Annotated in this window: 102 protein-coding genes and 3 tRNA genes (1 of these 105 cut by a window edge); 61 read left to right on the forward strand and 44 right to left on the reverse strand. The window is 74.2% G+C overall.

Annotated features, from left to right (window positions below):
* The first annotated feature begins 335 nt into the window (after positions 1-335).
* The 4 genes from lplAB to murQ all read left to right on the forward strand — a co-directional run bounded on the left by lplAB (position 336) and on the right by murQ (position 5397).
* Complete coding sequence (gene lplAB / locus LGQ04_RS15150; protein ID WP_229244792.1) at positions 336-1385, forward strand: lipoate-protein ligase LplAB; 1050 nt, start codon at positions 336-338, stop codon at positions 1383-1385.
* Between the two features lie 84 nt (positions 1386-1469).
* A complete protein-coding gene (locus LGQ04_RS15155) occupies positions 1470-3179 on the forward strand; it encodes a glycoside hydrolase family 3 N-terminal domain-containing protein (RefSeq protein WP_229244793.1) in 1710 nt (569 codons plus the stop codon).
* Entirely contained in the window at positions 3176-4459 is a 1284-nt protein-coding gene (locus LGQ04_RS15160) for an anhydro-N-acetylmuramic acid kinase (RefSeq protein ID WP_229244794.1), read from the forward strand. Before LGQ04_RS15155 ends, LGQ04_RS15160 begins: the two co-directional genes overlap by 4 nt.
* Positions 4456-5397, forward strand: a complete 942-nt coding sequence (gene murQ, locus LGQ04_RS15165) for an N-acetylmuramic acid 6-phosphate etherase (RefSeq protein ID WP_229244795.1) — start codon at positions 4456-4458, stop codon at positions 5395-5397. The genes LGQ04_RS15160 and murQ overlap by 4 nt, the downstream gene beginning before the upstream one ends.
* A gap of 9 nt (positions 5398-5406) precedes the next feature.
* Here murQ and LGQ04_RS15170 read toward each other — a convergent pair whose 3' ends face one another.
* The 3 genes from LGQ04_RS15170 to LGQ04_RS15180 all read right to left on the reverse strand — a co-directional run bounded on the left by LGQ04_RS15170 (position 5407) and on the right by LGQ04_RS15180 (position 9186).
* Entirely contained in the window at positions 5407-6468 is a 1062-nt protein-coding gene (locus LGQ04_RS15170; RefSeq protein WP_229244796.1) for a glucose 1-dehydrogenase, read from the reverse strand.
* A gap of 44 nt (positions 6469-6512) precedes the next feature.
* Positions 6513-8342 (reverse strand): glycoside hydrolase family 15 protein, encoded by a 1830-nt coding sequence (locus tag LGQ04_RS15175; RefSeq protein ID WP_229244797.1) that lies wholly within the window; start codon positions 8340-8342, stop codon positions 6513-6515.
* Positions 8343-8448: 106 nt separating this feature from the next.
* Complete coding sequence (locus LGQ04_RS15180) at positions 8449-9186, reverse strand: YggS family pyridoxal phosphate-dependent enzyme (RefSeq protein WP_229244798.1); 738 nt, start codon at positions 9184-9186, stop codon at positions 8449-8451.
* 95 nt (positions 9187-9281) lie between these two features.
* On the opposite strand from LGQ04_RS15180, the gene LGQ04_RS15185 reads away from it, so the two are divergent.
* On the forward strand, positions 9282-9680 hold the full coding sequence (locus LGQ04_RS15185; RefSeq protein ID WP_229244799.1) for a YccF domain-containing protein: 399 nt from the start codon (positions 9282-9284) through the stop codon (positions 9678-9680).
* 27 nt (positions 9681-9707) lie between these two features.
* Here the strand turns inward: LGQ04_RS15185 and ybaK are convergent, their stop codons facing one another.
* Positions 9708-10223 carry a Cys-tRNA(Pro) deacylase gene (gene ybaK, locus LGQ04_RS15190; RefSeq protein ID WP_229244800.1) on the reverse strand — a complete coding sequence of 172 codons (516 nt, stop codon included), beginning with the start codon at positions 10221-10223 and terminating at the stop codon, positions 9708-9710.
* Between the two features lie 61 nt (positions 10224-10284).
* On the opposite strand from ybaK, the gene LGQ04_RS15195 reads away from it, so the two are divergent.
* Positions 10285-10926 (forward strand): GNAT family N-acetyltransferase, encoded by a 642-nt coding sequence (locus LGQ04_RS15195; RefSeq protein WP_229244801.1) that lies wholly within the window; start codon positions 10285-10287, stop codon positions 10924-10926.
* Positions 10927-10977: 51 nt separating this feature from the next.
* On the opposite strand, the gene LGQ04_RS15200 is transcribed toward LGQ04_RS15195, so the two are convergent.
* On the reverse strand, positions 10978-13686 hold the full coding sequence (locus LGQ04_RS15200) for a DEAD/DEAH box helicase (protein WP_229244803.1): 2709 nt from the start codon (positions 13684-13686) through the stop codon (positions 10978-10980).
* Positions 13687-13929: 243 nt separating this feature from the next.
* Here LGQ04_RS15200 and LGQ04_RS15205 point away from each other — a divergent pair, with 243 nt between their 5' ends.
* Both LGQ04_RS15205 and LGQ04_RS15210 read left to right on the forward strand, forming a co-directional pair.
* Positions 13930-18792, forward strand: coding sequence for a glycoside hydrolase domain-containing protein (locus LGQ04_RS15205; RefSeq protein ID WP_229244804.1), 4863 nt, complete (start codon positions 13930-13932; stop codon positions 18790-18792).
* 160 nt (positions 18793-18952) lie between these two features.
* On the forward strand, positions 18953-19561 hold the full coding sequence (locus tag LGQ04_RS15210) for a YdeI/OmpD-associated family protein (RefSeq protein WP_229244806.1): 609 nt from the start codon (positions 18953-18955) through the stop codon (positions 19559-19561).
* A 27-nt stretch (positions 19562-19588) separates the two neighbouring features.
* Here LGQ04_RS15210 and LGQ04_RS15215 read toward each other — a convergent pair whose 3' ends face one another.
* Positions 19589-19864, reverse strand: coding sequence for a hypothetical protein (locus tag LGQ04_RS15215; RefSeq protein ID WP_229244807.1), 276 nt, complete (start codon positions 19862-19864; stop codon positions 19589-19591).
* Between the two features lie 9 nt (positions 19865-19873).
* Positions 19874-20881, reverse strand: coding sequence for a 3-methyladenine DNA glycosylase (locus LGQ04_RS15220; protein ID WP_229244809.1), 1008 nt, complete (start codon positions 20879-20881; stop codon positions 19874-19876).
* Positions 20882-21048: 167 nt separating this feature from the next.
* Here LGQ04_RS15220 and LGQ04_RS15225 point away from each other — a divergent pair, with 167 nt between their 5' ends.
* Complete coding sequence (locus LGQ04_RS15225; protein WP_229244810.1) at positions 21049-21963, forward strand: hypothetical protein; 915 nt, start codon at positions 21049-21051, stop codon at positions 21961-21963.
* A 16-nt stretch (positions 21964-21979) separates the two neighbouring features.
* Here the strand turns inward: LGQ04_RS15225 and LGQ04_RS15230 are convergent, their stop codons facing one another.
* Both LGQ04_RS15230 and LGQ04_RS15235 read right to left on the reverse strand, forming a co-directional pair.
* A complete protein-coding gene (locus LGQ04_RS15230) occupies positions 21980-22360 on the reverse strand; it encodes an MmcQ/YjbR family DNA-binding protein (RefSeq protein ID WP_229244812.1) in 381 nt (126 codons plus the stop codon).
* Between the two features lie 9 nt (positions 22361-22369).
* Complete coding sequence (locus LGQ04_RS15235; protein WP_229244813.1) at positions 22370-23602, reverse strand: heparan-alpha-glucosaminide N-acetyltransferase domain-containing protein; 1233 nt, start codon at positions 23600-23602, stop codon at positions 22370-22372.
* A gap of 161 nt (positions 23603-23763) precedes the next feature.
* Between LGQ04_RS15235 and LGQ04_RS15240 the strand changes: the two genes are divergently transcribed.
* From LGQ04_RS15240 to LGQ04_RS15255, 4 genes are read left to right on the forward strand one after another with little or no spacing between them, the layout of a single operon-like run.
* On the forward strand, positions 23764-24654 hold the full coding sequence (locus tag LGQ04_RS15240) for a methyltransferase domain-containing protein (protein ID WP_229244815.1): 891 nt from the start codon (positions 23764-23766) through the stop codon (positions 24652-24654).
* A 43-nt stretch (positions 24655-24697) separates the two neighbouring features.
* Complete coding sequence (locus tag LGQ04_RS15245; protein WP_229244816.1) at positions 24698-25480, forward strand: fumarylacetoacetate hydrolase family protein; 783 nt, start codon at positions 24698-24700, stop codon at positions 25478-25480.
* A gap of 26 nt (positions 25481-25506) precedes the next feature.
* The gene (gene gltX, locus LGQ04_RS15250) at positions 25507-27009 is read left to right on the forward strand and encodes a glutamate--tRNA ligase (RefSeq protein ID WP_229244818.1); all 1503 of its coding nucleotides are present in this window, start codon (positions 25507-25509) and stop codon (positions 27007-27009) included.
* The gene (locus tag LGQ04_RS15255; protein ID WP_229244821.1) at positions 27006-27782 is read left to right on the forward strand and encodes an HAD family hydrolase; all 777 of its coding nucleotides are present in this window, start codon (positions 27006-27008) and stop codon (positions 27780-27782) included. Before gltX ends, LGQ04_RS15255 begins: the two co-directional genes overlap by 4 nt.
* Before the next feature lie 62 nt (positions 27783-27844).
* On the opposite strand, the gene LGQ04_RS15260 is transcribed toward LGQ04_RS15255, so the two are convergent.
* Positions 27845-28960, reverse strand: a complete 1116-nt coding sequence (locus LGQ04_RS15260) for a YeiH family protein (protein ID WP_229244822.1) — start codon at positions 28958-28960, stop codon at positions 27845-27847.
* A 69-nt stretch (positions 28961-29029) separates the two neighbouring features.
* Between LGQ04_RS15260 and LGQ04_RS15265 the strand changes: the two genes are divergently transcribed.
* Positions 29030-29986, forward strand: a complete 957-nt coding sequence (locus LGQ04_RS15265) for a LysR family transcriptional regulator (protein ID WP_229244823.1) — start codon at positions 29030-29032, stop codon at positions 29984-29986.
* A gap of 8 nt (positions 29987-29994) precedes the next feature.
* Here LGQ04_RS15265 and LGQ04_RS15270 read toward each other — a convergent pair whose 3' ends face one another.
* Together LGQ04_RS15270 and LGQ04_RS15275 are read right to left on the reverse strand one after the other, a co-directional pair.
* Positions 29995-30618 (reverse strand): hypothetical protein, encoded by a 624-nt coding sequence (locus LGQ04_RS15270; RefSeq protein WP_229244824.1) that lies wholly within the window; start codon positions 30616-30618, stop codon positions 29995-29997.
* Positions 30615-31391: a class I SAM-dependent methyltransferase gene (locus LGQ04_RS15275; RefSeq protein ID WP_229244825.1), complete on the reverse strand. Its 777-nt coding sequence runs from the start codon at positions 31389-31391 to the stop codon at positions 30615-30617. Before LGQ04_RS15275 ends, LGQ04_RS15270 begins: the two co-directional genes overlap by 4 nt.
* A gap of 181 nt (positions 31392-31572) precedes the next feature.
* On the opposite strand from LGQ04_RS15275, the gene LGQ04_RS15280 reads away from it, so the two are divergent.
* The 3 genes from LGQ04_RS15280 to LGQ04_RS15290 all read left to right on the forward strand — a co-directional run bounded on the left by LGQ04_RS15280 (position 31573) and on the right by LGQ04_RS15290 (position 32376).
* A tRNA-Gln gene (locus LGQ04_RS15280) sits at positions 31573-31644 on the forward strand.
* Between the two features lie 100 nt (positions 31645-31744).
* A tRNA-Glu gene (locus LGQ04_RS15285) sits at positions 31745-31817 on the forward strand.
* 145 nt (positions 31818-31962) lie between these two features.
* Positions 31963-32376 carry a phage holin family protein gene (locus LGQ04_RS15290; RefSeq protein WP_229244826.1) on the forward strand — a complete coding sequence of 138 codons (414 nt, stop codon included), beginning with the start codon at positions 31963-31965 and terminating at the stop codon, positions 32374-32376.
* A 34-nt stretch (positions 32377-32410) separates the two neighbouring features.
* On the opposite strand, the gene LGQ04_RS15295 is transcribed toward LGQ04_RS15290, so the two are convergent.
* The 3 genes from LGQ04_RS15295 to LGQ04_RS15305 all read right to left on the reverse strand — a co-directional run bounded on the left by LGQ04_RS15295 (position 32411) and on the right by LGQ04_RS15305 (position 34512).
* Positions 32411-33427 (reverse strand): PH domain-containing protein, encoded by a 1017-nt coding sequence (locus tag LGQ04_RS15295; protein WP_229244827.1) that lies wholly within the window; start codon positions 33425-33427, stop codon positions 32411-32413.
* A gap of 2 nt (positions 33428-33429) precedes the next feature.
* Complete coding sequence (locus LGQ04_RS15300) at positions 33430-33597, reverse strand: hypothetical protein (RefSeq protein WP_229244828.1); 168 nt, start codon at positions 33595-33597, stop codon at positions 33430-33432.
* Positions 33598-33792: 195 nt separating this feature from the next.
* Positions 33793-34512, reverse strand: coding sequence for an IclR family transcriptional regulator (locus LGQ04_RS15305; protein WP_229244829.1), 720 nt, complete (start codon positions 34510-34512; stop codon positions 33793-33795).
* Positions 34513-34674: 162 nt separating this feature from the next.
* Between LGQ04_RS15305 and leuC the strand changes: the two genes are divergently transcribed.
* Together leuC and leuD are read left to right on the forward strand one after the other, a co-directional pair.
* Positions 34675-36156 carry a 3-isopropylmalate dehydratase large subunit gene (gene leuC, locus LGQ04_RS15310; RefSeq protein ID WP_229244899.1) on the forward strand — a complete coding sequence of 494 codons (1482 nt, stop codon included), beginning with the start codon at positions 34675-34677 and terminating at the stop codon, positions 36154-36156.
* 62 nt (positions 36157-36218) lie between these two features.
* Positions 36219-36854, forward strand: a complete 636-nt coding sequence (gene leuD / locus LGQ04_RS15315; protein ID WP_229244830.1) for a 3-isopropylmalate dehydratase small subunit — start codon at positions 36219-36221, stop codon at positions 36852-36854.
* A 280-nt stretch (positions 36855-37134) separates the two neighbouring features.
* Here the strand turns inward: leuD and LGQ04_RS15320 are convergent, their stop codons facing one another.
* The 4 genes from LGQ04_RS15320 to LGQ04_RS15335 form a co-directional block, all read right to left on the reverse strand.
* Positions 37135-38028: an LLM class flavin-dependent oxidoreductase gene (locus LGQ04_RS15320; RefSeq protein ID WP_229244831.1), complete on the reverse strand. Its 894-nt coding sequence runs from the start codon at positions 38026-38028 to the stop codon at positions 37135-37137.
* A 100-nt stretch (positions 38029-38128) separates the two neighbouring features.
* Positions 38129-39439: a hemolysin family protein gene (locus LGQ04_RS15325; protein ID WP_229244832.1), complete on the reverse strand. Its 1311-nt coding sequence runs from the start codon at positions 39437-39439 to the stop codon at positions 38129-38131.
* Between the two features lie 127 nt (positions 39440-39566).
* A complete protein-coding gene (locus tag LGQ04_RS15330) occupies positions 39567-40559 on the reverse strand; it encodes a DUF808 domain-containing protein (RefSeq protein ID WP_229244833.1) in 993 nt (330 codons plus the stop codon).
* Positions 40560-40671: 112 nt separating this feature from the next.
* A complete protein-coding gene (locus LGQ04_RS15335; protein ID WP_229244834.1) occupies positions 40672-43197 on the reverse strand; it encodes a leucine--tRNA ligase in 2526 nt (841 codons plus the stop codon).
* Between the two features lie 278 nt (positions 43198-43475).
* Here LGQ04_RS15335 and lpdA point away from each other — a divergent pair, with 278 nt between their 5' ends.
* Together lpdA and LGQ04_RS17845 are read left to right on the forward strand one after the other, a co-directional pair.
* The gene (gene lpdA, locus LGQ04_RS15340; protein WP_229244835.1) at positions 43476-44882 is read left to right on the forward strand and encodes a dihydrolipoyl dehydrogenase; all 1407 of its coding nucleotides are present in this window, start codon (positions 43476-43478) and stop codon (positions 44880-44882) included.
* A 200-nt stretch (positions 44883-45082) separates the two neighbouring features.
* Positions 45083-45913 carry a protein NO VEIN domain-containing protein gene (locus tag LGQ04_RS17845; protein WP_229244836.1) on the forward strand — a complete coding sequence of 277 codons (831 nt, stop codon included), beginning with the start codon at positions 45083-45085 and terminating at the stop codon, positions 45911-45913.
* A 395-nt stretch (positions 45914-46308) separates the two neighbouring features.
* Here LGQ04_RS17845 and LGQ04_RS15350 read toward each other — a convergent pair whose 3' ends face one another.
* Positions 46309-48099 (reverse strand): GmrSD restriction endonuclease domain-containing protein, encoded by a 1791-nt coding sequence (locus LGQ04_RS15350; protein WP_229244837.1) that lies wholly within the window; start codon positions 48097-48099, stop codon positions 46309-46311.
* A 740-nt stretch (positions 48100-48839) separates the two neighbouring features.
* On the opposite strand from LGQ04_RS15350, the gene LGQ04_RS15355 reads away from it, so the two are divergent.
* From LGQ04_RS15355 to LGQ04_RS15380, 6 genes are all read left to right on the forward strand, one after another.
* Entirely contained in the window at positions 48840-49880 is a 1041-nt protein-coding gene (locus tag LGQ04_RS15355) for an adenosine deaminase (protein ID WP_229244838.1), read from the forward strand.
* 286 nt (positions 49881-50166) lie between these two features.
* Positions 50167-51483, forward strand: coding sequence for a UDP-N-acetylglucosamine 1-carboxyvinyltransferase (gene murA / locus LGQ04_RS15360; protein WP_229244839.1), 1317 nt, complete (start codon positions 50167-50169; stop codon positions 51481-51483).
* A gap of 60 nt (positions 51484-51543) precedes the next feature.
* A complete protein-coding gene (locus LGQ04_RS17850) occupies positions 51544-52830 on the forward strand; it encodes a sensor histidine kinase (protein ID WP_229244840.1) in 1287 nt (428 codons plus the stop codon).
* The gene (locus tag LGQ04_RS15370; protein WP_229244841.1) at positions 52827-53432 is read left to right on the forward strand and encodes a response regulator transcription factor; all 606 of its coding nucleotides are present in this window, start codon (positions 52827-52829) and stop codon (positions 53430-53432) included. The genes LGQ04_RS17850 and LGQ04_RS15370 overlap by 4 nt, the downstream gene beginning before the upstream one ends.
* A 61-nt stretch (positions 53433-53493) precedes the next feature.
* Positions 53494-54219: a lysophospholipid acyltransferase family protein gene (locus tag LGQ04_RS15375; RefSeq protein ID WP_229244842.1), complete on the forward strand. Its 726-nt coding sequence runs from the start codon at positions 53494-53496 to the stop codon at positions 54217-54219.
* Complete coding sequence (locus LGQ04_RS15380) at positions 54216-55265, forward strand: NAD(P)H-dependent glycerol-3-phosphate dehydrogenase (RefSeq protein WP_229244844.1); 1050 nt, start codon at positions 54216-54218, stop codon at positions 55263-55265. The genes LGQ04_RS15375 and LGQ04_RS15380 overlap by 4 nt, the downstream gene beginning before the upstream one ends.
* A 13-nt stretch (positions 55266-55278) precedes the next feature.
* Here LGQ04_RS15380 and LGQ04_RS15385 read toward each other — a convergent pair whose 3' ends face one another.
* A complete protein-coding gene (locus LGQ04_RS15385) occupies positions 55279-55992 on the reverse strand; it encodes an AMIN-like domain-containing (lipo)protein (protein ID WP_229244846.1) in 714 nt (237 codons plus the stop codon).
* A gap of 75 nt (positions 55993-56067) precedes the next feature.
* Between LGQ04_RS15385 and LGQ04_RS15390 the strand changes: the two genes are divergently transcribed.
* Entirely contained in the window at positions 56068-56397 is a 330-nt protein-coding gene (locus LGQ04_RS15390) for a DUF6191 domain-containing protein (protein WP_229244847.1), read from the forward strand.
* Here the strand turns inward: LGQ04_RS15390 and LGQ04_RS15395 are convergent.
* From LGQ04_RS15395 to LGQ04_RS15425, 7 genes are all read right to left on the reverse strand, one after another.
* Complete coding sequence (locus LGQ04_RS15395) at positions 56386-57555, reverse strand: trans-sulfuration enzyme family protein (RefSeq protein ID WP_229244849.1); 1170 nt, start codon at positions 57553-57555, stop codon at positions 56386-56388. The two genes, LGQ04_RS15390 and LGQ04_RS15395, sit on opposite strands and share 12 nt — an antisense overlap.
* Positions 57556-57629: 74 nt before the next feature.
* Complete coding sequence (locus LGQ04_RS15400) at positions 57630-58817, reverse strand: acyl-CoA dehydrogenase family protein (RefSeq protein ID WP_229244850.1); 1188 nt, start codon at positions 58815-58817, stop codon at positions 57630-57632.
* Positions 58818-58918: 101 nt separating this feature from the next.
* Positions 58919-59701 (reverse strand): ABC transporter ATP-binding protein, encoded by a 783-nt coding sequence (locus tag LGQ04_RS15405; RefSeq protein ID WP_229244851.1) that lies wholly within the window; start codon positions 59699-59701, stop codon positions 58919-58921.
* Positions 59694-60452, reverse strand: a complete 759-nt coding sequence (locus LGQ04_RS15410; RefSeq protein ID WP_229244852.1) for an ABC transporter ATP-binding protein — start codon at positions 60450-60452, stop codon at positions 59694-59696. Before LGQ04_RS15410 ends, LGQ04_RS15405 begins: the two co-directional genes overlap by 8 nt.
* Positions 60449-61651 (reverse strand): branched-chain amino acid ABC transporter permease, encoded by a 1203-nt coding sequence (locus tag LGQ04_RS15415; protein WP_229244853.1) that lies wholly within the window; start codon positions 61649-61651, stop codon positions 60449-60451. Before LGQ04_RS15415 ends, LGQ04_RS15410 begins: the two co-directional genes overlap by 4 nt.
* 118 nt (positions 61652-61769) lie before the next feature.
* A complete protein-coding gene (locus LGQ04_RS15420) occupies positions 61770-62654 on the reverse strand; it encodes a branched-chain amino acid ABC transporter permease (protein WP_229244854.1) in 885 nt (294 codons plus the stop codon).
* 7 nt (positions 62655-62661) lie between these two features.
* On the reverse strand, positions 62662-63915 hold the full coding sequence (locus LGQ04_RS15425) for an amino acid ABC transporter substrate-binding protein (RefSeq protein WP_229244855.1): 1254 nt from the start codon (positions 63913-63915) through the stop codon (positions 62662-62664).
* A gap of 187 nt (positions 63916-64102) precedes the next feature.
* Between LGQ04_RS15425 and LGQ04_RS15430 the strand changes: the two genes are divergently transcribed.
* Positions 64103-65137: a LacI family DNA-binding transcriptional regulator gene (locus tag LGQ04_RS15430; protein ID WP_229244856.1), complete on the forward strand. Its 1035-nt coding sequence runs from the start codon at positions 64103-64105 to the stop codon at positions 65135-65137.
* 123 nt (positions 65138-65260) lie between these two features.
* Here LGQ04_RS15430 and LGQ04_RS15435 read toward each other — a convergent pair whose 3' ends face one another.
* The 3 genes from LGQ04_RS15435 to LGQ04_RS15445 all read right to left on the reverse strand — a co-directional run bounded on the left by LGQ04_RS15435 (position 65261) and on the right by LGQ04_RS15445 (position 71822).
* Positions 65261-69163 (reverse strand): PQQ-dependent sugar dehydrogenase, encoded by a 3903-nt coding sequence (locus LGQ04_RS15435; protein ID WP_229244857.1) that lies wholly within the window; start codon positions 69161-69163, stop codon positions 65261-65263.
* Positions 69164-69390: 227 nt separating this feature from the next.
* Positions 69391-70422 (reverse strand): CNNM domain-containing protein, encoded by a 1032-nt coding sequence (locus tag LGQ04_RS15440; RefSeq protein WP_229244858.1) that lies wholly within the window; start codon positions 70420-70422, stop codon positions 69391-69393.
* Positions 70419-71822: a hemolysin family protein gene (locus LGQ04_RS15445; RefSeq protein ID WP_229244859.1), complete on the reverse strand. Its 1404-nt coding sequence runs from the start codon at positions 71820-71822 to the stop codon at positions 70419-70421. The genes LGQ04_RS15440 and LGQ04_RS15445 overlap by 4 nt, the downstream gene beginning before the upstream one ends.
* A 211-nt stretch (positions 71823-72033) precedes the next feature.
* Here LGQ04_RS15445 and LGQ04_RS15450 point away from each other — a divergent pair, with 211 nt between their 5' ends.
* A complete protein-coding gene (locus LGQ04_RS15450) occupies positions 72034-73212 on the forward strand; it encodes a D-alanine--D-alanine ligase family protein (protein ID WP_229244860.1) in 1179 nt (392 codons plus the stop codon).
* Positions 73213-73438: 226 nt separating this feature from the next.
* Here LGQ04_RS15450 and LGQ04_RS15455 read toward each other — a convergent pair whose 3' ends face one another.
* Positions 73439-73987: a DUF3515 family protein gene (locus LGQ04_RS15455; RefSeq protein WP_229244861.1), complete on the reverse strand. Its 549-nt coding sequence runs from the start codon at positions 73985-73987 to the stop codon at positions 73439-73441.
* 54 nt (positions 73988-74041) lie between these two features.
* Between LGQ04_RS15455 and LGQ04_RS15460 the strand changes: the two genes are divergently transcribed.
* Positions 74042-75061 carry a thiamine-phosphate kinase gene (locus LGQ04_RS15460; protein ID WP_229244862.1) on the forward strand — a complete coding sequence of 340 codons (1020 nt, stop codon included), beginning with the start codon at positions 74042-74044 and terminating at the stop codon, positions 75059-75061.
* Positions 75062-75076: 15 nt separating this feature from the next.
* On the opposite strand, the gene LGQ04_RS15465 is transcribed toward LGQ04_RS15460, so the two are convergent.
* The gene (locus tag LGQ04_RS15465; protein ID WP_229244863.1) at positions 75077-75592 is read right to left on the reverse strand and encodes a GNAT family N-acetyltransferase; all 516 of its coding nucleotides are present in this window, start codon (positions 75590-75592) and stop codon (positions 75077-75079) included.
* 148 nt (positions 75593-75740) lie between these two features.
* Positions 75741-75932 carry a 50S ribosomal protein L28 gene (gene rpmB / locus LGQ04_RS15470; protein WP_069385235.1) on the reverse strand — a complete coding sequence of 64 codons (192 nt, stop codon included), beginning with the start codon at positions 75930-75932 and terminating at the stop codon, positions 75741-75743.
* Positions 75933-76198: 266 nt separating this feature from the next.
* Between rpmB and LGQ04_RS15475 the strand changes: the two genes are divergently transcribed.
* From LGQ04_RS15475 to mutM, 9 genes are all read left to right on the forward strand, one after another.
* The gene (locus LGQ04_RS15475) at positions 76199-77989 is read left to right on the forward strand and encodes a DAK2 domain-containing protein (RefSeq protein WP_229244864.1); all 1791 of its coding nucleotides are present in this window, start codon (positions 76199-76201) and stop codon (positions 77987-77989) included.
* On the forward strand, positions 77986-80232 hold the full coding sequence (locus LGQ04_RS15480) for an ATP-dependent DNA helicase RecG (protein ID WP_229244865.1): 2247 nt from the start codon (positions 77986-77988) through the stop codon (positions 80230-80232). Before LGQ04_RS15475 ends, LGQ04_RS15480 begins: the two co-directional genes overlap by 4 nt.
* A gap of 29 nt (positions 80233-80261) precedes the next feature.
* Positions 80262-80840 (forward strand): 16S rRNA (guanine(966)-N(2))-methyltransferase RsmD, encoded by a 579-nt coding sequence (rsmD, locus tag LGQ04_RS15485; protein WP_229244866.1) that lies wholly within the window; start codon positions 80262-80264, stop codon positions 80838-80840.
* A 74-nt stretch (positions 80841-80914) separates the two neighbouring features.
* The gene (gene coaD, locus LGQ04_RS15490) at positions 80915-81412 is read left to right on the forward strand and encodes a pantetheine-phosphate adenylyltransferase (RefSeq protein ID WP_229244867.1); all 498 of its coding nucleotides are present in this window, start codon (positions 80915-80917) and stop codon (positions 81410-81412) included.
* Positions 81413-81435: 23 nt separating this feature from the next.
* Positions 81436-82026, forward strand: coding sequence for an ATP synthase subunit B family protein (locus LGQ04_RS15495; RefSeq protein WP_229244868.1), 591 nt, complete (start codon positions 81436-81438; stop codon positions 82024-82026).
* Positions 82027-82305: 279 nt separating this feature from the next.
* Entirely contained in the window at positions 82306-82824 is a 519-nt protein-coding gene (locus LGQ04_RS15500) for a YceD family protein (RefSeq protein ID WP_372470108.1), read from the forward strand.
* Between the two features lie 2 nt (positions 82825-82826).
* Positions 82827-83021: a 50S ribosomal protein L32 gene (rpmF, locus tag LGQ04_RS15505; protein ID WP_069387572.1), complete on the forward strand. Its 195-nt coding sequence runs from the start codon at positions 82827-82829 to the stop codon at positions 83019-83021.
* Between the two features lie 56 nt (positions 83022-83077).
* On the forward strand, positions 83078-83758 hold the full coding sequence (gene rnc / locus LGQ04_RS15510) for a ribonuclease III (RefSeq protein ID WP_229244869.1): 681 nt from the start codon (positions 83078-83080) through the stop codon (positions 83756-83758).
* Positions 83751-84695, forward strand: a complete 945-nt coding sequence (mutM, locus tag LGQ04_RS15515; RefSeq protein ID WP_229244870.1) for a bifunctional DNA-formamidopyrimidine glycosylase/DNA-(apurinic or apyrimidinic site) lyase — start codon at positions 83751-83753, stop codon at positions 84693-84695. Before rnc ends, mutM begins: the two co-directional genes overlap by 8 nt.
* Positions 84696-84702: 7 nt before the next feature.
* On the opposite strand, the gene LGQ04_RS15520 is transcribed toward mutM, so the two are convergent.
* From LGQ04_RS15520 to LGQ04_RS15540, 5 genes are read right to left on the reverse strand one after another with little or no spacing between them, the layout of a single operon-like run.
* Positions 84703-85644, reverse strand: a complete 942-nt coding sequence (locus LGQ04_RS15520; RefSeq protein ID WP_229244871.1) for a phosphoglycerate dehydrogenase — start codon at positions 85642-85644, stop codon at positions 84703-84705.
* Positions 85645-85699: 55 nt separating this feature from the next.
* Entirely contained in the window at positions 85700-87550 is a 1851-nt protein-coding gene (gene cydC / locus LGQ04_RS15525) for a thiol reductant ABC exporter subunit CydC (RefSeq protein ID WP_229244872.1), read from the reverse strand.
* Positions 87547-89265: a thiol reductant ABC exporter subunit CydD gene (gene cydD / locus LGQ04_RS15530; protein WP_229244873.1), complete on the reverse strand. Its 1719-nt coding sequence runs from the start codon at positions 89263-89265 to the stop codon at positions 87547-87549. Before cydD ends, cydC begins: the two co-directional genes overlap by 4 nt.
* Entirely contained in the window at positions 89262-90377 is a 1116-nt protein-coding gene (gene cydB / locus LGQ04_RS15535; protein WP_229244874.1) for a cytochrome d ubiquinol oxidase subunit II, read from the reverse strand. Before cydB ends, cydD begins: the two co-directional genes overlap by 4 nt.
* 40 nt (positions 90378-90417) lie before the next feature.
* Positions 90418-91932, reverse strand: a complete 1515-nt coding sequence (locus tag LGQ04_RS15540) for a cytochrome ubiquinol oxidase subunit I (protein WP_229244875.1) — start codon at positions 91930-91932, stop codon at positions 90418-90420.
* Between the two features lie 507 nt (positions 91933-92439).
* On the opposite strand from LGQ04_RS15540, the gene LGQ04_RS15545 reads away from it, so the two are divergent.
* From LGQ04_RS15545 to LGQ04_RS15560, 4 genes are read left to right on the forward strand one after another with little or no spacing between them, the layout of a single operon-like run.
* Positions 92440-96159, forward strand: a complete 3720-nt coding sequence (locus LGQ04_RS15545) for an Rne/Rng family ribonuclease (RefSeq protein WP_308016418.1) — start codon at positions 92440-92442, stop codon at positions 96157-96159.
* Complete coding sequence (locus tag LGQ04_RS15550) at positions 96156-96785, forward strand: GNAT family N-acetyltransferase (protein ID WP_229244876.1); 630 nt, start codon at positions 96156-96158, stop codon at positions 96783-96785. The genes LGQ04_RS15545 and LGQ04_RS15550 overlap by 4 nt, the downstream gene beginning before the upstream one ends.
* Positions 96786-96793: 8 nt before the next feature.
* The gene (locus tag LGQ04_RS15555; RefSeq protein WP_229244877.1) at positions 96794-98224 is read left to right on the forward strand and encodes a 5'-nucleotidase; all 1431 of its coding nucleotides are present in this window, start codon (positions 96794-96796) and stop codon (positions 98222-98224) included.
* 30 nt (positions 98225-98254) lie between these two features.
* The gene (locus LGQ04_RS15560) at positions 98255-98917 is read left to right on the forward strand and encodes a thymidine kinase (RefSeq protein WP_308016419.1); all 663 of its coding nucleotides are present in this window, start codon (positions 98255-98257) and stop codon (positions 98915-98917) included.
* On the opposite strand, the gene LGQ04_RS15565 is transcribed toward LGQ04_RS15560, so the two are convergent.
* Positions 98866-99426 (reverse strand): protein-L-isoaspartate O-methyltransferase family protein, encoded by a 561-nt coding sequence (locus LGQ04_RS15565; RefSeq protein WP_229244902.1) that lies wholly within the window; start codon positions 99424-99426, stop codon positions 98866-98868. The genes LGQ04_RS15560 and LGQ04_RS15565 overlap by 52 nt on opposite strands.
* A gap of 325 nt (positions 99427-99751) precedes the next feature.
* Here LGQ04_RS15565 and rplU point away from each other — a divergent pair, with 325 nt between their 5' ends.
* The 12 genes from rplU to LGQ04_RS15625 all read left to right on the forward strand — a co-directional run bounded on the left by rplU (position 99752) and on the right by LGQ04_RS15625 (position 108756).
* Positions 99752-100060 (forward strand): 50S ribosomal protein L21, encoded by a 309-nt coding sequence (gene rplU, locus LGQ04_RS15570; protein WP_229244903.1) that lies wholly within the window; start codon positions 99752-99754, stop codon positions 100058-100060.
* A gap of 83 nt (positions 100061-100143) precedes the next feature.
* Positions 100144-100401, forward strand: coding sequence for a 50S ribosomal protein L27 (gene rpmA, locus LGQ04_RS15575; protein WP_229244879.1), 258 nt, complete (start codon positions 100144-100146; stop codon positions 100399-100401).
* 138 nt (positions 100402-100539) lie between these two features.
* Entirely contained in the window at positions 100540-102060 is a 1521-nt protein-coding gene (gene obgE / locus LGQ04_RS15580) for a GTPase ObgE (protein ID WP_229244880.1), read from the forward strand.
* A gap of 88 nt (positions 102061-102148) precedes the next feature.
* Positions 102149-103276: a glutamate 5-kinase gene (gene proB, locus LGQ04_RS15585; RefSeq protein WP_229244904.1), complete on the forward strand. Its 1128-nt coding sequence runs from the start codon at positions 102149-102151 to the stop codon at positions 103274-103276.
* Between the two features lie 79 nt (positions 103277-103355).
* Positions 103356-104705 (forward strand): glutamate-5-semialdehyde dehydrogenase, encoded by a 1350-nt coding sequence (locus LGQ04_RS15590; RefSeq protein ID WP_229244881.1) that lies wholly within the window; start codon positions 103356-103358, stop codon positions 104703-104705.
* A 179-nt stretch (positions 104706-104884) separates the two neighbouring features.
* Positions 104885-105040 (forward strand): hypothetical protein, encoded by a 156-nt coding sequence (locus LGQ04_RS15595; RefSeq protein ID WP_229244882.1) that lies wholly within the window; start codon positions 104885-104887, stop codon positions 105038-105040.
* Between the two features lie 39 nt (positions 105041-105079).
* Positions 105080-105685, forward strand: coding sequence for a nicotinate-nucleotide adenylyltransferase (gene nadD, locus LGQ04_RS15600; protein WP_229244883.1), 606 nt, complete (start codon positions 105080-105082; stop codon positions 105683-105685).
* A complete protein-coding gene (locus LGQ04_RS15605; RefSeq protein ID WP_229244884.1) occupies positions 105678-106784 on the forward strand; it encodes a hypothetical protein in 1107 nt (368 codons plus the stop codon). Before nadD ends, LGQ04_RS15605 begins: the two co-directional genes overlap by 8 nt.
* A gap of 22 nt (positions 106785-106806) precedes the next feature.
* Positions 106807-107247 carry a ribosome silencing factor gene (rsfS, locus tag LGQ04_RS15610; protein ID WP_229244885.1) on the forward strand — a complete coding sequence of 147 codons (441 nt, stop codon included), beginning with the start codon at positions 106807-106809 and terminating at the stop codon, positions 107245-107247.
* Complete coding sequence (locus LGQ04_RS15615; RefSeq protein ID WP_229244886.1) at positions 107244-107924, forward strand: histidine phosphatase family protein; 681 nt, start codon at positions 107244-107246, stop codon at positions 107922-107924. Before rsfS ends, LGQ04_RS15615 begins: the two co-directional genes overlap by 4 nt.
* 66 nt (positions 107925-107990) lie before the next feature.
* Positions 107991-108063: transfer RNA gene (locus LGQ04_RS15620), tRNA-Ala, on the forward strand.
* A gap of 159 nt (positions 108064-108222) precedes the next feature.
* Positions 108223-108756: a hypothetical protein gene (locus tag LGQ04_RS15625; protein ID WP_229244887.1), complete on the forward strand. Its 534-nt coding sequence runs from the start codon at positions 108223-108225 to the stop codon at positions 108754-108756.
* A gap of 41 nt (positions 108757-108797) precedes the next feature.
* Here the strand turns inward: LGQ04_RS15625 and LGQ04_RS15630 are convergent, their stop codons facing one another.
* Positions 108798-109241, reverse strand: coding sequence for an iron chaperone (locus tag LGQ04_RS15630; protein WP_229244888.1), 444 nt, complete (start codon positions 109239-109241; stop codon positions 108798-108800).
* 221 nt (positions 109242-109462) lie between these two features.
* Here LGQ04_RS15630 and LGQ04_RS15635 point away from each other — a divergent pair, with 221 nt between their 5' ends.
* From LGQ04_RS15635 to sigJ, 4 genes are all read left to right on the forward strand, one after another.
* Complete coding sequence (locus LGQ04_RS15635; protein ID WP_229244889.1) at positions 109463-110710, forward strand: MFS transporter; 1248 nt, start codon at positions 109463-109465, stop codon at positions 110708-110710.
* A 9-nt stretch (positions 110711-110719) separates the two neighbouring features.
* Positions 110720-110956, forward strand: coding sequence for a hypothetical protein (locus LGQ04_RS15640; protein ID WP_229244890.1), 237 nt, complete (start codon positions 110720-110722; stop codon positions 110954-110956).
* Between the two features lie 114 nt (positions 110957-111070).
* Positions 111071-111667, forward strand: a complete 597-nt coding sequence (locus tag LGQ04_RS15645) for a carboxymuconolactone decarboxylase family protein (protein ID WP_229244891.1) — start codon at positions 111071-111073, stop codon at positions 111665-111667.
* On the forward strand, positions 111664-112566 hold the full coding sequence (gene sigJ, locus LGQ04_RS15650; RefSeq protein ID WP_229244892.1) for an RNA polymerase sigma factor SigJ: 903 nt from the start codon (positions 111664-111666) through the stop codon (positions 112564-112566). The genes LGQ04_RS15645 and sigJ overlap by 4 nt, the downstream gene beginning before the upstream one ends.
* Here the strand turns inward: sigJ and LGQ04_RS15655 are convergent.
* Positions 112553-112771, reverse strand: a complete 219-nt coding sequence (locus LGQ04_RS15655) for an SCO4848 family membrane protein (RefSeq protein WP_229244893.1) — start codon at positions 112769-112771, stop codon at positions 112553-112555. The two genes, sigJ and LGQ04_RS15655, sit on opposite strands and share 14 nt — an antisense overlap.
* A 184-nt stretch (positions 112772-112955) precedes the next feature.
* On the opposite strand from LGQ04_RS15655, the gene LGQ04_RS15660 reads away from it, so the two are divergent.
* Positions 112956-113762, forward strand: a complete 807-nt coding sequence (locus tag LGQ04_RS15660; protein ID WP_229244894.1) for a siderophore-interacting protein — start codon at positions 112956-112958, stop codon at positions 113760-113762.
* A gap of 13 nt (positions 113763-113775) precedes the next feature.
* Here LGQ04_RS15660 and LGQ04_RS15665 read toward each other — a convergent pair whose 3' ends face one another.
* Together LGQ04_RS15665 and LGQ04_RS15670 are read right to left on the reverse strand one after the other, a co-directional pair.
* On the reverse strand, positions 113776-114882 hold the full coding sequence (locus tag LGQ04_RS15665; RefSeq protein ID WP_229244895.1) for a fatty acid desaturase family protein: 1107 nt from the start codon (positions 114880-114882) through the stop codon (positions 113776-113778).
* 142 nt (positions 114883-115024) lie between these two features.
* A protein-coding gene (locus LGQ04_RS15670) for a helix-turn-helix domain-containing protein (RefSeq protein WP_229244896.1) crosses the window boundary here: on the reverse strand, positions 115025-115343 show its end. Its footprint extends 635 nt past the window's final position; 319 of the gene's 954 nt are visible here — the last part of the coding sequence; its start codon lies beyond the right edge, outside the window — the gene reads right to left on this strand; its stop codon occupies positions 115025-115027.

A 115343-nucleotide genomic window follows, 5' to 3' on the forward strand; every position in this document is an offset into this window, starting at 1 on the left:
CGGGTCTACCATCCGCCGCTCGTGCCTCGCGGCTCCCGCCAGACCCGCCACGACCCGCGACGTCCCGCCCCGCCCCACCCGCTCGTGCCTCGCCGCTCCCGCCAGTCCCGCCACGACCCGCGACGTCCCGCCCCGCCCCACCCGCTCGTGCCTCGCGGCTCCCGCCAGTCCCGCCACGACCCGCGACGTCCCGCCCCGCCCCACGCGCTCGTCCGCCGTGCCGAGGTAGAACCCTGGTTGGTCGAGGTAGAGCTCTGGTCGGTCGAGGGAAAGCGCTGGTCGGGTCGGGGCGACGGCGGGGAGGTGCCGTGCGCCGTCGGGCATAGGCTGGGCGGGTGCGCGGAGAGTACAAGGTCCCTGGTGGCAAGCTCGTGGCGGTGGACGTCGAGGTGGAGGCGGGGAGGCTCGCGCGCGTCGCGGTGAGCGGGGACTTCTTCCTCGAGCCCGACGACGCGCTGGAGGACATCGACGGCGCGCTGACCGGGATGCCGGAGACGGCGACGGTCGCGCAGCTCGCGCACGCGGTGCAGGGTGCGTTGGACGACGACGTGACGATGGTCGGGTTCTCGCCGGAGGCGGTCGCGATCGCGGTGCGTCGGGCGCTGGGGCACGCGACGGGCTGGGGCGACCACGAGTTCCAGGTGGTCCACGAGGGGCCCGAGAGCCCGGCGATGCACCTCGCGCTCGACCAGGTGCTCACGGAGGAGCTCGACGCGGGCACGCGCGGCCCGACGCTGCGGATCTGGGAGTGGGCGTCGCCGGCCGTGATCATCGGGTCGTTCCAGTCGCTGCGCAACGAGGTCGACGCCGACGGGGCCGAGCGCCACGGCATCACGGTGGTGCGGCGCATCTCGGGCGGGGGAGCGATGTTCGTCGAGCCCGGCAACACGATCACGTACTCGCTGTACGTGCCCGCGTCGCTCGTCGAGGGGTTGAGCTTCGAGCGGTCGTACGCGTTCCTCGACGACTGGGTGCTCGGGGCGCTCGCGGACGTCGGGGTCGAGGCGACGTACAAGCCGCTCAACGACATCGCGTCCCCGGCGGGCAAGATCGCGGGGGCGGCGCAGAAGCGGCTGCGCGGCGGTGCGGTGCTGCACCACGTGACGATGGCGTACGACATCGACGCCGCGAAGATGACCGAGGTGTTGCGGATCGGCCGCGAGAAGCTGTCGGACAAGGGCACGACGAGCGCGAACAAGCGCGTGGACCCGGTGCGGTCGCAGACGGGCATGGCGCGCGAGGACGTCATCGAGGCGTTCAAGGCCCACTTCCGTGGGCGGTACCGCACGGTCGACGGGTCGGTCACGCCCGCCGAGCGGGCGCGGGCGGCCGAGCTCGCCCGGACGAAGTTCTCGACGCCGGAGTGGACCGCCCGGGTGCCCTGACGGCGGGCGGCCACGGCACGGTTCACCCGGGTGACCTCGCCGGCCGGGTTTCCCTCCACCCAGCCATGGCAGTAATCTTCGCCTATGGGCACAGGAGTGGAAGATAGTTTCAGCACGTCGGTCGTCGTCCCCGACGACCTCCTGCGTGCCGTCAACGGCGTCCTCCTGCCGGGGTTCACCGGGGCCGACGTGCCGCCCGCCTGGCTCGAGGACGCTGCCCGCCACGGGCTCGCGGGCGTCATCTACTTCGGCCACAACACGCCCGACGTCGCCACGACGGCCCGGCTCTCGGCCCGCCTCCGCGCGATCTCGCCCGACCTCCTCGTCGCGATCGACGAGGAGGGAGGTGACGTCTCGCGCCTCGAGGCGCTCACCGGGTCGGGCCTGCCGGGCAACGGCGCCCTCGGGGTCGTCGACGACGTCGAGCTCACCGAGGAGACGGGACGCGCGCTCGGCCGCCTGCTCACCGCGGTCGGCGTCGACCTCGACCTCGCCCCCGACCTCGACGTGAACTCCGACCCGGACAACCCCGTCATCGGCGCACGCTCGTTCGGTGCCGACCCGGCGCTCGTCGCGCGCCACGGCGCGGCGTTCGTCCGCGGGCTCCACGGCGGGGGAGCCGGGGCGTGCGGCAAGCACTTCCCGGGCCACGGCGCCACGAACGTCGACTCGCACCTGTCCCTGCCCGTCGTCGACGCCGACACCGCGCTCCTGCGGGCACGCGACCTGCCGCCCTTCGCCGCGACGACCGGCCCGCGCGTGGACCCGGCGGACCGCCTCGACGCGCTGATGACCGCGCACGTCGTCGTGCCTGCCCTCGGGTCGTTGCCCGGGACGCTCGAGCCGGCCGTCTCCGCTCTCGCCCGCGAGCTCGGGTTCGACGGTCCCGTCGTCACGGACGCCCTCGACATGGGCGCACTCTCCGCCTACGCCACGGACGACACCCGGACCACCGCAGACGCCCCGACCACCGCAGACGCCCCGATCGCCGGGGACGTGCACGCCGTCGGCGAGCTCGCCGTGCGCGCGATCGAGGGCGGCGCCGACCTGCTGTGCCTCGGCACGACCGTCGCGCGCGACGACGAGACGCTGTTCCGCCAGGCGCAGGTCGCGCTCCTCGCCGCCGTCGGGTCCGGACGCGTGAGCGTCGAGCGCCTCCGCGCCTCCGCCGCGCGGACGACGGCCGCTCTCGCGGCGATCCGCGCGCGCCAGGCGGCGTCCGGCGTGACCTGCTCGCCCGAGTCCGCGGAGGCCGCCCTCGCCGCGCTGGGCGAGGTGGGCGCCGCCGCGGCGGCACGCGCGGTCCGTCTCGTCCCGTCCCCGACCACGGACCTCCCCCTGACCACCGCACCCGACGTCGTGGACCTGCGCCTGCGCTTCGACCACGCCGCGGGCCGTGCCGCCCCGCACGTCCAGCGCGCGTTCGACGCCGCGTTCGGCGAGGGCGAGGTGCGCCACCTGCGCCCGGCGGACCCCGACGCCTGGGCGCAGGCGATGGCGACGGTGGGCGAGTCCGACCGCCCGCTCGTCGTCCTGACGCGCGAACCCGTCCCCGGGTCGGGGGAGCGGGCGCGCCTCGACGAGCTCCTGGCCGCGCGGCCGGGCCTGGTCGTCGTGCACACCGGGTTCCCGGGCGCCGTCGGGCACTGGTTCGGCGCGTCGCCCGGCGGGCCCGTGCCGCCCGCGGTGGTCGTCGCGTGCGGGAGCGGCCGGGCGAACTCCCGGGCCGCCGTCGCACGCCTCGTCGCGGCCCCGGGGAACCCCGACCGCGCGGAGCGGGAGGGCGACCGGTGATCGTCCTGGGGCTGTCCTCCGGGACGTCGGTCGACGCGATCGACGCCGCCGCCGCGGACCTCACGCTCGGGCCCGACGGCGTCCTGCGGATGCGCCCCCTGGGGCACACCGAGTACTCGTGGCCGGCGGCCCTGCGCGAGCGCATCCTCGCGGCGCTGCCCCCCGCCGCCGTCGGCGTGGCCGAGGTCGCCCAGCTCGACACGCTGATCGGGCAGGAGATCGGCCGCGCGGGCCGCCGCGCGATCGACGACGTCGCGGGCGGCGACGCCGACCTCGTCGCGTCGCACGGCCAGACCCTCTACCACTGGGTCGTCGGCGCGCGGGCCCGCGGGAGCCTCCAGCTCGGGAACGCGGCGTGGATCGCGGAGCACGTCAAGCGACCCGTGGTGAGCGACTTCCGGGTGGCCGACATCGCGGCGGGCGGGCACGGCGCGCCGCTCGTCAGCGTGCTCGACGCGCTGTGGCTCGGGCGCGACCCCGACGACGCGGACGCCGGGCTCACGGCGGCGCTCAACGTCGGCGGCATCGCGAACGTCACGCTCGTCGGCCGGGTCGACGACCCGGTCACGGGCTGGGACACGGGCCCCGGCAACTGCCTGCTCGACGTCGCGGTCACCGCGCTCACCGACGGGCGGCTCACCTACGACCGTGACGGCGCGCTCGCCGCGCAGGGCACGGTCGACGAGGTCGCGCTCGCCGCCCTGCTCGACGACCCGTACTTCGCGGCTCCCGCACCGAAGTCGACGGGCCGCGAGCTGTTCGACGCGACCTACGTCGCGCGCCGCCTCGCCGCCGTGCGGCCGGGGCTCGCGGGGCCGGACCTCGTCGCCACGCTCACCGAGCTCACCGCGGTGAGCGTCGCCGACGCGCTCGCCGGGCACGGCGTGCGCCGCGTCGTCGTCTCCGGCGGCGGGGCCCGCAACCCGGTGCTCCTGGACCGGCTGCGGGTCGCGCTCGACGCGCGGGTCGCGCCGGGCTGCGCGGTGGTCACCGCGGACGACCTCGGGATGCCGGGCGACGCCAAGGAGGCGTACCTGTTCGCCCTGCTGGGCTTCCTGTCCGCGCACGGCCTGCCCGGGACCGCCGCCGGCGAGCACCGGCGCCGTGCCACGGGCGCGCGCCGGGCCGCCGTCCTCGGGTCGCTCACCCCGCCCGGGCCCCTGCCGTGGGACGCGCCGACCACCCCGGTGCGCCGCCTCGTCCTCGCCACCACGCCGCCGGGGGCCGCCCCGCGCGAACCCGGCCCGACCCCGGGGCCGACGAAGGGAAGTGCCCGATGACCGAACCGTCGACCACCACCGAGGAGTGGCACGACCTGCTGCGCCTCGCGTCGCCGACCGAGGAGCGCAACCCGCGCACCGCGGACGTCGACCTCCTGCCGACCGCCGACGTCGTGCGCCGCATCACGGACGAGGACACCGGTGTCGCGACCGCCGTGCGCGCGCAGCGCGACCGGATCGCGGCCGCGGTGGACCTCGCGGTGGAGGCGCTGCGCTCGGGCGGGCGCGTGCACTACGTCGGCTCGGGCACGTCGGGGCGGCTCGGGGTGCTCGACGCGGTCGAGCTCCTGCCGACGTACGGCGTGGGGGACGAGTGGTTCGTCGCCCACCTCGCGGGCGGCGTCGGCGCGATGATGCTCGCGGTCGAGGGCGCCGAGGACGACGTCGCGCTGGGCCGGGCGGACGTCGACGCGGTCGGGCCGGACGACGTGGTGGTGGGACTGGCCGCGAGCGGCCGCACCCCCTACGTGCGCGGCGCGCTCGACGTCGCGCGCGAGCGCGGCGCACGGACCGTCCTCGTGTCCGCGAACCCCTACGCCCCGCTCGCGCGGGACGTCGACGTCGCCATCCTCGTGGACACCGGCCCGGAGGTCGTCACCGGGTCGACGCGCATGAAGGCAGCGACGGCGCAGAAGCTCGTGCTCAACACGTTCTCGACCGCGACGATGATCCGGCTGGGCAAGACGTACTCGAACCTCATGATCGACGTGCGCCCCACGAACCAGAAGCTGCGCGCGCGCATCGTGCGCATGCTCGTCCAGGCGACCGGCCTGGAGCCGGAGGCGTGCGAGGACGTGCTGCGGTCCGCGGACGGTGAGGTGCACGTCGCGCTCGTCATGCTCCTCGGCGGGGTGGACGACGCCGCGGCGCGGGACGCGCTGCGTGGTTCGGGGGTCGCGGGGGTGCGGCAGGCGCTCGCGCGGCTCGGCGTGCGCTGAGCGCGACGGTCAGGGCAGGGCGCCGCCGAGGTCGAGCACGACCTTGACGTCGTCGGGCCGGGCGTCGAGCGCGTCGTGCACGTCGTCGAGGTCCACGTGGCGCGTGAGCAGGGCGGCGAGCCAGTCGCGGTCCGCCTCGGCGAGGACCTGGGCCGCACCGCGGTAGTGGGAGACGTTCGCGTTGACCGAGCCCACGACGACGTCGTTCTCCAGCACGAGGCCCCGGTTCAGCGCGCCCGCGTCGACCTGGACCCCGTGGCCCGCCGACGACACCCCGGTGAGGCACGTGACGCCGTAGTGCGACGTCCGCGACATCGCGTCGACGACCACCTGGCGCGCGCCCGTCGCCTCGACGACCACGTCCGGTGCGAGCTCGTCCATGACGTCGGCGGACGGGCCCGCGTGGTACGTCGCGCCGAGGCGGCGCACGAGGTCGGGCTTCGGGCCGTCGTCGACCCGGTCGAGGACGTGCACGTCGAGGCCGCGGCGGACCCCGACGAGGGCGGCGAGCAGGCCGATCGGTCCCGCGCCGGTGACGAGCACGCGCTCCGGCTCGAACCACGCGCGGCCGCCGACCGCGTCGACCTGCTCCCACGCCTTGACGACGACGCTCGTCGGCTCCACGAGCACGCCGACCTCGCCGAGGGCGGCGTCGACGCGCACCGCGTAGTCCGCCTCGACGGTCCACCGCTCGCTCGCGTACCCATGTCGCCCGGCGATGCCACGCTCGGTGTACAGGCCGTTGCGGCACATGTCGAACTGTCCGCGGGCGCAGGCCCCGCACGGCACCGGGTCGGGTCTGCGGACCACCCCGGCCACCAGGTCGCCCGGGGAGAACCCGCTGCCGTCCGGCGCGCTGAGCACCCGTCCGAGCGACTCGTGCCCGAGGACGAGGCGGTCCTCCCCGTCCGGTGCGCGCCCGTGCTCCCCGGCGACGATCTCGCGGTCCGTCCCGCAGATCCCCACGAGCAGCCCCTCGACGAGCAGCTCGCCGGGACCCGCCTGCGGCTCCGGGACGTCCTGCACCGCGAGCGACCCGGCGTCGCCGGGCACCAGCGTCAGTGCGCGCATCGTGCTCTCCCTCCGTCGTGCGTCCCCGGTCCGGCCGGGGAGGTTCACCGGGTCGACCGCGCGGCGGCCTCCTCGCCGTCCCGCGACGTCGTGCCGTGCCGGCCGGGCCGGGCGCCCGACGCGAGCGTCAGGGCCGCGTTCACGAGCCCGACGTGGCTGAACGCCTGCGGGACGTTCCCGAGCTGGCGACCCGCGCGGGTGTCGAACTCCTCGGCGAGCAGCCCGAGGTCGTTGCGCAGTCCGAGCAGGCGCTCGAAGAGGGCCTGCGCCTCGTCGCGCCGCCCGATCCCCGCGAGCGCCTCGACCAGCCAGAACGTGCAGATGAGGAACGCGCCCTCCTCGCCCGGCAGGCCGTCGACGCGCCCGTCGGCGGCGGTGTCGTAGCGCAGGAGCAGCCCGTCGGCGTCGAGCTCGCGCTGCACGGCGTCCACGGTGCCGACGACGCGCGGGTCGTCCCAGGGCAGGAAGCCGACGCGCGGCAGGAGGAGGAGCGCCGCGTCGACGCCGCGCGAGCCGTAGAACTGGGTGAACGTGTTGCGGTCGGGGTCGTAGCCGTGGGCGAGGACGTCGGCGCGGATCTCGTCGCGCAGCGCGCGCCACCGGTCGACCGGCCCGTCGAGGCCGTGCTCGGTGACGGCCCGGACCGCGCGGTCGACGCCCGCCCATGCGAGCACGCGGGAGTGGACGAACGCGCGCGGCTCGCCACGGATCTCCCACAGGCCGTTGTCGAGGTCGGTCCAGTGCCCCTCGAGGTAGTCGAGGAGGGCGCGCTGGAGCGCCCACCCGTCCTCGGTCGCCGCGATCCCGGCCTCGCGGCCCAGGTGGAGGGAGTCGAGGACCTCGCCCCAGACGTCGAGCTGGTGCTGGTCGTAGGCGCCGTTGCCGGTCCGCACGGGGGCGGAGCCCTCGTAGCCGGGGAGCCAGTCGAGGGTCTGCTCGGTGAGGCGGCGGGAGCCGTCCAGGGCGTACATGATCTGCAGGTCGGCCGGGTCGCCCGCGACGGCGCGCAGCAGCCACTCGCGCCAGCGTCGCGCCTCGCGCCGGTAGCCGGTGGCGACGAGGGCCTGGAGCGTGAACGTCGCGTCGCGCAGCCACGTGTACCGGTAGTCCCAGTTGCGCACGCCGCCGAGCTGCTCGGGCAGCGACGTCGTCGCGGCGGCGACGATGCCGCCGGTCGGTTCGTGGGTGAGCGCCTTGAGGGTGACGAGTGAGCGGGTCACGGCGTCTCGCCACGGGCCGTCGTAGGTGGACCGTGCGCTCCACGCGCGCCAGAAGTCGAGGGTCCGCGCGAGGGCGTGCCCGGCGTCGAGGGGGCCGCCTGCCGGGGCGTGGGACGGACGGCGGTCGAGCACGAACGGGACGGGCACGCCGGGCACGGCGTCGAACCGTGCCCGCACGGACCCGTCCTCGACGGTCGTCGCCACCGGGGTGCGCAGGGTGACAGCCTCCGGACCCGCGACGGCGCTCACCGTCTCGCCGTGGGTGACCCAGGGCACGACGCTGCCGTAGTCGAACCGCAGCCGCAGGTCGGACTCCACCGGCACGCGCCCGCCGCGCGCCTCGACGATCCGCACGAGGTCCGGCGCCTCGTCGCGCGGCGGCATGAGGTCCGTGACGGTGAGCTCGCCCTCGGGGGTGCGCCACGTCGTCTCCAGGACGAGGGTGTCGTCGACGTAGCGCCGCGACGTGCACGCCCCGGCACCCGCCGGGGCGATGCGCCACCGGCCGTGCTCCTCGGTCCCGAGCAGCGCCGCGAAGCACGCGGGCGAGTCGAACCGTGGCAGGCACAGCCAGTCGACCGAGCCGTCGCGGCCGACGAGCGCCGCCGTCTCCAGGTCGCCGACGATCCCGTAGTCCTCGATGCGTCCCGCCATGCGTGCGCGTGCCTCCTGGTCGTCCGGTCGCGTGCGCCCCCGAGTATTCGCGCCGGGGCGCGGCGCCGCACGTCGGGGTCGCGCCGCCGGGGCGCGGCGCCGCACGTCAGGCCGGGCGCGGCCCGAACACGGCGGTCCCGACCCGGACGACGGTCGCGCCCTCGGCGACGGCGAGCTCCAGGTCGCCGCTCATTCCCATGGACAGGCCGTGGGCGTCCTCCGTCCCCGGCTCGCCCGACCGCACGACGGCGTCCCGCACCTCGCGCAACCGGGCGAACCCCGCGCGGACCAGGGCCTCGTCGGGCGAGTGCGCGCCGATCGTCATGAACCCGGCCAGACGCAGCCCGGGGAGCGCGGCGACGTCGCGCGCGAGGTGCGGGGCGTCGTCGGGCCCGGTGCCGGACTTCGACGCCTCGGCCGACACGTTGACCTGCACCATGACGTCGAGGACGCGTCCGTCGCGGGCGCAGCGGGTGGACAGGGCCTGGGCGAGCGCGAGGGAGTCGACGCTCTGGACGCCCGTGGCCGCGGCGAGCACCGGGTTCACCTTGTTGCGCTGCAGGTGGCCGATCATGTGGACGTCCACGCGGCCCGCGGCGACGAGGTCGGCGACGTCGGGCGCCTTCGCCACGAGCTCCTGGACGCGGTTCTCCCCGACGAGGTCCACGCCGGCCTCGACGACGGCCCGCACGGCCTGGGCGGGCTGCGTCTTCGTCGCGACGAGGAGGCGCACGTCGTGGGGGTCGCGCCCGGCCGCGCGGGCCGCGGCGGCGACGCGCTCGCGTACCCGGGCGACGTTCTCGGAGACGAGCGCGACGAGGTCGGGGGAGGAGGCGGCGGGCATGGCGCCAGTCTAGGGACGGCACGGCGGGCGGAGACGCGCGAGGATCAGGGTGCTCCCGGATCCACTTCCGGGCGCCGGTGCGGGACGATGGTGGGGTGAAGACCCTGCTCAACATCATCTGGCTCGTGCTCGCCGGGTTCTGGCTCGCGCTCGGCTACGTCGCGGCCGGCATCGTCTGCTGCGTTCTTATCGTGACGATCCCGTTCGGCATCGCGTCGTTCCGCATCGCCGGCTACGCGCTGTGGCCCTTCGGCCGGACCGTCGTGGACAAGCCCACCGCGGGCGCGTGGTCGACGATCGGCAACGTCATCTGGGTGGTCGTGGCCGGCATCTGGCTCGCGATCGGCCACGTGGTCACCGCGATCCCGCTGTTCGTCTCGATCATCGGCATCCCGCTCGGTATCGCGAACCTCAAGATGATCCCGATCTCGCTCCTGCCGCTCGGCAAGGACGTCGTGCCGACCGACGCCCCGTTCGCCGCGTACGGCCGCTGAGCGCCAGGGCGTACCGGGGTGCCCGTACTACCTCGCGAGGGAGGCCGTCGCGCCGGACGTGAGGCGGAGCAGGTCGGCGGGGGAGAGCCCGACGTCGAGGCCGCGTCGCCCGCCCGAGACGTAGACCACGTCGAACGCGAGCGCGCTGTCGTCGAGCACGGTCCGGTGCCGCTGCTTCTGGCCCAGGGGCGAGATGCCGCCGACGACGTAGCCCGTCGCCCGCTCGGCGGCGGCGGGTTCTGCCATGGTCGCCTTCTTGCCGCCCGCGGCCTGCGCGAGGGCCTTGAGGTCGAGCTGACGGTCCACGGGCACGATCCCGACGACGAGCGGACCGCCGTCGACCGACGCGAGCAGGGTCTTGAACACCTGCTCGGGCGCCGCGCCGATCGCCGCCGCGGCCTCCATCCCGTAGCTCAGCGTGCTCGCGGGGTCGTGCTCGTACGGGTGCAGCGTGAACGCGACGCCCTCGCGCTCGAGGAGCGCGACGGCGGGTGTCCCGGCGGTCTGGCCCGCGCGGCCGGAGGACTTCGACTTCTTGACCACGGCCCGATTGTGCCGCACGACGGCGAGGCGCGGCCCGGGCTCTCGGCGTAGCGTCGGGTGGGTGGCGACGTCGGGCGGGGCGAGGGGTGCGGCCGGGGCGGTCGTGGTGCGGCCCGCCAACGAGGTGTCGTGGGACGACCTCGTGGCGGTCTTCGGCGAGCGCGGGTACCCGGCGGCGTGCTGGTGCCAGCGGCAGGTGCTCGGCGACCGCGCCTGGTACGCGACGCCGCCCGAGGAGAGGGCGCGGCTCCTGCACGAGCAGACGAGCTGCGACGACCCCGACGCGCCCGGGACGAGCGGCCTCGTCGCGACCCTCGACGGCGAGCCGGCAGGCTGGGTCGCCGTGGGTCCGCGGCCGACGTACCGCCGGCTGCGGGGCAGCCCGGTGCCGTGGAATGGCCGCGGTGACGGCGACGTCCAGGACAAGGACGACCCGGACGTGTGGGCCGTGGCGTGCTTCGTCGTGCGGGCGGGCTTCCGCGGGCTCGGGCTCACGTACGACCTCGCGCGCGCCGCCGTCGCGTTCGCCCGGGAGCGCGGTGCGCGGGCGGTCGAGGGGTACCCGATCCTCGACCCGTCCGGTGCGCCGATCACGTGGGGCGAGAACTCCGTCGGCAGCGTGCAGGCGTTCCGGGCAGCGGGGCTCGTCGAGGTGGCCCGCCCGACGACGCGTCGCCGGGTGATGCGCCTCGACCTGCGCTGAGGGTTCCGGCGCCTCGCGGACCGCCTCGACCGTCGCCGGGAGGCGTGAGACCTACAGCGGCCCGACCGCGAGCACGGTGATCACGGGGGCGCCCGCCTCGTCGCTCGCCGCGAGGTCGACGGTCGCGGTGACCGCCCAGTCGTGGTCCCCGGCCGGGTCGTCGAGCACCTGCCGGACCAGCCACGTGCCCGCGGGGACCACGCCGCCCGGGGCGTGGGCCGTCGTCGGGCCCTCGTGTCCCGGAGGTACCTCGCCACCGGGCTCCACGACCTGGAACAGCGCAGCGGCGCGCGCGCTCGGGCCGATGCCGACGGCGTCGTCGCCCTGCGCCTCGAAGAGCGGGTCGAGCGCGTCGCCCCACGCGTCGGCGTCCCAGCCGCTCGCGCCGTCGAGGGCGCCGAGCCCGCGGTAGTCCTCGCGCCCGGCGAGCTCGACCCGGCGGAACATCGCGTTGCGCACGAGCCGCCGGAACGCGCGCGGGTTGCCGGTGACCGGACGTGCGGGCGCCTCCTCGCCCGTCCCGGAGAGCGGGCCGTCGCCCACGAGGTCGTCCGCGTCGTCGTCCACCGGGCGGGACAGCCGCTCCCACTCGTCGAGCAGGGACGAGTCGGTGCCGCGCACGAGCTCGCCCAGCCACTCGACGATCTCGTGCACGTCCTCCGTGCGGTGCTCGTCGGGGACCACCTGGCGCAGCGCGCGGTAGGCGTCGGCGAGGTAGCGCAGCACGACGCCCTCGGTGCGCTCCAGCCCGTACACGGAGACGAACTCGGCGAACGTCATCGCGCGCTCGACCATGTCCCGCACGACCGACTTCGGGGAGAGCTCGGCGTCGGCGACCCACGGGTTCGACCGCTTGTACATGACGAACGCGGGCTGCAGGAGCTCGTCCAGCGGCTTCGGCCAGGTGATCTCCTCGAGCAGCGCCATGCGCTCCTCGTACTCGTACCCCTCCGCCTTCATCGCCGCGACCGCCTCGCCCTTCGCGGCGTTCTGCTGCGCGTAGAGCACCTGGCGCGGGTCGTCGAGGGTCGCCTCGATGACGGAGACGACGTCGAGCGCGTGCGTCGGGCTCGCGACGTCGAGCAGGTCGAGGGCCGCGAGCGCGAACGGGGACAACGGCTGGTTGAGCGCGAAGTCGCGCGGCACGTCGACGGTGAGCCGCACGCTCGGCCGGTACCCGCCCGGCCGGGAGGCGTCGGGGACGCGCACGCGCTCGACGATGCCGGCGACGCGCAGGGAGCGGTAGACGCGGAAGGTCTGGCGCACGTGCTCGCGCCGCTGGGTGTCCGAGTCGTGGTTCGCGAGGAGCAGGTGCTGCATCGCGGCGACCGGGTCCTCGCCGCGCTGGGAGCGCGCGAGCACGTTGAGCACCATCGCGTGGGTGACGCGGAAGTGGGACGTGAGCGGCTCGGGGTCGGCGTCGCGCAGGCGCTCGAACGTCGCGTCGGTCCAGTTGACCGACCCCTGGGGCGCCTTCTTGCGGACGATCTTCTTGAGCTTCTTCGGGTCGTCGCCGGCCTTGGCGAGCATCTTGCGGTTCTCGATCACGTGCTCGGGCGCCATGACGAGGACCTCGCCGACGGTGTCGTACCCGGCGCGTCCGGCGCGCCCGGCGATCTGGTGGAACTCGCGCGCCGTGAGGTGGCGCATGCGCTCTCCGTCGAACTTCACGAGGCTCGTGAGCAGCACCGTGCGGATCGGGACGTTGATGCCGACGCCGAGCGTGTCCGTGCCGCACACGACCTTGAGCAGACCGGACTGCGTGAGGCGCTCGACGAGGCGCCGGTACTTGGGCAGCATGCCCGCGTGGTGCACGCCGACGCCGTGGCGCAGGAACTTGCTCAGGGTCTTGCCGAACCCGGTGCCGAACCGGAAGTCGCCGAGCTCGGCCGCGATGGCGTCCTTCTCGGCGCGCGACGCGACGTTCATCGACAGCAGCGACTGCGCGCGCTCGACCGCGTCCTTCTGCGTGAAGTGCACGACGTACACCGGCGCGCGGCGGGTCGTGACGAGCTCCTCGATGACCTCGGTGAGCGGCTCGACGACGTAGGAGAAGTGCAGGGGCACGGGGCGCTCGGCCGTCGTGACCTCGGCGACGGGGCGGCCGGTGCGCTCGGTGATCTCCTCGACGAAGCGGGTCGTGTCGCCGAGCGTCGCGGACATGAGGAGGAACTGGGTCCCGGTGAGCTCGAGGAGCGGCACCTGCCAGGCCCAGCCGCGCTGCGGGTCGGCGTAGAAGTGGAACTCGTCCATGACGACCTGGGAGATGGCGTGCTCGTCGGCGCCGGGCCGGTCGCCGTCGTCCGAGGAGCCGCGCCGGAGCGCCAGGTTCGCGAGGATCTCGGCGGTGCAGCAGATGATCGGCGCGTCGGGGTTCACGGCGGAGTCGCCGGTCATCATGCCGACGTTCTTCGACCCGAACGCCGCGACGAGCGCGAAGAACTTCTCGCTGACGAGCGCCTTGAGGGGCGCCGTGTAGTAGGTGCGGCCGCCGCGGCCCGAGCGGTACGACGCGAGCGCCGCGAACTGCGCGCCCATCGCGACGAGCGACTTCCCCGACCCGGTGGGGGTCGCGAGGATGACGTGCGACCCCGTGACGAGCTCGATGAGCGCCTCGCTCTGGTGGGGGTAGAGGTCGAGGCCCTGCTCGGTGGCCCACGTCGTGAACCCCTCGTACAGCGCGTCCGGGTCGGGGGCCTTGCCCGTCGGTGCGGGCACGTGCGCGAGGAGAGCCGGGGTGCGGCCGGTGGTCGTGGTCACGGGAAGAGTCTGTCAGGTGGACGTCGTCCGGTGCGGCCGACCTCTTGATAGCGCTGTCAGAACATGCGAGGCTGTCCGCGGTCCCCACGTCGACGTGGGGACGAGGGGACGGAGGTCGCGGCCAGGCTCCGTCCACCGTCCGATCATCTGCGCGTCACCCGCCGCTGCCACAGTGGGCCGCGCGGCGAGTGTCACCGCTGTCACCCGTCCTGCCCGTCCGACACGTACCACCCCGAGGACACGATGCATCCCAGATCCCAGACCACCCGGCGGCGCGGTCGCCGACTCGTCGCGAGCACCGTCGCCGGTGCGCTGACCGTCGTGGGGCTCGCGCCCGTCGCTGCCGCGACCGCCGTCCCCGAGCCCGCCGCCGACACCCGGGACTACACGTCCCTCGTCGACGTGTTCGTCGGCACCGAGGGCGACTTCGGCAACGACATGCCGGCCGCCCAGGCCCCGAACGGCCTCGCCAAGGTCAACCCGCGCACGACGCCGGGCCGCAACAACACCGGCTACGACTACGCCCAGTCGCAGATCTCGGGGTTCACGCACACCAACCTCGACGGCGTCGGCGGCTCGGGCGGCGGTGGTGACCTGCTCGTCGTGCCGACGTCGGGGTCGTACACCACGCGCCCGGCCACCAGCACGTACGCGCACCCGTTCTCGCACGACGACGAGGAGGCGGGCCCCGGGTACTACGCCGTGTCGCTCGGCAACGTCGCCGGCACGGACGGCTCGATCGCGGCCGCGGACGGGACGATCGAGGCCGAGGTGACCGCCACGACGCGCTCGGGCGTGCACCGCTACGCGTTCCCCGAGGGGTCGACGCCGAGCCTCGTGCTCGACCTCTCGACGAACAACACGAGCCGCATCGCGTCGTCCCTCGACGTCTCGACGCTCGACGACGGCCGCGCCGCGATCAGCGGCAGCTTCACCGGCCACTTCTACAACGCGTCCTACACGATGCACTACTACGCGACGACGACGCAGCCCGTCGCCGACGTGCAGACCTGGGGCGACGACAAGGCACTGACGGACGCGACGTCGCAGGACGGGCGGGACACCGGCGCGGTGCTGACGTTCGACGCGGCCGACGCGGGCGACGTCGGGCTCGAGCTCACCCTGTCCCCGGTGAGCGCGGCCCAGGCGAAGGTGGACCAGGCCAACGAGCTGAGCGACCTCGGCTTCGACGAGGTCCGCGAGCGGACCCGGGCCGAGTGGAACCGTGCGCTCGGCCGGGTCGACGTCGCGGCGTCCGTCGCGACCGACCCGACGGGTGAGCTGGAGCAGCTGTTCTACACGCACCTGTACCGCATGTTCGCGATGCCGATGAACGCGACGAGCACGTCGGGGACGTACCGCGGCGTCGACGGTGCGGTGCACCGCGCGCAGGGCTTCACGTACTACGACTCGTGGGCCACGTGGGACGACTTCCGCAAGTTCTCCGTCCTCGCGTACATCGACCCGTCGATGTACCGCGACATGGTGCAGTCGATGGTCTACCTGTTCGCCGACGCGCAGGCGGCGGGCGGCGGCGGTCTCGGCGGGCTCGTGCACACCGTCCCGACGGTGCGCTGGGAGCGGTCCGCCGTCGTCGTCGCCGACGCGATCGCGAAGGGGTACACGGGGTTGGACCGCCTGGACGAGGCGTACCCTGCGCTGGAGCGGCTCGTCGGGTCCTACAGCGAGGCCGAGCTCGAGCGCGGCTACATCGCCGGCAACCCCGGCGCGTCGGTCCAGCGCGGCTACGACCAGTGGGGCCTGTCGATCGTCGCCGACGAGATCGGTCTCGCCGACGAGGCGCAGTCGCTGCGCGAGCAGGCCGCCCTGCCGATCGAGCACCTCATCAAGCCGGGCGCGTGGACCGCGGCCGACGGCACCGAGGTGGGCGTGCTCATGCCGCGCGCCGCGGACGGCACCTGGCAGGACGCCGACCCCGAGCGGTTCGAGGCCGCGAGCCTCTACCAGGGCACCCTGTGGCAGTACACCTGGTACGACGCGTACGACATGGACGCGCTCGTCGGTGCGATGGGCGGCACGGAGGCGGCCCGCCTCGCGATGCGCCACATGTTCGGCGAGGACTCCGACGCGGACGACGGCTCCGGGATGCTCCACTCGAACGCGAACGAGATCGACCTGCAGGCGCCGTACCTGTTCAACTACGTGGGCGAGCCGCACCTGACGCAGAAGTGGACGCGCGCGATCTACACGCAGGAGACCTGGAACCGGTACATCGGCACCGGCTCGACGAGCTTCTTCCCGAGCGGCGGCGGCGAGTTCACGCCGCCCATCAGGACCAAGGTCTACCAGCTCGACCCGCGCGGCATGCTCGCCACGATGGACAACGACGCAGGCACGATGTCGACGATGTTCGTCGCCGCCGCCGTCGGGCTCTTCCCCGTCACGGCCGGGTCGTCGCAGTACCAGATCGGGTCGCCGTTCTTCGACACCGCGACCATCACGTACGACGACGGCACGACGTTCGCGGTGACCGCGGACGGCGTCTCCGAGGACGACTTCTACGTCCAGTCGGCCTCGCTCGACGGGGCGTCGTTCGACAACACGTGGCTCGACTACGCGACGGTCGTCGGGGGCGGCGACCTCACGTTCTCGATGGGCGACGAGCCCAGCGACTGGGGCACCGACACCGAGCCCGCGTTCTCGATGAGCACCGCGACCGAGGGCGAGGACGACGGCTACCCCGTCACCGCGGACCCCGCCACCGTGCGGGCCGACGCCGACGGCACGGTCGACGCGAGTGTGACGCTCACGCTGGGCGGGGGAGCGCGGCTCGCCGCCGACGCCGGCGCCGACCTCGTCGCCACCGGCGCTGCCACGGTCGAACGCCCCCCGGCCGGGGTCGAGGCGACCGTCACCGTCGCCTCCGCGACGTCCCTCACGGTCACGGTCCGCGGCACGACGTCCGACGACGCGCGGTTCTACGTGCGTCTGCGCGACACGGCGCTCGCGGACGGCGTGCCCGCCGCGGCGCTGACCGGTGAGGGCGTCTCCCTGCGCTCGCCGCTGCGCCTGTCGGTGGCGGGTGCGGAGCGCTCGACGCTCGCCGACCTCGTCGACGACGCGGAGGGCGTGCGCAAGGGCAGTTACTCGTCCGTGTCGTTCACCCGGTTCTCCGCCGCGCTCGAGCACGCGCAGGACCTGCTCGCCGACGACGCGTCGTCGAGCGTGGACCTGCGGTTCGCCGCGGACCGGCTGGAGGCCGCGATCGACGGCCTCGACATCACCGGCGGCGGCCTGCGCGTCCTCGAGGGCGAGAGGTCCGAGGCGTGGTCGGGCGGCGAGCTGTCGAACGAGGCCAACAGCTCGGCCGGCAACCTCGGCGGCGTGCGCTCCGGGGCGTGGATCCAGTACCACGACATGACGTTCGACGACGCGCTCCCCGGGTACCTCACCGTCGACTACGCGACGAGCTTCGGCCCGGGTGAGCAGCCGAGCACGGTCGTCGTGCACGGCGGTGACGTCGACGGACCGGTCGTCGCGACCGTCGAGCTCGCCGGCACCGGCGGGTGGGGCAACTACCGCGAGGTCACGGTCGCGCTCGACGACGCGCAGGCGCTCGCCGACGCCGGGGCCGTGACGTTCGAGTTCCGCACCGTCGAGGGCCGCAGCTGGGTGGGGAACTTCGACCGGTTCCGGTTCAGCGTCGAGGACCCGACCACGACGCCCGAGCCGGGCGCGTCGGCCGCGGTGACCATCGAGTCGGAGGACTGGACCGAGCACTCCGGCGGCGGCCTGAAGAACGAGTCGTCCACGTGGACCAGCGGACCGGTGACGAACGTCGGCGGGACGGCGGACGGCGATTGGCTCGCGTACGGCGAGGTCGACCTGGGCGAGCTTCCCCTCGGGGAGCTGTCCGTGCACTACGTGCACAACGCGAACCGCAGCGGCGACAGCTCGGCGATCGCGGTGTACCTCGACGAGTTCGACCCGGAGAACCCGGGCGAGCCGTTCGCGACCGTGCCGCTGCCCTCGACCGGCTCGAGCTGGTCGGAGGACGGCATCGCGACCGTCGCGCTGCCGCAGACCGTCAGCGGGACGCACGAGGTGTTCGTGCGCCTGTCGACCGAGGCGTACGCGAACCACCCGTACGTCGCGAACCTCGACAGCATGACGTTCGCGCCCGGCGGCCCGACCGACGTCCTCGTCGAGTCGGAGGACTGGACGCAGAGCTCGGGCCGCGGGCTGAAGAACGAGACGTCGACCTGGGACAGCGGGACCGTGACGAACGTCGGCGGCACCGCGGACGGCGACTGGCTCGCCTACGGCGAGGTCGACCTCGGGTCGGCGGCGCTGGACCGGCTCTCGGTGCACTACGTCCACAACTCGTCGCGGTGCGGTCGCGACTCGGCGATCGAGGTGTACCTCGACGAGTTCGACCCCGAGGACCCGGGTGAGCCGTTCGCCCGCGTCCCCCTGCCGTCGACCGGCTCGGGCTGGGCGGACGACGGTGTCGCGACGATCGACCTGCCGACCCCGGTGCGCGGCACGCACGAGGTGTTCGTGCGGCTCACCACGCAGGCGTACGACGGTCACCCGTACGTCGCGAACCTCGACAGCATGACGTTCTTCACCGACGCGTTCGACGTCGAGGTCCCGCCGGTCGACACGACGGGCCTCGCGGCGGTCGTGGCGGACGTCGAGCACCTCGCGGACGAGGCCGACCGGTACAACCGGATCGACCACGGCGTGTTCACGCGCGAGCTCGCCGCGGCGCGGACGCTGCTCGCGGACGAGGGGGCGACGCAGGCGCAGGTCGACGACCAGGCGCGACGCCTGCGCCTGGCGGCCGCGCAGCTCGTCCCGGTCGAGGACGTCGAGCTCGTGTCCGTCGAGGTGAGCCCGCGCTGCCTCGCCGGGAAGCCGTACGTCGCCGTCCGTGCGACGAACGTCTCGGACGCGGCCGTGGACGTCGAGCTGTCGAGCGCGCTCGGCACGCGGGCGTACGACGCCGTCGCGCCCGGCGCGAACGCGTACCAGTCGTTCGCGGCGCGCTCGGCGACGGGCGAGCTGGACGTCACGGTGACGGCCACGGGGGCGGAGGGGGAGCAGACGGTCGTCGAGACCGTGACGGTCCCGACCTGCTGACCGGTCCCCGACCCAGCCGAACCCGGGTCTGCACGTCACGCCGAGCTCTCCGTGACGTTAAGGCCCGGGTTCGGCGTTCCCGGTGGGTCGTCGCGGTGGGTCGTCGCGGGGCGGCCGCGGGGTAGCGTCGAGCACGGACGACGGACCGCGGAGGTGGCCGATGGACCCGACCGACGTCGAGCGCTACCGGGACCGACCCGCGTTCCACGCCGCCGACCCGGCCCGGTGGCGCGCGTGGCTCACGGAGCACCACGACGACCCCGAGCCCGGGGTCTGGCTCGTCACCTGGCGTCGCGAGAGCGGGCACGAGACGTTCGGCTACGAGCCGTGGATCGAGGAAGCCCTCGCGTTCGGGTGGATCGACGGCCAGGCGTCCGTGGTCGACGTCGACCGGCACGCGCTGTGGTTCACGCGCCGCCGCCGCGGCAGCCGGTGGACGCGGCTCAGCAAGGAGAGGGTCGCGCGCGTCGAGGCAGACGGCCGGATGACCGACGCCGGCCGCGCCGTCGTGGCCGCCGCGCAGGCCGACGGGTCCTGGACCCGGCACGACGACGCCGAGGCCCTCGTCGTGCCCGACGACCTCGCCGCGGCGCTCGCCGCCCGACCCGGGGCGCGCGCGGCGTTCGACGCGTTCACCCCCGGCGTGCGCCGGTCGGTCCTCGGCTGGCTGGCCGACGCCCGTCGCGCCGAGACGCGCGAACGCCGCGTCGCCGAGACGGCGGACCAGGCCGCTCGGGGCGTCGCGGCCCACCAGCTGCGCCGGGGCTGAGCGCACCCGAGCCCGCGATGGCGGGCGTCACCGACCGCCGGCGCGCTCGTACAAGAAGTCGATCCGGGATGCGAGACGCCCCGTCCCGACGAGCACGAGCAGCAGCCCCAGGCCGCCGAGGGCGTAGCCGAGCGCCACCGACGACGTGAGGTCGAGCACCGACCACGCCGCTGCGCCGAGCGCGAGGCCCAGGACGAGAGGGAACGCCGTCGACGTCATCGCGGTCGAGGCGGTGGTCGAGGTGGGAGGTGCCGAGGCGCGGGAGTCGTGCGGCTCGTCGGCACTCGGGGGTGTGTCCGTCACGCGGCGAACCTAGACGCCGTGGGCCGGGACGTCCAGCCTCCCGGCCCCGGCGCCGTCGAGCAGCGCGGTGCAGGCCGCGCGCAGGCGCTCGCGGAGCACCGCACCGCGCTCGGCGAACGCGCGCTGGTGCCGCACGTACTCGGCCTTCCCCGCGGTCGTCTCGATCGCGACGGGCGCCAGGCCGTAGGCGGAGACGTCGTACGGGGAGGCGCGCATGTCGACCTCCCGCACGTCGTGGGCGAGGTCGAACGCGTCCAGCAGGACGTCGCCGGGCACGGCCGGGCCGAGCTTGAGGGCCCACTTGTACAGGTCCATGGTCGCGTGCAGGCAGCCGGGCTGCTCCAGCGCGGGCTGGGTCTCGCGCGTCGGGGTCAGGCGGTTGAGGGGCGCGGCCTCGGGCGTGAAGAACCGGTACGCGTCGAAGTGCGAGCACTGGACGGGGTGGGCGTCGACGACGGCGTCCGTCCCTTCGTGCCCGAGGCGCAGCGGGAGCGGGTGGCGGTGGTCGCGCCCCGCGGCGCGGTCGCGGTAGACCATGGCCCACTCGTGCAGGCCGAAGCACCCGAACCGGCCGGGCCGGGCGGCGGTCGCGTCGAGCAGCGCCGCGACGTAGCGGACGGTGTCGCCGCGCTCCGCGAGGTATGCCGCGGCGTCGAGCACGACGCCGCCGGGCTCCGTGCGGTACCAGCGCCAGTCGGCGCGACCGTCGTACGGGTCGGCGGCGTGGCCCTGGCCGTCGTGGTCGGTCGGGACGCCGGGAGCGAGCGCGACGCCGGCGCCGGGGTGCCAGCGGCGCAGCTGCGCCGGCCGGGTGGGGTAGTAGGTGAAGAGGAAGTCTTCGATCGCGTGCTTCTCGCCGAGCGGCTTGCGGCGGCGCCAGCCCGCGGTGAGTGCGTCGGCGCGGTCGGCGTGCCGGTCCGCGAGCTCGCGCCACCGGGCCGCGGGGAGCGTCGCGCGTGCGTGCCCGACGCCGCGTGCGGGTGCGGGCGTCCGGGCGGCGGGCGTGGAGGTGGGCACCCGTCCAGGGTACGAGGCGCGGTGCACCGGACCGGCCGGACCGACGGGACGAAAGATCACCCTGTGGACGATTCGGTCCGCGGCCCCTGATGCCGCGAGAATGGGCGCGACGGTGCGGTGAGGACGTCCGGCACCACGACGATGCGGCGAGGCCGCGGAGGAGCATCATGACGCAGCCGCCCGGCGGCCCCCAGGACCCGTACCAGTTCGACGCGTACCGGCCCGGCGGCGCACCCCAGCCCGACCCGGCCGGTTCCTACGGCACGCAGCAGCCCTACGGGACGCAGCCGTACGGCGCGCCCGACCCGGCGCAGCAGGGGTACGGCGCGCCGCAGCCGTACGGGACGCAGCCGTACGGAGCACCGGACCCCACCCAGCAGGCGCCCTACGGTGCGCCGTACGCGGGCTACAGCACCTACGCGCCGCCCGCCCCGACGACGACGAACACGCTCGCGATCGTGGGCTTCGTCCTCGCGGTCGTCGGTGTCCTCGGGTGCTGGGTCCCGGGTTTCAACGTCTTCGCCGCGCTCCTCGCCCTCACCGGTGTCATCCTGGGCATCGTCGGCCTCGTCCAGGTGAAGAGCGGCAAGTCGGGCAAGGGCTTCGCGATCTCCGCGATCATCGTCGGCGCGCTCGCGATCCTCGGGACGATCCTCACCTACGTGCTGCTCTTCGTGTGGGCGGACGCCGTCACGTCGGAGTACGAGGACACCCTCGCGGAGATCCAGTCCGAGACGCAGAGCGACCTCGACCGCATGTCCGGGGACGCCACCGAGGAGATCCTCGCGACCGACCTGACGGTCGAGTTCGGCACGTTCGAGGGGAGCGCGGACGAGTACGGCTTCGTCGAGTCCGCCCTGCCGGTGACGCTGACGAACAACGCCTCCGAGGCCATGATGTACGACGTCGAGATCGACGCCGTCGCGGCGGACGGCACCGTCGTCGAGTCGGACTTCGCCTTCACGTCGACGCTCGACCCGGGCGCGTCCGAGACGGTCGACGTGTTCGAGTACGTCGACGAGGAGACCCTCGAGGCGCTCCGGACCGCCACGTTCGAGATCACGTCCGCCAGCCAGTACTGACGCGAGGGTCGCGCGCTCACTCCGACCCGGCGAGGTACTCCCGCGCGAGCCGCTTCGGCGCGCGGGCCAGCCAGGCGTCCTGCACGAGCTCCTCGAGCTCGGGCACGGGCACCCGGTCGAGCCGTGCGAGCACGATCGCGTACCCGTCGAAGTGCGTCGTCGTGAGGAACGTCGCGGGGTCGTCGCCCAGCAGGGCCTGCTTCTCCCCGTCGTCGGCGACCCAGAAGGCGACCGGGGCGTCGTCGGGTGCCGCGTCGCCGAGCTCGGCGAGGTCCTTGGGGCGCAACGGCCGCTCCCACACGAACGTCCTGCCGTGCACGCGCCAGTGCCGGGCGCCGTCGCGCGCCGTGTCCGGCAGCACCGCGGCGACCCGGTCGACGTCGTCCCACGTGGCCATGGTCCGACGTTACTCCCGGGGCGCCGCCGGCGGCTCGGCCGGTGCGGGGGCGTGGGCCGTCCGTGGTGAGGTGTCCGGCGGGCCGTCCGTGGTGCGGCGGGCGACCGCGGTGAGCAGGCGTTCGAGGGGCCCGCGCCCGAACGCCCAGCGCCACGCCGTCGCGACGGCCAGCGTGGCGAGCACGAGCACGAGGAGCGGACCGTTCGTCGTCTGCTCGAACGCCTCCTCGCCCCACGCGTACAGGACGACGACCTGCGCGCTGTAGACCGTGAGGGCCATGGAGCCGACGGCCGCCACCGGGGCGAGCACCCAGCGCCCGACGCGACCCGCGAACAGGCACGCGCCGAGCACGGCGACGGCGAACCCGCCGGATCCCACGACCTCGGGCCACGTGTCCGTGTGCGGCCCGGCGAGCCAGAGGTACGCGGTCGTCGGCCACGGGTCCGTCCAGGTGAGCGCGTCGGCCCGGTACGTGCTGGACCAGTCGACCACGGCGTCCTCCACGGCCCACGCCCCGCCGAGCGGTCCGACGACGGCCGCCGACGCCCCGTAGCCGACGGCCGTGGCGGTGAGGCCGCCCGTGACGAGCAGCACGCGCACGAGCGTCGAACCGAGGTCGAGCCGACCGATGGCCATCCCGGCGAACACGTACGCCGTCCACACGACGGCGGGGTAGTGGCCGGTGAGGACGAAGTCGGTGAAGGCGCCGGACCCGTCGTCGGGCAGGTGCAGCCCGGCGCGCTGCAGCGCCTCCGGGCCGTAGTACGCGAGGACCGGTCCGACGAGCCCCACGGTGGCGGCGAGCCCGGCCAGCCGTGCGGGGGACCAGCGCAGGAACGGCAGCGCGAGGACGAAGTACGTCGCGTAGAAGCCGAGGATGAGCAGCACGCGGGTCCCGAGCAGGTCGAGCAGGCCGACGACGGCGAGCAGCAGCACCGCGCGGACGAGGATCCGCGTGCGGACCGTCGCGAGCGCCCGGCCCGTGGCAGGCGTCCGGCCGCCGGAGACGAGCGCGAGGGACACCCCGGCGACGAGCGCGAAGAGGATGGACGAGCGGCCGTTGGCGACGTCGAGGACGGCGGGCACCCCGCCGCCGTCGGGCAGCGTGTACCCCACGTGGGCGGTGAACATGCCGAGCACCGCGAGCCCGCGCGCGACGTCGACCCCCGTCACCCGTCCGGCCCCGCCGAGCAGGAGGTCGGTGTGGCGGCGGACGAACCCGGGCGCGGGCGTCGGTGTCATGGGGGAGATTGTCCGTCCTGTCCGCCAGGTGCACCGGCGGGACACGCGCGGCCGGCCGGCGGTCCGCGTCCGGGTCACACGTCGGCGCGCAGCGACCCGGCGCACGACCAGAGTGTGAGAACGGGGTCGAGAACGACCCGCGTGCGGCCTACCGTGCGGGTATGACGGAAACCCCTCTCAGCGGAGCCGACGCCGGCCCCCGCGGCGACGCCCCCACCGGGGCCGCCGGCTCCAACCCGGCCAAGGAGTCGGAGTCCTACACGCACGGTCACCACGAGTCCGTGCTGCGCTCCCACCGGTGGCGCACCGCGGAGAACTCCGCAGGGTTCCTCCTGCCGCACCTGCGTGAGGGCATGAGCCTGCTCGACGTCGGGTGCGGGCCCGCGACGGTCACCGTCGACCTCGCCGCGCGCGTCGGCGACGGGCGGGTCGTCGGCGTCGACGCGTCGGCCGCCGTGCTCGACAGCGCGCGCGACCTCGCCTCCCGGCGCGGCGCCACGAACCTCACGTTCGAGCAGGCCAACGCCTACGAGCTCCCGTTCGCCGACGACACGTTCGACGTCGTCTACGCCCACCAGCTCCTGCAGCACCTGTCCGACCCGGTCGCCGCGCTGCGCGAGATGCGCCGCGTCGCGAAGCCCGGCGGGCTCGTCGCGGTCCGCGACGCCGACTACGCCGCGATGACGTGGTACCCCGCGTCGCCCGGTCTCACCGAGTGGAACACGCTCTACCACGAGGTGACGCACGCCTACGGGTTCGAGGCCGACGCCGGGCGCCGCCTCTTCGCCTGGGTCCAGGACGCCGGGTTCGCCGTCGACCGGATCGAGCCCAGCGCCAGCACGTGGTGCTACGCGACCCCCGAGGACCGCACGTGGTGGGGCGGGCTGTGGGCCGAGCGCTGCGTCGCGTCGAACTTCGCCGTCCAGGCCAAGGAGTCGGCGCTCGCGGACGACGTCGCGCTGGAGCAGCTGGCGCAGGACTGGCTGCGCTGGGCCGAGGAGCCCGCGGGGTGGTTCGCCGTGCTCAACGGCGAGGTGCTCGCCCGGGCCTGACGCGCCGTCGGGCACGACGCCGCGCGGCCGCTAGCCTGGGCCTGTGCGCATCGCGAGATTCACCACCGGAGACGACCCCCGCTACGCCCTCGTCCAGCACGAGGGGGACCGCACGTACCTCGCGGTCCTCACGGGCGACCCGCTCTACATGCCCGTGACGCCGACGGGGGAGCGGATCGAGCTGGGTGACGGCGTGCGGCTGCTCGCGCCCGTGATCCCGCGCTCGAAGGTCGTCGCGGTGGGACGCAACTACGCGGACCACGCGCGCGAGATGGGCAACGAGGTGCCCACGCGCCCGCTGCTGTTCCTCAAGCCCAACACGTCGGTCGTCGGGCCGGACGACCCGATCGTCCTGCCCGACTTCTCGCAGGAGGTGTCCTACGAGGCCGAGCTCGCCGTCGTCATCGGGCGGCTCGCGAAGGACGTGTCGCCCGAGGCGGCGCCCGCGTACGTCCTCGGCTACACCGTGGCGAACGACGTCACGGCGCGCGACGCGCAGCGCACCGACGGGCAGTGGGCGCGCGCGAAGGGGTTCGACTCCGCGTGCCCCCTCGGTCCGTGGATCGACACCGACCTCGACCCCGAGGGCGTCGGCGTGCGCAGCCGCGTCAACGGCGAGACGAAGCAGGACGGCCGCACGAGCGACATGGTGTTCGACGTCGCCCACCTCGTGTCGTACGTGTCCGAGGCCATGACGCTCCTTCCCGGGGACGTCCTGCTCACCGGCACGCCCGCGGGCGTCGGCCTGATCGACGCGGGCGACCGCGTCGAGTGCGAGGTCGAGGGCGTCGGCGTGCTGAGCAACCCCGTGGTGCGCCGGGACTGAGACGTCGGGGAACTAGGCTGGGGGCCGTGATCCCCGCACCTGGTTCCTCGCCCGTCCGTGTCCGCTTCTGCCCGTCCCCGACCGGGACGCCGCACGTCGGGCTGATCCGCACCGCGCTGTTCAACTGGGCGTGGGCACGGCACGTGGGCGGCACGTTCGTGTTCCGCATCGAGGACACCGACGCCGCGCGCGACAGCGAGGAGAGCTACACCCAGCTCCTCGACGCGCTGCGCTGGCTCGGCCTGGACTGGGACGAGGGCGTCGAGGTGGGCGGCCCGCACGAGCCGTACCGGCAGTCGCAGCGCGCCGACCTGTACCAGGACGTGATCCGCCGGCTCGTCGAGGGCGGCTACGTCTACGAGTCGTACTCGACCCCCGAGGAGGTCGACGCGCGCAACGCCGCGGCCGGCATCAAGACCAAGGGCTACGACAACTTCGACCGCACCCTCACCGAGGAGCAGCGGGCCGCGTTCCGCGCCGAGGGGCGCGAGCCGGTGCTGCGCCTGCGGATGCCCGACGAGGACATCACCTTCACGGACCTCGTGCGCGGCGAGATCACGTTCCAGGCGGGCTCGGTGCCCGACTACGCGATCGTGCGCGCCAACGGCCAGCCGCTGTACACGCTCGTCAACCCGGTCGACGACGCGCTCATGGGCATCACGCACGTGCTGCGCGGCGAGGACCTGCTCTCCTCCACCCCGCGCCAGATCGCGCTCTACCGGGCGCTGCTGGAGATCGGCGTCGCGCAGGTGGTGCCGGAGTTCGGCCACCTGCCCTACGTCATGGGGGAGGGCAACAAGAAGCTCTCGAAGCGCGACCCCGAGTCCAACCTGTTCCTGCACCGCGAGCGCGGGTTCACCCCCGAGGGCCTGCTCAACTACCTCGCGCTGCTCGGCTGGTCCATCGCGCCCGACAACGACATCTTCTCCGTCGAGGAGATGGTGGCCGCGTTCGACGTGCACGACGTCCTGCCCAACCCGGCGCGCTTCGACCTCAAGAAGGCCGAGGCGATCAACGCGACGCACGTGCGGATGCTCGCCCCCCAGGACTTCCGCGACCGCCTCGTGCCGTACCTGCACGCCGGTGGCCTCGTGCCCGCGGACTCGTTCGCCGACCTCGAGCCGCGGCACCGCGACCTGCTCACCGCCGCCGCGCCGCTCGTCCAGGAGCGCATGGTCCTGCTCGGCGAGTCCGTCGGGATGCTCGGGTTCCTCTTCACCGCCGACGACGCGGTCGTCGTCGAGGACGACGCGCGCGCCGCCCTGCGCGACGACGCCGCCGAGATCCTCGCGGCGGCCACCACCGCGCTCGACGCGCTGGCGGACGACGCGTTCGCCACCGCCGCGATCGAGCAGGCCCTGCGCGACGCGATCGTCGAGGGCATGGGCGTCAAGCCCCGCTTCGCGTTCACCCCGCTGCGCGTCGCGCTCACCGGCCGTCGCGTGTCCCCGCCGCTCTTCGAGTCGATGGAGCTGCTCGGCAAGGCGTCGACGCTCGCGCGCCTCGCGCGCCTCCGGGCGTCGCTGTGACGGGCGCGCCCGCTCGTGTCGAGGGCGTCCTTTTCGACGTCGACGACACGCTCGTCGACACGCGCGCCGCGTTCGCGCAGGCGATCGCCGCGGCGTCGCGCGTGTGGCTGCCGCACCTGCCCGAGGACCGGTACGACGAGGTCCTCGCGCTGTGGCGCGCCGACCCGAACGGCCACTACCGCGCGTACACGCGCGGCGAGGTCGACTTCGACGCCCAGCGCATGGCCCGCGCCAACGAGCTCCAGGCGACGTTCGGGGGAGAGCTCCTCGACGACGCGGGGTACGTCGAGTGGAAGGACGTGTTCTGGGGCACGTTCGAGGCGTCGTGGTCGGCGTTCGACGACGCGCGGGCCGCGGTCGACGGGCTCGTCGCGGCGGGCGTGAAGGTCGGCTCGCTCACCAACGCGCGCGTCGAGCTGCAGACCCGCAAGCTCGCCGCCGCCGGCCTCTCGGACGTCCCCCTGCTCGTCGGCGTCGACACGCTCGGCTTCGGCAAGCCCGACCCGCGCGTGTTCGCCGAGGCGTGCCGCCTGCTCGGCACGGACCCGGCCCGCACGGCGTACGTCGGCGACGAGCTCGACGTCGACGCGCGCGGGGCGCTCGCGGCCGGGCTCGTCGGCGTCTGGCTCGACCGCCCCGGGACGCGCCGCGGCGGACCGCACCCGGAGGACCCGGCCGCGGCCCGCGCGTCGGGCGTGCACGTCCTGCACGGCCTCGCCGATCTGCCCACCGTCGTCGGACCCGGCCCTCGCGCCGAGGCAGGGCTCCGATAGAGCGAAGGAGAACCGCGGGACCACGGTTCTCCTTCGGCAGACGGGCGTTCCCCCTCGTGGGCTCAGCCGAGGAGCAGGACCCCGGCCAGGGACGTCGTCGTGACGACGAGCGCCGAGAGCGCACCGAGGACCAGCGGGCGGCGACCGGTGCGGACGAGGCGCGGCACGTCGACGCCGAGGCCGAGCGCGAACATCGCGGCGACGAAGGCGACGGTCGTCAGGACCTGCGCCACCTCCAGCACCGGCGCCGGCACGACCCCCGCGCTGCGCACCGCCACGGCGACGAGGAACCCCACGACGAACCACGGGACGGGGACGACACGCCCGGTCCCCGCGTCGCCGCCTCGTGCCGCGACGATCCCGGCGCCGGTGACGACGGGCGCGAGGAGCGCGACCCGGGCGAGCTTGGCGACGGTCGCCGTCGCGAGCGCCGCGGCGGACACGGTCCCTGCCGCCGTGACGACCTGGGCGACCTCCTGCACGCTCGCCCCGATCCACAGGCCGGTCTGCGCGTCGTCGAGCCGCAGGAGGCCGGCGAGCCACGGCAGCACGACGATCGCGAGCGTGCCGTAGACGGTGACGAGGGTGAGCGCGGTCGCGACCGCGTCGTCGTCCTCTCGGACCTGCGCGGGGGTCCGGCCGGGACGGGCGACGACGCCCTGCATGGCCGAGACGGCGGCGGCGCCGCAGATCGAGAAGCCGGTCGCGACGAGCAGGGCGGTGGCGCGTGGCACGCGCAGCAGCCGGCCGAGGGCCAGGGTGCCCGCGAAGGTGACCGCGAGCGTCGTCGTGACGACGACGAGCCCTCGCCACCCGAGCGCCAGGACCTCGGGGACGGACAGCTGGAGACCGAGGAGCACGACGCCGACCCGCAGGACGACGGAGGACGTCCACCCGATGCCGGGCCGCAGCGCCGCGACGCGCCGGGCGGCGGCCGGCCGGCGGGCGCGCCCGAGGACCGTCGAGCCGACGAGCGCGCCGACCGTGAGGGCGGTGACGAGCGGCGAGACGGTGGGCAGCAGGCGGGAGCCGGCGAGCACGAGCACGGTCGCGAGCGCCACGACGGCGAGGCCGGGGGCTGCCGCTCGGGCTGCCGGGCGGGCCGCCGGTCCGCCCGACGGGCGGGCTGTTGCCGGTCGGGCCTCCGGTCGGGTCGCCGGGGGTCGGGTGTCGGTCACGCTTCCAGGGTCGGGCGCCCCGGGGCGCGGCGGAAGGCCGACCTCATCACCGACCCATAGAGTGGACCTATGAGCACGCCGCCGCACGACTCCCCGGGACGGGCGGGCCCGCCCCCGCGCGGGGCGCGCACGACGCTCGGCGCGCTCGAGCTGCTCGTCGCGACCGACTCGCACGGCTCGATCAGCGCCGCGGCCCGCGTCCTGGGGATCACCCAGCCCACCGCGTCTGCGGGTCTGCGCGCGCTCGAGCGCGGCCTGGGCCTGGAGCTCCTCGACCGCACGACGCGCGGAGCCCGCCTCACCGAGACGGGGCGGGCCACCGCGGCGTGGGCGCGCGAGGTGATCGACGCCTCGGACCGCTTCGAGACGTCCGTCGCGTCGCTGCGGGAGCGGCCCGCCGAGCGCGTGCGGGTCGCCGCGAGCCTCACGGTCGCGGAGTACCTCGCCCCGCGCTGGCTCGCGCGCCTCGCGCTCACCGAGCCCGCCGGGGCGCCGCACGTCGAGCTCGTCGTCCGCAACTCCGCGGAGGTGACGACGCTCGTCCTCGCGGGAGAGGTCGAGCTCGGGTTCGTCGAGAGCGCGACGCTGCGCCGCGGGCTGCGGAGCCGGACCGTCGCGCACGACGAGCTGGTCGTCGTCGTGGGGCCGGCCCACCGGTGGGCGCGGCGCAGCGCGCTGCGCGTCGACGAGCTGCTCACGGGCGGGCTGGTGGTGCGCGAGAGCGGGTCGGGCACGCGGGAGACGCTGGAGCGCGGGCTCGCCGCCCACGGCTCCGCGCTCCCGGAGCACCTGCCGCACCTGGGGTCCACCGCCGCGCTCAAGACGGCCGTCCAGCACGGGGGAGCGGTGGCCGTGCTGTCGAGCCTGGCCGTCTCCGACGACGTCGCGCGGGGCGCCCTCGTGCGGGTCGCCGTCCCCGGCCTCGAGCTGGACCGCCGGCTGCGGATGGTGTGGAAGGACGGGACCGCGCTGTCCGCGGCGGCACGGCGGATCGCCGGGGCCGCCGTGGCGACGGGCGTGCCCTGACCCGGACGTCAGCGCACCGACGCGTCCCAGCGCCACCGGGTGCGGCGCGGCCGTCCCTCGAGCTCCCCGCGGCCGGTCGCCCACAGCAGGACGGCGTCCGGGTCCTCGCCCGGGGCGGGCGCCGCGACGTCGGGGAACAGGCGGTCGAGAGTGCGGGCGGCGAGCCCCGGAGGGAACGCGCGGTCGCGCGCGTCGAGCCCCACGAGCACGTCGTGGCCGTGCACGAGCACCTCCACCACACCCATGGCGGCGAACCCCGCGGGGTCGGAGAAGCCGTACGGGTGGTAGGCGCGGGCCTCCGAGGGGCGCGTGTCGACGAGCGTGGCGAGCAGCTCGCCGCCCCCGACCAGGGCCTCGACCAGTCCCGCGGTGCCGGCCGACCGGTCGACGTGCACGATCTCGTCCTCCCCGCGCGGCCCGACGAGCGGCACGTAGGCCAGCCGGGGGAGCGCGGCGAGCTGCAGGGCGTACGCCACGAGGTCGTCGACGACGTGCTCCGCGGTCGCCCAGCACGTCCACCGCACCGGGCCCGCCTGTCCGTCGAGCGCGGCCGCCGGGCGACCGTCCAGGTGGGTGACGAGCCAGCGGACGGCGTCGCGCACGTCGGCTCCCGTCACGGGCGCGGCGCTCACGACGCCAGGCGTTCCGCGCGCCAGCACCGCGCCACGTACGGGAGGTCGACCTCCGTGCGCCCCGCGAGGTCGGGGTGCGTGGACGCGAGGTCGTCGACCTCGGCCAGGAGGGCGTCACGACGGTCCGGCGGCAGTGTGAGCAGGTAGCTGCGCGAGGCCGCGAGCGGGCGCAGGGAGTCGGTGCGGACCCTGTCGTGCCAGCCGAAGGGCTGGTGCTCCGGCACGCCGAACGCCGGGCCGAGCTCCGGCACGCGGTGGCTCGTCTCGAGGCTGTCGCCGCGGTGGATGATCTCCGTGAAGCGGGAGACCCAGTCGGTCCTCTCGTCGCGGACGTTCCACACGATGCCGAGACGCCCGTCGGGGCGCAGGACGCGCGCGATCTCGGCCGGGGCCGCGGGGGAGAACCAGTGCCAGGCCTGCGCGACGAGCACGGCGTCGACGCTCGCGTCGGGCAGCGGGATCGCCTCGGCCGTGCCGGGCAGCGCGCGCGCCCCCGGAGCCGTGACGGCGAGCTCGGCCCGCATCGCGTCGGAGGGCTCCACCGCGACGACGTCGAGGTCGCGGGCGAGGAGCCGTTCGGTGAGCTTGCCGGTGCCCGCCGCGAGGTCGAGGACCGTGCGGGCCCCCGGGGGCACGAGCCAGTCGACGGCCGCGTCCGGGTAGGACGGGCGCGTCGCGGCGTACTGGCGCGCGCCGTGGTCGAACGACGCGGCGCGGGCGTGCACGGACCCGGGGTCGGGTGCGGGCTCGGCCGCAGGCGGCGGTGTGCTCATGGGACCGACGCTGCCAGGTCGGGGGGGCTTCCGTCGACCTCCCGGGCCGTGCACGCGGCGCATTTGGCCCACGTCCCGGAGTCCGGTAATGTTCTCGGCCGGTGAGACCTCCACGGGAGGGAAGCGCGGGACAGGTGTCAGTCCGTCCGAGCGGCCCGAACGAACCGGTCTCATACCACCATGGGGTATGGTGTAATTGGCAGCACGAGTGATTCTGGTTCACTTAGTCTAGGTTCGAGTCCTGGTACCCCAGCGACGAGCTCCGGCTCTGGATCGAGCGGTCAGAACCGCTCGGAACATGAGGTAGAGTTCTCACCGGTGAAACGGTCCGGGAACGGAACGAAGAACCGCAGGCCCCCATCGTCTAGCGGCCTAGGACGTCGCCCTCTCACGGCGGTAACACGGGTTCAAATCCCGTTGGGGGTACATCGGGAAGGCCCGGTCATCACACGATGACCGGGCCTTTCGCGTTTCTCTGAACGGAACACCCGGAACGACCGAGGGTGCCCTGCGCCGAGGTGCCCGGGACCTTCCCCGCGCCGGGTGTGACGTGCGTCGCTATGCTCGCCGCATGATCCGGTTCCTCATCCGCACGGCCATCCTCCTCGCGTCCGTCGCGCTCGGCCTGCTCGTGGCCGACTGGGTCGTCGACGGCGTCGAGCTCACGGTCACCGGCTTCGTCGTCGCGGTCGTCGTCTTCACCGTCGCCCAGGCCGTCCTCTCCCCGTTCATCGCCAAGATGGCGGCGCGGTACGCCCCCGCGTTCCTCGGGGGGATCGGCCTCGTGTCGACGTTCGTCGCCCTGCTCATCGCGTCCGCCGTCGGCGACGGGCTGAGCATCGACGGCGGGTTCGTGCCCTGGCTGCTCACGACCCTCGTCGTGTGGCTCGTCACCGCGCTCGCGACGTTCCTCCTGCCGATGTTCTTCCTCAAGGAGAAGGCGGAGGAGCGCAAGCAGGACGGCGCGGGCCCCGCCGGACGCTGACGTCACGGCCGGGTGGCGACGCAGGGGGCCTGACTCAGGGGGCCGGAGGGCGCCCAGGCCCTGGCTCGTACGGCCGGGGGACCGGCGGTGACGTCGGCCGCGGGTGCACGACGGGCACGTACGTGGCCCGGTGCTCGCCGGAGACCGCCCAGCCTGGTTCGTCGTCCTCCGGGACGCCCTGGCCGTCCGTGTCGTGCGCGGGCGTGCGCCCGCGGCCGGCGCCGTCGAGAGGCAGGGGCTGCGTCGGGCCGCTCGCCGGGCCGTCGCGCAGGACCTCGGCGCGTCCCGTCACCACGATCGGCTCGTCGCGCCGCGGTGGGGCCGGGACCGGGGGCGCGGCGGGGGCCGACGGCGTGGCGGGGACGGGGCTGTGCCCGTCCCAGGCGGGGGCCGGGAGGACCGTCCGAGGTTCGTCGGCGCCGTCGCCCGCGTGGCCCGGACGACGGCGCGGCCACCCCGGGGAGCGAGGGGCCGCCGTCGGCTGCGGCGGGGGCACGACGGAGGGGGCGGGAGCGGCCGGCTTGGCACCGGGCCGCCCCGCGCTGCCGCCGGGTCCGAAGAGGGTGTCGCAGATGCGGCGGTACGTGGCCTCCGGGTGACCGACCCAGTCGACCTGGCGCAGCGCCTGGTCCTGCCCGGCGGACTCCAGGACGAACTGCCCGTACCCGAGCGCGCGACCCACCACGGACCGGCCGTAGTTGAGGTCGGTGACCTTGGTGAGCGGCATCATCGCCACCTTGTGCGTGATGAGCCCGTAGAGCAGGAGCAGGCGCTTGTCGGTCGCGACGAACCACTCGTTGCGCCACTCGAGCACCTTCCACGCGAGGCGCGCCGCGAGGATCAGCCAGAGCCACCAGACGACGAGGATCCCGTCGCCCACGGACGGTCCCGCCTGGACGACGAGCCAGGAGACGACGAAGAGACCTGCCGTCGTCGTGGCCACCGGTTCGAGCAGCATCGCCCAGTGGTGGCGCGTCGCGACCACCACCCGCTCGCCCGTGAGGACGTAGCGGTCGATGACCCGGCTCCGGGGCCGGCCGCCCTGGGGCACGGCTAGTCCAGGAGGGAGCTGAAGAACTGGCCGATGCTGCGGAAGGCGCCGAGGATCACGTCCCAGATCCCCTCGAGAATGTCGGCAGCCCGTTCGGGGCTCGTGACGATCGCGTAGAGCGCGAAGATCACCAGCGTCCAGATGAGGATCGCCTTCACCTTCGGATGCATCGGGACTCCTCCCCGGTCGGGGGTCGGTCGGACAGGACGTGCGCCCCCCTGCGGGGACCGTGCCGGGACGGCCCGCACAGCATGACAGCAGACGGTGACATTTTGACAGGGCATGTCCCGTTCGTGTCCCGCGGCACGCCGGGAGCGGGTGGGTCCGGCTCCCGGTTCTCGCCTACTCGCCCGCGCGGCTCCCGCTCACTCGCCCGCGCGGCGCAGGACCTCCGTGAGGCGGTTCGCGGCGGCGACGACCGATCCGGAGTGGAGGCGGCCCGGCTGGCGCGACAGGCGCTCGACGGGCCCGGAGATCGAGACGGCCGCGACCACGCGCCCGGACGGGCTGCGGACGGGCGCGGAGACCGACGCGACCCCGAGCTCGCGCTCCGAGACCGACTGGGCCCACCCCCGGCGTCGGACACCCGAGAGGATCGTGGCGGTGAAGACGGCCTCGCGCAGCCCGCGGTGCAGGCGGTCGGGCTCCTCCCAGGCCAGGAGGATCTGGGCCGCGGAGCCCGCGTTCATCGTGAGTGTCGCGCCCACGGGGATCGAGTCGCGCAGGCCGACGGGCCGCTCGGCCGCGGCGACGCAGATGCGGTGGTCTCCCTGGCGGCGGTAGAGCTGAGCGCTCTCGCCGGTGTGGTCGCGCAGCGCGGTGAGCACCGGGTTCGCGGCGGCCAGCAGGCGGTCCTCGCCCGCGGCCGTGGCGAGCTCGTTGAGCCGCGGCCCGAGGACGAACCGCCCCTGCATGTCGCGGGCGACCATGCGGTGGTGCTCGAGGGCGACGGCGAGGCGGTGCGCCGTCGGGCGGGCGAGGCCGGTGGCGGTGACGAGCTGGGCGAGGGTGGCCGGGCCCGACTCCAGGGCGCCGAGAACCGAGGCCGCCTTGTCCAGGACGCCGACTCCGCTAGTATTGTCCATAGGTCGATATTGGCGTCTCATGCACTGAGATGCAAGTCGGCGGGAGATGTTCCACCCGCTGGACGTTCTCCCCGGCATGCTGCCGGACGGCGGACCATCGACCCAGACGGCCCCCCGTGCCCCCGCGGGGACGCCGTGACAGACGACGAGGAGATGAGCAGCATGGCCGGCACGCTGGCGGAGAAGGTCTGGGACGCGCACCTGGTGCGACGCGGCACGAACGGGTCGCCCGACCTCCTCTACATCGACCTCCACCTCGTCCACGAGGTGACGAGCCCGCAGGCCTTCGAAGGGCTGCGCCTCGCCGGCCGCCCCGTGCGACGCCCGGACCTCACCATCGCGACCGAGGACCACAACACGCCCACGCTCGACATCGACCTGCCCATCGCGGACCTCACCAGCCGCACGCAGATCGACACGCTGCGCAACAACGCGCGCGAGTTCGGCGTCCGCATCCACTCCCTCGGCGACGCCGACCAGGGCATCGTCCACCAGGTCGGCCCGCAGCTCGGCCTCACCATGCCCGGCCTCACCGTCGTGTGCGGCGACTCGCACACCTCCACGCACGGCGCGTTCGGCGCGCTCGCGTTCGGCATCGGCACGTCCGAGGTCGAGCACGTCCTCGCCACCCAGACGCTGCCCCTCGCACCCTTCAAGACCATGGCGATCAACGTCGACGGCGCGCTGCCCCCGGGCGCGACGAGCAAGGACATCATCCTCGCGATCATCGCCAAGATCGGCACCGGCGGCGGCCAGGGCTACGTCCTGGAGTACCGCGGCGAGGCCATCCGTAACCTCTCCATGGAGGCGCGGATGACGATCTGCAACATGTCGATCGAGGCCGGCGCCCGCGCCGGCATGATCGCCCCCGACGACACGACCTTCGAGTACCTCAAGGGCCGCCCGCACGCGCCCGAGGGCGTCGACTGGGACGCCGCCGTCGAGTACTGGCGCACCCTGCGCTCCGACGACGACGCGGTCTTCGACACCGAGGTCACGCTCCGCGCGTCCGACCTCGAGCCGTTCGTCACCTGGGGCACCAACCCCGGCCAGGGCCTGCCCATCTCCGCGACCGTCCCCGTCCCCGAGGAGATCGCCGACGAGAACGAGCGCGTCGCCGCCGAGCGGGCCATCGAGTACATGGGTCTGACCCCCGGCCAGCCCCTGCGCGAGATCCCCGTCGACACGGTGTTCATCGGGTCGTGCACCAACGGCCGAATCGAGGACCTGCGCTCCGTCGCCAAGGTCGTCCAGGGCAAGAAGAAGGCCGACGGCGTCCGCGTCCTCGTCGTCCCCGCGTCGGCCCGCGTGCGCCTCCAGGCCGAGGCCGAGGGCCTCGACAAGATCTTCCTCGACTTCGGTGCCGAGTGGCGCAACGCCGGCTGCTCCATGTGCCTCGGCATGAACCCCGACCAGCTCACCCCCGGCGAGCGCGCGGCGTCGACCTCCAACCGCAACTTCGAGGGCCGCCAGGGCAAGGGGGGCCGCACGCACCTCGTGTCGCCGCTCGTCGCCGCCGCCACCGCGCTGCGCGGGACGCTGTCCTCCCTCACGGACCTCGACCTGCCCGAGGGCACCGACATCACCTCGTTCGACGGCACGCCGCTCGCGCCGCTCGACCCGCGCGTCCTCGTGCAGGTCTGAGCGTCCCCGCGCCGAGCGCCGCCACCCACCCGTCGCCCCGAAGACTCGAAGAAGGTCCCGCCATGGAGAAGTTCACGACCCACACCGGCGTCGGCGTCCCGCTGCGCCGCAGCAACGTCGACACCGACCAGATCATCCCCGCCGTCTACCTCAAGCGCGTCACCCGCACCGGGTTCGAGGACGCCCTGTTCGCCGCCTGGCGCGGCGACCCCACCTTCGTCCTCAACCAGGACGCCTACCGCGCCGGGTCCGTGCTCGTCGCCGGCCCCGACTTTGGCACCGGCTCCTCGCGCGAGCACGCCGTGTGGGCGCTCAAGGACTACGGCTTCCGCGTCGTCCTCGCCTCCCGGTTCGCCGACATCTTCCGCGGCAACTCCGGCAAGCAGGGCCTCGTCGCCGGGATCGTCGCGCAGGAGGACATCGAACTCCTCTGGAAGATCCTCGAGACCAGCCCCGGCACCGAGGTGACCGTCGACCTCGTCGCGCGCACCGCGTCCGCGCAGGACGTCACCGTGCCGTTCCAGATCGACGACTACACGCGCTGGCGCCTCATGGAGGGTCTCGACGACATCGGTCTGACGCTCCAGCACGAGGACGAGATCGCCGCGTTCGAGGCGACGCGCGCGTCGTGGCGGCCGAAGACCCTGCCGGCGAAGACGCTCCCGAAGGTCGAGATCGAGGCGGCGCGGCCCGTCTGAGGCTGCGTGCCACTGGGCCCGGGGGCGGGTCCTGCGGAGGTGAGGACGGGTCTACCATCCGCGGGGCTCGTCCCGCGCCCCGCTCCCGCCAGTCCCACCACGACCCGTCCTCACCTCCGCAGGACCCGCCCGTGACGGGGTCGCCGACAGCGGGGTGCTGCGCGGATCAGGTCCGACGGCGGTCCTCGCCGTGGGCGTCCGGCGCTCGCCCACGGGCGGGCGAGGTGCCGCACCAGGCTGCGCGAGGTAGTACCGAGGTCGCGCGGGGTAGTACCGGGGTTCAGGGGCGGGGCGGGCCCTGGCGGATCGTGTCGAGGAGGGCCGTCGGGGTGGCGGTGTCGGGGTTCCAGCGGGACTCGACCCACCAGGTGGCGCCCGCCTCGGCGAGGTCGGCGAGCTGTTCGGTCGCGGCCGCGCGGTCGGCGGGGAGCTCGCCCTGGAGCACGACGTCGAACGGGCGGTCCGCGGGCAGGCCCAGCTCGGCGCGGCGTGCGGTGAGCCAGGAGACGAGGGCGGAGACGTCGTCGGGCGTGGGGACGTCGAAACCGCGCTCGCCCCGGAGCTGGAGCACGGTCCCGTCGGCGCGCAGCGCGCGGTCGAGCGAGCGGCGCGGCGGTCGGGCGGCGTCCCACACGCCCACCGGCCACACCGGCACGCGGTGCCCGGTCCCGGGGCGGTCGACGGGGCGGGGGAGGAACTGCATCTCGCCCGTCTTTAGGCGCGTCCCGGCGAACGCGAACGGCTCGCCCGTCCAGGCGCGGTCGAGGAACGCGAGGGCGTCGTCGAGCTGCTCCGCCCGGGCGCGCAGCTCCTGAGGCTGGTCGGGGACGGCGGAGAACCCGCCGTCGTCGAGCACCCCCACCCCGACGGGCAGGACGAGCCGACCGCCCGACAGGTGGTCCACCGTGAGCGCCTGCCGCGCGACCTCCCACGGGCGGCGTCGGGGCAGGGCGAAGACCATCGCGCCGAGCGTGACGCGCTCCGTGCGGACGGCGGCGGCGGCGAGCATGGCCCACGGGTCGAACGTGTCGACCGCCATCACGCTGATGCCGTCCCACGAGAAGAACCCGTCCCAGCCGTGCTCCTCGGCGGCCACGGCCATCTCGACGACCTGCGTGGCGGAGCCGAAGCTCCCGACCACCCCGACCTTCATCCCCACGTCCGGTGCGCTCATCCCTCCACGGTAGGCGGACCCACCCACGCCGTTGGGTGCGGGGGATCTGTCGTCGCCGGACGGTCCGGACGACAGATACCCCGCACTCAGCGGGGCGGGGTCAGCGGGGCGCGGGGGAGACGTCGAGGCGCGTGATGCGGCGGTGGGACACCTCGGTCACGGTGAGCCGACGGTCGCCGACCTCCACGTGGTCGCCCACGACCGCGAGCCGGCCGAGCTCGGCGAGGACGAAGCCCGCGACGGTCTCGTAGGGGCCGTCGGGCAGCTCGACACCGGTGCGGCGCGCGAGCTCCTCGATGGTCTGCCCAGCATCGACGCTCGTGGTGCCGCCGTCCTCGCGCGCGGCGGACGGCTCGTCCGGGTCGTACTCGTCGCGGATGTCGCCGACGAGCTCCTCGACCAGGTCCTCCAGCGTGACGATCCCGTCGGTACCGCCGTACTCGTCGACCACGACGGCGATGTGCACGCCCTCGCTGCGCATGCGCGCCATCGCGGGCAGCACCGTGTTCGTCGCGGGCAGCTCGAGGATGGGCCGGACGACGTCGCGCACGAGCACCGGGCGCCCGGTCGTCGGGTCGGTCTCGGGGTGGTCGGGGCAGTCGCGGCCGAGCAGGTCGCGCACGTGGAGGAACCCGACGACGTCGTCGAAGTCCTCACCGGTCACGGGGTAGCGGGAGTAGGGCGCGGCGGCGACGGTGCGGGCCGCCTCGGCGAGGGGCGTGTCGCCGGCCATGAACGACACCTCGCCTCGCGGCGTCATGGCCTCGGCGAGCGACCGGTCGCCGGCGGCGAACACGTCGTCGAGGATCTGCCGCTCGTCCTCGGGGATGTCCTCGTGCGCGAGGACGAGCTCGCGCAGCTCCTCCTCGCTCATCTCCTCCCCGCGCGCGGACGGGTTGCCGCCGAGCAGCCGCACGACGGCGTCGGTCGAGCGCGACAGCAGCCAGATGACGGGGCGCATGAGGGTCGCGAACCGGTCGAGCGGCGGGGCGACGGCGAGCGCGACCGACGCCGAGCGCTGCAGCGCGATGCGCTTGGGGACGAGCTCGCCGAGCACGAGCGACAGGTAGGCGACGAGGAGCGTGAGCGCCACGAGGGCGACGGTGTCCGCGAGCCCGGGCGGGAGCCCCAGCCCTTCGAGGACCGGGGCGAGGTCGGGGGCCAGGGTCGACGCGCCGTAGGCGGCCGAGAAGAACCCCGCGACGGTCACGCCGATCTGGACGGCGGCGAGGAACCGGTTGGGGTCGCGCGCGACGGCCGCGACCCGTGCCCCGCGCGCGGACTGCTTCTCGAGCTGCGCGACCTGGCTCTCGCGCAGCGACACGAGCGCGATCTCCGTGCCGGCGAACACCCCGCCGACGAGGACGAAGAGCAGCACGAGAGCGATGTTGGTCCAGGTGCCGGAGTCCATCGCCCCATCCCATCAGACGTGGCGGTTCTATGAGAGCCGGGACGGCGGCACCTGGCCGGGCGTCGGTCGGGGAGCCGCGTCCGAGGTCGCGTCGGCCGCCGCGTCCGAGGTCGAGTGAGGTGTCGCGTCAGGCGTCGGTGGGTGCGGTGGGCTCCGGGCCGGCGGGCGTCTGCTCGTGGCCCGCGGGCTCGCGGTGCTTGCGGCGGGGGATCAGGTGGACGACGAGGACGACGAGCCCGCCGACGAGCACGCCGACCACGGCGGAGCACGCCGTGTTGACGAGCCAGGCGAGGAAGCCGCCGACGCCCGCGACGCCCTCGACCGCGTGCTCGAGGTGGTGCACGACGTCGTACGGGCCGTGCCAGCCGAGGTCGTAGGCGCCCTGGAGGAGGATGTGCCCGCCGACCCACAGCATCGCGACGATCCCGACGAACGAGATCACCGACATGACCTTGGGCATCGCGCCGACGAGCCCGACGCCGAACCGCTGCACCCACCCGGTGCGGCGCCCGGCGAGGTGGAGACCGATGTCGTCCATCTTCACGATGAGCGCGACGACCCCGTACACGACCGCGGTGATGAGGAACGCGACGATCACGAGGATGATCAGGCGCGACCAGAACCCCTCGGACGCGACCTCGTTGAGCGCGATGACCATGATCTCGGCGCTGAGGATGAAGTCGGTGCGGATCGCGCTCGACACGACGGTGTCCTCGTCGACGGCCTTCTTCTCGGCCTTGTCCTCGACCTCGGCGTGGTGCGATCCGGAGACGAGCTCCCACACCTTCTCCGCGCCCTCGAACGCGAGGTACAGGCCGCCGACCATGAGCAGCGGCGTGAGCAGGAACGGCAGGAACTGGCTGAGCAGCAGGATCGCCGGGAGGATGAACAGCAGCTTGTTGCGCAGGGAGCCCGTGGCGATGCGCTTGATGACGGGCAGCTCGCGCTTCGCCGCCAGGCCCTCGACGTACCGGGGGGTCACGGCGGTGTCGTCGATGACGACGCCCGTCGCCTTGGCGCTCGCGCGGCCCGCGGCGGCGGCGACGTCGTCGACCGACGCCGCCGCGAGCTTGGCGAACGCCGCGATGTCGTCGAGGAGGGCGGCAAGTCCGACGGCCATGAGGTCTCCGTACGCGGGCCCGGTGCGCCGCGGGCGGGTCCGCCGGTCGTGTCGGGTGCGGCCGCAGCATCGTAGCGGCCGCTCGCGGCGCACGGGCGGCTGCGTCCGGCGCTCAGCCGCCCGGCGCGCGCGTCACGACGTTGACGAGCCGCGGCGGGCGCACGACGACGCGCACCACCTCCCGCTCCCGTGTCGCCCGGTCCACGCCCGGGACGGCCAGCGCGTGGGCGCGCAGCGTCGCCTCGTCGACGTCGGCGGGCACGACGACGCGCCCGCGCACCTTCCCGTCGACCTGCACGACGGCCTCGACGGTGTCGTCGACGAGCAGCGCCGGGTCGACCACCGGCCACGCCGCGTCCGCGACCGACGGCGCGTGCCCGAGCCGCTCCCACGCCTCCTCGGCCGTGTACGGGGCGAAGAGCCCGAGCAGCACGGCGACCACCTCGGCGGCCTCGCGCACCGCGCCGGCGTGCGCCGCCGCGTCCTCGTCGGGCGCCGGTCCCTCCGACGCCGCCCGACGCGCCGCCGTCACGAGCTCCATGAGCCGTGCGACGACGACGTTGAACCGCGAGCGGTCCAGCAGGCCCGCGGCGTCGTCGACCGTGCGGTGCGTGACCCGCCGCAGCGCGTGGGCGCGCGTGCCGGGGTGCGCGAGCGGCGCGACGGCGCCGGGCGGGGCGACCGGTGGGCCGACCGCACCACCCACGCCCGCGACGTCGTCCACGAGCCGCAGCACCCGCTCGCAGAACCGGCGCATCGCCGCGGGGTCGACGTCCGCCCAGTCCACGTCGTCCTCCGGCGGCCCCGAGAACACGAGCGCGAGCCGCACCGCGTCCACGCCCCACCGGTCGAGCTGCGCGCCCAGCTCGACGCCGTTGCCCAGCGACTTGCTCATCGCCCGTCCGCCGTTCAGCACCTTCCCCTGGTTGAGCAGCGTCGCGAACGGCTCCGTGACGTCCACCCACCCCAGGTCGTGCAGCACCTTCGTCACGAACCGGCTGTACAGCAGGTGCAGGATCGCGTGCTCGACGCCGCCCACGTATTGCGCGGCCGGCATCCACCGCCGCGCGTCCCCAGGCCGGAACGGGACGTCCTCCGGGGCGCCGGACGCCCCGAGCGAGCAGTAGCGCAGGAAATACCACGACGAGTCGACGAACGTGTCGAGCGTGTCCGGGTCGCGCTCCGCGTCCGCGCCGCACCGCGGGCACGGCACGCGGCGCCACGCGTCCGCGGCGGGCGACGCCAGCGGCGAGCGGCCGCGCGGGAGCAGGTCGTCACCCGCGAGGTCGGGCAGCCGCACCGGCAGCGCGTCGTCCGGCACGGGCACGACGCCGCACGCCCCGCAGTGCACGACCGGCACCGGCGCGCCCCAGTAGCGCTGACGCGACACCAGCCAGTCCCGCAGCCGGTACGACGTCGCGCGCTCGCCCGCGCCCGCCGCCTCCAGCCGGTCGGTCGCGTCCTCGACCGACGGCCACGTCTCGCCCGACCCCGTCGGCAGGCCGCGCGCGGCGGCGAACCGGGCGTCCCTCTCGTCGTGGGCCGGGACGCCCATGACGACGCCCGTCCCGTACCCCGGCAGCACGTGCTCCGCCGCCCACACCGGCAGCCGCTCGCCCGACACCGGGTGCCGCACCCACGCGCCGAGGAACACGCCGCGGGCGCTCGCGGACGCGGACGACCGCGCGATGTCTCCGGCGTCCTGCGCCGCGCGGCGCAGGACGGCCAGCGCGTCCGCGTGCTCCGGCGCGCACAGCGCCGCCGCGACCGGGCTCTCCGGCGCGACGGCCAGGAACGTCACCCCGGGCACGGTGTCCGGGCGGGTCGTGAACGCCTCGACCACGACGGGCGAGGGCACCGCCCGGCCCGACGGCGCGGCGTCGGGCACGACGTCGAAGCGCACCCGGGCGCCGTGGCTGCGCCCGACCCAGTTCCGCTGCATCGTCAGCACCCGGTCGGGCCACGCGCCCTCCAGGGCGGTCATGTCGTCGAGCAGCCGGTCCGCGTACGCCGTGACGCGCACGAACCACTGCGTGAGCTCGCGCTGGACCACGGGCGTGCCGCAGCGCTCGCACCGACCGCCGACGACCTGCTCGTTGGCCAGGACCGTCGCGTCCGTCGGGCACCAGTTGACCGGCGCCGTCGCGCGGTACGCGAGGTCGTGCTCCAGCAGGCGCAGGAACAGCCACTGCGTCCAGCGGGAGTACTCGGGGCGGTGCGTCTCCAGGCGGCGCGACCAGTCGAACGAGACGCCGTAGCGCCGGGCCGTGGCGGCCTGGGTCGCGATGTTCGTCTCCGTGAAGACGGCAGGGTTCTCGCCGCGGCGGATCGCCGCGTTCTCCGCGGGCAGGCCGAACGAGTCCCAGCCGATCGGGTTGAGCACGTCGAACCCGCGCAGCCGCCAGGACCGCGCCACGACGTCCTCCAGCGCGAACACCTCCGCGTGACCCATGTGCAGGTCGCCGGACGGGTAGGGGAACATCGTCAGCAGGTAGCGGCGGGGGCGCGCGCCGTCGTCGCGCGCACGGAACGTGCCGTGCTCGTCCCAGAAGCGCTGCCAGCGCTCCTCGACGTCGGCGGTGGTGGAGCGGCGGGGCGCAGGGTCGGCTGCAGGGGGTGCGGGACGCGGGGTGACCACGGTGAGGCTCCTCGAGAAGGTGGGCGTCGTCGTCGGGCACTCACCTGGGACCGTGGGGACGCGCAGGCACCGCCGCGCTGAGCGTGCCCGCCCGGCGGGCTCAGCGCGGCCGGCGAAGGAGGAGCTGCACGGGTCGCATCCCGGACATCGTCACCCGCGTCGCCGGTCCCCGTCAACGACTGGACCGGTCCCGTGGGCCGCGCGCGGGCGTGCGGAGTGTGGCGGACGTCGCCCGCCCCGGCGGTCCGGCGCCGTTCCGCCGCCAGTAGGCTTGCCGTATGGCATCCCACTACGACGTCGTCGTCCTCGGTGCAGGCCCCGGTGGTTACGTGGCCGCGATCCGTGCAGCCCAGCTGGGCCTGCAGGTCGCGGTCGTGGAGGAGAAGTACTGGGGTGGGGTGTGCCTCAACGTGGGCTGCATCCCGTCCAAGGCGCTCCTGCGCAACGCCGAGCTCGCGCACCTCTTCACGCACGACGCGAAGACCTTCGGCATGTCCGGCGAGGTGACCTTCGACTTCGGCGCGGCGTTCGACCGCTCGCGCACCGTCGCCGAGGGGCGCGTCAAGGGCGTGCACTTCCTCATGAAGAAGAACAAGATCACCGAGTACGACGGCCGCGGCACGTTCCGCGACGCGAACACGCTCGACGTGAAGCTCGCCGACGGCTCGACGGACCAGGTCACGTTCGACAACGTCATCATCGCGACCGGCTCGAAGGTGCGCCTGCTCCCGGGCGTCGAGCTGTCCGAGAACGTCGTCACGTACGAGAAGCAGATCCTCACGCGCGAGCTGCCGAAGTCCATCGCCATCGTCGGCGCCGGCGCCATCGGCATGGAGTTCGGCTACGTCCTCAAGAACTACGGCGTGGACGTCACCATCATCGAGTTCCTCGACCGCGCCCTGCCCAACGAGGACGCCGACGTCTCCAAGGAGATCGCCAAGCAGTACAAGAAGCTCGGCGTGAAGCTGCTGACGTCGACGGCGGTCCAGACGGTCACCGACAACGGCACCGACGGCGTCAAGGTCACCTACAAGGGCGTCAAGGACGACAAGCCGGACGAGCTCGTCGTCGACAAGGTCCTCATGGCCGTCGGCTTCGCCCCCAACGTCGAAGGCTTCGGCCTCGAGAACACCGGCGTCCAGCTCACCGAGCGCGGCGCCATCGCCATCGACGACGTCATGCGCACCAACGTCGACCACATCTACGCCATCGGCGACGTCACCGCCAAGCTCATGCTCGCCCACGTCGCCGAAGCACAGGGCGTCGTCGCCGCCGAGACCATCGGCGGCGCCGAGACCCTCACCCTCGGCGACTACCGCATGATGCCCCGCGCCACCTTCTGCCAGCCGCAGGTCGCCAGCTTCGGCCTCACCGAGCAGCAGGCCAAGGACGAGGGCTACGAGGTCAAGGTCGCCACCTTCCCCTTCATGGCCAACGGCAAGGCCCACGGCCTCGGCGACCCCGTCGGATTCGTCAAGCTCATCTCCGACGAGACCTACGGCGAGCTCCTCGGCGGCCACCTCATCGGCCCCGACGTCTCAGAGATGCTGCCCGAGCTCACCCTCGCGCAGAAGTGGGACCTCACCGTCAACGAGCTCTCGCGCAACGTGCACACGCACCCGACGCTGTCCGAGGCCGTCCAGGAGTCCATCCACGGCCTCGCGGGGCACATGATCAACTTCTAGTAAGTAGGTCAAATCGGACATCGTCCGATCACCTGGTCGGAGGCCCGGGTCTGCGAGTTTTCGCAGGTCCGGGCCTCTTTCCTGTCTCGGGGAGGCCTGGACACCGGGAGGCAGAAGGACCCGGATGTTAAGTCCTTGGCCGGGTGAAAGTGGGTCAGGAAGCGCGCTGACGCCGGGAGGACGCCTGTACCGTGAGCGCCGTGGTCGTGACGTTCGAAAGGTTGCGGGACGCGGAAGCGGCCGTGCCCGCCTGCGCCGGGTACAGCACAACGGCTGGGGTGGTTGACGCGACGTTAAGGGCAGTCTTCGGCGCGGACGTCGCGGGGACGTTGCGCGCGGTCAACCAGCCGCTGGAGACGGTGGCGGCAGCCAAGGCGATGAGGGCCGACATCGGCGGGCTCGAATGCACGGTCTACGCCGACCCCCAGGGCGTGAATGTGCTCACCCCTGGCACTCGCGCGGAGCGCCACCTCCGTGCCCATGCGCGGCCTGGGAGCGAGGTTCGCGCTGATCGGCGGGGCGATACCGCGTATGCCATGGTCGGCTATGCCTGGGACGATCTTGCTGAGCTCGTGGACGTCGTCGACGCCGAAGCGCTGGCCGACGCAGTTGCGGGACGGACGCCGCGTCGAGCCCTGATCACCTCGGCTGCTGACCGCCGCGCGATCGAGGAGCGTGCCGTGGGCGTGGCGACGGAGCATTTTGAGGCGATCGGATATCAGGTGGCGAACGTCGGGGCGACGGCGTCGTACGACCTCGACTGCCGTCGCGGTGACGAGCACTTGTACGTCGAGGTGAAGGGGACCACGACCGGCGGGGAAGCCGTCATCCTCACGAGGAACGAGGTGGAGCTGCACCGCGCGACGTACCCGCGCAACGCACTGGCGCTCGTGCGACGCATCCGCCTCGATCGGTCGTGCGAACCGCCCGCAGCGACGGACGGCGAGCTGCTCCTCACGCAACCGTGGCAGATCGACGACGAGTCCCTGACCGCACTGAGCTACCGATTCGCCACGGGCGTCGACGGCTGAAGCGACCCTACGCATCAGAGCGTGTGCCGCACATCCTCCATGCCCGTCACGGCACGGGTGGGCGCCGACAGACGTCAGCGCTCGGTGATGCCTCCGTAGCGCTCGATCGCCTCGGGGTGGCGTTTGCGAGGCGGGCGACTGCCGAGGTGGCTGCCCCGTCGAGCGGCTGGAGTGCAGCAGTCACGCCGCCCGGGATCTCGCTCGGTGGCTCTCGACGAAATCGCGCACCGCGCGGGCCGGCACGTCCTTCTTCGACGCGCCCAGGAAGTGAGCGGTCTGTGTTCGGGGCAGCTCGGTGGGCGATGCCCGGCGGGCACTACGGACTCTCCGGGCGCGCTGAGGGGCTCGTTCCGGCGCAAGAGACCGGTAAGTTCGTATGAGGTCATGGATGCTCGTTAGAGCGCCCGGTAGTAGGCGCGGATCGACTGCGCCATCAGCATGCGGCGCTCGGCGAGGAACTCCTGGTAGTTGCCCGCGGTGACCTCACCGAGTTTCGCGGGCACGGCGTTCTCCACGAGGTTCCGGGCGAGGTCATGGGCGTCGGTGATCTCCCCGAGCGTCAGGATGCTGCTCGTGATCTGACCGTCCATCTCGGCCATGTAGACGGCCGGAGGCTTGTTGCTGATGGAGATGTTGATCGAGGTCTCGGTGAGCGCAAAGTTGGCGACCTGGTTGTAGTCGCCGCGGTCGGGGAAGCCGTTCTTCTGAAGGTAGTCCTTCGGCACGATGTGGTGGATGTCGCCCGACTGCTGGTGCATGGCGGCCACCGTGACGCCCTTGGAGAGGAACCCGCGGGCGCGGGCCGCGACCTGGGATGCGAGGAACGTCTGGAAGTAGGGGCTCGCCGTGCTGGTGGTCATTAGGTTCTGCGGGAGCCGCGCGTTCCAGTAGGCGTCCGACAGCTCGGACTCCTCGATCTGCTTCAGGTAGTTCTCCGCCCCCTGCTCGCCGATACGGCGGATGTCCTGCTCCCAGGTGGACTCGAAGCTTCCCGAGTGGCGTGAGGTGAGCATCGACATGACGAACCACCGCTTGACGATCCGCTTGCAGTCACCCTCTGACATGTCCCCGTCCTGCCGGAGACGTAGGTAGAGGGCGTATGCGAAGTTGAGGGCGTTCTTCGAGCCCACCATGCCCGAGGCGATGAAGCCAGCGGACTTGATGAGCAGGAGGAAGTTCTCAAACGGGTACTTGCTGACGATGTCCAGCAGGGCCCGCTCGAGCTTGTCGTAGGCCACGGGAATGCGTGCCTCGTCGACGGTCCTGGTTTCGGGATCACGTCCCGACAGCTCGCTGACAATGCTCGAGGCCTTGCCGCGATTGAATCCGAGGAGGCCGGCGACGCGGATCAGGTCGCCGTACGCCGGGTCGTAGAGGTCCTCCGAGTCGTCCTTGAGCCACGAGATCTTCTGCAGAAACGGCGTGGCGGCGAACTCGGTGTCGTTGTCCCGGATGTCGGCGTAGGCATGGGGCGCGACGGCGAGGTGGCAGAAGTAGTCGATGAGCTTGCGAAGGTTCCTTCCTCGGTCGCCGTAGGTGGCGATCTTGCTCATGGCGAAGTCGGCGCTGCTCAGGGGCACGCCCTTGGAGTTGATGCGGATGAAGATCTCCGACACGGTCTCGACGTCGAGGTCGTCTGCGAGGCCGATAATGCCGATCTGGGCGTTCTTGATCCCCTCGAGGCGTGCGAGGTTGCTCTCGAAGACCTCGCCGTCGACGCCGGGGTTGCGTTCGAGATACCGGCGGGCGAAGGACAGTGGAGAGGCCGAGTTGAAGTACTCGCTGATGTCCGCGATCCACTGCGGATTCTTGCGGATCACCGGGGTCGCCGTGGCGAACTCCTCGGAGATCGGGTTGAACGCGATGACTATGCGGACCGATTGGTACCGCTTGTTCACCACCGGCAGCCCGGCAACCGCGGCTCGCAGCGCCGTGATCCGCTGCTGACCATCGATCAGGATCTGCTGGTGCGCGGCGATCTGACCGCCCTTCAGCTTCGCGCCGACCGACTGCCACGTGATCAGGTATCCGACGGGGTAGCCCTTGTAGAGGGAGTCCATGAGGTCGCGGACCTTGATGCTGTCCCAGACGAACGGACGCTGGAGTTCGGGGATCGCGATTTTGTCGCCCTTGACGTCAGCCAGCAGTTGCGTCACTGCCGACTGCGTCACCTGGTACTTCGCCACGCCTACCCCCATAATCCGACGACGAGTCATGGCGAGGTTACGCCCACCGACCTTGCCGGGGTAGGCCGAGAGACCAAGTCAAGTCGCACATCGTTGCGGACCGGTAGCTCGAGCAATCGAAAGCCAATCGTGCTTGCATGACCTGGAGGTCGACGCGAGGGAGGGCGCGTGCTCCGCACAGTCGACACGTCGTACGGTGCGCCGGCTCTGGACCGCCTGCAGTCGGCGATGTCGGAGTTGAAGCAGCACTACCCGATGAGGCAGGTCGTGGTGGTGACACCCACGCACCTGGCGGGTACGGTCGCCCGCCGCCACCTCGCACGCCATGGCATCGACCGCCCCGGCGCCGACCCTGCGACGTCCGCGCGGGGCGATCGCTCGTCCCGGCCGGTCCGAGGTCGGGTTCCGCACCTGGTCCAGGACGTAGTCGAGGTCGGCGAACTCGCGCTTCCGCCCGACGAAGCCGGTCACCATCGCTACCTTCCATGTAGGTCGCACCAAATGTTACCTACATCGGATGATACGTACATCGTGCCACGTGGTTCGGTGTCCAGCGAGCACCCGCCGCAGAGCCGTACGGAAACGGCGTGGCGGGCGGCCTGACGTGGCGACCGGACGAGCGGCGCTGGACCGACTGACGACCGTCCGTACCCGATGGCGCCCCCTACCGACGCAGGGTGCGCCGCGCCGTCGGGCAGGGAGAGGATGGGCGGGACGTCACCGACCCGAGGAGGAGACCCATGCCGCTGCCTGCCACGCCGACGCGCGAGTTCGTGACCGGCCTGCCGAAGGCCGAGCTGCACGTGCACCTGGAGGGCACGTTGGAGCCGGAGCTGAAGCTGCGCCTCGCGGAGCGCAACGGGGTCGACATCGGCCAGTCGACGGTGGAGGAGGTGCGTGCGACGTACGCGTTCGACTCGCTCGCGAGCTTCCTGGCCGTGTACTACCCGGCGATGGAGGTGCTGCGGACCGCGGACGACTTCTACGAGCTCGCCGACGCGTACCTGGCGCGCGCGGCGGCGGACGGCGTGAAGCACGTGGAGATGTTCTTCGACCCGCAGGCGCACACGTCGCGCGGGGTGCCGTTCGAGGAGGTCGTGACCGGGTACCACCGCGCGGCCGCGGAGGCGCCCGCGAAGCATGGCGTGGACGCGCACCTCGTCCTGTGCTTCCTGCGCGACATGTCGGCCGAGAGCGCGGCGGAGACGCTCGAGGCGTCGGTGCCGTTCCGGGACAGGATCCTCGGCGTGGGGCTCGACTCGGACGAGCGCGGCAACCCGCCGGAGAAGTTCGCCGCGGTGTTCGCGCGGGCGCGCGAGCTCGGCTACCGCCTGACGATGCACTGCGACATCGACCAGGAGGGCAGCATCGACAACATCCGCACGGTGCTCGACGAGATCGGCGTGGACCGCGTGGACCACGGCACGAACGTCGTGGAGGACCCGGCGCTCGTCGAGGTCGTGCGCGAGCGGGGCCTCGGGCTCACGTGCTGCCCGGTCTCCAACTCGTTCGTCACCGACGACATGAAGGCCGCCGAGATCGCGGGCCTGCTGCGCGACGGCGTGCGCGTCACGGTGAACTCCGACGACCCGGCGTACTTCGGCGGGTACGTGGTGGACAACTACGTGGCGCTCGCCGAGGCGGCGGACCTCACGTCGGCTGAGGTCGTGCAGCTCGCGCGCAACTCGTTCGAGGCGTCGTGGCTGGGGTCCGCGCAGCGCGCCGCGTACCTCGCGGAGGTCGACGGGTACGTCGCGGCGTTCGAGGCGCGCCCGGCCTGAGCGTGCCGGACGCCCGACCGGCGTCCTGTCAGCCGGACCGCGCGGTCTCACCCAGTGGTCGGCCCCGGCGTGTCCGCGACGGCCGTCACAGTGCCACCACGACGGCCACGGCCTGCGAGGACGCCCGGGCGGCCACGGGGCCGACGCAACCTCCACGGGACCTCCACGGCGGAGGGGGCGTGCGAGGCCCGCGGGGTGAATAATCCTCGGGTGCCCCGCGTTGGGCGCAGCAGGCCCGCGAACCGGGCCGCCGGACCATCCGCAGTCGAGAGGGCGACCAGAGCTGATGAACGACGTGCTGTACGTGAACGGGGGCACCCCCCTGGACGGGACCATCACGGTCCGTGGAGCGAAGAACTTCGTGTCCAAGGCGATGGTGGCGTCGCTGCTGGGGGAGTCGCCGAGCGTGCTGCGCAACGTGCCGCAGATCCGCGACGTCGGTGTCGTGACGGGACTGCTGGAGCTGCACGGCGTCACGGTGAAGGCGGACCCGGACGCGGGGATCCTCGACCTCGACCCGTCGAACGTGGAGTCGGCGCACGTCGCGGACATCGACGCGCACGCGGGGTCGAGCCGCATCCCGATCCTCTTCTGCGGGCCGCTGCTGCACCGTCTGGGCGAGGCGTTCATCCCGGACCTGGGCGGGTGCCGCATCGGCGACCGGCCGATCAACTACCACCTGGACATCCTGCGCCAGTTCGGCGCCGTGGTGGACAAGCGGGAGAACGGCATCCACATCCGCGCGCCGCGCCGCCTGCAGGGCACGAAGATCGCACTGCCCTACCCATCGGTGGGCGCGACGGAGCAGACGCTGCTCACGGCCGTGCGGGCCGAGGGCATCACCGAGCTCGCGAACGCCGCGATCGAGCCCGAGATCATGGACCTCATCGCCGTCCTGCAGAAGATGGGCGCGGTCATCTCCGTGGACACCGACCGCGTCATCCGCATCGAGGGCGTCGACCGCCTCGACGGGTACACGCACACCGCGCTCGGCGACCGCATCGAGGCGGCCTCGTGGGCGTCGGCGGCGCTCGCGACGGGCGGCGACATCACCGTCAAGGGTGCGACGCAGCCCGAGATGATGACGTTCCTCAACACGTTCCGGAAGGTCGGCGGCCGGTTCGACGTCCAGGACGACGGCATCCGGTTCTGGCACCCGGGCGGCGACCTCACGCCGATCGTGCTGGAGACGGACGTGCACCCCGGCTTCATGACGGACTGGCAGCAGCCGCTCGTCGTCGCGCTCACGCAGGCCAAGGGCCTGTCGATCGTCCACGAGACGGTGTACGAGAACCGGTTCGGCTTCACCGACGCGCTGCGCGGCATGGGCGCGACCATCCAGGTCTACAAGGAGTGCCTGGGCGGGCGCGACTGCCGGTTCGGGCAGCGCAACTTCCACCACTCCGCCGTGGTCTCCGGCCCGACGCCGCTCGCCGCCGCGGACATCGAGGTCCCCGACCTGCGCGGCGGCTTCTCCCACCTCATCGCCGCCCTCGCGGCGAAGGGCACGTCGACGGTGCGGGGCATCAGCCTGATCGACCGCGGGTACGAGAACTTCCAGGACAAGCTCGTCGCGCTCGGGGCGGACGTCTCGCGCGACTGACGCCGCAGGTCATGACGCCTGTCACGGCGGTCGGGCGCGCCGCCGTGACAGGCTGAGGCCGTGGGATCCTCACGCACCTTCCTCGAGTCGTGGACGCGCCGTTCGGCGCCGGCGCGGTTCGACATGTACACGCGCTGGTCGCTGTACCTGCTCTCGGCGGGGGAGCCGTTCGTCGCGCTCTTCGTCCTCGCCTCCGACCCCGGCTTCTCCCCGACGACGGTCGTGCCGTGGCTGCTCGTCGCCGTCGCCCACACCGTCGCGTGCCTGCTGGTGCTCCGCGGCGGCATCGACCAGTTCCTCGGCGGCCCCCACGTGCCGCGGTGGCGGCTCGTGGCCCTCGGGATCCTCTCCGTCGCCCTCGTCATGCTCGCCCTGGTCACGTTCCCCGTCGACGGGCCGGACGGCGTGGCGGGCAGCGGCCGCTTCTGGGCCCTGCTGCTCGGGCCCGGGTTCGGCGTGCTCGCCGTCACGCCGCTCGTCGCGTACCGCCGGCTCGCGCTCGTCGCGCTCCTGCTCGCCGTGGGGCTGGGCTGCTCCGTGTGGATCGGCACCGGGCCCGTCACGGCGACGACCGCGGGCATGGCCGTGGGTCTCGGCCTGTCCTTCCTCGTCATGCTGCTCGCGCTGTTCGCCTCGTACCGCGCGTCGATCTGGATGCTCGGCGTGGTGTGGGAGCAGGAGCGCAACCGCGTGCTGCACGCGCGTCTCGCCGTCGCGGAGGAGCGGCTGCGCTTCTCCCGCGACCTGCACGACGTCTTCGGCCGCACCCTGTCCGTCGTCGCGGTGAAGAGCGAGCTCGCCGCCGAGCTCGCCGCCCGCGGCCGACCCGGCGCCGAGGAGCAGATGCTCGACGTGCGACGGATCGCGCAGGACGCCCTGCGCGAGGTGCGCGCCGTCGTCGCCGGGTACCGCACGGCCGACCTCGCGGCCGAGCTCGCGGGCGCCCGGTCGGTGCTGCGCTCCGCCGGGGTCGCCACCACCGTCCACGGCGACGAGACGCCCGTGGGCGACGCCGCGCAGGAGGCCCTCGCCTGGGCGGTGCGGGAGAGCGTGACGAACGTCGTGCGGCACTCGGCCGCGACGTCGTGCACCATCACCCTCCACCACGACGGCGGCGCGAGCGTCCTCGAGGTCGTCAACGACGGCGTCCCGCCCGGCACGCGCGCGGGCCGGGGCTCCGGCCTCCTCGGCCTCGCGGAACGCCTCGACGGGACGGGCGGGTCGCTCGACACGTGGACCGACGACGGCCGGTTCGGTCTCGTGGCCCGCGTGCCCGACGCCGGCCCGCGCGCCCGCACCGGACCGACACCTCCCGCCCGCACGACCGAGAAGAGCCCCCGCGCGTGATCCGCATCCTCCTCGCCGACGACGAGAACCTCATCCGCGACGCCGTCGCGTCCCTGCTGTCCCTCGAGGACGACCTGGAGGTCGTCGTGCAGGCCGCGTCCGGCACGGAGGCCGTCGCGGCCGCCCTCAAGCTGCGGCCCGACGTCGCCGTCCTCGACCTGCAGATGCCCGGCCTCGACGGCGTCGAGGTGGCCGAGCGTCTCGCCGCCGACCTCCCGACCTGCGGGGTCGTCGTCGTGACGAGCCACGGGCGGCCCGGCTACCTCAAGCGCGCGCTGGAGGCCGGTGCGCGCGGGTTCCTGCCGAAGACCGTCTCGTCGCGCGTCCTCGCCGACGTCGTGCGCCAGGTCCACGCGGGAGGGCGCTACGTCGACCCGGAGCTCGCCGCCGAGGCCATCACCGCCGGGGCGAGCCCCCTCACCGCACGCGAGGCCGACGTCCTGGAGCTCGCCGCCGACGGCGCACCCGTCGAGGAGATCGCGACCCGCGCCCACCTCGCGCCCGGCACGGTGCGCAACTACCTGTCGTCGGCGGCCGCCAAGCTCGGCGCGGCGAACCGGCACGAGGCCGCGCACGTCGCGCGCCGCCACGGCTGGATCTGACCCCCCGCCGCCCGGCCCAGGGGACAGGGCGGCGCCCGGGGTCCGGGTAGGCTCGGTGCTCGTGCCGAGCCTGCCACCGACCCCCCGTGCGTACCGTGTCCTCGCGTCCGTCCTGCGCCCGATCCTCTTCGCGATCACGCGCCGCGACTGGCAGGGCGCCGAGCACCTGCCCCCGACCGGCGTCATCGTCGCCGCGAACCACGTCACCGAGGTCGACCCGGTCACGCTCGCCCACTTCCTCTACGACCAGGGACGCGCCCCCAAGATCACGGCCAAGGCGTCCCTGTGGAAGGTGCCGGTCGTCGGGCCCGTCCTGCGCCGCACCGGCATGATCCCCGTCCACCGCGGCACCTCCGGTGCCGCGCAGGCGCTCGTCGACTCCACCGCCCAGCTCGACGGCGGCGAGTGCGTCGTGTTCTTCCCCGAGGGCACCCTGACACGCGACCCCGACGGGTGGCCCATGCAGGGCAAGACCGGTGTCGCGCGCCTCGCGCTGACCAGCCGCGCGCCCGTCGTCCCCGTCGGCCAGTGGGGCGCCCACCGCCTCCTCGCGCCGTACGGCAAGCTCTTCAAGCCGATCCCGCCCAAGCACGTCGCCGTGCACGCCGGGCCGCCCGTCGACCTGAGCGACCTGTACGACCGCCCCCTCGACGCCGCCACGCTGCGCGAGGCAACCGACCGCATCATGGCCGCGATCACCGTGCAGGTCGAGCAGATCCGCGGCGAGAAGGCGCCCGCGGAACGGTTCGACATGCGCAAGAACCCGGGCTCGGAGCGCCGCCGGTGAGCGCCGCGCAGGCGCCCGCCACGACGGGCGAGCGCGTCGTCGCCGCGGTCCTCGGGTCCGGCAGCTGGGGGACGACCTTCGCCGCCGTCCTCGCCGACGCCGGGTGCGAGGTCCGTCTGTGGGGCCGCGACCCCGAGGTCGCGCAGCAGGTCAGCTCCGCCCGGCGCAACGAGAAGCGACTGCCCGGCATCGACCTGCCCCACGGGATCACCGCGACCACCGACGCCGCGCAGGCGCTCGCGGGCGCGGGTCTCGTCGTCGCGGCGATCCCGTCGCACGTCGCGCGCGCCACGCTCACCGAGCTGCGGCCCCTCGTCGAGCCCGGCGCCGTCGCGGTGTCGCTCATGAAGGGCGTCGAGCTGAGCACGGACCGGCGCATGAGCGAGGTCGTCGCCGAGGCGCTCGACCTGCCCGCCGAGCGCGTCGCCGTCGTCTCCGGCCCCAACCTCGCGCGCGAGATCGCGCACCGCCAGCCCACCGCGACCGTCGTGTCGTGCGTCGACGAGGACGTGGCCCGGTACGTCGCGCGGGCGTGCTCGTCGTCGTACTTCCGGCCCTACACCAACCGCGACGTCGTCGGCGTCGAGGTGTCCGGGGCGGCGAAGAACGTCATCGCGCTCGCCGTGGGCATCGCGCAGGGGCGCGGGCTCGGGTACAACACCACGGCGACGATCATCACGCGCGGCCTCGTGGAGATCACGCGCCTCGGGCTCGCGCGCGGCGCGGAGGCGGAGACCTTCGCCGGGCTCGCGGGCATGGGCGACCTGGTCGCCACGTGCTCGTCGCCCCTGTCGCGCAACCACACGCTCGGCAAGCACATCGGCCAGGGCATGTCGCTCGACGAGGCGATCACCGCCACCGGCGGCACCGCCGAGGGCGTGAAGTCGTGCCGCTCGATCCTCGAGCTCGCGGAGAAGGCCGGCGTGGAGATGCCGATCACCGCGGGCGTCGTCGCCGTCCTGCACGAGGGCATGCCCGTCGAGGAGATGGCGAGAGGGCTGCTCTCGCGCCCGCAGAAGGCCGAGGGCGTCACCGCGGAGCGCTGACGCCCGATGGGGCTCAGCCGTCGTCGCGCACGTCCACGACGACGCGCGCCGGGTCCTCCAGCGCGAACGCGCGGAACGGCCGTCGCTCGTCGTCGACACCCACGAACGCCTGCGTGTACCCCTCGAACACGCCGCGCAGCAGCACCTCCTCGATCTCGCCGTCCTCGGGCCCGGGGACCGGGGTCGACGTGTCGAACTCCTCGACGCCCGTGTCGAACGGGTACCCGGAGCCGGAGATCATCACCTGCAGGTAGGCGTCGCCGTCGACGTCGACCGCGTTGCCGCTGCCGTCGTCGCGCGGCTCGTCGACGTACTCCACGCGCCAGCCCGGCGCACCCGTGCCGCCCAGCTCGAGCACGACGCGGTCGTAGCCGTCGTGGTGGCCCACGCGGACGTCCGTAACCGTGAGCATCGCGTCCGCGGACGGGTCCTGCGTGTCCGGGTCGGTGTTCGCCGGGAACGGCACCGGTGCGTCGTCGGCCTCGTCGGCCGGGGTCGAGGGCTCGTCGGTCGGGTCGCCCGTCGCGTCGTCCGAGGGGTCGTCGGTGGAGTCGTCGGTGGGGGACTCGCCCGACGTCGGCGTCCCCGTGCCCGACGGGCTCGCCGTCGTGCTCGACGCGTCGGTCGGGTCGTCGTCCCCGCCGCCCGCGGTGCACGCCGCGAGCGTCAGGGCCAGCGTGGCGGCCGCGACCCCCCGCGCCGTCCGGTTCGTGCGTCTCGTGTCCATGCCCCCGAGCGTAGGAACGCGCGGTCACGTTCGCGCGGCGGCCAGGGCACGGTTCGGTGTCGCTACGCTGGCGGCATGGTCGAGGCCGCAGGGGTGTTCGTCACGCTCGTCGTGCTGGTGCTGCTCGTCGTGGGCATCGAGCGCTTCACGTCGGGCAAGGAGGCCCGTGCCCGCCGCGCGGCCGAGCACGGCGAGAGCGCGGGGTCAGGGATGTTCGGCGAGATCGTGGAGATCTTCCAGCCCAGCCGCACGCACGTCACCGAGGAGAAGGAACGGCAGCGGCTCGACGTCGTGCAGCGGCCCGCGGAGGGGCGCCCGTTCGACGTCGACCTCGACACGGGCGTGTTCTTCGTGCCCGGAGAGGGTCGGACGCCGTCCCCGGGCGGCGACGCGTCAGCGCGCTGAGCCCGCCGACGACCGCAGGGCCCGGTCGAGGTCGGCCCACAGGTCCTCCACGTCCTCGATGCCGACGGACAGGCGCAGCAGGTCCTCGGGAACCGTGGCCGACTCCGTGGCGAACCGGCGCCGGCGTTCCAGGCTCGACTCGACGCCGCCGAGGCTCGTGGCCGGGACCCACAGCCGCACGGCGGCGACGACGGCGTCCGCCGCGGGAGCACCGCCCGCGGGACGCAGCCCGAGGATCGCGCCGAACCCCGTCATGAGGCGGGCGGCGCGCTCGTGGCCCGGGTCGTCGGGCAGGCTCGGGTGGCGCACCTCGACGACGTGGGGGTGGGTCGCGAGGCGGCGCGCGAGCTCGGCGGCGCTCGCCTGCGACCGCTCGACGCGCAGCGCGAGCGTGCGCAGCCCGCGCAGGGCGAGCCACACCTCGAACGGGCCGGGGATCGCGCCGTGCAGCGTGCGGTACGCGCGCACCTGCTGCGCGAGCGCGTCGGTCGACGCGACGACCGCACCGAGCACGACGTCGGAGTGCCCGGCGAGGTACTTCGTCACCGAGTGCACCACGAGGTCGGCGCCGTGCGCGAGCGGCTGCTGCCCGAGCGGCGTGGCGAACGTGTTGTCCACGGCCGTGAGCACGCCCCGCTCGCGCGCCGCGGCGAGCAGCACCGGCAGGTCGGCGACCTCGAGCATCGGGTTGGTCGGCGACTCCAGGAGCAGGAGCGAGGCGCCGTCGAGCGTCGCGACGACCTGGTCGGTGTCGGCGACGTCGACCCGTCGCACGGTCACGCCCGCGCGGGCGGCGAGGTCGTCGGCGAACCCGAGGGTCACCTGGTAGGCGTGCCGCGGGACGACGACGGTCCCGCCCGCGGGCACGAACGCGAAGACCGCCGCGATGGCCGCCATGCCGGACGAGAACACCACCCCGGGGCGGTCGGCGCCCTCCAGCGCCGCGAGCGCCTCCTCGAACGGGTGCCACGTCTCGGTGTCCATGCGGGCGTAGAGCAGCTCGCCGGGCTGCTGCACGCCCTGAGAGACGTAGGTCGAGGACAGCACGAGCGGCGGGTTCACCGGGGCGCCCTGAGCACGCTCGGGCCGTCCCGCGGCGACGACGAGGGTCGCGGGGGCGAGGTGCGGGGCGGCGTCGGGCGCGGGGTGCTGCGTCATGGCGGCAGGCTACGCCGTCCCGCGACACGGGTGCCCCGGGCGACCACCGCATGGTCGGCGCGGGGCGGGGTCGGCTACTCGAGGGGGCCGAGCAGCGACTGCGCGACCGTCGAGTGCGCGGACTCGTCGTCGGACGGGTGGAAGAGCCCGGCGAGCACGTCCCGGTACAGCCGCCCGAGCTCGTTGCCGGAGAAGTAGCTCGACCCGCCCGCGACGCGCACGGCCTGCTCGACGACGTCCTTCGCCGTCTCCGTCGCGCGCACCTTGAGCCCCGCCGTCGCGCGGAACCAGCCCGCCCCGCGGTCGACGAGCGCGTCGAGCTCGCCCGCGACCGCGTCGATCTGCGGCCACACGCCGTCGAGCGCGAGCGCCGCGTCCGCGAGGCGCCACCGGACGTCGGGGTCCTGGGCCAGGGACGCGCCGTCGTTCTTCATCGACGTCCGACGCCGCGCGGCCGCCACCGCGAGATCGAGCGCCCGGTCCGCGATCCCTGTGTACACGGCGGCCAGCAGCGTCTCGAACGTCGTGAAGATGCCGACGACGAGGGGGTCGAGCGTCGGACCGGGCGGGATGCGGCGGACCACGCGCTCGGCGGGCGCGTGCGCGCCGTCGAGCACCGTGGAGCGCGACTGCGACGCCCGCATGCCCATCGTGTCCCAGTCGTCGAGGATCTCCACCCCGCCGCCCTCGCGGGTGACGAACGCGTGCACGAGGTGCGGGCCGTCGTCGGGCCTGTCGCCGGAGCCCGGGTCGAGCCCCAGGACCCCGAGACGCGTCCAGCCGGGGGAGTTCGACGTGAAGATCTTGCGGCCGTGGAACGTGTAGCCGCCCGCGCCGTCCGGCCGGGCCTCGGTGCGCGATCCCAGCAGGACGAGGTCGTTGCCCGCCTCGCTGTACCCGAACCCGAAGACCTCGCCGCGACCGGCCTCGTCGAGCAACCAGTCGAGCGACGAGTCGCCACGTTCGTGCAGGGAGCGGGCGACCCCGGTCCACACGTGGTGCATGTTCACCGCGAGCGCCGTGGCGGGCGCGGCGCCCGCCAGGCGAGCCTGCTCGCGCGCGGTCTCGCGCAGCCCGAGGCCCGCCCCGCCGAACGACTCGGGCACGAGCGCACGCAGGTAGCCCGCCGCGGCGAGGTCGTCCATGTCCTCGGCGAACCACGCGTTGTCGCGGTCGTACCCGGCGGCTCGCGAGCGCACGGCCTCCAGCAGGTCGTCCGGCAGCAACGTGCGGGGAGCGGGGAACGGTGCGGGTGCGGGCATGGCTGGGGGCGGCCTCTCGGGTGGCGGACGCGGGCAGGGCCCCGGCGACGTGTCGCCGAGGCCCTCCCACCGTACGCCGACGGCGCGTCCTACCCCACGCCTCAGCTCCGGGGGCTCGCGGCGTGCTCGCCTGGTCGCCCGCCCAGGTACAGCTCGGAGAGCTGCGGGTCGGCGAGCAGCTCGGGCGCCGGGCCCGAGATGTGCACCCGGCCGAGGTCGAGCACGCAGCCGATGTCCGCGGTCTCGAGCGCGCGTCGCGCGTTCTGCTCGACGAGCAGCACCGCGACCCCGGCGTCGCGCATGCGCACGACCTGCTCGAACACGGTCGCCGTCGTCTTGGGGTCCAGCCCCATGGAGGGCTCGTCGAGGAGGACCACGCGCGGGCTCACCATGAGCGACCGCGCGAACTCGACCTGCTTCTGCTGCCCGCCGGACAGCAGGCCGGCGAGCTGCTTCCACCGCTCGCCGACGATCGGGAACAGCTCCTGGACGAACCGGACGCGCTCGGCGACCTGCTGCTTGTCGCGCAGCGTGTACGCACCGAGCAGCACGTTCTCCGCGACGGTCATCTCGCGGAACACGCTGTGCCCCTGGAGCACGTGCGCCAGGCCGGACGACAGCATCTCCTGCGGCCCCTGACCGGTGACGTCCTTCCCGTCGACGAGGATCCGGCCGGAGCGGGGCCGGAGCAGCCCCGACGCGACCTTGAGCACGGTCGACTTCCCCGCGCCGTTCGGCCCGACGAGGCACACGACCGTCGAGGCCGGGACCTTGATCGTCAGCCCGCGCAGGACCATGGCCGCCCGGCCGTACCCGGCCTGCACGTCGTCCAGCTCGAGCAGGTACTCCCGCGGCGCTCCCGCGTCGGGGGTCTGGTCAGACACCAAGGTAGGCCTCCAGGACTCGGGGGTCGGACTGGACCGCGGACGGCGGGCCCTCCGCGATGGGCCGGCCCCGGTCGAACACGATGACGTGGTCGGACAGGCTCATGACCATGTCCATGTTGTGCTCGACGACGAGGAACGTGCGCCCCTCGGCGTTGAGCTCCTGCACGAGCGTCCCGATCCGCCCGATGAGGGCAGGGTTCACGCCGCCCGCCGGCTCGTCGAGCATGATCGTGTCCGGGTCGCCCATGAGCACGCCCGCCAGCTCGAGCAGCTTCTGCTGCCCGTAGGACAGGTTGCGCGCCTCGGCGTTCTCCAGGTGGTCGATGCCGACGCGCACGAGCAGCGCGCGCGCCTTGTCGATCTCCTCCGGGTTGCGCGCGCCGCCGAGCAGGTCGCGCAGCCGCGGGGGCCGCACGGCCACGAGCATGTTCTCGAGCACGGTCATGCGCGGGAAGATGCGGCACAGCTGGAAGCTGCGCCCGATCCCGGCCCGCGCGATCGTGTGCGGGGCCTTGCGCGTGATGTCGTGGCCGCGGAACGTGACCGTGCCCGAGTCCGGCTTGATCATGCCCGTGACGCAGTTGAAGAACGTCGTCTTGCCCGAGCCGTTCGGGCCGATGAGCGCGTTGATCTTGCCGTGCTGGAACGTCACCGTCGCGTCGCGCACGGCGTGGACGCCGCCGAACGACTTGGTGAGACCGACGGTCTCGAGGTTGCGCGTCCTCTGCTCGGTCGCGGTGGTCGTCATCGTTCCTCCTCCGGGCCCGTCCGGGGACGTGGGGCCGCGTCTTCCATCCGCTCGCTCGTCCCTCGCGAACTCCCGCCAGGCCCGCCACGACGCGGCCCCACGTCCTCTCCCGTGCCCTCGGTGGGCGTCGCACCGCCGCGTCGTTCGAGGTGGCCGACGGCGGTCGTCCCCTCGGCGGTCGTTCCGCCGGCCGCGGCGGTGCGGTTGTGCTCGAGCAGCTCGGCCGCGGTCATCTCGCGGATCGAGGAGTCCTGGGGGCCGAAGCGGCGCACGAGGGACTGCACGGCGGGGATGATCCCGTCGGGCATGAACAGCACGACGACGCCGAGCAGGATCGCGGTCGCGACCAGGTGGAACTGGGTGTCGCCGAACTCGAGCTTGAAGTACTCGAGGCCCGTGCCGACGACGAGGGCGCCGAGCAGAGGTCCGAACAGGTGCCGCACGCCGCCGAAGAGGGCCATGAGCACCATGTAGGAGCCGAGCATGATCGAGAACTGGAAGATCGGGTCGAGATCGCCGAACCACAGTGCGTACATGCCGCCGGCGAGGCCGGTGAAGGTGGCCGAGACGACGTAGGCGACGAGCTTGTAGTTGCGCGTCGGGACGCCCAGGGCCTGGGCCTTGTCCTCGTCCTCGCGCACCGCCTTGAGGCCGGTGCCGAAGCGCGAACGGTCGATCGCCCACCAGACGAGCAGCATGACCGCGAGCAGCGCCGCGAACAGGTAGAAGAACACGCGGTGGTGCTCCGGCCGCAGGAGGTCCGGGAACGGGCGCGGGACGACCAGGCCGTCCGAGCCGCCCGTGAACGAGCCCCACGCCTGGAAGACGAGCAGCAGGATGAGCACGAACGCGATGGACACGATGACGAACGACGCCCCGCGCACGCGCAGCGCCGCGATGCCGAGCGGGATCGTGATGACGAGGACGATCGCGCCGGCGAGGAGCCAGGCGACGAAGCTCGGCAGGCCCAGGTCGCGGATGAGGATGCCGGTGCCGTACGCGCCCAGGCCGAAGAAGGCGGCGTGGCCGAGCGAGACGTACCCCGTGAAGCCGCCCATGAAGTTCCAGGCGGTCGCGGTGCAGGCATAGCTCGCGACGACGATGCCGGCCGAGAGGATGTACGCGTTGGGCGCCATCGTCGGGAACGCGAGGACGAGCGCGACCCCCACCGCGAGCGCGGCGAGCCGGGCGACGCGCACCCATGGGCGCCGGGCTCCGGGGGACGGGGGAGCGGTGGTCGCCCGGGCGCCGTCGGAGTCGTCCCGTGGCGACGTCGTGCCCGTGGGACGACCCGTGGGACCGACCGCAGGACGGGTGTCAGAAGCGTTGCGCAAGACGACCTCCGAAGAATCCCTGGGGCCGCAGCATCAGCGTCGCGAACAGCGCGACGTAGAAGATGGTCTGCGCCCACGTCGTGCCGAGCGGCACCTGGAGCAGGCTCTGCCCGACGCCGAGGACGAGCGCCGCGACGGCGGCCCCCGGGATCGAGCCCAGGCCGCCGACGACGATGATCGCCATGAGGGGGCCGATCCAGTGCCAGTGCAGCGACGGGTAGATCGTGGCATCGAGCGACAGGGCCGTCCCGCCGATCGCGGCGGTCGCGAGGCCGAGGCCGAACCCGAACCCGGCGACGCGGTCGGTCTTGATGCCGACGAGCTGCGCTGCCTCGCGGTGCTGGATCGTCGCCCGCAGGGCCTGGCCGAACCGGCTGTGCTTCATGAGCACGTACAGCAGCGCGAGCGACAGGGCCGCGAGCGCGAAGGCCACGAGCTTGACGACCGCGATCCGGGCGCCGAGGAGCTCCACACTCGCGCCCGAGTACGGCAGCTGGATGCGCCGCTGGGTGCCGCTCCAGACGAAGCCGATCATCCCCTCGATGAAGAGGGCGATCGCGAAGGTCAGGAGGACCGACATCATCGTGAGCGTCGCGGGCCGCAGGCGCGTGATGAGCAGGCGCTGCATGCCGACGCCCACGGCGAAGAACAGCGGCACCGTGACGACGAGCGACAGGAGCGGGTCCATCCCGGTCTGCTGGTTGAAGTACCACGCGAGGTACGCGGCGAGGATGAGGAACGCCGAGTGGGCGATCATCACCACGCGCATGACCCCGAAGTACAGGGTGAGGCCCGCTGCCAGGAGGGCGTAGAGCCCTCCCAGCAGCACGCCGAGCACGAGGCTCTGGAAGAGGAGCGTCACCGTCACGGACGGATCACCACGCCGGCTTCGGGAAGATCAGCTCGGCCTCCTGGGCGTCCTCGGGCAGCACGATCTGGATCTCGCCGTCCACGTACTGCTGGATGAGGTGGGCGCCCTGCGGCTTGCCGGTCTCGTCCCAGGTGAGCGGACCGACGACCGTCTCGACCTCGTTGTCGCGGAGCCAGTCGACGAGGTCCTGCTGGCACTCGCCCTGCTCGGCGCACCCGACCGCCTCGACGGCCGCGGCGACGACCTGGCCGGTCGTGTAGGCGTTCGCCTCGTCCTCGCCGGGAGGGTTGCCGTGGAGCTCGGTGTACCGCTCGACGAAGTCGACGTTGGACGGCCAGCTCGCGGTCTCGGTGTACCCGGTCGGCGAGAGGATGCCCTCCGTCTTCGCGCCGATCGCCGCGGAGAACTCGGGGTTGGTCGGGGCCGTCGAGAACGCGGCCATCTCGGGCTGGTAGTTCAGCTGCTGCAGCGCCACGATGAGGTTGACCGCGTCCTGGTACTGGGTGCCGCCGATGACCATGTCGGCTCCGGAGTCGGCGATCTTCGCCGCGATCGGCGAGAAGTCGGTGGTGTTGGGCGGGTAGACCTCGTCGACCACGATCTCGAGCCCGGCGTCGGCCAGCTTGTCACGCAGGCCGTACGCGGTCCCCTGGGCGAACGGGTCGTCCATGGACGCCACGGCCACCGTCTCCGGACGCTCGCCGTCGGGCATCGCGACGATGTAGTCCGCGAGGTAGTTGTAGTGGTCGTCCGCCACCGCCGGAGCCGCGTAGAAGAGGTTCTCGAAACCCTGCTCGAAGACCTCGTTCGCCGCGCCGGCGGGCTCGACGAAGAGCATCCCGTACTCCTCGGCGACGCGGGCGCTCGGCACCACGAGGCGCGTCGAGAAGGGGCCGAAGACGAGGTCGACCTCGTCCTGCGCGATGAGTGCCTCGTAGTCCTGCACGACTCGGTCGGCGTTCGACTGGTCGTCGAGGATCTTCAGCTCGACCTGCCTGCCGAGGAGGCCCCCGTCCTCGTTGACGAACTGCGCCCACGCCTCGTAGCCGCGCTGGACGCCCTTGCCCGGCTCGGAGAAGTCGCCGGTGAGCGGGAGGGAGATGCCGACGACGATCGGGTCGTCGCCGCCGCCCTCTCCTCCTCCGTCACCGTCGGATCCGCCGGAGCACGCGGCGAGGACGAGCGCCGTCGCGGAGAGCCCGGCGGCCGCGGCGAGGGCGCGACGACGGGGTGTGCGTGGGGTCGAACGTGGGGACATGGGGGAACTCTCCCTACTTCGTCGTAGTGAGGACGTGCCGTACCGCGATGTACGGAAGCGCTTTCGTAAGCGCTTTCGCTAGAGTACGCTGCCGACACGGGATGTGGCAAGCATCACGCCGGGCGGTGGCAGGACGGCAGGCCACCGAGGGACGAAGGTGGAGCGAGTGCGTCGAGAGGGTCGAGCGGTGCGGGACCGGCGCGCGCCACGTCTGCAGGACGTCGCGGAACGGGCCGGCGTGTCGCTCGCCACCGCGTCGCGCTCGCTGTCGGGCAGCGTCGGCGTCTCGGACGAGGTCGCGGCGCACGTCCGGTCGGTCGCCGAGCAGCTCGGCTACATGCCGAACCTCCACGCCCGCACGCTCGCCGGCGGCCGGACGTCCGTCGCAGGACTCGTGGTCTACGAGATCGGCGACCCCTACTTCGCGGAGATCGCGAGCGGCGTGGTCCACGTCGCCGCCCAGAACGGCTGGAGCGTCCAGATCAGCCACACCGAGCGCGAGCCCGTCGCCGAGGCGGCGCAGATCCGCCTCCTGCGCGCGCACCGCGTCGGGGCGATCGTCATCGCCGGGTCGGGCTACGTCGACGCCGCGATGGAAGAGGAGTCGGGTCGCGAGGTCGCGGCGTTCGAGGAGTCGGGGGGCCGCGTCGTGGTCGTGGGGCGGCACCACCTGCGCTGCGACGCGGTGCTCCCCGACAACGAGGCCGCGGGGGAGTCCGTCGCGCAGCACCTGCTCGAGCTCGGTCACCGGCGTCTCGCGGTGGCCGCAGGTCCCGGCCACCTGACGACCATCGTCGACCGGCTCGCGGGGATCCGCACGGCGCTCGCGCGGTACGGGCTCGACGCCGACGCCGTCCCGGTCGTGCACGCACCGTTCACCCGTGAGGGCGGCCGAGACGCGGCGCGGCGTCTCCTCGCCGAGAACCCCCGCACGACCGCGGTCCTCGCGCTCAACGACGCGATGGCGACCGGTGTGCTGTCCCTCCTGCGCGAGCGCGGGATCGCCGTGCCGCACGACGTGTCCGTGACGGGCTTCGACGACATCCAGGTGGCGCAGGACCTGGCCCCCGCACTGACGACGGTTCGTCTGCCCATGAGCGAGATCGGCGCCGCGTCGTTCGAGCTCGCGCTGCGACCTCCGTCGGCCCGGTTGCGACGGCGCACGACGGGCCACGCGCTCGTGGTGCGCGACTCGACCGCCGCGCCGGTCGCGAGGGACTGACGCCGCCTCCCGCCGGGGGTGCGGCACCGCGACCACGGTGCGCGCGGCGGCGCACGCCGGTCCCGTCGGCGCCGAGGGGGTGCGCGATCGGACCGCGCACCCCCTCGCCGTCAGGGCTCCGGCCTATCCGCAGGTCAGGCCCGTGTGATCGGCCGTCGTCGTGCTCGTCACCTCGCGGCCGTCGACCGTCGCGCTCGCGGTGACCGTGACCGACCCGGCGTCGAGCGACGTCGAGCGCGTCGCGAACGCCTGGTACGCCGCCGCCCCCGGGGCGACCTCGGCCACCGTGCGCGAGCCGTACGCCGTCGTCAGGGTGACGTCCGCCGGCACGTCCGACGTGTTCGTCGCCCGCACCGCGAGGTACGCCTTCCCGGCCAGGCATCGCGGCGCCACCGTGACGTCGACCGTCACCTCCGCGGGAACGTCGCCCGCAGTGACCGTCAGGTCGCGCAGGCGCCCGGTGTTGTCGAACGAGCCGAACCCGACCCGGCCCTCGGCGAAGGTCGTGTCGTTCGCCGTGAGCAGCGGGGTGTCGAGCCCGTCGACGTAGACGGCGACGTCGCCGCTGTCCGCGCAGCGCACCACGCGCACGTCGTGCCACTCCTCGTCGGTGACGGCCGGTGGCGCACCGACGCTGCCGTCCCACTGGTCGTCGATCCGCTCCCGGTCCCGGCCGTCGACCTTGAAGATGCCGTTGTGGGCGTAGATCGTGTTGTCCTGCGACAGGTGGGCGTAGTAGTACTGCGTGTCCGACTGCCAGCCGAAGACGACGATGACGTCGCGGTTGTTGACGGACGCCGGCGCGTCGAGCCGCACCTCGGCCTCCAGCTCGAACGAGCCGAGCTCGGGCCCCTCGGCGAGCACGGCGTACTCGAACGGGCGGCGGATGCCGTCGTTCGGGTTGGTGCCCGCCTCGGCGAGCACGACCTCGTCGCCGGGGAACTGCCACTTGGACGGCGTGCGCGGCGCCCAGTGCTCGGCCGCCATGACGTCCGTGACCTGCTCACCCGCCGGCGCGCACGACGGCGGCGTCGGGTCCTCGCCGGGCTCGGCGGCGAACAGCGCGTACTGCGCCGCGACCTGCTCCGCCGTCGGCACCGTGTCGAGGAACATGAGGTCGTCCATGCGGCCGTGGAACGGGTTGGCCTCGCGCGTGTCCTGCGGGTAGCTGCCGCCGATCTTGATGCCGGCCGGGTCGGTCGGTGACGTGGCGCCCGAGCCCCACGGGTTCGTCGAGGACGTGTACTCGCCCTCCAGGCGCTCGCCGTTCATGAACAGCTGCATCTCGCCGCCCGCGAAGTCGAACGTCGCGGCCAGGTGGACCCACTCGCCCTGGCGCAGGATCTCGTCCCACGGCAGGTCCGCGGCGAACGTCCACGAGCCGGCCCCGTCGACGCGCCGGCCGAGCGCGACGAGCTTGAGCTCGCCGTTCACGGTGATGACCTCGAGCAGCGCGCGCACGCCGTGCCCGTCGGAGTCGCCGCTGAGGACGCCCGCGAGCCCGATCGCGTTGTACCGGTCGTCCGGGTTGGCGGTGTTCGAGTTGAGCGCCGGGTGCTCGCCCGTGGGCTTGAACCAGCCCATCACGGAGATCTCGTCCGTGCCGGCGAAGGCCCCGAGCGAGTCGACCCCCTCGGCGTCGTAGACCCCGGCCTTCCAGTCGTCGTTCGACGACGTCCCCGGGCTCATCTGCTGGGTCTGGAGCGCTTCGCCGGCCCCGGGGTACGCGCGGTCCGCGACGCGCATCTCGGTGCCGCCGTTGACCAGCCGCACGTCCGTGCCCGACCAGCCCTGGTCGGCCTCCCACGTGGCGTCGGCCGCGACCGGGTGGTCGAAGTCGTAGTGCGCGACGAGGTTCGGTGCGAGCTCCGGCAGGGCGACGGGCGACGAGGCGCCGGCGTACCGCGCACCCGTGACCTTCCAGACCTTCCCGTCGGCCTTCGACACCAGGTACAGCTCGCCGTCGGCGTCGGCCCCGAACCGCAGGTCGACGCGCGCGTCCCCGACGAGCTCCTGGAACGTCGTCTCCTGCCCGTCGTGGAAGACCTTGAGGTGCTCGATCTCCGCGAGGTCCTCGAGGTCGCCGTCGTTGCGCTGCATCTCGTCGGCCTGCGTCGACAGCACCCAGCCGCGCACGAGGTCGGTGAACAGGTAGCGGCCCCGGAGCTCGGGGATGTCGCCGCGGTAGACGAAGCCGCCGTTGAGCGCCACGCCCGCGTCACCGGTCTGGCCGGGGTCGCGGTTGTGGTCGTACGCGGCGACCGGGTAGGTGAAGCCGTTCTCGGCGTCGTCCTCGGGCAGGGGGAAGATCTGCCGGTTCTCGGCGAGGAACGGCCCCTCGCGCTCGGACCAGCCGAAGTTGTCGCCCGCCTCGACCTCGTAGACGGACTCGACCTGCCACTCGCCGATGTGCCCGAGGTACATCGCGTGGTCCCCCTCGGGGTCCCAGCTGATGCGGTGCGGGTCGCGCATGCCGACGGCGTAGATCTCGCCGAGCGCGCCGGGGGTGCCGACGAACGGGTTGTCCGCCGGGATCCCGTACTGCCCGTTCGCGCTGTCGTCGCCCGTCGGGTCGATGCGGAAGATCTTGCCCTGCGGCGTGGACAGGTCCTGCGGGTTGCCGTTGCCCACACCGTTGCCGCCGTCCCCGACGAGGACGTAGAGCATGCCGTGGTCGGGGTCGCCCGGCTCGACGGTGGGGTTGAAGGCGATCTGCTGGACGGTGTGCACGCGGCCCGCGAACGGCACGCGCATGAGCTCGCGGCTCGTGCCGGCGAAGGTCTCGGCCGAGGGGTCCGTGGCCGTCCACTCCGTGATCACGCTGTGGTAGTTCGTGCCGCCGAACGCCGGGAAGTCCGGCGTGTCCTCGGTCAGTGCGCTCCCGGCCTCGGTGTGCACGGTGTAGAAGACCCCGTTGTCCGCGAACTCCGGGTGGAACTCCACGAACCCGAAGCCGGTGCCGAGTCCCGCGTGGTTGTGGAAGTTGTCGACGAACCGGTCGCGCACGTTGAGGTAGGCGACGTGCGCCCCGGTCTCCTCGTCGACCATGTAGAGGATCTCGTTCATGTCCGGCACCGCGAGACGGCCGGAGCCGTCCGGGACCTCGTCGAGGTGGGTGATGCGGTTGTGGCGCACGAGCCGCTGGTCCGAGGTCGCGGGCGTCGTCTGCGACTCGGGGAGCTGGACGAGCTCCTCCACCTCGATGCCCAGCGCCGACGGCGTCGGGTCGGGGAGCGGGTTGAGCAGCGGCTCGCTCGGGGTGGTCCCGCCGGCGGCGCAGTCGCCCGGGTTCCCGGTGGCGATCGCGAGGTTCTCGGCGGAGGCGTCGACGGCGACGTCGTCCAGCATGAGCCGCCCGGCGCTGCTCGAGCCGTTGATCCAGAAGAACCGGTCGAGCGCGCCGCTCACGCCCTGGCGGAAGCCGAACTGCTGCTCGGTGCCCTCGGGCAGGCGCGTGATCTCCTCGTACGGCCCGCCCTGGCTGTAGACGGACACCGTGTCGGTGGCGTTGTCGGCGACGATCCACACGCACTGCCACGTGTCGCGCGACCACACGCCGGCCGGCTTGAACCCTCCGCCGTCGCGCACGAGCATGACGTCGTTGTTCTGGTTGTTCACGTACGCGCGGCTGTTCACGTAGTCGGACGGCGCGTCCACGTCCGTGAGTCCGAACGACGTGTCGACGCTTCCCGTGCGCATGAAGCGGAAGAACAGCGTGCCGACGTCGCCCTCGGCGACGGGCGGGACGGCGCGGTAGGACTTCTGGCCGCCGCCCACCATCTCGAGGATCTGGTTGTTCGCGTTGAGCGGGTCGGCGACGACGCGGGCTGCGGTCGAGGCCGTCCACCCGTCCTGGCCGTGGAGCGCCGTGCGCTCGTACTCCTCGAAGTCGAGGACCTCGGTGAATCCTTGGTCGACCGCGACCTCCGCGGCGGCGGGCGGCCCGAGAAGGGTCCCGCCCAGGACGGCCGCGAGGGTGACCGCGAGCGCGGTTCTTCCTCCGCGACGGGAACGCGTAGACGTCATCGTCTGCTCCACTTCGTCGGATGGTGCTGCAGAACTGCGGCGCCACGGCGACGTCGCCGGTGGCACCGGGGCCGCCCCCGGCTGGTCCGGCCCTGTCATGTCGGGACGCACGACCCTGTGCGCGACCTCTGCAGGGTAGGAAAGGGCTTTCCCGCTGTCAAGGGTCACGACACGAGGGGCCCGGCAGCACGTGTGCTGCCGGGCCCCTCGCTCGAGTCCTCCACGGATCAGCGGACGAGCGCGGGCGCCGGCTCCTCCGGTCGGGGCAGGAGGCGCCGCAGCACGTCCGCGAGGGTCACGAGGCCGACGAACCGGTCGCCGTCCATGACCATCGCGAGCTGCTCGCTCGACTCGCGCATGCGGGCGAGCGCGGCGTGGACCGTCGTCCCCGACTCCAGCACGAAGCCGGGTCGCGCGAGGTCGTAGACCGGCCGGTCCGCCGGCTCGAGCAGCGTGTCGCGCACGTGCACGACCTTCGGCACGGCGCTGCCGTTCTGCAGCAGGATGCGCAGGTGCCCGGACCGTGCGGACGCGGCGCGCACGTCGGCGGCCGTCGCGTCGGCCGGGACCGTCGTCGGCGCGCTGCCCGTGGGGACGAGCGCGTCGACCGTGAGCGTCTCGAGCTCGAGCGCACCCGAGATCTGGACGCGGTACGACGCCTCCAGCGCTCCGACGTTCGCCGAGTGCTCGACGAGGTGGCGCAGCGTCGCCGGGTCCTGACCGCCGCCCTCGACGTTCTCGACGGGCTCGACCCCCACCGCGCGCACGCAGCGGTTCGCGAGCGCGTTGAGCCAGCGCAGCAGCGGGCGGAACGCCCACATGAAGCCGCGCATCGGCAGCGCGAGGAGCGTCGCCGACCGCTCGGGGTGGGCGATCGCCCACGACTTCGGCGCCATCTCACCGACGACGAGGTGCAGGAAGGTCACGACGACCAGCGCGAGCACGAAGCCCGCGACGTCGGCCACCCACAGGGGCGCGCCCCACGTCTCGAAGACCGGGGTGAGCCAGTGGTGCACGGCCGGCTTGGTGATGGCGCCGAGCGCCAGCGTGCAGGCCGTGATGCCGAGCTGTGCGCCCGCCATGAGGAGCGTGAGCTCGTTCGAGCTGCGCAGCGCCGCACGGGCGGAGCGGCTCGTCGCCGCGGCGTCCTCCAGCCGGTGCCGCTTGGCGCCGAGGAGCGCGAACTCCACGGCGACGAAGAACGCGCTGAGCGCGATGATCGCGACGGTCGCCGCGACGACGACCCAGGGGTTGCTCATCGGGCCTCCTCCTCGGTGGCGGTGGTCGCGTCGTGCGCGGAGCCGGGCTGCTCGCCGCGGTGCTCGTCGAGCCGCACCCGGACCAGGCGCGGCACGTGCCGCTCGACGGACAGCACGTCCACGACGAGCGTGCGCGTCACCGGCTCGTCGTGGACGAGGTCGGCCGGGTCGAGGGGGAGCGGCACCTCGATCGTGTCACCGGCGCGCGGCAGCGCACCGTGCTGGGCGATGAGCAGACCGGAGACGGTCTCGTGGTCGCCGCGCGGCAGGTCGTGCCCGATGGCGCGCTCCGCCTCGTCGACGTGGACGTCGCCGCCCATGACCCACACGTCGTCGTCCTCGGCGGTCACCGTGACGGGCTGCTCGGGGTCGTGCTCGTCGGTGATCTCCCCGACGACCTCCTCCGCGAGGTCCTCGACCGTGAGCACGCCGGTGAACCCGCCGTACTCGTCGATGACGCACGCGAGCTGGTTGCGCGTGCTCGTGAGCTGCGCGAGCGCGTCGGGCAGCATCATGACGGTCGGCAGGACCACGGCGGGCCGCATGAGGTCCGTGACCGGCGCGTCGTCGGGCAGGGACGTGGCGAGCACGTCCGCGAGCTGCACGACGCCGAGCGGCTGGTCCGTGTCGTCGACCACCGGGTAGCGCGTGTGCGCGCGGGCCATGAGCTCGCGCACCTCCGCGATCGTCGACCCCGGCCGGACGGTCCCCACGCGCGAGCGCGGGATCATCGCGTGCTCCACGTCGCGCTGCGGGAAGTCGAGGATGCGGTCGAGGAGCACGGACAGCTCGTCGGGAAGGTCCCCGCTCTCACGCGAGTCCGCGACGATGTGCTCCAGGTCGCGCGCCGTGGCCGTGTTGTCGACGTCGTGCACCGGCTCGATCTTCAGCAGGCGCAGGAGCGCGTTCGACGCCTTGTCGAACACCGCGATGAGCCAGCCGAACACCGTGAGGTAGGCCGTCGTCGAGCGGGCCAGACCCCGCGCCAGGGGCTCGGGGCGCGCGATGGCGAGGTTCTTCGGGAACAGCTCGCCGAACAGCATCTGGATGATCGTCGACAGCACCAGCGCGAGGACCGTGCCCACCGCGACGCCGACGCCCGTCGGGACCCCCACGCCGCCGAGGATCGTGCCGAGGGACTCGCCGATGAGCGGCTCGGCCACGTAGCCCACGAGGAGGCCCGTGACCGTGATGCCGAGCTGGGCGCCCGACAGCACGAACGAGGTGCGCCGGGTGACGGCGAGCGCGCGTCGTGCGGACTCGTCGCCGGCGTCCGCCTGGGCGCCCAGGCGCGACCGGGCGACGGTCATGTAGGCGAACTCCTGGGCGACGAAGTAGGCCGTCGCCGCCGTGATCGCGAGGACCACGAGGAGGCCGAGGAGCAGGGAGAGGAACGTCATCACCGGGCCCGCACCGCCCCTCGGTCGTCACGGACGCGGGGTCGCGTCCACGTGATGCCGGGGCCGGTGCGGCCGGGACTATGGTCGGGGTCGTCGGCCGCGGGGGCCTCGAGAGTCATCTCTTCCACGAACGACCTCAACGCACCGGGGCCCCGATTCGTTCCCGGGCACGTCACGGGGCGCCGACCGGGGTCCGGTAGGGTCGTCCGCGATGTCCACCGAGCAGCCCGCCCCGCACCGCGCCGCGCCCGACCAGGGCCCTGCCGCGACCGCCCCGACGCCCCCCCGGGTGCGCGTCCTCGTCCTCTTCGGCGGGCGCTCCGGCGAGCACGCGATCTCCGCGGCCACCGCAGCCGGGGTGCTCCGCGCGATCGACCGCACCCGCTACGACGTCGTCCCCGTCGGGATCACCCCCGAGGGCGAGTGGGTCCTCGCGGCCGACGACCCCGGACGCTGGGAGATCACCGACGGGCGCCTCCCGCAGGTCGAGGCCACGGGCGAGGAGGTCGTGCTGCCCCTCGCGACGGACCGCCGCGGCGTGCGCGTCCTCGCCCCCGGCCAGATCCCGCGCGAGATCGGCGAGGTCGACGTCGTGCTGCCGCTCCTGCACGGCCCCTACGGCGAGGACGGCACCGTCCAGGGCCTCCTCGAGCTCGCCGACGTGCGGTACGTCGGCGCCGGGGTCCTCGCGTCCGCCGTCGGCATGGACAAGCACTTCATGAAGCTCGTGCTCGCCGGCCAGGGGCTGCCCGTCGCGCCCTACACCGTCATCCGGCCCGGCGAGTTCGAGCGCAACCCCGCCGCATGGACCGAGACCGTCGCCGGGCTCGGCCTGCCGGTGTTCGTCAAGCCCGCGCGCGCCGGGTCCAGCCTCGGCATCTCCAAGGTCGACGACCTCGCCGACCTGCCCGCCGCGATCGCCGAGGCGCAGCGCCACGACCCGAAGGTGCTCGTCGAGGCCGGCGTCGTCGGCCGCGAGATCGAGTGCGCCGTCCTCGGCGGCCGCACGGGGGAGCGCCCCCGCGCCTCCCTGCCCGGCGAGATCGTCGTCACCGACGACGCGCACGCCTTCTACGACTTCGAGGCCAAGTACCTCGACGAGGCCGGCGTCGAGCTGTCGTGCCCGGCCGACCTCCCCGCGCACGTCGTCGCCGAGGTGCAGGACGTCGCCGTGCGGACCTTCGAGGCCGTCGGCGCCGAGGGCCTGTCCCGCGTCGACGTGTTCGTCACGCCCGACGAGCAGGTCGTCGTCAACGAGATCAACACCATGCCCGGGTTCACCCCGTTCTCCATGTACCCGCGCATGTGGGAGCGGTCCGGCCTCGCCTACGCCGACCTCATCGACGAGCTCATCACTCTCGCGCTCGAACGGCCCACCGGCCTGCGCTGATCCTGCGCCCTGCGCGCGAGGTGCAGTTCCGGGCGCCTGTGGGCGAGGGGCAGCTCCGGGCGTCCGTGGGCGAGGGCGGCTCCGGGGCGGCGGCGAGTCTTCCATCCGCCGCCTCGTCCCTCGGCGGCTCCCGCCGGACCCGCCACGACTCGCCGCCGCCCCGGAGCCGCCCCTCTTTCGCGCGGCCCTCGTGCGTGATCCTCGCTGGCGAGGCGTCGGCCGGACGTCAGCCCGCGGCGTCGGACACGCCGACGCAGGCGCTGGTCTGCGGCACCTCGAGCACCGCGGGGGCGAGGTCCGAGATGAACGCCGTCGAGTGGTCGGCGGACACGGCCGGCGGGACCACGACCTGCACGGCGGGGTCGCGGCCGTACGTCGTGAACGTCCAGGTGCCCTCGCCGTCCTCGACGACGAGCCAGTCCACGGTGCCCGACGTGGAGCCGACGCTCTGGCAGGCCGTGGTCGTCGGGCCGGGGACCTCGACGCCGCAGCGCAGGGTGACGGCCGCGCCCGGCTCGCCCCAGGCGGCGGTCGCCTGGCTGGTCGTGCCGACCTTCGGGAGGTCGTCGGCGAGCTGGTCGGGCACGGACAGCAGGACGCTCGCGCACAGGGGGTTGGCGGCGTCGTCCGCGACGGGGACGCCGATGCGCGGGGCGCACGCGCCCGTGACGGCCGCGAGGGCGACCGCGAGCACGGGGACGACGGCGCGGCGTCGGGCAGGCCGACGGACGGCGGCCGGGCGGGCGGCGGGACGGGCGCTGGAGGAACCGGGCACGTCAGTACGGTAGCGGCCCCGGCGGCCTGCCCGTGACGGGCTAGGGTGGCCGGCGTGAGCGAAGCGCCCCTCCTGGTCCGCGACGTGTCCGAGGAGGCGCTCCTCGGCCGGATCTTCCCCCTCCTGCCCGCCGCCCCCACGACGCTCGTCGGGCCCGGGGACGACTGCGCGGTCGTCGCGGCGCCGGACGGGCGCTACGTCGTGTCGACGGACGTGCTCGTCGAGGACCGGCACTTCCGGCGGCGGTGGTCCTCGGGGTACGACGTCGGGTGGCGGGCGGCGGTGCAGAACCTCGCCGACGTGGCGTCCATGGGGGCGCGGCCCGCGGCGCTCGTCGTATCGCTCGTCATGCCCGGCGACCTGCAGGTCGACTGGGTGACGGGGCTCGCGCGGGGGCTCGCGGCGGCGTGCGGGCCGGTGGGGGCCGCCGTGGTCGGCGGGGACCTGTCCGGCGGTGACCAGGTGGTCGTCGCGGTCACCGTCCACGGCGACCTCGCGGGTCGCGCACCCGTGCTGCGCTCCGGGGCGCGCCCCGGGGACGTGGTCGCGCTCGCCGGCACGCTCGGACGGGCGGCGGCCGGCCTCGACCTGCTCGAGGCAGGACGACCGGACGACGTGCTCACGCAGTCCTACCTGCGCCCCGACCCGCCGCTCGCCGCAGGGCCGCTCGCCGCGGACGCGGGCGCAACCGCGATGATGGACGTCTCGGACGGGCTGCTGCGCGACGCCGGGCGCATCGCCCGGGCGAGCGGCGTGCGCCTCGACCTGTCGGACGTCGCGCTGGACGACGACCGTGCCGCGCTCCGACCCTGGGCGCAGGGCGTCGCCGCCGAAGGTTCGGACGACCAGGTCGACGCGGCCGGGACGGACGGCTGGCGCGTCGTCGTCGACGGCTGGGTGCTCGCCGGGGGAGAGGACCACGGCCTGCTCGCGACGTTCCCGCCGGACGTCGAGCTGCCCGCGCCGTTCCGCCCGATCGGTCGCGTGCACGCGACCGACGCGTCCGGCCCGGTGGTCACCGTGGACGGCACCCGGCCGGGCAGCGTGACGGGATGGGACCACTTCCGCGCCTGACCGCGCGGGGTCGCGTCAGGCGCGGCGGTACCGCACGGCCGTGAGGTCCTTGCCGCCGATGTCGTCGCGGCGCTCCACGCCGTCGGGGGCGAAGCCGTGGCGGCGGTAGAAGCGGCGGGCGCGCTCCGCGTCCTCCAGCACCCACAGCGTGACGACCGTGCCCGGTGCGACGTCCGCGAGGAGCGTGCGCATGAGGTCCCGGGCGACGCCGCGCCCCCACGACTCGGGGTCGAGGTAGATCGCGTAGATCTCCAGGTCGCCCGGCTCGGCGTCCTCGTCCCGGCAGGGGCCGAGGGTCGCGAAGCCGATCGTGCGGCCGTCCGCGTCGGCGAGCCAGGTCCGTGCGCCGGGGGTGCTCAGGCTGTCGACCCAGTGCTTCTCGCGCTGGTCGACGTCGAGCGAGGCGAGGTACTCGTCCGGGACGATCCCGGCGTAGGCCCCCCGCCACGACGCGACGTGCACCGCTGCGATGGCGCTCGCGTCCCCGGTACCGGCCGGGCGGATGGTTACCTCGCTCAGTTCCGTCACCATGGGGAAAGCCTGCCATCGGGCCGCGGTTCCGCCAAACCGGTTTGTCCCGATCTTCAGAAGATCTCCGCATCGGAGGCGGACGCCGGGGACGACGAAGCGCCCGTCGGCCGTGCCGACGGGCGCTTCGAGGACGTGCTCGCGCGGGCGATCAGGCCGGGCGCGTGACCTTGCCGGCCTTGAGGCACGAGGTGCACACGTTGAGGCGCTTGGGCGTGCCGCCCACCACGGCGCGGACGCGCTGGATGTTCGGGTTCCAGCGGCGCTTCGTGCGGATGTGGGAGTGCGAGATGCTGTGCCCGAAGCCCGGGCCCTTGCCGCAGACGTCGCAGTTGGCAGCCACGGTTTCTCCTGATCGTCGTGCACGTCGCGCAGGCAGCGGCGACGTATGAATGGTCTGTGGGTTCTGCCCGGTGGTTCGTACGGCGGCGCGCGATACGCCCGGGCAACCTGCTCAGGGTAGCCGATCCCCCCGGGGCGGCTCAAGTGAGCGCTCCCGGGACGCCGTCGGGCCCCGGAGCAGACTACGGTGTTCGCGACCGTCCGGACCGCCGGGCGGGTGCGGGCGCGCGCCCGCACGCAGCCCGTGGACGAGGAGCCCCGACCGACGTGAGCCCCAGCGAGGTGATGGACGCCACCCACGTCCGCGCGTGGGCGCGCGACGGCGTCCGGGCCCTCGACCGGGCCCGCGGCGCCCTCGACCGGGTCAACGTCTTCCCCGTCGCGGACGCCGACACGGGCACCAACCTCTACCTCACGTTCCTCGAGGCCGCGCGCTCGATCGCCGCGGTCCCCGCGGGGGCGGGCGCCGGGGACGTGCTCGTGCGCCTCGCGCGCGGCGCGCTCGTCGGGGCGCGGGGCAACTCCGGCGTCATCCTCAGCGAGTACCTGCGGGGCCTCGCCGTCGAGCTCGCCGGTCGTGCGGAGGTCGACGGCGCGGGCCTGGCCCGCGCGCTCGGCGCCGCCGCGGAGACCGCGCGTCGCGCCGTCGCCCACCCGGCCGGCGGGACCATCCTCACCGCGGCCGACGCCGCCGCCGACGCCGCGCGTGCCGCGGCCGGGGATGCGGCCGAAGGGCCCGCACGCGCTGTCGACCGTCCGGCGGACGTCTGCGCCGCGGCGCGCACCGCCGCACGGGCCTCTGCCCTGCGCAGCCGGGACGAGCTCGACGTGCTCGCCCGCGCCGACGTGCTCGACGCCGGCGCGCTCGGGCTGACCCTGCTCCTCGGCGTCCTGCACGCCGTCCTCGACCCGGACGCCGCTGTGGCCGACACCGTGCCCGACGCCGACCCGGACGCCGTCACGTCCGCCGTGTCGGACGTCGTGTCGGACGTCCTCGGCATGATGGCCGGCATGGTCCCCGTCGCGCCCGACGGCGAGGACGCCGTCTCCGCCGGACCGGCGGACCGCAGGGGAGGGGAGTTCGAGGTGATGTACGTCGTCGACGCGACGTCGACGCCCACGCACGCGCTGCCTCGCGACGACTCCGCGCTCGCCGGGCTCGCGGCACGGCTGCGTGACGGCCTCGCCCGCGTCGGGGACTCCGTCGTCGTGGTGGGGGGCGAGAGCGCGCCCGGAACGAGCCCGGGGTCGGACGGGCTGTGGCAGGCCCACGTGCACACCGACCACCCGGCGTCCGCGCTCGCCGTCGGCCACGAGACGCTCGCGGCGCTCCCCGGGGTGCCCGCCGCGCTGCGCCAGGTGCGCGTGCGTCACCTGCCGGGCGGGGTCGACCCCGAGCCGGTCCACCGCCCGTCGCTCGGCGTCGTCGCGGCCACCACGTCCCCCGGCGTCGTCGCCGACCTCGCGCGCGCGGGCGCCGTCGTGATCCAGCGCGAGCCCGGCGCGGCGCCCGACCCGCTCGCCCTGCACCGCGCGGTCGTCGACACGGGTGCGCACCACGTCGTCCTGCTGCCCGCCGCCGTCCTCGACGACGGACTCCTCGACGACCTGCGGGCCGCCGTGCTCGGCGACGGCGTCGAGCGTCTCGACGTCCTCGACGCGCCCACCGACCTGCACGTCGTCGTCGCGCTCGCCGCCGGGCTGCAGGCCGACCCCGACGACGACGAGGCCCGCGTCCTCGCCGCACGTGCCGCTCTCGCGGGGGTGCGCGTCGCGGAGGCCGCGGGCACCGGGCCCGACCCCGCAAGGGTCGGTCGCCCGGCCCTGCCGGACGGCCTGGGCCGCGCGCTCGACGCCGTGCTCGACGTCCCGGCCGAGATCCTCACCGTGCTCGTCGACGACGACGTCCCGCACGACGCCCTCGACGCGCTGGCGGACCGGGCTGCGGCGCGCGGGGCGGAGACCGTGGTGCTGCGCTCCGGCCGCCCGGGGACCCGGGTGACGCTGGGCGCGGAGCCGCCCGCCGGCGTCGGGCGCACCGAGGAGGGGGCCGGATGACCGACCGCATGGCCGAGCCGCTCACGCGCGCCCTCGGCACCCGCTCGGCGAACGCGCTCGCCAAGCTCGGGCTCACCACGGTCGGAGAGCTGCTCAACCACGTCCCGCGCCGCTACGGCGACCCCGGCCGGCTCACCGAGCTCGCCGGTCTCGCCCTCGGCGAGCACGTGACGATCGTCGCCCAGGTGCGCTCGGCGACCGTCCGCCGCATGCGCAACCGGCCGGGCGCGATCCTCGAGGCCGTCGTCACCGACGGCCCGCAGCAGCTGTCGCTGACGTTCTTCGCCAAGGGGCCGGGCGCGCTGCGCTACCACGAGCAGCGCCTCGCGCCCGGACGCCTCGGCCTGTTCACGGGCGTCGTCGGCGACTACCGCGGCACCCGCCAGCTCACGCACCCCGACTACCGGATCATCGGCATGGACGACGACGCCGAGGACGCCGAGAGCGCCGTCCTCGAGGCGAGCCGGCCCATCCCGATCTACCCCGCGAGCGCGAGCATCCCGAGCTGGAAGATCCAGCCCGCCGTGCGGACCGTGCTCGACCCGCTGCGCGAGGAGGACGTGCCCGACCCGCTCCCCGCGGACGTCCGCGCCCGGCACGGCCTCGGGACGCGGCTGGAGGCGCTGCGCGACGTGCACGAGCCGTACGACGAGCAGCAGTGGCGACGCGGCCGCGACCGGCTGCGGTACGAGGAGGCCTTCGTCCTCCAGGCGGCGCTCGCGGTGCGACGCGCCCGGGCCGCGGCGGAGCCCGCGACCGCGCGGGCCCCGCGCGGACCGGGGGAGCCGGGGATCCTCGCCGCGTTCGACGCCGCGCTGCCCTTCGAGCTGACGCGCGGCCAGCGCGAGGTGGGCGATCAGGTCGCCGACGACCTCGCCCGCCCGCGTCCCATGCAGCGGCTGCTCCAGGGCGAGGTGGGCTCCGGCAAGACCGTCGTGGCCCTGCGCGCGATGCTCCAGGTGGTCGACGCGGGCGGCCAGGCGGCCCTCCTCGCGCCGACCGAGGTGCTGGCCGCCCAGCACGCGCGCACCCTGCGTGCCCTGCTCGGCCCGCTCGCGGAGGGAGGGATGCTCGGCGGGGCCGCCGACGCGACGCGCGTCGCCCTGCTGACCGGGTCGCTGCCGGCGGCGGCCCGCAAGGAGGCGCTCCTCGACGCGGCGAGCGGCGCGGCGGGCATCGTCGTGGGCACGCACGCGCTGCTCTCCGAGCACGTGCAGTTCGCCGACCTCGGCCTCGTCGTCGTCGACGAGCAGCACCGGTTCGGCGTCGAGCAGCGCGACGCGCTGCGCGCCAAGGCCCGCACGAGCCCCCACCTGCTCGTCATGACCGCGACCCCCATCCCGCGGACCGTCGCCATGACCGTGTTCGGCGACCTCGAGACGTCCGCGCTCACCGAGATCCCCGCGGGCCGCTCGGGCATCACGACGCACGTCGTGCCGGCCGCCAACGAGGCCTGGCTCGACCGGACGTGGGCGCGCGTGCGCGAGGAGGTCGACGCCGGCCACCGCGCCTACGTGGTCTGCGCGCGCATCCACCCGGACGAGCCCGGCGCGGGTCCGGCGTCGGAGGAGTTCGACGACGTGCCGGACTTCCTCGCCGAGGAGGGGGCTCCGGAGGGCGACCGGGCGCCCCTGCGGGCCGTCCTCGAGGTCGCCGACGAGCTGCGCGCCCACCCGCGGCTCGCCGGGGTGGAGGTCGGTGTGCTGCACGGCCAGATGCCGCCCGCGGACAAGGAGGCCGTCATGACGGCGTTCGCGCGCGGGGAGGTCCAGGTCCTCGTCTCCACGACGGTCGTCGAGGTCGGCGTCGACGTGCCCGAGGCGACGGTCATGGTCGTGCACGACGCCGACCGGTTCGGCATCTCCCAGCTCCACCAGCTCCGGGGCCGGGTGGGCCGTGGCTCCGCGCCCGGGCTCTGCCTGCTCGTCTCGACGGCGCATCCCGGCACCCCCGCGGCGACCCGCGTCGAGACCCTCGCCCGCACCACCGACGGGTTCGAGCTCGCGACCGTCGACCTCGAGCTGCGCAGCGAGGGCGACGTGCTCGGCGCCGCGCAGTCCGGGCGCGCGAGCTCGCTGCGCCTGCTGCGCGTCGTCAAGGACGCCGACGTCATCGCGACGGCCCGCACCGACGCCGCCGAGGTCGTGGCCGAGGACCCGGAGCTCGCCGGCAACGAGGCGCTGCGCCGCGCGATCGCCGACCAGCTCGACCCGGAGCGCGAGGAGTTCCTCGAACGGGCGTGACCGCGCGGTGGCGTGGCTAGGCTGGGCGCGTGACGAGGATCGTGGCAGGGACCGTCGGCGGGCGCACCATCGGGGTCCCTCCCCGCGGCACGCGCCCGACGAGCGACCGGGTCCGCGAGGCCGTCTTCTCACGGCTCGAGCACTACGGGGTGGTCGACGACGCGCACGTGCTCGACCTGTACGCCGGCTCGGGAGCCCTCGGGCTGGAGGCCGCGAGCCGTGGTGCGCGGGACGTGACCCTCGTCGACTCCGCACGCGTCGCCGCCGACGTCGCGCGACGCAACGTCACGACCCTCGGCCTGCCCGGGGTGCGTGTCGTGGCGCAGGCGGCCGAGACGTACGCGGCCGCGCTGCCCGGCACGGGCGGCCCGCTGCACCTCGTCTTCCTCGACCCCCCGTACGACCTCGCGCCCGACGCCCTCGACCGGGTGCTCGCCCACCTCGCACGCCCGGGCGTGCTCGACCCGGCGGCGGTCGTCGTCCTCGAGCGCTCGTCCCGGTCCGCCGAGCCCGACTGGCCCGCGGGCTGGGAGCTCCTCGCCACGAAGACGTACGGCGAGACCGCCGTGTACTTCGCCGGGCCCGCGGACGACGACCCCGCGGTGTGAGCTGGCGCCGCGAGGTCGGGAGCACGCCGGTCGGGCTCCCGGGCGGGCCGGGTGCCGTGTACTACCGTGACGGCGTGACCACAGCCGTCTGTCCCGGGTCGTTCGACCCGATCACCCTGGGCCACCTCGACATCGTGCGACGGGCCCGGGCGTTGTTCGACGTCGTCGTCGTGGGCGTGGCGAGGAACGCGTCGAAGTCCGCCCTCCTCGGCGTCGACGAGCGGGTCGCGCTGGCCCGCGGTGCGGTCGAGGACGCGGGGCTCGACGGCGTGCGGGTGGAGGTCGTCCCGGGGCTCCTCGTGGACTTCTGCCGGGACGTCGGGGCGGCGGCGGTCGTCAAGGGTCTGCGCGGTGGCGCGGACTTCGACGCCGAGCTGCCGATGGCGCTGATGAACCGGCACCTCACGGGTGTCGAGACCGTCTTCGTCGCGGGCGACGCGTCGTTGCTGCACGTGGCGTCGTCGCTCGTGAAGGACGTGGCCCGGCACGGCGGTCCGGTGGACGACCTCGTCCCGCCGGGCGTGGGCGACGTCGTGCGGCGGGCGCTGGCGGGGGAGCGGACGAGCAGGTGAGCATCACGGAGAGGACCGGACGGATGAGCGAGCACGAGTCGGCAGGCGCGCAGCGCACGGGACAGGACGTCGCGGGGGACGAGCCCGCGGCCGGGCTGCACGCGATCCTCGACGACCTGGCCCGCCTCGTGGAGTCGTCCCGCACGATGCCGATGTCGGGCGGCTCCGTCCTGGTGCACCGGGGGGACGCGCTCGCGCTCGTCGACGAGCTGCGTGCCGCGCTGCCGGAGCAGCTCGCGCACGCGGACGAGGTGCTGGCCGAGGCGGACGCCGTGCTCGCAGACGCGCACCGCCAGGCGGAGGAGATCCTCACGACGGCGCGTGCCCGGGCGATCGAGCTCGTGCAGTCGGAGCAGGTGGTGGTCCAGGCGCAGTCCCGGGCGCACGAGATCGTGGAGGAGGCTGAGCAGTCCGCGACGACGTTGCGACGTGACGCGGACGACTACTGCGACCAGCGGCTCGCCGACTTCGAGGTCGACCTCGGCAAGGTCCTGGCCCAGGTGCAGGCGGGCCGCGCGAAGCTCGCGGGACGTCTCGACGGGCACCCGACCGAGCCGGAGTCGCCGTTCCCCGCCACCATGGCGCCGCGGCAGCCGGAGCGGTCGCCTCGCTGACCGGTGCCGCGTCCCGCCGGTCGGGCCCGACGAGGGACCGCGCTGGCGCCGGCGGGTCGCCGTGACGTACGATCGACCGTTGGTTCGGTGCTCACGCCCGCCGTCCGGCGCTGCGGTCCGCCCGCGGCGCGCGACCGTGGCCACGCCCACCGACCGCCCCCGACCCCGTCCGTGACCTGTCCTGCCCTGCGGGAACCGACCCTGGAGCGCGCCATCGCCACCGAGAAGACGTCGCCGCTCGTGCTCGACACGCACGAGCTCGGTCGGCGACCCGGAAGCATGCGCGAGGTGCGCCGGACGGTCGCGGCGCCCGCCGACCTCGGCACCGCCGTGATCGGGATCCCCGAGGGGTCCGAGCTGGACCTCGACCTGCGCCTCGAGGCCGTCATGGAGGGCGTGCTGGTCTCCGGCGCCGTCTCCGGTCGCGCCGTGGGCGAGTGCGTGCGGTGCCTCGAGCAGGTGACCGAGCCGGTCGCCGTCGAGCTCACCGAGCTGTTCGCCTACCCGGAGCGCGCGCAGGCCGCGCACGACGCGGGCGACGAGCTGGAGGACGCCGAGGACGTGTACGAGCTCGACGGCGACCTCGCCGACGTCGAGCCCGCGCTACGGGATTCGGTCGTCACTGCACTACCATTCAGTCCGGTGTGCCGTGCGGACTGCCCTGGCCTGTGCTCCGAGTGCGGAGCTCGCCTGGCGGACGACCCGGGCCACACCCATGACCTTGTCGACCCTCGCTGGTCGGCGCTGGAGAGCATGTTCGACACCTCGAACGTGTCCGACGAGACGAAAGAGAGCTAGCCGTGGCTGTTCCGAAGCGCAAGATGTCGCGCAGCAACACCCGTGCGCGTCGTTCGCAGTGGAAGACGACCGCCGCGAACCTCACCACCTGCCCGCAGTGCAAGGGCGACAAGCTGTCGCACGCGGCGTGCCCGACGTGCGGCACCTACAAGGGCCGCCAGTACGCCGAGGCGCTGCGCTCCGAGCACGCAGGCTGAGGCGCGTGGCACCGGCTGCACCGGCAACCGGTCTTCTCGAGAAGCTCGGGGTCTCCTTGGACCCCGAGCTTCTCGTGCTTGCGCTCACGCACCGGTCGTTCGCGCACGAGAACGGCGGCATCCCCACGAACGAGCGGCTCGAGTTCCTGGGTGACACCGTGCTCGGTCTCGTCGTGACGGAGACGCTCTACCGCCGTCACCCCGACCTCTCCGAGGGCGAGCTCGCCAAGATGCGCGCGGCCACGGTCTCGCAGAAGTCGCTCGCGATCATCGCGCGCGAGCTCGGTCTCGGCCGGTACGTCCTGCTGGGCAAGGGCGAGATCCGGACGCACGGCAACGACAAGGACTCGATCCTGTCGGACACGGTGGAGGCGATCATCGGCGCCGTCTACCTCAGCCACGGCCTGGAGCCGGCGCGCGACCTGGTCCTGCGTCTCGTCGAACCGCGTCTCGCCGCTGCGGCCGACCTCGGTGCGGGGCTCGACTGGAAGACGTCCCTGCAGGAGGCGGCGGCCGCCGCGGGGCTGGGCGCTCCTGCGTACTCGAGCGACGCCGTCGGGCCCGACCATGCTCGCGTCTTCACGTCCTACGTCCACCTCGACGGGCGCCTCTACGGCACGGGCAGCGGCACCGCGAAGAAGTACGCCGAGCAGGAGGCCGCCGAGCGCGCGTACCGCACGCTCGCGACCGAGCAGGCCGAGGCGACGCCGGCCCCGTCCGAGGGTGCGGGTGCCTGAGCTCCCCGAGGTCGAGACCGTCCGTGACGGTCTCGCGCGGCACGTGCTCGGCGCGGTCGTCACCGGCGTCGAGGTGGGGCGCGACTACTCCGTGCGTCGCCACGACGGCGGGCCCGCCGCGTTCCGGGACCAGCTCGTCGGGCACCGGCTCGACGCCGCCGTGCGCCGCGGCAAGTTCCTCTGGCTCCCGCTGGCGGGCGCCGGCGAGGACCCCGCGCCGCCCGCCGCGGCCCTCCTCGCGCACCTCGGGATGTCCGGGCAGCTCCTCGTGCGCTCCGGTCCCGCGCTCGGGGACCGCTCGCCCCACCTGCGCGTCCGCCTCCACCTGGAGCCCGCCGGGCTCGGCCCCGCGGGCGCGCTCGCGCTCGACTTCGTCGACCAGCGGACCTTCGGCCACCTGTCCGTCCAGGACCTCGTGCCCACGCCCGACGGCGCCCCCGGCGGCCGCGGCTCCGGGCTCGCGGCGCTCCCCGCGCCGGTGGAGCACATCGCGCGCGACCTGCTCGACCCCGCGCTGCGTCTCGACGACGTCGTCGCGGCGGTGCGGCGTCGTCGCACGGGCATCAAGCGGGCGCTGCTCGACCAGACCGTCGTGTCGGGCGTCGGGAACATCTATGCCGACGAGGCGCTGTGGCGTGCTCGGGCCCACTTCGCGCGCGCGACCGACACGATGACCCGGCCCGTCGTGCGTCGCGTGCTGGACGCCGCGGCCGAGGTCATGTCGGAGGCTCTGGCGCAGGGCGGCACGAGCTTCGACGCGCTGTACGTCAACGTCAACGGCCGGTCCGGCTACTTCTCGCGCTCGCTCGCCGTCTACGGGCAGGAGGGGGAGCCGTGCCCGCGCTGCGGCACGCCCGTGCGGCGTGACGAGTTCATGAACCGGTCGTCGTACACGTGCCCGCGCTGCCAGCCCCGCCCGCGCTCCGGGCGCTGGTGACCGTCCCTCACCGGGGGACGACGTTGCGCAGCGACTCTCCGGCGCGGAACGCCGCGAGGTTGGCCTCGACGAGCTCCGCGGCGCGCTGCGGTCGGGTCCCGGCGACGTGCGGCGTGAGGACCAGGCGCGGCGCGTCCCACAGCGGGGACGACGCCGGCAGGGGTTCGGTCGCGGTGACGTCGAGCGCGGCGGCGCCGAGCCGGCCCGCGTGCAGGGCGGCGACCAGCGCGTCCTCGTCGACCGTGCTGCCGCGCCCGACGTTGACGAACAGCGCGTGGTCGGGCAGCAGGTCGATGCGGTGCGCGTCGAGCGCGTGCCGCGTCGCGGGCAGCGCCGGGAGGAGCGAGACGAGCACGTCGGCGGTGGGCAGGACGGTGGCGAGGTCGTCGTCGGTGACGACCGGGTAGCCGTGGCGCTCGCCCGGCGTGCACGCGACACCCGTGACGCGCGCGCCGAGGGCGCCGAGCAGCGGGGCGAGCCGCGCCGCGATCGAGCCGAAGCCCCAGACCACGACGTGGGCGCCGTCGAGCGTGTACCGGCCCGCGGTGGCGGGGTCCGACTGCGCGTGCACCACCTCGACGTCCCACCGGTGGTCGCGCTGGGCCGCCCCGAGCACGTCGAGCCGGCGGACGCCCGCGAGGACGAGGGCGAGCGCGTGCTCCGCGACCGGTCCGTCGTGCAGCGACCTCCCGGACGTGACGACGACGTCCGGGGCGAAGCCCGCCGCGAGGACCGCGTCCGGCCCGGCCGCGAGGGTCTGCACCCAGCGCAGCCCCGGGAGGTGCTGCGCGGCGTCGGACAGGTTCTGCGCGGAGTTGGCCCAGGCGACGAGGACCTCGGCGTCCCGGTCCTCCTCGGGCAGCGGCGCGGCCGCGTCGTAGACCACGACCTCGTCGCCCGGACCGGGGTGCAGGTCGAGGGCGATGGTGTCGGGGACGAGGATCTTCACGACTGCTCCGGCGGTGGGGTGCGCCGCGCCGGTCCCGGCGGGCGTGGTGAACGTATCACCGCGCCGTCGGGAGCTCCTGGTCGAGCGACCAGCGGTACTCCGGGCGCCCGAGCAGCTCGGCGTGCGTCCCGCGCGCCACGACCCGGGCGTGGGAGCCGGGGCCGTCGCGCCCGAGGAGGAGCACCTCGTCGACCGCCTCGAGCGCACTGAGCCGGTGCGTGGCGACGACGACCCCCCGCCGGCCCGGACCGCCCGCGTCGCGGGTCGCGGCGACGAGCCGCCGCACGAGCGCGTCGGCCGTCGCGGGGTCGAGGTGCTCCGCGGGCTCGTCCAGGAGGACGAGGGGCGCCGGGGCGAGGAGCGCGCGCGCCACGAGGAGCCGACGGCGCTCGCCCCCGGACACGTCGGTGGCGTCCGGCCCGAGGGTCGTGCCGACGCCGTCGGGCAGGGCGGCGAGCCAGGCACCGAGGCCGACGTCGCGCAGGGCGTCCTCCGCCTCCTGGGCGGTCACGTCACCGCGTGCGACCCGCAGGTTCTCCAGCACGGTCGTGTCGAACACGTGGCCGTCCTCCGCGACGAGCACGACGCCGCGTGCCGCCTCGGCGCGCGGCAGGCCGGCGACGTCCGCGTCGTCGAGCGTGACGCGTCCGGCCACCGGGGGGAGCAGACCGGCGGCGGTCGCGAGCAGCGTCGTCTTCCCGACGCCGGACGGCCCGACGAGCGCGACGGCGCGACCCGGCGACAGCGCGAGGTCGACCCCGGTGACGACCGTGCGCCCGCCGGACCCGGCGTCCCAGGCGCACGCCGCGTCGTCGAGCACGAGCGTCGGGGCGGGGTGCGGGGGGGCCGTGCTCCGGTCGCCGTCCGCGTGCGGTGCCGGGCGGGGGCCGCGCGTCACCGACAGGTCGAGGAGCCCGATGACGCGGCGGGCCGCCTGACGCGAGCGGTGGAGCTGGACCGCGGCGGCGGGCAGCGCGTTCGCCGCCTCGAACACCGCGAGCGGCGTGAGCACGACGACGGACAGCTCCTCGGGCGTGAGCGTCCCGCCGACGACCGCCGGGATGCCGAGCGCGAGGGCCGCGAGCACCGCGACGCCGACGGACGCCGCGGCGAGGGCGGCCGCGACGCCTCCCGTGCGGGCGCCGTCGTCCGTCGCCCGCGCGAGGTCGCGGTCCGCGGCGCGCAGGTCGGCGAGGCGGCCGTCGAGGCGCCCGGACACCGCGAGCGGCCCCGACTCCTCGAGGACCTCGAGCGCGGACGCGGTCATCGCGGCCCGGGCGGCGGCGCCGCGCTCCTCGACCTCGCGGGCCGACCGCGCCGAGAGCCACGGCGCGACGACCGCCGCGACGACGAGGCACAGCGCGAGCGCGACCCCCGCCGCCGGGAGGAACGCGCCGACGAGGACGACCGACCCGGCGGACACGGCGAGCGCGACCCCCGCGGGCACGACCGCGCGCACCACGACGTCGCCGACGTCGTCCACGTCGGCGCCCACGCGCGCGAGCAGGTCGCCCCGACGGAGGCGCACGAGCGCGGCGGGCGACCCGTCGGCCAGGGCCGCGTACAGGTTGGCGCGCAGGGCCGCCATGCCGCGCAGCGCGACGTCGTGGGACGCGAGGCGTTCGAGGTAGCGGAACACGCCGCGGGAGATGCCGAACGCGCGCACCGCGACGACGGCGACGGACAGGGTGAGCACCGGCGGCATCTGGGACGCGCGCGCGATGAGCCACGCCGCGGCGGCCGCGAGCGCGACGGAGCTGCCGAGCGCGAGCGTGCCGAGCACGACGGCCCCCACGACACGGCGCCACCGCACGTCGAGCAGGCGCACGGCCTGCCACAGGGGGTCGGCGGCGAGACGGGTGCGAGGCCCGGACCCGGTGGGGGGCGTGGGCGGTGCCGCGGTCATGCCGTCACCTCGGCCGCGGCGGGCGAGACGACCGCCGACGCGACGGTCACCACCTCGTCGGCGACGCCCACGAGGGAGGCGCGGTGGGCGACGACGAGCACGGTGCGGCCCTGGTCGCGCCAGGTGCGCACGGCGTCGAGCACGACCTGCTCGCCGCGGGCGTCGAGGTGGGCGGTGGGCTCGTCGAGGATCACGAGCGGGGTGCTCGCGGGGTCGCCGAGCAGGGCGGCCGCCAGTGCCGCGCGCTGGCGCTGCCCGACGCTCAGGCCCGTCCCGCCGCGCCCGACGGGCGTGTCCCAGCCGTCGGGGAGCGACGCGACGACGTCGTCGAGGCCGGCGGTGCGGGCGGCGCGCGCGAGGTCCGCGCCGTCGACGTCGAGGCCGTCGGTCACGGCGTCGCGCAGGCTCCCGGGGGCGAGCGCGGGGCGCTGGGGGAGCCAGGCCACCTGCGGCCAGGTGGTCGCGGGGTCGAGGTCGGCGAGGGGGATGCGCTCGCCGTCGGGCGTGGTCCAGGTGACGTCGCCGTGGTCGGGCCGCACGAGGCCGAGGAGCACGTGGACGGCGGTCGTCTTGCCGGCGCCGCTCGGCCCGGTGAGCGCGACGACGCGGCCGGGCCTGCCGTCGGTGGTGCCGACGGGCAGGATCAGGTCGAGACCGTCCGGGGCGAGGACGCCGCGGTCGCCCGCCCGGACGCCGACGCCGTGCAGGGTCAGGGTCGAGCCGGCGAGGTTCGGCGCGGGCCGGGTGCCGCGCTCGGGAGCGGGTTCGTCGAGGATCGCGAAGGCCTGCTGCGCGGCGGCGATCCCGTCGGTGGAGGCGTGGAAGTGCATGCCGACCTGGCGCAGCGGCAGGTACACCTCGGGTGCGAGGACGAGCACGGCGATCGCCGGCTCGAGGTCCATGCCGCCGTGGACGAGCCGCAGGCCCACCCCGACGGCGACGACCGCGACGGACAGCGTCGTGAGGAGCTCGAGCACCATGCCGGAGAGGAACGCGACGCGCAGCGTGCCCATCGTCGCCCGCCGGTTCGCCTCGCCGAGCGCCCGGACGCGCTTCTCGGGGCCGCGTGCCCGGCCGAACGCCAGGAGGGTCGGCAGGCCCGCGAGGAGGTCGAGGACCTGCGCGCCGAGGCGCTGCATGACGACGAGCCGGCGCTCCGACGTCCCGGCGGTGAGCTGGCCGACGAGGACCATGAACAGCGGGACGAGGGGGATGGTGACGGCGATGACGAGCGCGGAGACCCAGTCGAGGCCGAGCACGACGGCGAGCGCCGCGGGGGTGACGGTCGCGGCGAGCAGGAGCTGGGGGAGGTAGCGCACGAGGTACGGCTCGAGCGCGTCGAGGCCGCGCGTCGCGAGGGTCGCGACGGCGGGGCCGCGCCCGCTCGCGAGCCACCGTGGCCCGAGGGCGGCGGCGTGCGCGACGACCTGCTCGCGCAGCTCGGTGACGGTGCGGGTCGCGGCGCGCAGGGCGAACCGCTCCTGCGCCCACGACACCGCGGCCCGCGCCGCGACCACCCCGGCCAGGAGGGCGAGGTGGTCGGCGACGTCGGCCAGGTCCGCGGTGCGCTGGATCGCCGGGGCGAGGATCGCGCCGAGCAGGAGCGCCTGCGCGACGACGAGGCCCGCGGTGACGAAGCCGAGCACCGCCGTGAGGACCACGTAGCCCCGTGCGGCGCGCGCCTGCCGCAGGAGCCGCGGGTCGAGCGGCTTCACGCTCGGGGCGTCCCGTCGTCGGAGGTGAGGTCGCGCCCGGCGGCCCCGCCGGACGACGCGCCGCCGAACGCCGCCTCGCGGACCTTCCTCAGGGACAGGCCTGCGGGGGCGGGGATGTCGTGCGTGGACAGGCGGCGCCGGAACACCCAGTAGGTCCACGCCTGGTAGGCGATCACGAGCGGGGTGAGGAGCACGGCGACCCAGGTCATGACGGTGAGGGTGTAGTCGGTGGACGACGCGTTGTGGACGGTCAGGGAGTTCGCCGGGTCGGTGGCGGGCATGACGTCGGGGTACATCGACCCGAAGATCAGCACCACCGCGGCGACGAGCGTGAGCGCCGACGCGCCGAACGCCCACCCCTCGCGACCTCGGGCGTTCGCGACGAGGGCCCCCACGAGCCCGCCGGCCGCCGCGGCCACCGCGACCCACGTCCACGGGACCGAGTAGGCGACCTGGGCCCACACGGCCCAGCCGCCCGCGACGACGACCGCGGCGACGCCGAGCACCGCGGCGAACCGGCGCGCGCGGTGGCGGATCTCGCCGTCGGTCTTCAGCGCGACGAACACGGCACCGTGCAGGAGGAACAGCACGAGGGTGACGAGGCCACCGAGGAGGGCGAACGGGGACAGGAGCGAGAAGAAGCCGCCGGTGAACTGGTGGTCGGCGTCGAGCTCGACGCCCCGCACGAGGTTCGCGAACGCGACGCCCCAGAGGACGGCGGGCACCCACGACCCGACCTGGATCGCGGCGTCGCAGCGGCGGGCCCACTGCTCGTCCGCGATCTTGCCGCGGTACTCGAACGCGACGCCGCGCACGATGAGCGCGACGAGGATGAGCAGGAGCGGCAGGTAGAAGCCGGAGAAGAGGGTCGCGTACCACTCGGGGAAGGCGGCGAACGTCGCGCCGCCCGCGGTGAGGAGCCACACCTCGTTGCCGTCCCAGACGGGCCCGATGGTGTTGATGAGGACGCGGCGCTCCTTCTCCTTGTGCTCCTTGTCCCCCCGGGGCAGCAGCGAGACGAGCATGCCCACCCCGAAGTCGAAGCCCTCGAGGACGAGGTAGCCGGTCCACAGGACGGCGATGAGCAGGAACCAGACGACGGCGAGATCCACGGCGGTGCTCTCCTAGCGTGTCAGCAGGGTCGGGGCCGCGTCAGTACGCGAACGACAACGGGCGGTCGGCGGACTCGTCGTCGCCGTCGGGCGGTTCCTGCGCCTCCGGCGACTCGTCGCGCACCGACAGCGGGACGCCCTCGACGGCGTAGCGGCGCATGAGCACGAACCAGACGGCTGCCAGCGCGCCGTAGACGAGCGTGAAGACGATCATCGAGGTGAGGACCATGCCGGGGCTGACGGCGGTGGACACGCCGCGCTCGGTGAGCAGCCGGATCTGGTCGATCCCGGTCGGGTTGGGCGCGACGACCCAGGGCTGGCGCCCCATCTCGGTGAAGATCCAGCCGAACGAGTTCGCGAGGAAGGGCATGGGGATGGCGATGAGGCCGACGCGCGCGAACCACACGTTGTCGGTGACGCGCCCCTTGCGCGTGAGCCACAGCGCCATGAGCGCGAGGAGCACGGACCCTGCGGCCATGCCGATCATGAGGCGGAACGACCAGTAGGTCATGGCGAGGTTCGGCGTGTAGGTGACCGGGTCGCCGTCGGCGGTGACGTCGCCGTACCGCTCGGTCATCTGCTCCTGGACGTCCTCGACGCCGGGCAGGTAGCTCTCGGGGCCCGAGAAGTGACCCGTGCCGAGGTAGGAGGCGAGGCCGGGGATCTCGATGAGGTGCGTGACGTTCTCGCACGAGTTCGACAGGTCGCCGATCGTGAGGATGGAGAACGCCGCGCCCTCCTCGCCCTGGCACAGCGCCTCGGCCGACGACATCTTGCCCGGCTGCTGCTCGTACATGATCTTGCCCTGGATGTCGCCGGAGACGGCGACCCCGAGCCCGCCGACGAGCATGGCGATCACGCCGAGCGTCACGGCGGGGCGGTAGACGTCGCGCGCGAGCTCGACGTTCTCGGCCTTGCGGGTCCGCACGAGCCGCACCATCCACCACGCGGCGATGCCGGTGACGAACGTCCCGGCGGTGAGCAGGGTCGCGGTGATCTGGTGCGGAAAGGCCGCGAGGAGCGTGTTGTTGGTGAGCACGGCCCAGACGTCGTTCATCTCGGCGCGGCCCGTCTCGGGGTTGTAGACCGCGCCGACGGGGTGCTGCATCCACGAGTTCGCGGCGAGGATGAAGAACGCGGAGAGGTTCACGGCGATCGCGACGGCCCAGATGCACGCGAGGTGCACCTTCTTGCTGAGGCGGTCCCAGCCGAAGATCCACAGCCCGAGGAACGTGGACTCGATGAAGAACGCGGCGAGGGCCTCCATCGCGAGGGGCGCGCCGAAGACGTCGCCGACGAAGCGCGAGTACTCGCTCCAGTTCATCCCGAACTGGAACTCCTGCACGATGCCGGTCACGACGCCGAGGGCGAAGTTGATGAGGAGGAGCTTGCCGAAGAACTTCGTCAGGCGCAGCCACCGCTCGTTGCCGGTGCGCACCCAGGCGGTCTGCATGATCGCGACGAGCGGGGCGAGGCCGATCGTCAGCGGGACGAAGATGAAGTGGTAGACGGTCGTGATGGCGAACTGCCATCGCGCGAGCTCCAGGGCTTCCACGGGTGCTCCTCGGGGGCCGACGGGGTCGGGACGGACGACACCGGAGGGGCACGCCACGGCGAGTCCCCACGGTCTGACGCTAGGCCCAATCTGCCCCATCGGCGCGGGCGGAGATGACGCGAAGTGCTGAAAACGCACCGCTTGTGACTATGTTCACAAGGTCTGGGGACCTTGGTCCCGCCGCCGTCGGACGAGCGTCCCGACGGGCGGTGCGTGTCGGCGGGGCCGGTCGGCCCCCCTGTGCGATACTGGGCGGACCGGTCGGGCACCGCATCGCCCACCGGCACCACGTGCCCGCAGCAGCCGCGAAGCGGCCCGCGGAGCGCCGCCCCGGGGCGAAGGGCCCGGACCGGCAGGCGCCCGCGCCGCACCGCCAGCCGCGGCCGTGACCGACGACTTCCGTCGCGGGGGAGACGCGCTCCGGTGCGCTCTTCCCCGGCGACGACCGACCGCCCGAGGGGCCCGCACGGTGCGGGGTGGGTCCGCGGGCAAGCAGGAGCACGACGCGTGACGCTCGACAGCACCTCAGACAGCACGACCGACGCGACCTCGGGCCCGGCCACGCCGGCCGAGAGCACGGGCACCGCCCCCGGTCGCAAGCCCGCCCGACGGCGCGCCACCCGCAGCGCCGCCCCGCCCGCCGCGGAGCCCGCCACCCCGCAGGCCGCCGCCCCCGCCGAACCCGCCGTCCCGGTCGCGGACCAGGCCCCGGAGCCCGTCACCCCGTCGGAGCCCGCCGCCACGAAGGCGCCGCGCCGGTCGCGGCGCGCCACGCGCGCCACGACCACGGCCGCCTCGGGCGAGACCGACCAGCCGACGCCGCCCGTCACCGACGCGCCCCCGGCCGCCGACGGGCCCGACGCCCCGGCCGCGTCCGCCGAGGCGGGCACGCCCGACGCCGCGGAGCCGGCTCGCGCGACGCGCGCCCGTCGAGGCACGAAGTCCGCGGGCAAGGCCACCACGAAGGCCACCACGAAGCCCACGACGAAGGCCACCACGAAGGCGTCGACGAAGCGTGCCGCGGCGACGTCCGACGTGACACCCGAGACCGCACCCGACGCCGAGGCCCCCGCCACGCAGCCCGCGCCCGCGCTCGACGTGCTCTCCGAGTTCGGCCTCACCGCCGCCCCCGGCGACGCGCCGGCCGAGGCGCGCGGCACGACCGCCGCGCCGGACGCCGACGCCCTCCTCGGGGCCGTCGACGAGCCCCGTCGCCCGCGCCGCTCCGGCCGCCGCTCCGGCAAGGCCGCACCGGTCGAGGCGGCGCAGGAGGCGCCGTCCGTCCAGGTGCCCGCCGACGAGCAGACCGAGCCGGCCCCGCAGGCCCCGGCCGAGCCCGCCGCGGAGAAGAAGAAGCCCGCCCGCCGCTCGCGCCGCGCCACCGCCGCCTCCGGGCCGGCGGAGTCCGCGGCCCCCGGGGAGACCGTAGGGGAGACCGCGGGCACGTCGGACGCGCCCGCCGTCGACGCGGCAGGTCCCGACACCGCGGGTGCCGCCGCGACCTCCGAGGCGGCCCCGGCCGCCGACGGGGCGGCCACGTCCGGGCGCACGCGCCCTGCCCGCCGATCCCGTCGCGCGACGTCGGCGCCCCAGGGCGACGCGCCGGAGACCGCGGCACCGCAGGACGCCGTCGCCCCGAGCGCGACGGGCGCCGAGACCACGGCCGCCGCGCAGGACGCCGCGGGCGCGGCTGCCGACGCGACGCCGTCGCGCTCCACCCGCCCGGGCACCACGGCGACGACCGGCTCGGGCGACAAGCCGCGTCTCGCGACGACCGCGCTGCTGTTCCAGGCGCCGGACCCGGCGGCTGCGCCGCGCCGTCCCCGCCGCGCGCAGAGCCCGGCGGGCCCGCCGCGCCACCACGACGCGGCCCCGGCGGACGCCGGGCGCACCTCCGAGACGCCGGCTCCGACCGGTACGCCGGCGGACGCCGGGAAGGCGTCCGCGACGCGCGACGCCGCTCCCGCCGCGACGCCCGACGCCGCGACGCCCGACACCGCGACGGTCGGCACCACGGAGTCTGCCGCCAAGACCGTCGCCACCGGCAAGCCCGTCGCCACCGACGTCGTGCTCACCGGTGAGGACCGCGCCGCCGTCGAGGAGATCGAGCTCATCGAGAGCGAGCTCGTCGCAGAGGGCGTCGACCTTCCCGACGACGAGTTCGGGCCGCAGGACTTCGCCGAGGTCGAGGACGCCGTGGAGCCCGGCGACGAGGGCGCCCCGCGCCGTCGGCGCCGTCGCGGGGGCCGCGGTCGTCGTGGCCGCCCGGACAACGGTCGTGACTCCGGTGCGGACGACGCGCCCGAAGGGCAGGACGCCGCGGCGGATCCCGCCGCCGAGGACGAGACCCCCGCGGACGCGGAGGCCGAGGCGACCGAGCAGGCCGAGCCCGCCGAGGGCGAGAACGGCGAGGAGAGCGGCTCGTCGCGTCGCCGTCGGCGCCGCCGTCGCGGCGGTCGCGGCGAGCCCGGCGAGGGCTCGTCGTCGCGCCAGCGTCCGCGCGAGCGCAGCCTGTCGGACGAGGTCACGGCGCTCAAGGGGTCGACGCGCCTCGAGGCGAAGCGCCAGCGCCGCCGCGAGGGCCGTGACGCGGGCCGTCGCCGCCAGATCATCACCGAGGCCGAGTTCCTCGCGCGCCGCGAGGCGGTCGAGCGGGCGATGGTCGTGCGGGAGACGGGCGGCCGCACGCAGATCGCCGTGCTCGAGGACGGCGTGCTCGTGGAGCACTACGTCTCGCAGCAGTCGCAGGCGTCGATGGCCGGCAACGTCTACCTCGGTCGCGTGCAGAACGTGCTCCCGAGCATGGAGGCCGCGTTCATCGACGTCGGCAAGGGCCGCAACGCGGTGCTGTACGCCGGCGAGGTGAACTGGGACGCCGTCGGCCTGGAGGGCCAGCCGCGCCGCATCGAGCAGGCGCTGAAGTCGGGCGACACCGTCCTCGTGCAGGTCACGAAGGACCCGATCGGCCACAAGGGCGCGCGTCTCACGTCGCAGATCACGCTCGCGGGCCGCTACCTCGTGTACGTGCCCGGCGGCGGCATGACCGGCATCAGCCGCAAGCTGCCCGACACCGAGCGCAACCGCCTGAAGAAGATCCTCAAGGAGGTCGTGCCCGACGGCGCGGGCGTCATCGTGCGCACCGCCGCGGAGGGCGCGAGCGAGGACGAGCTGCGCGCGGACGTCGAGCGTCTGCGCGGCCAGTGGGAGACGATCGAGAAGAAGGCGAAGGGCGCGTCGGCGCCCGCCCTGCTGCAGGGTGAGCCCGACCTCGCGATCCGCGTGGTCCGCGACATCTTCAACGACGACTTCAGCTCGCTCGTGGTGCAGGGCGACTCCGCGTGGGGCGAGATCTCGTCCTACGTCGAGGAGCTCGCCCCCGACCTGCGCGAGCGCGTCTCGCGGTGGACCGGCACGAACGACGTCTTCACGGTGCACCGCGTCGACGAGCAGCTCGCGAAGGGGATGGACCGCAAGGTCTGGCTCCCGTCGGGCGGCTCGCTCGTCATCGACCGCACCGAGGCGATGACGGTCGTCGACGTCAACACCGGCAAGTTCACCGGCTCGGGCGGCACGCTCGAGGAGACCGTGACGCGCAACAACCTGGAGGCCGCGGAGGAGATCGTCCGCCAGCTCCGGCTGCGCGACATCGGCGGCATCATCGTCATCGACTTCATCGACATGGTCCTGGAGTCGAACCGCGACCTCGTGCTGCGCCGTCTCGTCGAGTGCCTGGGCCGCGACCGGACGAAGCACCAGGTCGCCGAGGTGACGTCGCTCGGGCTCGTGCAGATGACGCGCAAGCGCGTCGGCCAGGGTCTCGTCGAGGCGTTCAGCGAGACGTGCGAGCACTGCCACGGCCGTGGCTTCATCGTCCACACCGACCCGGTCGAGAGGTCGGGCGGGAACGGCCAGGGCAACGGCGGCGGGTCGTCCGACGACGGCGGCGAGAGCAAGCGCTCGCGTCGCAAGCGCGGCGGGTCCGGCTCCGGCGGTGCGGGCGGTGCGTCGTCGTCGGGCGCGTCGAAGGACGCGATCACGCTGCCCCACGCGGGCGTGCCCGTCCTGCCCGAGGTCTCCTCGCAGGCGCGCGAGGCCGTCAAGGCGACGCTCGCGACCATCGCGGCCGCCGCCGCGCACGCCCACGAGCACGAGCACGGCCACGAGCACGCCGACCAGGGTGCCCCGGGGCCCGACAGCACGACGGGAGCGCCCGAGGGCGAGGAGTGACGACTGTCCCGACCTACGGCGTCGGGCCCGGGGTGCGGCTGCGCGGCTGGACCGCGCCGGACCTCGCCGCGTTCCGCGACTGGATGCGCCCGCACCACGAGTGGCACCGGTGGGACGGCCCGTACTACCCCGTGCCCGACGACGCGGCGGCGGCCGCGCTCGTCGCGCGCCTCGCGCGGGACGCGGCCGACCAGGCCTCCCGTCCTGGCGGGCTGGGCGCGGACGGTCTCCCGCCGCGGCGCGTGGTGGTCGCGGACGCCGACGACCGCCTCGTCGGCACGTGCTCCTGGTACTGGGAGTCCGTCGAGACGCAGTGGGCCCGTACGGGCGTGACGGTCTACGACCCCGCCCGGCGGGGGCGCGGCGTCGGTCGGGCGGCGCTCGCGGCGTGGACGACGTACCTGTTCTCGGTCACGGACTGGGTGCGGCTCGACCTGGCGACGTGGTCCGGCAACCACGCCATGCTGCGGGCCGGCCGGGCGGTCGGCATGGTCGAGGAGGGGCGGTTCCGGCGCGCCCGCGTCGTGGACGGCGAACGATACGACGCGGTGGTGCTCGGCGTGCTGCGCGAGGAGTGGGAGGGACGTCCGGGCGACGTTCCGGCGGACGGGCCCGGCCTGGCATAGTGCGCCCCATGGGTTACGACCTCACGGGCCGACTCGTCGTCGGCGTCGCCTCGTCCGCACTGTTCGACCTCACCGACTCCGACCGGGTGTTCCGCACCGACGGGGAGGCCGCCTACCGGGCGTTCCAGGAGGAGCACCTCGACGACCCGCTGCGCCCGGGGGTCGCGTTCGGGTTCGTCCGTCGGCTCCTGGCGCTGAACGACCTGGCACCGGCGGACGACCCGCTCGTCGAGGTCATCGTCATGTCGCGCAACTCCCCGGAGACGGGCCTGCGGGTCATGCGCTCCGTGCGCCACCACGACCTCGCGATCACGCGGGCGGTGTTCCGCCAGGGGCACACGCCGTACGAGTTCATCCGCCCGCTGCACATGGACCTGTTCCTCTCCGCGGACGAGGCCTCGGTGCGCGACGCCGTGGACCGCGGCCTGCCCGCGGGCTACGTGCTCGACCCGACCTTCGCGGACGAGGACGGCGACGAGCTGCGCATCGCGTTCGACTTCGACGGCGTCCTCGCCGACGACTCCTCGGAGCGCTCCTTCCGGGCGGGCGACCTGGAGGGCTACCGCCGCCGGGAGGAGGAGCTCGCGGACGTGCCCCTGGGTGGCGGCCCGCTGCGCGACCTGCTCGTCGGGATCCACCGGGTCCAGGAGGTCGAGCGGGCCCGCCGCGCCACGGACCCGGCGTACGTGCCGCGCGTGCACGTCGCGCTCGTCACGGCCCGGTCCGCGCCCGCGCACGAGCGGGCGGTCGCGACGCTGAAGTCGTGGGGCGTCGCCGTCGACGACGCGTTCTTCCTGGGCGGGGTGGACAAGTCGGGGATCCTCGAGGTCCTGCGGCCGCACATCTTCTTCGACGACCAGCGCGCGCACGTGGAGTCGGCACGTCGGGCGGCACCGAGCGTCCACGTGCCGTACGGCGCGCTCAACCGGACCGGGTCTCCCGCTCCGGCGCCGGTCCCGGCACCCTCGGTGCCGGTCTCGACGGCACCCTCGGCGGCACCGTCGACGGCGCCCGCGACGGACCCGGCGGCAGTCTCGTCGGCTCCGTCGGCGGCTCGTCCGGTGGCCACGGCGTCGGGCACGTCGAGCGATGCCTCGCCGGGCGGGCGGACGAGCGGGCCGACCGAGACGGCGGGCCGGGACGCGGACCGCGCGGACGCCGACCCGGCGCCCGCGGGGGGCGCGGTGCCGTTCGCGGTCCCCGTACCGGGCGTCGTCGGCATGTCCCCGGTCGTGCCGGCCCGTCCGGGCACCAAGGAGATGCCGACGGTCGTCCGCGCGCCGGAGCTCACCGTGCTCGGGCGGCCGCCCGCGGACCCCGCTGCCGCCGGGGAGGCCTCGCGCCGGTCGCGGCGCGAGGAGGGACGCACGGACGACACGCTGCCCCCGCCGAGCCCGCTCCCGATGCGTCAGCCCTCCGGGCTCGCGCGGCACCGGTAGGTCGGGATGCTCGCGGCGGGGCCCGCCCCGGTGAGCGGGGAGCGACCAGGACCGCGCGGCCGGGTCGAGGTCGTGTGCGGCCCCATGTTCGCGGGCAAGACCGAGGAGCTGCTGCGGCGGGTGCGGCGCGCCCAGGTCGCCGGACGGCGCGTGATGGTGGTCGGCCACGCGCTCGACACACGCCGAGGGAGCGGCACCGTGAGCACGCACGACGGGCGCTCGGTGGCGTCCCGCACGGTGGGTGACGCCCGCGCGCTCGAGGCGCTCGCCCGCGACGAGGGCCCGTGGGACCTCGTCGCCGTGGACGAGGCGCAGTTCTTCGGCGCGGGTCTCGTCGACGTCGTGCAGCGGATCGCCGACGCCGGTGCCGTGGTCGTGGTCGCCGGGCTCGACGTCACGTACGACGCGAGGCCGTTCGAGCCGCTGCCCGCCCTCGCCTCCCGCGCGGAGCGGGTGGACCGCCTCACGGCGGTGTGCGCGGTGTGCGGCGACGACGCGGCGTTCCACGTCCGCAGCGACGGCCGGCCCCGGGGGAGCGACGCGCTCGCCGCCGACGCCTCGCACGTCGGGGGCGCGGACCGCTACGAGGCGCGGTGCCGTGCGCACCTCGGCGCGGCGCCGTGGCGGGACGGGGCGTCCGGTCAGCCCGCGGAGCCGTCGGGCGGGTCCTCGACGAGCGGCACGAACGAGTAGGTCCCGTGCTCGGTCGCGCGCACGTCGTCGGCGCCGCGCTCGACGAGCGTCATCGTGTGGCGCACGGGCACGACCATCCGTCCCCCGACGGCGAGCTGGTCCACCAGGGCGCGGGGGAGCGCGTCGGCCGCAGCGGAGACGAGGATCCGGTCGAACGTCTCGCCCGGGCGCCCGAGCACGCCGCGGCGGGCCGTGGTCACGCTCGCCGACGGCGCGCGGGCGCGGGCGACGTTCGCCGCCCCCCAGGCTGCGATCTCCGGGTGGCGCTCCACCCCGACGACCTGCCCGGCCGGGCCGGCCAGGCGGGCGAGGAGCGCCGTCGTCCAGCCCGAGCCGGAGCCGACGTCGAGGACCCGTGCGCCGGGCGGGACGTCGAGGAGCCGGAGCATCGCGGCGACGGTGGAAGGCTGGGAGCTCGTCTGGCCGTGGCCGATCGCGAGCGGCCGGTCCTCGTCCGCGTGGCGGCGCTGGTCGCGGGGCAGGAAGGACCGGCGCTCGACGGCGAGCATCGCCTCGGCGACCCGGTCGGGGCGCGACGGTTCGGGGTGCACGGTCCCACCTCCGCTCCCAGGCTGGCACGGTCGACACCCGTTCGCCCGCCTGCGCGCCGCTCGCCCAGCACCGCCCGCGTGACCGCCCGCGCGCCATCTGGTCCGCCCGCGCGCCATTTGACCTGTCGCCTGCGGTTCCGTAGTCTTGAACGTCGGCGCGCCCAGGCGCGCCGGTCCCGTGTGCCCACGGACGGTTCGCACTCGCACGCCGCGGCGTTGCCCGAGTTCCCAAGACGTCCCCGCCGTGACGAGCACGCCAAGACTAGGAGAGATGAGCAGCAACGTGGTGTACGCGATCGTCAAGGCCGGTGGCCGTCAGGAGAAGGTTTCCGTCGGCGACATCGTCGTGGTGGACCGGGTGTCCGCCGGGGTCGGTGAGTCCGTGGAGCTGCCCGCTCTCCTGCTCGTGGACGGGGAGAAGGTGACCACCGACGCCGCGAAGCTCGCGAAGGTCAAGGTCACCGCCGAGGTCGTGCGGGACGAGAAGGGTCCGAAGATCACGATCCTGCGGTACAAGAACAAGACCGGTTACCGCCGTCGCCAGGGTCACCGTCAGCAGCTGACCCGCCTCAAGGTCACCGGCATCAAGTGATCTTCCGCGGCGCGAGGTAGCCGGGCCACGGCCCGTCCCCGCGTCGTCCGGCACCCTCCCCCTCGTACGAAAGCAGGTCCGTCATGGCACACAAGAAGGGCGCGAGCTCCTCGCGCAACGGTCGCGACTCGAACGCCCAGCGCCTCGGCGTGAAGCGCTTCGGCGGTCAGGTCGTCAAGTCGGGCGAGATCATCGTCCGCCAGCGCGGCACGCACTTCCACCCCGGTGACAACGTCGGCCGCGGTGGCGACGACACGCTGTTCGCCCTGACCGCGGGCGCGGTCCAGTTCGGCACCCGTCGCGGCCGCAAGGTCATCGACGTCGTCGCCGTCGAGGGCTGACGCGACGCCGACACCGGCAGACTTTCCCGCAGGAGGGGCGCACCGTGGCGGTGCGCCCCTCCTGCTGTTCCACCCCGGCCCCACCCGGCGGACGACCGCCGCCCCGCGCACCCTGCGCACCTGCGAGAGGATCACCCCATGGCCACCTTCGTCGATCGCGTCGTGCTCCACGTCTCCGGCGGGAACGGGGGCAACGGCTGCGCGTCGGTGCGCCGCGAGAAGTTCAAGCCCCTCGCCGGTCCTGACGGGGGCAACGGCGGCGACGGCGGGACCGTGCGCCTCGTCGTCGACCCCCAGACGACGACGCTCCTCGAGTACCACCACTCCCCGCACCGGCACGCGACGTCCGGCACGCAGGGGATGGGCGACGACCGCGACGGCGCGAACGGCGGCGACCTCGTCCTGCGCGTTCCCGACGGCACCGTCGTCAAGGACACGGACGGCACCGTCCTCGCGGACCTCGTCGGCACGGGCGCCGAGTACGTCGTCGCGGAGGGCGGGCGCGGCGGTCTCGGCAACGCGGCCCTGTCGTCACCGCGCCGCAAGGCACCCGGGTTCGCCCTGCTCGGCGAGCCGGGCGAGGAGCGCGACGTCGTCCTCGAGCTCAAGACCATCGCCGACGTCGCGCTCGTCGGCTACCCGAGCGCCGGGAAGTCGTCGCTGATCGCCGCGATCTCGGCCGCGAAGCCCAAGATCGCCGACTACCCGTTCACGACGCTCGTGCCGAACCTCGGGGTCGTGCAGGCCGGCGGCGCGCGGTACACGGTCGCGGACGTCCCCGGGCTCATCCCGGGCGCGAGCGAGGGCAAGGGCCTCGGCCTGGAGTTCCTGCGGCACATCGAGCGCACGGCCGTGATCGTGCACGTGCTCGACTGCGCCACGCTCGAACCCGGCCGCGACCCGGTGAGCGACCTCGACGTGCTCGAGGGGGAGCTCGCCGCGTACGCGGGCGACCTCGAGATCGAGGGCGGGCGCGTGCCGCTCATGGAGCGCCCCCGCATCGTCGTGCTCAACAAGATCGACGTGCCCGAGGCGCGCGACCTCGCCGACCTCGTCAAGCCCGACCTCGAGGCGCGCGGCCTGCGGGTCTTCGAGATCTCCACCGCGAGCCACGAGGGCCTGCGGCCCCTGACGTACGCGCTCGCCGAGATCGTCGCGGCGGCGCGCGCCCAGGCCCCCGCGCCGGAGCCGACGCGCGTCGTGCTGCGGCCGAAGGCGGTCGACGAGGCGGGCTTCACCGTCTCGCGCAAGGGCGGCGCGACCGACTACTGGTTCCAGGTGCGCGGCGCGAAGCCTGAGCGCTGGGTGCGTCAGACGGACTTCTCGAATGACGAGGCCGTCGGCTACCTCGCCGACCGGCTCGCGCGGCTCGGGGTCGAGGAGAAGCTGTTCGCGGCGGGCGCCGTCGCGGGTGACGAGGTCCGCATCGGGACGGACGCCAACGCCGTCGTGTTCGACTGGGAGCCGACCCTCATGACCGGTGCCGAGCTCCTCGGCGGACCGCGCGGCTCGGACAACCGTCTGGACGAGCGCCTGCGCCCGACCCGCTCGGAGAAGCGTCGCGAGCACCACGAGCGCATGGACGCCAAGGCCGAGGCGCGCCGCGAGCTGTGGACCGAGCGCGAGGCCGGCACGTGGACCGACCCCGACGCCGACTGAGTGCGGTCCCACCCGGTCCCCGCGTCCTGCCACGTGAAATCGGCAGCGCCGCACGGCCCCGGACGGCGATGATGGGGCGGTGAACGCCCTGTCCTCGCGGTCCCAGATCGCCACCGCGCACCGTGTCGTCGTGAAGATCGGCTCCTCCTCGCTCACGGGCCCGGACGGCCACCTCGACCTCGCGGCCCTGCGCGCGCTCGTGGACGTCCTCGCGGCACGACGCGCGGCGGGCGGGCAGGTCGTGCTGGTCACGTCGGGCGCGATCGCCGCGGGCATCGGGCCGCTCGGGCTCTCGGCGCGGCCGCGCGACCTCGCGACCGCGCAGGCGACGGCGTCGGTGGGGCAGGGGATGCTCGTGGCGCGGTACGCGGAGGCGTTCGCGGCGCACGGCCTGCGGGTGGGACAGGTGCTGCTCACGGCGGAGGACACGGTGCGCCGCGGGCACTACCGCAACGCGCAGCGCTCGCTCGAACGGCTGCTCGACCTCGGTGTCGTGCCCGTCGTCAACGAGAACGACGCCGTCGCGACCGACGAGATCCGGTTCGGCGACAACGACCGCCTCGCCGCGCTGGTGTCGCACCTCGTGCGCGCCGACGCCATGGTCCTCCTGACCGACGTCGACGGCCTGTACGACGGGCCGCCGTCGCGTCCCGGCACGCGCCGCATCCCGGAGGTGCTCTCGCCCGCCGACCTCGCCGGGGTCGAGGTCACGGGGCGGGGGAGCGCGGTCGGCACGGGCGGCATGCTCACCAAGCTCGAGTCCGTGTCCATCGCGACGGGCACGGGCATCCCGGTCGTGCTCACGCAGGCGCAGAACGCGGCCGCGGCCCTCGCGGGCGAGCCGGTCGGCACGTGGTTCGCCGCGACGGGGAAGCGGACCACGCGCCGTCGGCTCTGGCTCGCCCACGCGGCGCGCACACGCGGGCGGCTCGTCCTGGACGACGGCGCGGTGCGGGCCGTGCAGGGCGGCCGGGCGTCGCTGCTCCCGGCGGGGGTCACCGCGGTCGAGGGCGAGTTCGACGCGGGCGATCCCGTCGAGCTCGTCGCGCCGGACGGCCGGGTCGTCGCCCGCGGGCTCGTCGCGTTCGAGTCGCGGGACATCCCGGGCCTGCTCGGCCGTACGACCGGCGCACTGCGCGAGGAGCTGGGGGAGGGGTACGACCGCGAGGTCGTGCACCGCGACGACCTCGTCCTCGTGCGCAGGCGCACCCGCTGACCGGACGCCTCGCGCCGCCCGGCGACCGCCCGCTGGACGGCGCTCCCCGCCGCGCGGCGCGCGGTCGTAGGCTCGGGACATGACCACCATCGACGACGCCCGCGTCACCGAGTCCGCCAGCAGCCCCGCGTCCGGGGCCGACGTCGCGGGCCCGGGCCCCGGGACCGACGTCGCCACCGCGGTGGAGGACGTCGCGCGCCGCGCCAAGACGGCGTCGCGGGTCCTCGCGACCGCGACCCGCGCGACGAAGGACGCGGCGCTCGAGGCGCTCGCGGACGCGCTCGTGGACGCGGCGGACGAGATCGTCGCCGCGAACGCCCTCGACCTCGAGCGCGGCCGGGCGAACGGCATGGCCGCGGGACTGCTCGACCGTCTCGCGCTGACGCCCGACCGCATCGGTGCCATCGCGGACGCGCTGCGCGAGCTCGCGGGCCTGCCCGACCCGGTCGGCGAGGTCGTGCGCGGGTCGACGCTGCCGAACGGGCTGCGGCTGCGCCAGCTCCGGGTGCCGATGGGCGTCGTCGGGATGATCTACGAGGCGCGCCCGAACGTCACGGTCGACGCCGCGGGGCTGGCCCTCAAGAGCGGCAACGCGGTGATCCTGCGCGGCGGTTCGGCGGCCGCGAGCTCGAACGAGGTGATCGTCGGGGTGCTCGCCCGCGCGCTGGAGGCCCAGGGCCTGCCGGGCGACCTCGTCCAGTCGATCGACGCCCACGGCCGCCCCGGCGCCGTCGCGCTCATGCACGCGCGCGGGCTCGTCGACGTCCTCGTGCCGCGCGGCGGCGCCGACCTCATCCGGACGGTCGTGCGCGAGTCGACCGTGCCCGTCATCGAGACCGGCGTGGGCAACGTGCACGTGTACGTCGACGCGAGCGCCGACCAGGCCATGGCGCTCGAGATCCTCCTCAACGCGAAGACGCAGCGCGTCGGGGTGTGCAACGCGGCGGAGACGTTGCTCGTCCACGCCGACGCCGCGGACGACTTCCTCCCGGCGGCGCTTGCCGCGCTGGGGGAGGCGGGCGTCGTCGTGCACGGCGACGACCGGACGGCGGAGCTCGCCCCGGACGGCGTCGAGGTGCTCCCCGCGACGGACGAGGACTGGGCGACGGAGTACCTCGCGCTGGAGATCGCGGTGCGCGTGGTCGACGACCTCGACGCGGCGATCGAGCACGTGCGGGCCTGGACGTCGGGGCACACCGAGGCCATCGTCACGCGCGACCTGCGCGCGACGGAGCGGTTCGTGGCCGAGCTCGACTCCGCCGCGATCATGGTCAACGCGTCCACGCGGTTCACCGACGGCGGCCAGCTCGGCCTCGGCGCCGAGATCGGGATCTCGACCCAGAAGCTCCACGCGCGGGGCCCGATGGGTCTCGCGGAGCTCACGACGACGAAATGGGTCGTGCACGGCGACGGTCACGTTCGTCCCTGACGCCCGGTGCGTCGGAAAGTTCCCGGTACCGTCCGGACCGGGTGCGCGGGCGGCCGTGAGACACTGGTCGCCGACCGGCGCCCGGCCGGTCGCCCGCGTGCCCCGGCCCGCGGACCCGAACTGCACCGCCCGGGCCGGTTCCACGCTCCGGCCCGGGGACGACTCTCGAGGAGGACGTCGTGATCCCTGCCGTCGTGCTGGCCGCCGAGGAAGGCGCCGAGGCCGCGTCGCACCTGCCCATCCCGCCGCTGGCGTACGGTCTGCTCGCCTTCGGCGGGCTCGTCGCGCTCCTGCTCGTCACGTACGCGTTCCGCAGCGTCGGCACGCGCCACTGACCCCGGTTCCGAGGGACGACACCGCAGGATGAGCCACCGATGACCGCGCCGACGACCCGGGTGGGGGTGATGGGCGGCACGTTCGACCCGATCCACCACGGCCACCTGGTCGCGGCGAGCGAGGCGGCGGCGCGGTTCGACCTCGACGAGGTCGTGTTCGTCCCCACGGGTCGGCCGTCGTTCAAGCAGCACCAGCAGGTCAGCCCGGCCGAGCACCGCTACCTCATGACGGTGATCGCGACGGCGTCCAACCCGCGGTTCACGGTGAGCCGGGTCGACGTCGACCGGCCCGGGCTCACCTTCACGGTGGACACCCTGCGCGAGCTGCGCGACTCGCGGCCCGACGCCGAGCTCTTCTTCATCACCGGCGCCGACGCGATCGAGCAGATCCTGACCTGGAAGGATGCCGACGAGCTGTGGAAGATGGCACACTTCGTGGCTGTCTCGCGACCGGGACACCGGCTGAGCGTCGACGGGCTGCCGCCCGGCGTGGTCACGATGCTCGAGGTGCCGGCGCTCGCGATCTCGTCGACGGACTGCCGTCGACGCGCGCACGCCGGCCAGCCGGTGTGGTACCTGGTGCCGGACGGGGTCGTTCAGTACATCGCCAAGCACGGTTTGTATCGAGGTCAGCACGATGAGTGACAACGGCAGCAACATGCAGCCCGTCCGCCCGCTCACGCGGCGCGAGATCCGCGAGCGGGAGCAGGCGGCCGCCGCGCAGCGGGCGGCCGAGCAGGCGACGCCTCCCGGCGCGCCCTCGGGTGGCGCCGCGTGGCCGACCGCCGCGGGCCAGCGCCCTGCCGCGCCGCCGCCTCCCGCACCGTCCCGTCGGTCGATGCGCGAGTCGACGGGCGCGACCCAGCACCCGGCGCAGCCCACGGTGGTGCGCCCGCCCGCGGCGTCGGGCGGGATGCGCGGTCTCGACGAGACGGGCCGGCTGACGCCCGTGCAGGAGACCGCGGAGCGCCACACGATCCGGCCCCAGGCCCAGGCCCAGGCCCCGGCTCCGGCGGTCCCGACCCGGACGAGCTCCCGGACCCCGGCTCCTGGTCCGCGTCCCGCGGCCCCCGGCGCGAGCGGGCCGGTGCGCCCCTCGACCCCGGCGGGCGACGCGTTCGGCGGGCCGTCGGGACGGACCGTCCCCGGTTCGGCGCCGACCCCGTTCCCGCAGGGAGCCCCGCGGACCGAGAACACGCAGCCCCAGCCTCAGCGCATGTCGGCCTTCGCGAGCTCCACGGGCGCGACGACGGCTCCGCGGCCGGACGCCCCGGCACCCTCGCCGTGGGACCAGGGTCGCCCCGCCGGGCAGGCCGCGCTCGCGCCGGGCCACGCGCCCGAGCCGACGGCCGCCCTCCCGTGGGCGGCGATCACCTCCGGCTCGGCGCCCGAGCCCGCGGCGTCGCAGCGTGCGGCGTCGAGCGCGTCCCCGTTCCCGCCCGCGGCCGGTGCCGGCCCGGACGGCCCTGCCGCCGCGGGGGGCGACGACCTCTTCCCGCGGGTCCGCTCGCGCGACGAGGAGGAGGGGGCGGACGAGCACGACGAGACGCCGGAGGAGGTCCGGGGGCCGTCGTACACGTGGCTGCACTACCTCATCCTCGTGGCGGTGGCGTTCGTCCTCGGGCTCCTCGTGTGGGAGCTCATCTCGCAGGACGACCCCGGCCCCGCGACCGAGGCGCTCGCGCCCGCGACGGTGGTGACGACCGACCCGGTCGCGCTCGCCGGACCAGACCTCGGCCGCTGACCGGCCACGACGAAGGAGACTCGTGACTGCTACCGAACGGGCCGTCGAGCTGGCGGTCGTGGCCGCCCGCGCCGCGTCCGACCGCAAGGCGGAGGAGATCATCGCGCTCGACGTGAGCGAGCAGCTCGTCCTCACGGACGTGTTCCTCATCGCGTCGGGGACGAACGAGCGGCAGGTCGCCGCCATCGTCGACGCCGTCGAGGAGGCGATGTTCAAGGCCGGCGCGAAGCCCATCCGGCGCGAGGGCAAGCAGGAGGCCCGCTGGGTGCTCCTCGACTTCGGCGACGTCGTCGTGCACGTGCAGCACGCCGAGGACCGGGTGTACTACGCGCTCGAGCGCCTGTGGAAGGACTGCCCGGTCGTCGAGCTGCCCGCGGACGCCCGCGGCGGCGACGGGACGGCCGCCGAGGGCGACGACACCGGCGACGGCACGATCCGGCTGGCGGGGGAGCCGCTCGCGTGACGGCGGGCACCGTCGTCCTGCTCCGCCACGGCCGCACGGCCTACAACGCCACGATGCGCCTCCAGGGCCAGGTCGACATCCCGCTCGACGCCGTGGGGCAGTGGCAGGCGGAGGAGGGGGCGAAGGCGCTCGCGAGCGCGCACCGCGCGACCTGCGTCGTGTCCTCCGACCTGGTGCGTGCCGCCGACACCGCGCGGGCCTACGCGGGCGCCGTCGGGACGGACGTGGTGCTCGACGCCCGGCTGCGCGAGCGGGGCTTCGGCGAGTGGGAAGGGCTGACGGGCGAGGAGATCTCCGCGCGGTGGCCGGACGAGCACGCGGCCTGGCGTCGTGGCGAGGAGCCGACGCGCGCGGGCGCCGAGACCCGGGACGAAGTCGCGGGCCGGATGCACGAGGCCGTCACCGAGCACGTCGAGGCGCTCGGCCCCGACGACACGCTCGTCGTGGTCTCGCACGGTGCGGCGATCACGCTCGCCGTCACGGCGATGCTCGGGCTCGACCCCGCGGGGTGGCGCGGCATGTTCGGACTGCACAACGTCCACTGGTCCCACCTGCACCGTTCCGGGCCGGCGTCGGTGCCGCCGTGGCGTCTCGTGGCGCACAACGTCGGCGCCGGGTTCCCGCTCGACCACTGGAACGCGGGACCGGATTGGAACTTGGAGCCGGTTTCTGCGTAGACTAGCGACGCTCCGCAGGACGGGAAACCGCCCGGAAGAGCATCCCACCAGGACTTTCAGGTCCACGGGGCTGTGGCGCAGCTGGTAGCGCACCTGCATGGCATGCAGGGGGTCAGGGGTTCGAGTCCCCTCAGCTCCACCGATCAGAGGCCGCCTCGGACACTTCGGCAGAAGGGTTCGAGGCGGCTTTCGTCATGGAGTGGGACGGTTCCGCTCCGCCTGTTCGATCACCTCGTGCGCCGCAGCGACGAGGCGCCGGTCGACCGGTCGCGCCCGGGCCGACCACTACGCTCTGCCCATGGCCAGCGGCACGACGGACGAACCGTCGCCCCGTCCGTACCGACCGATCCGGCAGAACTCGCCCCTTGGATGGCTTCTGCGCGCGCTCTCCCGGCCGAGCGCCGGGCAGTTCGACCGCGCACTCGGCGCCGATCCTCGGTCGGACCAGCGCCTGGGGCTGCTGCGAAAAGCATCGTCGTCGGCGCGAACCGTCCTGGTCAGCGTAGCCGCCGTCGGTGTCTTCGTGGCGTTCTTCCGGGGCGGGCGCATCGAGGATGTCGACGGGTGGACCGACGGTGACATGCTCTTTGCCTCGGTCGTCCTGCGGGCGACGCTGACCTCCGTGGCGCTCTTGCTGCCACTTGCCGTGATCCTTCGTTCGCGCCAGCGCGCGGCTGAGCGCGATCACGATGCGTGGTTGCGCGGTTCCCGCACACGGAAGGCGAGCCCGTTCGTCCCCGACCCGAGGTCGCAGCCTCGTCACAGGGACCTTGTCGTGTCGTGCGCGGTCTGCGCGGTGTGCGCCGTCCCGGTCTGGTCGCTCTTCTGGTGAGCTGTCCTCCGGCCGGGCGGCGGTGAGGCGCCGGTGTCGGGTCAGCCGGCGGCCGTGCGCACGAGCCGGGCGATCCGCTGCTCGTTCTCGTCGCCGATCCCGGTGAGGGCGTAGGCGGTCGGCCACATGGTCCCGTCGTCGAGCCGCGCGTCGTCGTTGAAGCCGAGCGTGGCGTAGCGGGTGCCGAACTTCGCGGCGGCCTGGAAGAAGCACACGATCGGGCCGGGCCTGCTGCCCTTCCCGGGGAGCGCCCAGGCGGGCTGCCCGTACCAGGTGCGGGGGACCAGGTGGGGAGCCTCGGCGCTCACGATCGCGTGGACGCGCTCGGCGATCTCGCGGTCCGCGTCGGGCATCTCGGCGATCTTCGCGAGGACGGCCTGCTCGCCGTCGGTCGTGGCCTTGAGCTCCTTCGCGCGCTCCTTCATCGCCGCGCGCTCCTCGGCGGTGAACCCGCCGTAGCCCTCCTCGGTGGTGGTCCGCGTCATCGCTCTCTCCTTCTCCGTGCCCGGACGTGGGTGCCGGGGTCCGACGTTCCCTCGATGCTAGGGAGCGTCCGAGCGCCCCGGCTTCTCGAAAACTGACCGATGCGCGCGGTGGTGCGTCGCGTCGTCGGGCCCGGTCCGCGGGGGCTGCGTGGCGCCCCGGCTACGCTGGGGCACGACGTCGCCCGGTCACCTCGCACCGGGCAGGACCCGGGAGGAGGCAGGTGGGCGCAGCGCCCGGCTCACCGCCGCTCTTCCCGTTCCGCAGCGTCGTCCTCGGCGCGTTCGTGCCCACTCTCGTGCTCGAGATCGGCATCGGGGCCATGCTGCCCGTCGTCGCGGTGACCGCGACCGGCCGTGGCGCCAGCCTCACCGTCGCGGGACTGGTGACCGCGCTCCTGCCGCTCGGCAAGATCCTCTTCGACCTGCCGGCGGGGTCGATCGCGACCCGGCTGGGCGACCGCGCCGCGATGCTCCTCGCGGGCGGCCTGGCCGTGGTGGCGTTCGTGACGATCGCGCTCACCACGCCCCTGTGGGGGCTGGCGGCCGGCGTGCTCGCGCTCGGGGCGTCCACCGCGGTCTTCAACCTCGCCCGCCAGGCCTACCTCACGGAGATCACCCCGCCGCTGCGCCGCGCCCGCGTGCTGTCGACGCTCGCGGGCGTGCACCGGATCGGCCTGTTCCTCGGCCCGTTCGCCGGGGCGGCGGTCATCGCGGCGTCGTCGGTCCGGGGGGCCTACTGGCTCGGGGCGGTCGCGGCGGCGGTCGCCGTCGCGGTCGTCGCCGCCGTCCCGGCGGGGCGGGACCGTGCCGACGCCCCCGCCTCGACGGGCCGTTCGCGCGCCCGCGTCGTGGACGTCGCCCGCGAGCACCGGCGTCTCTTCGGCACGCTCGGCGTCGCGATCCTCCTCGTCGCGGCGGTGCGGGGCGCGCGCCAGACCGTGATCCCGCTGTGGGGCGAGCACCTCGGCCTGGACGCCGAGGTCACGTCGCTGCTCTTCGGCGTCTCCGGGGCGCTCGACATGCTGCTGTTCTACCCGGCGGGCAAGGTCATGGACCGCTTCGGGCGGCTGTGGGTGGCCGTCCCGTCCATGCTGACGATGGCCGTCGCCCTCGCGCTCCTGCCGCTCGCGCACACCGTCCCCGCGGTCGCCCTCGTCGCGGCGCTGCTCGGCGTCGGCAACGGCATGGGGTCGGGCATCATCATGACGCTCGGGGCCGACGTCGCGCCGCCCGACGTGCGGCCCACGTTCCTCAGCGTGTGGCGTCTCTTCCAGGACACGGGCGACGCCCTCGGCCCGCTCGTCCTCTCCGCCGGGGCCGCGCTCGGCTCGCTCGCGGCCGGGGTCTGGGCGGCGGCCGCGCTCGGAGGCGCGTCGACCGCCGCGCTGCGGCGGTGGGTGCCCCGGTACTCGCCGCTCGCCGACCTCACGAGAGGAAAGTCCGTGCGCGACCCCGACGGTCCGGCCTAGCGTCGAGGGATGAGCGACGACGCGTTCCCCGACCCGTTCGACCACCACGTCACCCAGGACGGGCGCGTCCGCGTGGCGCGCGGAGGCCGCGTCGTCGTCACCGTCGCGGGGACGGCCGCGGACACGCTCGTCGCCGCGCTCGACCGCGCCGAGCGGCGGGGCGACGACCACGAGGTCCAGCTCCTGCTCGCGCGGGCCACCGGCAACTACCGGCGCGGCAACGAACGGCGCGCCCACCGGCCCTGAACCCGACCGCGAGCGCGTGACGCAGGTCACGCCCGGAGCGCGTCACGCCGGCGCACGACCGCACGTCTTCATGGCACGCACCCGCACCCGGCCGGTGCCCGGAAGGAGACCACCGTGAGCCGCATCCCCGCCGACCCGCCCCGGACCCTGCTCCAGCGCGCGTTCGCCGCCCTCTCGCGCCGCCGCTACGGGGCCGTCCTCGACCCCCTCGTGCCGCTCGGGCACCACCGCCGCGTCCTGCTCACCTACGGGCTCCTCGAAGGCGGCGCCGCGCGCTGGCGCAGCCTCGACCCGACGTACGCGGCGCTCGCGGTCATGGCGACCGCGGTGCAGATCGGGTGCTCGTGGTGCGTCGACTTCGGCTACTGGGAGTCCGAGCACGGCGACGTCGAGCCGCGCGCGCTCCACGACGTGCCCGTCTGGCGCGACAGCGACGTGTACACCGCGGTCGAGCGCCGCGTCCTCGAGTACGCCGAGGCCGCGACGGCGACACCGCCGACGGTCACCGACGAGCTGGCCGCGGCCCTCCTCGACGACCTGGGCGCCGAGGCGTTCGTCGAGCTCACCGCCCTCGTCGCGCTCGAGAACTTCCGCAGCCGCGTCAACGCCTCGCTCGGGCTGTCGAGCCAGGGCTTCAGCGACCGGTGCGCCGTCCCGGTCGGCGGGTCGCTGCGCGCCGCCGCCGCGCCGTCGGGCACGGTAGGGGAGTGAGCCGCACCCCGGGACCGGGCGCCGTCGGGCAGGACCGGCGGGTCGCGGTGTTCCAGCAGCACCGACGCCTGCTGTTCACCGTCGCGTACGAGATGACCGCGTCCGCCGCGGACGCCGAGGACGTCGTGCAGGACACGTGGCTGCGCTGGGACGCCCAGGACCGGTCGGACGTGCAGGACCCGCGCGCGTACCTCGTGCGCGTCACGACGCGGCTCGCCCTGGACCGGCTCCGGGTGCTGAAGCGACGGCGCGAGACGCACGTGGGCCCGTGGCTGCCCGACCCGCTGCTCACCACCCCGGACGCCGCCCTCCAGGTGAAGCGGGAGGTCGACGTCTCGACGGCGCTGCTCGTCGTCCTCGAGACGCTCAGCCCGCTGGAACGGGCCGTGTTCGTGCTGCGCGAGGTCTTCGACGTGCCCGCGGACGAGGTGGGCCGGGTCCTCGACCGCACGCCGGAGGCCGTGCGGCAGACGGCCCGGCGTGCGCGCGAGCACGTGCGCGCGCGCCGGCCCCGCTTCACGCCGCCCGACGCCGCGCGCCAGGACGCGACGATGGAGCGCTTCCTCGCCGCGTGCGTCACGGGCGACCTCGACGACCTCGTGCGGGTGCTCGCACCGGGCGTCGTCGTCGTGTCCGACGGCGGCGGCCGGGTGCGCGCGGCGCGTCGCCCGGTGCACGGGGTCGACAAGGTCTCCCGCCTGCTCGTCGCTCTCGCGGCGAAGCCGGAGACCACCGCGATGGACTACGAGCCCGCGACGGTCAACGGCGCACCGGGCGGAGTGTGGACGGTGGACGGGGTCGTGCGCATGGCGGCGTGCGTCGACGTCGACGGGGACCGCGTCGCCCGGGTCCTGCTGTTCCTCGACCCGGACCGCCTGTCCGGCGTCAGACGAGGGTGAGCACCCCGAGGACGCCGACGGCGACGCCGAGCACGAGCGAGACGCCGATGAGCACGGCGTGCACGGTGAGGAAGCGCGTGGCGCGGCCGTCGGCGTCGCGCGAGCGCGGGTCCTTCGCGATGCGCTGCCAGAAGCGCGGCCAGATGACGACGTTCCACACGCCGGCGACGACGAGGACGACGGACCAGAGCAGGGGAAGTTCCACGGCGTCGAGCATGCCAGGTCCGGGACGCGGCGCCGCGCGCGCGACGTGGCGAACCGGGCGCGACGGGTGTGGCCTGCGGCACATCGACCGCGGCGCCCCGGTGAGGTTAGGCTCTCCTGCGGTCGCGTGGCGCGGCGGGCGGCGGTGCGGCGCCGGGACGACCCCCGCACGTGGAGGAGTCGACGTGGCGAACTACAAGATGGTCAAGCCGACGGACGCGCACGTCCTGACGCTCGACGTCGTCCGGACCGAGCGGGTCAGCCCGAACGTCGTCCGGGTGACCCTCGGCGGGGAGGGCATGGCCCACTTCACGCCGATGGGCTTCGACCAGTGGTTCCGGCTCTTCCTCACGCGCCCCGACCAGGACGCGCTGCGTCTGCCGACCCGATCGTCCGGCATGTGGTACGTGCAGTACCTCGCCACGCCGAAGGCGCAGCGGCCCCACGTCCGCAGCTACACCGTGCGGGCCGTGCGGCCCGTGCAGGGCGAGCTCGACGTCGACTTCGTCGTGCACGGCGACGAGGGCCCGGCGTCGCGCTTCGCGCTCACCGCCGAGCCCGGCGAGCGCGTCGGACTGCTCGACCAGGGCATCGCGTACAACCCGCGCGTCGCGCACGACTGGACGCTCGTCGTCGCCGACGAGACCGGGATGCCCGCCGTCGCCGGCATCTGCGCGTCCCTGCCCGACGACGCGCGCGGCCTCGCGATCGTGGAGATCCCCGACGCCGCCGACGCGCAGGACTTCCGCGTCCCCGCGGGCGTGGAGCTGCGCTGGGTCGTTCGCGGCGACCACCACGCCCCGCCCGGTCGTCTCGCGCTGGAGACGGTCGAGAAGGCCGACCTGCCCTCAGAGCCCGTCTACGCGTACGCGGTGGGGGAGTCGACGCTCGCGACGGGGGTGCGCCGCCACCTCGTCAACGACCGCGGCGTGCCGAAGACGCACATCGACTTCGTGGGCTACTGGCGCCACGGGCACGCGGCGTCGGCCTGAGCCTCGCGGGCGGTCAGACCTTGCGCAGCTGACGGAACATCGGGCAGTCGAACGGGTCGCGTGCCGAGAGCCCGACCTCGTTGAGGTACCGGACGACGATCGCGTAGGACCGCACCAGGCTCGTCTCCGTGTACGGCAGGCCGAGCCGCGCGCAGTGGTCGCGCACGATCTCGCGCGCCCTGGCGAGGTGCGGACGGGGCATGCTCGGGAAGAGGTGGTGCTCGATCTGGAGGTTGAGCCCGCCCATGAGCACGTTCATGAACCACCCGCCGCGGATGTTGCGCGACGTGAGGACCTGCTTCGACAGGAAGTCGATCTTGCTGTCCTCCGGGATGATCGCCATGCCCTTGTGGTTCGGCGCGAAGGACGCCCCCATGTAGACGCCGAACACGGCGAGCTGGACCCCGAGGAAGGCGAACGCCATGCCGATCGGCAGGGCCCAGAAGACGACGGCGAGGTACGCGGCGAGCCGCACGGTGATCGTGGCGAGCTCGGTCACCCGCGTGCGCGTGTCCACGCGCAGCGACCCGCTGAGCAGGCTCCGGTACGCGGTGACGTGCAGGTTCAGACCCTCGAGGGTCAGGAGCGGGAAGAACAGGTACCCCTGGTAGCGGTTGATGACCGCTTTGAACCCTCGGGCCCTCGCGGCGTCCTCCCCGACGAACACGACGACGTCGGGCGAGATGTCCGGGTCCTTGCCGCGACGGTTCGGGTTCGCGTGGTGACGCGTGTGCTTGTTCATCCACCACGAGTAGCTGATCCCCACGACCCCGTTGGCGAGGATCTTGCCCACCCGGTCGTTGACGCGGCTCGACGCGAACACCTGCCGGTGTGACGCCTCGTGCGCGACGAACGCGAACTGCGTGAAGATCACCCCCAGGGCGCCGGCCATGAGGAGCTGGAACCACGAGTCGCCCAGCAGGACGAACCCCGCGACGACGCCCCCGAGGGCGAGCGTGAGGACACCGAGCGTCCACAGGTAGTAGCTCCGGGCCCGGTCGAGCAGGCCCGCGTCGCGGACCTCGCGCGACAGCGCGCTGTAGGTGCTGGTGACGGCGGACGGGTTCTCCGAACGGGGGCGGGTGGGGCGGAAGCCGGGGCGCAGTGCGGCAGAGGTCACGAGCGTCCTTGCAGGTCGGTTCGACTTCCCAGCCGCGGAGATGAGCGGTCGCTCGTCGTGAGGATGCCCCCACCCTACGGGACCGTAGGTTCGGTGTCCGCGCCCGGAGGTGAAGAAGCGGCGAAGGCTCGACCGGTCGACCTCAGGCGGCGTGCCGGAACGTCTGCCGGAACTCCGTGGGAGTGACGCCCACGGACCGCCGGAAGTGGTGACGCAGGAGAGCGGCCGAGCCGAACCCGCACCGTCGCGCCACGTCCTCCAGGTCGAGGCCCGTCTCCTCCAGCAACGCCTGCGCGTGGGCCACGCGCTGCGCGGTGAGCCAGGCGAGCGGCGTCGTCCCCGTCTGCGTGACGAACGTGCGGGCGAACGTGCGCTCCGAGGTGTGCGCGCGCCGCGCCAGGTCCCGCACGGTGAGCGGGGCGTCCAGGTGCTCCGTCATCCAGTCGAGGAGCTCGGCGAAC

The sequence above is a fragment of the Cellulosimicrobium marinum genome, assembly GCF_020551945.1.
GTDB lineage: Bacteria > Actinomycetota > Actinomycetes > Actinomycetales > Cellulomonadaceae > Cellulosimicrobium > Cellulosimicrobium marinum.

Excerpts from the sequence above, each read along its gene's own strand:
- LGQ04_RS15155 (WP_229244793.1), top strand. The coding sequence starts at position 1,470 with ATGGGCACAGGAGTGGAAGATAGTTTCAGCACGTCGGTCGTCGTCCCC.
- murQ (WP_229244795.1), top strand. The coding sequence starts at position 4,456 with ATGACCGAACCGTCGACCACCACCGAGGAGTGGCACGACCTGCTGCGC.
- LGQ04_RS15170 (WP_229244796.1), bottom strand. The coding sequence starts at position 6,468 with ATGCGCGCACTGACGCTGGTGCCCGGCGACGCCGGGTCGCTCGCGGTG.
- LGQ04_RS15175 (WP_229244797.1), bottom strand. The coding sequence starts at position 8,342 with ATGGCGGGACGCATCGAGGACTACGGGATCGTCGGCGACCTGGAGACG.
- LGQ04_RS15180 (WP_229244798.1), bottom strand. The coding sequence starts at position 9,186 with ATGCCCGCCGCCTCCTCCCCCGACCTCGTCGCGCTCGTCTCCGAGAAC.
- LGQ04_RS15205 (WP_229244804.1), top strand. The coding sequence starts at position 13,930 with ATGCATCCCAGATCCCAGACCACCCGGCGGCGCGGTCGCCGACTCGTC.
- LGQ04_RS15210 (WP_229244806.1), top strand. The coding sequence starts at position 18,953 with ATGGACCCGACCGACGTCGAGCGCTACCGGGACCGACCCGCGTTCCAC.
- LGQ04_RS15225 (WP_229244810.1), top strand. The coding sequence starts at position 21,049 with ATGACGCAGCCGCCCGGCGGCCCCCAGGACCCGTACCAGTTCGACGCG.
- LGQ04_RS15230 (WP_229244812.1), bottom strand. The coding sequence starts at position 22,360 with ATGGCCACGTGGGACGACGTCGACCGGGTCGCCGCGGTGCTGCCGGAC.
- LGQ04_RS15235 (WP_229244813.1), bottom strand. The coding sequence starts at position 23,602 with ATGACACCGACGCCCGCGCCCGGGTTCGTCCGCCGCCACACCGACCTC.
- LGQ04_RS15240 (WP_229244815.1), top strand. The coding sequence starts at position 23,764 with ATGACGGAAACCCCTCTCAGCGGAGCCGACGCCGGCCCCCGCGGCGAC.
- LGQ04_RS15265 (WP_229244823.1), top strand. The coding sequence starts at position 29,030 with ATGAGCACGCCGCCGCACGACTCCCCGGGACGGGCGGGCCCGCCCCCG.
- LGQ04_RS15275 (WP_229244825.1), bottom strand. The coding sequence starts at position 31,391 with ATGAGCACACCGCCGCCTGCGGCCGAGCCCGCACCCGACCCCGGGTCC.
- LGQ04_RS15290 (WP_229244826.1), top strand. The coding sequence starts at position 31,963 with ATGATCCGGTTCCTCATCCGCACGGCCATCCTCCTCGCGTCCGTCGCG.
- LGQ04_RS15300 (WP_229244828.1), bottom strand. The coding sequence starts at position 33,597 with ATGCATCCGAAGGTGAAGGCGATCCTCATCTGGACGCTGGTGATCTTC.
- LGQ04_RS15305 (WP_229244829.1), bottom strand. The coding sequence starts at position 34,512 with ATGGACAATACTAGCGGAGTCGGCGTCCTGGACAAGGCGGCCTCGGTT.
- leuC (WP_229244899.1), top strand. The coding sequence starts at position 34,675 with ATGGCCGGCACGCTGGCGGAGAAGGTCTGGGACGCGCACCTGGTGCGA.
- leuD (WP_229244830.1), top strand. The coding sequence starts at position 36,219 with ATGGAGAAGTTCACGACCCACACCGGCGTCGGCGTCCCGCTGCGCCGC.
- LGQ04_RS15320 (WP_229244831.1), bottom strand. The coding sequence starts at position 38,028 with ATGAGCGCACCGGACGTGGGGATGAAGGTCGGGGTGGTCGGGAGCTTC.
- LGQ04_RS15325 (WP_229244832.1), bottom strand. The coding sequence starts at position 39,439 with ATGGACTCCGGCACCTGGACCAACATCGCTCTCGTGCTGCTCTTCGTC.
- LGQ04_RS15330 (WP_229244833.1), bottom strand. The coding sequence starts at position 40,559 with ATGGCCGTCGGACTTGCCGCCCTCCTCGACGACATCGCGGCGTTCGCC.
- lpdA (WP_229244835.1), top strand. The coding sequence starts at position 43,476 with ATGGCATCCCACTACGACGTCGTCGTCCTCGGTGCAGGCCCCGGTGGT.
- LGQ04_RS15355 (WP_229244838.1), top strand. The coding sequence starts at position 48,840 with ATGCCGCTGCCTGCCACGCCGACGCGCGAGTTCGTGACCGGCCTGCCG.
- murA (WP_229244839.1), top strand. The coding sequence starts at position 50,167 with ATGAACGACGTGCTGTACGTGAACGGGGGCACCCCCCTGGACGGGACC.
- LGQ04_RS15385 (WP_229244846.1), bottom strand. The coding sequence starts at position 55,992 with ATGGACACGAGACGCACGAACCGGACGGCGCGGGGGGTCGCGGCCGCC.
- LGQ04_RS15390 (WP_229244847.1), top strand. The coding sequence starts at position 56,068 with ATGGTCGAGGCCGCAGGGGTGTTCGTCACGCTCGTCGTGCTGGTGCTG.
- LGQ04_RS15395 (WP_229244849.1), bottom strand. The coding sequence starts at position 57,555 with ATGACGCAGCACCCCGCGCCCGACGCCGCCCCGCACCTCGCCCCCGCG.
- LGQ04_RS15400 (WP_229244850.1), bottom strand. The coding sequence starts at position 58,817 with ATGCCCGCACCCGCACCGTTCCCCGCTCCCCGCACGTTGCTGCCGGAC.
- LGQ04_RS15410 (WP_229244852.1), bottom strand. The coding sequence starts at position 60,452 with ATGACGACCACCGCGACCGAGCAGAGGACGCGCAACCTCGAGACCGTC.
- LGQ04_RS15425 (WP_229244855.1), bottom strand. The coding sequence starts at position 63,915 with ATGTCCCCACGTTCGACCCCACGCACACCCCGTCGTCGCGCCCTCGCC.
- LGQ04_RS15435 (WP_229244857.1), bottom strand. The coding sequence starts at position 69,163 with ATGACGTCTACGCGTTCCCGTCGCGGAGGAAGAACCGCGCTCGCGGTC.
- LGQ04_RS15440 (WP_229244858.1), bottom strand. The coding sequence starts at position 70,422 with ATGAGCAACCCCTGGGTCGTCGTCGCGGCGACCGTCGCGATCATCGCG.
- LGQ04_RS15445 (WP_229244859.1), bottom strand. The coding sequence starts at position 71,822 with ATGACGTTCCTCTCCCTGCTCCTCGGCCTCCTCGTGGTCCTCGCGATC.
- LGQ04_RS15450 (WP_229244860.1), top strand. The coding sequence starts at position 72,034 with ATGTCCACCGAGCAGCCCGCCCCGCACCGCGCCGCGCCCGACCAGGGC.
- LGQ04_RS15465 (WP_229244863.1), bottom strand. The coding sequence starts at position 75,592 with ATGGTGACGGAACTGAGCGAGGTAACCATCCGCCCGGCCGGTACCGGG.
- LGQ04_RS15480 (WP_229244865.1), top strand. The coding sequence starts at position 77,986 with ATGACCGACCGCATGGCCGAGCCGCTCACGCGCGCCCTCGGCACCCGC.
- LGQ04_RS15495 (WP_229244868.1), top strand. The coding sequence starts at position 81,436 with ATGAGCGAGCACGAGTCGGCAGGCGCGCAGCGCACGGGACAGGACGTC.
- LGQ04_RS15500 (WP_372470108.1), top strand. The coding sequence starts at position 82,306 with ATGCGCGAGGTGCGCCGGACGGTCGCGGCGCCCGCCGACCTCGGCACC.
- cydC (WP_229244872.1), bottom strand. The coding sequence starts at position 87,550 with ATGACCGCGGCACCGCCCACGCCCCCCACCGGGTCCGGGCCTCGCACC.
- LGQ04_RS15555 (WP_229244877.1), top strand. The coding sequence starts at position 96,794 with ATGGGTTACGACCTCACGGGCCGACTCGTCGTCGGCGTCGCCTCGTCC.
- LGQ04_RS15565 (WP_229244902.1), bottom strand. The coding sequence starts at position 99,426 with ATGCTCGCCGTCGAGCGCCGGTCCTTCCTGCCCCGCGACCAGCGCCGC.
- rpmA (WP_229244879.1), top strand. The coding sequence starts at position 100,144 with ATGGCACACAAGAAGGGCGCGAGCTCCTCGCGCAACGGTCGCGACTCG.
- obgE (WP_229244880.1), top strand. The coding sequence starts at position 100,540 with ATGGCCACCTTCGTCGATCGCGTCGTGCTCCACGTCTCCGGCGGGAAC.
- LGQ04_RS15590 (WP_229244881.1), top strand. The coding sequence starts at position 103,356 with ATGACCACCATCGACGACGCCCGCGTCACCGAGTCCGCCAGCAGCCCC.
- nadD (WP_229244883.1), top strand. The coding sequence starts at position 105,080 with ATGACCGCGCCGACGACCCGGGTGGGGGTGATGGGCGGCACGTTCGAC.
- LGQ04_RS15605 (WP_229244884.1), top strand. The coding sequence starts at position 105,678 with ATGAGTGACAACGGCAGCAACATGCAGCCCGTCCGCCCGCTCACGCGG.
- LGQ04_RS15625 (WP_229244887.1), top strand. The coding sequence starts at position 108,223 with ATGGCCAGCGGCACGACGGACGAACCGTCGCCCCGTCCGTACCGACCG.
- LGQ04_RS15630 (WP_229244888.1), bottom strand. The coding sequence starts at position 109,241 with ATGACGCGGACCACCACCGAGGAGGGCTACGGCGGGTTCACCGCCGAG.
- LGQ04_RS15640 (WP_229244890.1), top strand. The coding sequence starts at position 110,720 with ATGAGCGACGACGCGTTCCCCGACCCGTTCGACCACCACGTCACCCAG.